Annotated in this window: 92 protein-coding genes, 1 tRNA gene and 4 pseudogenes; 49 read left to right on the forward strand and 48 right to left on the reverse strand. The window is 70.7% G+C overall.

Annotation, left to right across the window (positions count from 1 at the left end; all coding sequences use genetic code 11):
* Window positions 1–422: 422 nt before the first annotated feature.
* Window positions 423–1,133: a bifunctional DNA primase/polymerase gene (locus ACTWQF_RS29350; protein ID WP_443282744.1), complete on the reverse strand. Its 711-nt coding sequence runs from the start codon at window positions 1,131–1,133 to the stop codon at window positions 423–425.
* A 300-nt stretch (window positions 1,134–1,433) separates the two neighbouring features.
* On the opposite strand from ACTWQF_RS29350, the gene ACTWQF_RS29355 reads away from it, so the two are divergent.
* The 4 genes from ACTWQF_RS29355 to purU all read left to right on the forward strand — a co-directional run bounded on the left by ACTWQF_RS29355 (window position 1,434) and on the right by purU (window position 6,643).
* Window positions 1,434–2,825, forward strand: a complete 1,392-nt coding sequence (locus ACTWQF_RS29355) for a transcriptional regulator (RefSeq protein WP_443282745.1) — start codon at window positions 1,434–1,436, stop codon at window positions 2,823–2,825.
* Between the two features lie 203 nt (window positions 2,826–3,028).
* Window positions 3,029–5,053, forward strand: a complete 2,025-nt coding sequence (locus ACTWQF_RS29360) for a hypothetical protein (RefSeq protein ID WP_443282747.1) — start codon at window positions 3,029–3,031, stop codon at window positions 5,051–5,053.
* Window positions 5,054–5,131: 78 nt separating this feature from the next.
* Window positions 5,132–5,632, forward strand: a complete 501-nt coding sequence (locus ACTWQF_RS29365; protein ID WP_443282748.1) for an SCO4402 family protein — start codon at window positions 5,132–5,134, stop codon at window positions 5,630–5,632.
* A 78-nt stretch (window positions 5,633–5,710) separates the two neighbouring features.
* On the forward strand, window positions 5,711–6,643 hold the full coding sequence (purU, locus tag ACTWQF_RS29370) for a formyltetrahydrofolate deformylase (protein WP_443282750.1): 933 nt from the start codon (window positions 5,711–5,713) through the stop codon (window positions 6,641–6,643).
* Window positions 6,644–6,674: 31 nt separating this feature from the next.
* On the opposite strand, the gene ACTWQF_RS29375 is transcribed toward purU, so the two are convergent.
* A complete protein-coding gene (locus ACTWQF_RS29375; RefSeq protein ID WP_443282751.1) occupies window positions 6,675–7,949 on the reverse strand; it encodes a zf-HC2 domain-containing protein in 1,275 nt (424 codons plus the stop codon).
* Window positions 7,946–8,518 (reverse strand): sigma-70 family RNA polymerase sigma factor, encoded by a 573-nt coding sequence (locus ACTWQF_RS29380; protein ID WP_443282752.1) that lies wholly within the window; start codon window positions 8,516–8,518, stop codon window positions 7,946–7,948. Before ACTWQF_RS29380 ends, ACTWQF_RS29375 begins: the two co-directional genes overlap by 4 nt.
* 406 nt (window positions 8,519–8,924) lie before the next feature.
* On the opposite strand from ACTWQF_RS29380, the gene ACTWQF_RS29385 reads away from it, so the two are divergent.
* Complete coding sequence (locus tag ACTWQF_RS29385; RefSeq protein ID WP_443282754.1) at window positions 8,925–9,305, forward strand: STAS domain-containing protein; 381 nt, start codon at window positions 8,925–8,927, stop codon at window positions 9,303–9,305.
* Between the two features lie 52 nt (window positions 9,306–9,357).
* Here the strand turns inward: ACTWQF_RS29385 and ACTWQF_RS29390 are convergent, their stop codons facing one another.
* The gene (locus tag ACTWQF_RS29390) at window positions 9,358–10,989 is read right to left on the reverse strand and encodes a class I adenylate-forming enzyme family protein (RefSeq protein ID WP_443282756.1); all 1,632 of its coding nucleotides are present in this window, start codon (window positions 10,987–10,989) and stop codon (window positions 9,358–9,360) included.
* A 165-nt stretch (window positions 10,990–11,154) separates the two neighbouring features.
* Between ACTWQF_RS29390 and ACTWQF_RS29395 the strand changes: the two genes are divergently transcribed.
* The 4 genes from ACTWQF_RS29395 to ACTWQF_RS29410 all read left to right on the forward strand — a co-directional run bounded on the left by ACTWQF_RS29395 (window position 11,155) and on the right by ACTWQF_RS29410 (window position 15,608).
* On the forward strand, window positions 11,155–12,345 hold the full coding sequence (locus ACTWQF_RS29395; protein WP_443282758.1) for an amidohydrolase family protein: 1,191 nt from the start codon (window positions 11,155–11,157) through the stop codon (window positions 12,343–12,345).
* Between the two features lie 29 nt (window positions 12,346–12,374).
* Window positions 12,375–13,544 carry an acyl-CoA dehydrogenase family protein gene (locus ACTWQF_RS29400; protein WP_443282760.1) on the forward strand — a complete coding sequence of 390 codons (1,170 nt, stop codon included), beginning with the start codon at window positions 12,375–12,377 and terminating at the stop codon, window positions 13,542–13,544.
* Window positions 13,545–13,552: 8 nt separating this feature from the next.
* Entirely contained in the window at window positions 13,553–14,614 is a 1,062-nt protein-coding gene (locus tag ACTWQF_RS29405) for an acyl-CoA dehydrogenase family protein (RefSeq protein ID WP_443282844.1), read from the forward strand.
* Window positions 14,615–15,035: 421 nt separating this feature from the next.
* Window positions 15,036–15,608, forward strand: a complete 573-nt coding sequence (locus tag ACTWQF_RS29410; RefSeq protein ID WP_443282761.1) for an ATP-binding protein — start codon at window positions 15,036–15,038, stop codon at window positions 15,606–15,608.
* A gap of 286 nt (window positions 15,609–15,894) precedes the next feature.
* On the opposite strand, the gene ACTWQF_RS29415 is transcribed toward ACTWQF_RS29410, so the two are convergent.
* Entirely contained in the window at window positions 15,895–16,830 is a 936-nt protein-coding gene (locus ACTWQF_RS29415) for a cyclase family protein (protein ID WP_443282762.1), read from the reverse strand.
* 109 nt (window positions 16,831–16,939) lie between these two features.
* Here ACTWQF_RS29415 and ACTWQF_RS29420 point away from each other — a divergent pair, with 109 nt between their 5' ends.
* The 4 genes from ACTWQF_RS29420 (at window position 16,940) to ACTWQF_RS29435 (ending at window position 21,949) form a co-directional block, all read left to right on the forward strand.
* Window positions 16,940–17,878, forward strand: a complete 939-nt coding sequence (locus ACTWQF_RS29420; RefSeq protein ID WP_443282763.1) for an SDR family NAD(P)-dependent oxidoreductase — start codon at window positions 16,940–16,942, stop codon at window positions 17,876–17,878.
* Window positions 17,879–17,938: 60 nt separating this feature from the next.
* Window positions 17,939–19,270, forward strand: a complete 1,332-nt coding sequence (locus ACTWQF_RS29425; protein WP_443282764.1) for an acyl-CoA dehydrogenase family protein — start codon at window positions 17,939–17,941, stop codon at window positions 19,268–19,270.
* A gap of 77 nt (window positions 19,271–19,347) precedes the next feature.
* Window positions 19,348–20,835 (forward strand): aldehyde dehydrogenase family protein, encoded by a 1,488-nt coding sequence (locus ACTWQF_RS29430; RefSeq protein WP_443282845.1) that lies wholly within the window; start codon window positions 19,348–19,350, stop codon window positions 20,833–20,835.
* 28 nt (window positions 20,836–20,863) lie between these two features.
* Window positions 20,864–21,949, forward strand: coding sequence for an alcohol dehydrogenase catalytic domain-containing protein (locus ACTWQF_RS29435; protein ID WP_443282846.1), 1,086 nt, complete (start codon window positions 20,864–20,866; stop codon window positions 21,947–21,949).
* Window positions 21,950–21,963: 14 nt separating this feature from the next.
* Here the strand turns inward: ACTWQF_RS29435 and ACTWQF_RS29440 are convergent, their stop codons facing one another.
* The 3 genes from ACTWQF_RS29440 to ACTWQF_RS29450 form a co-directional block, all read right to left on the reverse strand.
* The gene (locus ACTWQF_RS29440) at window positions 21,964–22,440 is read right to left on the reverse strand and encodes a nuclear transport factor 2 family protein (RefSeq protein WP_443282765.1); all 477 of its coding nucleotides are present in this window, start codon (window positions 22,438–22,440) and stop codon (window positions 21,964–21,966) included.
* 85 nt (window positions 22,441–22,525) lie between these two features.
* On the reverse strand, window positions 22,526–23,539 hold the full coding sequence (locus ACTWQF_RS29445; protein ID WP_443282847.1) for a GlxA family transcriptional regulator: 1,014 nt from the start codon (window positions 23,537–23,539) through the stop codon (window positions 22,526–22,528).
* A gap of 29 nt (window positions 23,540–23,568) precedes the next feature.
* Entirely contained in the window at window positions 23,569–24,609 is a 1,041-nt protein-coding gene (locus tag ACTWQF_RS29450; RefSeq protein ID WP_443282767.1) for a GlxA family transcriptional regulator, read from the reverse strand.
* Between the two features lie 71 nt (window positions 24,610–24,680).
* On the opposite strand from ACTWQF_RS29450, the gene ACTWQF_RS29455 reads away from it, so the two are divergent.
* Together ACTWQF_RS29455 and ACTWQF_RS29460 are read left to right on the forward strand one after the other, a co-directional pair.
* Window positions 24,681–26,024, forward strand: a complete 1,344-nt coding sequence (locus tag ACTWQF_RS29455) for an MFS transporter (RefSeq protein WP_443282768.1) — start codon at window positions 24,681–24,683, stop codon at window positions 26,022–26,024.
* A 97-nt stretch (window positions 26,025–26,121) separates the two neighbouring features.
* A complete protein-coding gene (locus ACTWQF_RS29460; RefSeq protein WP_443282769.1) occupies window positions 26,122–26,892 on the forward strand; it encodes an NAD(P)H-dependent oxidoreductase in 771 nt (256 codons plus the stop codon).
* Window positions 26,893–26,920: 28 nt separating this feature from the next.
* Here the strand turns inward: ACTWQF_RS29460 and ACTWQF_RS29465 are convergent, their stop codons facing one another.
* From ACTWQF_RS29465 to ACTWQF_RS29480, 4 genes are all read right to left on the reverse strand, one after another.
* Entirely contained in the window at window positions 26,921–27,589 is a 669-nt protein-coding gene (locus tag ACTWQF_RS29465) for a flavin reductase family protein (protein WP_443282771.1), read from the reverse strand.
* A gap of 99 nt (window positions 27,590–27,688) precedes the next feature.
* Window positions 27,689–28,534, reverse strand: a complete 846-nt coding sequence (locus ACTWQF_RS29470) for an enoyl-CoA hydratase/isomerase family protein (protein WP_443282772.1) — start codon at window positions 28,532–28,534, stop codon at window positions 27,689–27,691.
* Between the two features lie 49 nt (window positions 28,535–28,583).
* Window positions 28,584–30,854, reverse strand: coding sequence for an acetate--CoA ligase family protein (locus ACTWQF_RS29475; RefSeq protein ID WP_443282774.1), 2,271 nt, complete (start codon window positions 30,852–30,854; stop codon window positions 28,584–28,586).
* A 153-nt stretch (window positions 30,855–31,007) separates the two neighbouring features.
* Window positions 31,008–32,225 carry a flavin-containing monooxygenase gene (locus ACTWQF_RS29480; protein WP_443282848.1) on the reverse strand — a complete coding sequence of 406 codons (1,218 nt, stop codon included), beginning with the start codon at window positions 32,223–32,225 and terminating at the stop codon, window positions 31,008–31,010.
* Between the two features lie 97 nt (window positions 32,226–32,322).
* Here ACTWQF_RS29480 and ACTWQF_RS29485 point away from each other — a divergent pair, with 97 nt between their 5' ends.
* Both ACTWQF_RS29485 and ACTWQF_RS29490 read left to right on the forward strand, forming a co-directional pair.
* A complete protein-coding gene (locus tag ACTWQF_RS29485) occupies window positions 32,323–32,769 on the forward strand; it encodes a Zn-ribbon domain-containing OB-fold protein (RefSeq protein WP_443282776.1) in 447 nt (148 codons plus the stop codon).
* A 221-nt stretch (window positions 32,770–32,990) separates the two neighbouring features.
* Complete coding sequence (locus ACTWQF_RS29490) at window positions 32,991–33,479, forward strand: GNAT family N-acetyltransferase (protein WP_443282778.1); 489 nt, start codon at window positions 32,991–32,993, stop codon at window positions 33,477–33,479.
* Between the two features lie 12 nt (window positions 33,480–33,491).
* Here ACTWQF_RS29490 and ACTWQF_RS29495 read toward each other — a convergent pair whose 3' ends face one another.
* Window positions 33,492–34,700, reverse strand: a complete 1,209-nt coding sequence (locus tag ACTWQF_RS29495) for a thiolase C-terminal domain-containing protein (protein ID WP_443282779.1) — start codon at window positions 34,698–34,700, stop codon at window positions 33,492–33,494.
* A 121-nt stretch (window positions 34,701–34,821) separates the two neighbouring features.
* Between ACTWQF_RS29495 and ACTWQF_RS29500 the strand changes: the two genes are divergently transcribed.
* On the forward strand, window positions 34,822–36,114 hold the full coding sequence (locus ACTWQF_RS29500; RefSeq protein WP_443282780.1) for an acyl-CoA dehydrogenase family protein: 1,293 nt from the start codon (window positions 34,822–34,824) through the stop codon (window positions 36,112–36,114).
* The gene (locus ACTWQF_RS29505; protein ID WP_443282782.1) at window positions 36,093–36,581 is read left to right on the forward strand and encodes a nitroreductase/quinone reductase family protein; all 489 of its coding nucleotides are present in this window, start codon (window positions 36,093–36,095) and stop codon (window positions 36,579–36,581) included. The genes ACTWQF_RS29500 and ACTWQF_RS29505 overlap by 22 nt, the downstream gene beginning before the upstream one ends.
* Before the next feature lie 6 nt (window positions 36,582–36,587).
* Here the strand turns inward: ACTWQF_RS29505 and ACTWQF_RS29510 are convergent, their stop codons facing one another.
* A complete protein-coding gene (locus ACTWQF_RS29510) occupies window positions 36,588–37,235 on the reverse strand; it encodes a TetR family transcriptional regulator (RefSeq protein ID WP_443282783.1) in 648 nt (215 codons plus the stop codon).
* A gap of 306 nt (window positions 37,236–37,541) precedes the next feature.
* On the opposite strand from ACTWQF_RS29510, the gene ACTWQF_RS29515 reads away from it, so the two are divergent.
* On the forward strand, window positions 37,542–40,511 hold the full coding sequence (locus tag ACTWQF_RS29515; RefSeq protein ID WP_443282784.1) for an outer membrane protein assembly factor BamB family protein: 2,970 nt from the start codon (window positions 37,542–37,544) through the stop codon (window positions 40,509–40,511).
* Between the two features lie 33 nt (window positions 40,512–40,544).
* Here ACTWQF_RS29515 and ACTWQF_RS29520 read toward each other — a convergent pair whose 3' ends face one another.
* Window positions 40,545–41,507, reverse strand: coding sequence for a hypothetical protein (locus tag ACTWQF_RS29520; RefSeq protein ID WP_443282785.1), 963 nt, complete (start codon window positions 41,505–41,507; stop codon window positions 40,545–40,547).
* A gap of 212 nt (window positions 41,508–41,719) precedes the next feature.
* Between ACTWQF_RS29520 and ACTWQF_RS29525 the strand changes: the two genes are divergently transcribed.
* Window positions 41,720–42,361, forward strand: a complete 642-nt coding sequence (locus ACTWQF_RS29525) for a hypothetical protein (protein WP_443282786.1) — start codon at window positions 41,720–41,722, stop codon at window positions 42,359–42,361.
* On the opposite strand, the gene ACTWQF_RS29530 is transcribed toward ACTWQF_RS29525, so the two are convergent.
* From ACTWQF_RS29530 to ACTWQF_RS29540, 3 genes are read right to left on the reverse strand one after another with little or no spacing between them, the layout of a single operon-like run.
* Entirely contained in the window at window positions 42,358–43,143 is a 786-nt protein-coding gene (locus ACTWQF_RS29530; protein ID WP_443282788.1) for an enoyl-CoA hydratase/isomerase family protein, read from the reverse strand. The two genes, ACTWQF_RS29525 and ACTWQF_RS29530, sit on opposite strands and share 4 nt — an antisense overlap.
* Entirely contained in the window at window positions 43,140–43,613 is a 474-nt protein-coding gene (locus tag ACTWQF_RS29535; protein WP_443282789.1) for a Zn-ribbon domain-containing OB-fold protein, read from the reverse strand. Before ACTWQF_RS29535 ends, ACTWQF_RS29530 begins: the two co-directional genes overlap by 4 nt.
* 4 nt (window positions 43,614–43,617) lie before the next feature.
* Window positions 43,618–44,757 carry a lipid-transfer protein gene (locus ACTWQF_RS29540; protein WP_443282791.1) on the reverse strand — a complete coding sequence of 380 codons (1,140 nt, stop codon included), beginning with the start codon at window positions 44,755–44,757 and terminating at the stop codon, window positions 43,618–43,620.
* A 117-nt stretch (window positions 44,758–44,874) separates the two neighbouring features.
* Here ACTWQF_RS29540 and ACTWQF_RS29545 point away from each other — a divergent pair, with 117 nt between their 5' ends.
* Window positions 44,875–46,509, forward strand: coding sequence for a FadD3 family acyl-CoA ligase (locus ACTWQF_RS29545; protein ID WP_443282792.1), 1,635 nt, complete (start codon window positions 44,875–44,877; stop codon window positions 46,507–46,509).
* Here the strand turns inward: ACTWQF_RS29545 and ACTWQF_RS29550 are convergent.
* From ACTWQF_RS29550 to ACTWQF_RS29560, 3 genes are all read right to left on the reverse strand, one after another.
* The gene (locus ACTWQF_RS29550; RefSeq protein WP_443282793.1) at window positions 46,481–46,690 is read right to left on the reverse strand and encodes a hypothetical protein; all 210 of its coding nucleotides are present in this window, start codon (window positions 46,688–46,690) and stop codon (window positions 46,481–46,483) included. The two genes, ACTWQF_RS29545 and ACTWQF_RS29550, sit on opposite strands and share 29 nt — an antisense overlap.
* A 255-nt stretch (window positions 46,691–46,945) precedes the next feature.
* Entirely contained in the window at window positions 46,946–47,098 is a 153-nt protein-coding gene (locus tag ACTWQF_RS29555; RefSeq protein ID WP_443282794.1) for a hypothetical protein, read from the reverse strand.
* 216 nt (window positions 47,099–47,314) lie between these two features.
* Window positions 47,315–50,269: an AfsR/SARP family transcriptional regulator gene (locus tag ACTWQF_RS29560; RefSeq protein ID WP_443282796.1), complete on the reverse strand. Its 2,955-nt coding sequence runs from the start codon at window positions 50,267–50,269 to the stop codon at window positions 47,315–47,317.
* Between the two features lie 213 nt (window positions 50,270–50,482).
* On the opposite strand from ACTWQF_RS29560, the gene ACTWQF_RS29565 reads away from it, so the two are divergent.
* Window positions 50,483–51,703, forward strand: a complete 1,221-nt coding sequence (locus ACTWQF_RS29565; RefSeq protein ID WP_443282797.1) for an amidohydrolase family protein — start codon at window positions 50,483–50,485, stop codon at window positions 51,701–51,703.
* A 146-nt stretch (window positions 51,704–51,849) separates the two neighbouring features.
* Here ACTWQF_RS29565 and ACTWQF_RS29570 read toward each other — a convergent pair whose 3' ends face one another.
* From ACTWQF_RS29570 to ACTWQF_RS29595, 6 genes are read right to left on the reverse strand one after another with little or no spacing between them, the layout of a single operon-like run.
* Window positions 51,850–53,094: a cytochrome P450 family protein gene (locus tag ACTWQF_RS29570; RefSeq protein ID WP_443282798.1), complete on the reverse strand. Its 1,245-nt coding sequence runs from the start codon at window positions 53,092–53,094 to the stop codon at window positions 51,850–51,852.
* Complete coding sequence (locus ACTWQF_RS29575) at window positions 53,064–54,377, reverse strand: cytochrome P450 (protein WP_443282799.1); 1,314 nt, start codon at window positions 54,375–54,377, stop codon at window positions 53,064–53,066. The genes ACTWQF_RS29570 and ACTWQF_RS29575 overlap by 31 nt, the downstream gene beginning before the upstream one ends.
* On the reverse strand, window positions 54,374–54,988 hold the full coding sequence (locus tag ACTWQF_RS29580; protein ID WP_443282800.1) for a GTP-binding protein: 615 nt from the start codon (window positions 54,986–54,988) through the stop codon (window positions 54,374–54,376). The genes ACTWQF_RS29575 and ACTWQF_RS29580 overlap by 4 nt, the downstream gene beginning before the upstream one ends.
* Window positions 54,989–55,028: 40 nt before the next feature.
* Entirely contained in the window at window positions 55,029–55,397 is a 369-nt protein-coding gene (locus ACTWQF_RS29585; RefSeq protein ID WP_443282801.1) for a DUF742 domain-containing protein, read from the reverse strand.
* Window positions 55,394–55,819, reverse strand: coding sequence for a roadblock/LC7 domain-containing protein (locus tag ACTWQF_RS29590; RefSeq protein ID WP_443249135.1), 426 nt, complete (start codon window positions 55,817–55,819; stop codon window positions 55,394–55,396). The genes ACTWQF_RS29585 and ACTWQF_RS29590 overlap by 4 nt, the downstream gene beginning before the upstream one ends.
* Window positions 55,816–57,459 carry an ATP-binding protein gene (locus tag ACTWQF_RS29595; protein ID WP_443282802.1) on the reverse strand — a complete coding sequence of 548 codons (1,644 nt, stop codon included), beginning with the start codon at window positions 57,457–57,459 and terminating at the stop codon, window positions 55,816–55,818. The genes ACTWQF_RS29590 and ACTWQF_RS29595 overlap by 4 nt, the downstream gene beginning before the upstream one ends.
* Window positions 57,460–57,785: 326 nt before the next feature.
* Here ACTWQF_RS29595 and ACTWQF_RS29600 point away from each other — a divergent pair, with 326 nt between their 5' ends.
* From ACTWQF_RS29600 to ACTWQF_RS29615, 4 genes are all read left to right on the forward strand, one after another.
* Entirely contained in the window at window positions 57,786–58,715 is a 930-nt protein-coding gene (locus tag ACTWQF_RS29600; protein WP_443282849.1) for a TIGR03619 family F420-dependent LLM class oxidoreductase, read from the forward strand.
* Between the two features lie 76 nt (window positions 58,716–58,791).
* The gene (locus ACTWQF_RS29605; protein WP_443282804.1) at window positions 58,792–59,592 is read left to right on the forward strand and encodes an SDR family NAD(P)-dependent oxidoreductase; all 801 of its coding nucleotides are present in this window, start codon (window positions 58,792–58,794) and stop codon (window positions 59,590–59,592) included.
* Window positions 59,593–59,893: 301 nt separating this feature from the next.
* Window positions 59,894–61,024, forward strand: coding sequence for an LLM class flavin-dependent oxidoreductase (locus tag ACTWQF_RS29610; RefSeq protein WP_443282805.1), 1,131 nt, complete (start codon window positions 59,894–59,896; stop codon window positions 61,022–61,024).
* 80 nt (window positions 61,025–61,104) lie between these two features.
* Window positions 61,105–62,922: an N-acyl-D-amino-acid deacylase family protein gene (locus ACTWQF_RS29615; RefSeq protein ID WP_443282850.1), complete on the forward strand. Its 1,818-nt coding sequence runs from the start codon at window positions 61,105–61,107 to the stop codon at window positions 62,920–62,922.
* A 40-nt stretch (window positions 62,923–62,962) separates the two neighbouring features.
* Here the strand turns inward: ACTWQF_RS29615 and ACTWQF_RS29620 are convergent, their stop codons facing one another.
* Window positions 62,963–63,409 carry an MmpS family transport accessory protein gene (locus ACTWQF_RS29620; RefSeq protein WP_443282806.1) on the reverse strand — a complete coding sequence of 149 codons (447 nt, stop codon included), beginning with the start codon at window positions 63,407–63,409 and terminating at the stop codon, window positions 62,963–62,965.
* Between the two features lie 142 nt (window positions 63,410–63,551).
* Window positions 63,552–64,574: an aldo/keto reductase gene (locus ACTWQF_RS29625; RefSeq protein WP_443282807.1), complete on the reverse strand. Its 1,023-nt coding sequence runs from the start codon at window positions 64,572–64,574 to the stop codon at window positions 63,552–63,554.
* Window positions 64,575–64,714: 140 nt separating this feature from the next.
* Between ACTWQF_RS29625 and ACTWQF_RS29630 the strand changes: the two genes are divergently transcribed.
* Window positions 64,715–65,578 (forward strand): helix-turn-helix domain-containing protein, encoded by an 864-nt coding sequence (locus ACTWQF_RS29630; RefSeq protein WP_443282808.1) that lies wholly within the window; start codon window positions 64,715–64,717, stop codon window positions 65,576–65,578.
* A gap of 12 nt (window positions 65,579–65,590) precedes the next feature.
* Here the strand turns inward: ACTWQF_RS29630 and ACTWQF_RS29635 are convergent, their stop codons facing one another.
* On the reverse strand, window positions 65,591–67,075 hold the full coding sequence (locus tag ACTWQF_RS29635) for a CehA/McbA family metallohydrolase (protein WP_443282851.1): 1,485 nt from the start codon (window positions 67,073–67,075) through the stop codon (window positions 65,591–65,593).
* Window positions 67,076–67,217: 142 nt separating this feature from the next.
* On the opposite strand from ACTWQF_RS29635, the gene ACTWQF_RS29640 reads away from it, so the two are divergent.
* Window positions 67,218–67,508, forward strand: coding sequence for a hypothetical protein (locus ACTWQF_RS29640; RefSeq protein ID WP_443282809.1), 291 nt, complete (start codon window positions 67,218–67,220; stop codon window positions 67,506–67,508).
* Between the two features lie 218 nt (window positions 67,509–67,726).
* Here the strand turns inward: ACTWQF_RS29640 and ACTWQF_RS29645 are convergent.
* Window positions 67,727–68,452, reverse strand: a pseudogene (locus ACTWQF_RS29645) (MarR family transcriptional regulator); the annotation flags it as partial.
* Between the two features lie 249 nt (window positions 68,453–68,701).
* On the opposite strand from ACTWQF_RS29645, the gene ACTWQF_RS29650 reads away from it, so the two are divergent.
* From ACTWQF_RS29650 to ACTWQF_RS29665, 4 genes are all read left to right on the forward strand, one after another.
* Window positions 68,702–69,805: a serine hydrolase domain-containing protein gene (locus tag ACTWQF_RS29650; protein ID WP_443282810.1), complete on the forward strand. Its 1,104-nt coding sequence runs from the start codon at window positions 68,702–68,704 to the stop codon at window positions 69,803–69,805.
* A gap of 167 nt (window positions 69,806–69,972) precedes the next feature.
* Window positions 69,973–72,570 (forward strand): bifunctional FO biosynthesis protein CofGH, encoded by a 2,598-nt coding sequence (locus tag ACTWQF_RS29655; protein WP_443282812.1) that lies wholly within the window; start codon window positions 69,973–69,975, stop codon window positions 72,568–72,570.
* Window positions 72,571–72,682: 112 nt separating this feature from the next.
* On the forward strand, window positions 72,683–73,816 hold the full coding sequence (locus ACTWQF_RS29660; RefSeq protein ID WP_443282813.1) for an ADP-ribosylglycohydrolase family protein: 1,134 nt from the start codon (window positions 72,683–72,685) through the stop codon (window positions 73,814–73,816).
* Between the two features lie 148 nt (window positions 73,817–73,964).
* Complete coding sequence (locus ACTWQF_RS29665; RefSeq protein WP_443282814.1) at window positions 73,965–78,158, forward strand: hypothetical protein; 4,194 nt, start codon at window positions 73,965–73,967, stop codon at window positions 78,156–78,158.
* Window positions 78,159–78,194: 36 nt separating this feature from the next.
* On the opposite strand, the gene ACTWQF_RS29670 is transcribed toward ACTWQF_RS29665, so the two are convergent.
* Window positions 78,195–79,094 (reverse strand): PhzF family phenazine biosynthesis isomerase, encoded by a 900-nt coding sequence (locus ACTWQF_RS29670; RefSeq protein WP_443282816.1) that lies wholly within the window; start codon window positions 79,092–79,094, stop codon window positions 78,195–78,197.
* A 91-nt stretch (window positions 79,095–79,185) separates the two neighbouring features.
* On the opposite strand from ACTWQF_RS29670, the gene ACTWQF_RS29675 reads away from it, so the two are divergent.
* Complete coding sequence (locus ACTWQF_RS29675; protein ID WP_443282817.1) at window positions 79,186–80,130, forward strand: LysR family transcriptional regulator; 945 nt, start codon at window positions 79,186–79,188, stop codon at window positions 80,128–80,130.
* 90 nt (window positions 80,131–80,220) lie between these two features.
* On the opposite strand, the gene ACTWQF_RS29680 is transcribed toward ACTWQF_RS29675, so the two are convergent.
* Window positions 80,221–81,018, reverse strand: coding sequence for an SDR family oxidoreductase (locus ACTWQF_RS29680; RefSeq protein WP_443282819.1), 798 nt, complete (start codon window positions 81,016–81,018; stop codon window positions 80,221–80,223).
* A 125-nt stretch (window positions 81,019–81,143) separates the two neighbouring features.
* On the opposite strand from ACTWQF_RS29680, the gene ACTWQF_RS29685 reads away from it, so the two are divergent.
* Window positions 81,144–82,010: a hypothetical protein gene (locus ACTWQF_RS29685; protein ID WP_443282820.1), complete on the forward strand. Its 867-nt coding sequence runs from the start codon at window positions 81,144–81,146 to the stop codon at window positions 82,008–82,010.
* Between the two features lie 182 nt (window positions 82,011–82,192).
* Here ACTWQF_RS29685 and ACTWQF_RS29690 read toward each other — a convergent pair whose 3' ends face one another.
* The 3 genes from ACTWQF_RS29690 to ACTWQF_RS29700 form a co-directional block, all read right to left on the reverse strand.
* Window positions 82,193–82,408 carry a DUF397 domain-containing protein gene (locus tag ACTWQF_RS29690; protein ID WP_443282821.1) on the reverse strand — a complete coding sequence of 72 codons (216 nt, stop codon included), beginning with the start codon at window positions 82,406–82,408 and terminating at the stop codon, window positions 82,193–82,195.
* Between the two features lie 239 nt (window positions 82,409–82,647).
* The gene (locus tag ACTWQF_RS29695) at window positions 82,648–83,508 is read right to left on the reverse strand and encodes a helix-turn-helix domain-containing protein (protein WP_443282822.1); all 861 of its coding nucleotides are present in this window, start codon (window positions 83,506–83,508) and stop codon (window positions 82,648–82,650) included.
* Window positions 83,509–83,870: 362 nt separating this feature from the next.
* On the reverse strand, window positions 83,871–84,650 hold the full coding sequence (locus ACTWQF_RS29700; protein ID WP_443249154.1) for a GOLPH3/VPS74 family protein: 780 nt from the start codon (window positions 84,648–84,650) through the stop codon (window positions 83,871–83,873).
* A gap of 195 nt (window positions 84,651–84,845) precedes the next feature.
* Here ACTWQF_RS29700 and ACTWQF_RS29705 point away from each other — a divergent pair, with 195 nt between their 5' ends.
* Window positions 84,846–87,614, forward strand: a complete 2,769-nt coding sequence (locus tag ACTWQF_RS29705; protein WP_443282823.1) for a serine hydrolase — start codon at window positions 84,846–84,848, stop codon at window positions 87,612–87,614.
* 196 nt (window positions 87,615–87,810) lie between these two features.
* On the forward strand, window positions 87,811–89,802 hold the full coding sequence (locus tag ACTWQF_RS29710; protein WP_443282824.1) for an MFS transporter: 1,992 nt from the start codon (window positions 87,811–87,813) through the stop codon (window positions 89,800–89,802).
* 43 nt (window positions 89,803–89,845) lie between these two features.
* Here ACTWQF_RS29710 and ACTWQF_RS29715 read toward each other — a convergent pair whose 3' ends face one another.
* Together ACTWQF_RS29715 and ACTWQF_RS29720 are read right to left on the reverse strand one after the other, a co-directional pair.
* Window positions 89,846–90,238: a VOC family protein gene (locus ACTWQF_RS29715; RefSeq protein ID WP_443282825.1), complete on the reverse strand. Its 393-nt coding sequence runs from the start codon at window positions 90,236–90,238 to the stop codon at window positions 89,846–89,848.
* A gap of 102 nt (window positions 90,239–90,340) precedes the next feature.
* Entirely contained in the window at window positions 90,341–91,009 is a 669-nt protein-coding gene (locus ACTWQF_RS29720) for a TetR family transcriptional regulator (protein WP_443282826.1), read from the reverse strand.
* Between the two features lie 151 nt (window positions 91,010–91,160).
* On the opposite strand from ACTWQF_RS29720, the gene ACTWQF_RS29725 reads away from it, so the two are divergent.
* Entirely contained in the window at window positions 91,161–92,012 is an 852-nt protein-coding gene (locus ACTWQF_RS29725) for an NAD(P)H-binding protein (RefSeq protein WP_443282827.1), read from the forward strand.
* Between the two features lie 56 nt (window positions 92,013–92,068).
* On the opposite strand, the gene ACTWQF_RS29730 is transcribed toward ACTWQF_RS29725, so the two are convergent.
* Together ACTWQF_RS29730 and ACTWQF_RS29735 are read right to left on the reverse strand one after the other, a co-directional pair.
* Window positions 92,069–92,473, reverse strand: a complete 405-nt coding sequence (locus ACTWQF_RS29730; protein WP_443282828.1) for a VOC family protein — start codon at window positions 92,471–92,473, stop codon at window positions 92,069–92,071.
* Between the two features lie 253 nt (window positions 92,474–92,726).
* Complete coding sequence (locus ACTWQF_RS29735) at window positions 92,727–93,320, reverse strand: flavoprotein (protein ID WP_443282829.1); 594 nt, start codon at window positions 93,318–93,320, stop codon at window positions 92,727–92,729.
* A gap of 183 nt (window positions 93,321–93,503) precedes the next feature.
* Here ACTWQF_RS29735 and ACTWQF_RS29740 point away from each other — a divergent pair, with 183 nt between their 5' ends.
* Both ACTWQF_RS29740 and ACTWQF_RS29745 read left to right on the forward strand, forming a co-directional pair.
* Window positions 93,504–94,766, forward strand: a complete 1,263-nt coding sequence (locus ACTWQF_RS29740) for a helix-turn-helix domain-containing protein (RefSeq protein ID WP_443282830.1) — start codon at window positions 93,504–93,506, stop codon at window positions 94,764–94,766.
* Between the two features lie 242 nt (window positions 94,767–95,008).
* Window positions 95,009–95,434 carry a hypothetical protein gene (locus tag ACTWQF_RS29745; RefSeq protein WP_443249165.1) on the forward strand — a complete coding sequence of 142 codons (426 nt, stop codon included), beginning with the start codon at window positions 95,009–95,011 and terminating at the stop codon, window positions 95,432–95,434.
* A gap of 33 nt (window positions 95,435–95,467) precedes the next feature.
* Here ACTWQF_RS29745 and ACTWQF_RS29750 read toward each other — a convergent pair whose 3' ends face one another.
* The 3 genes from ACTWQF_RS29750 to ACTWQF_RS29760 form a co-directional block, all read right to left on the reverse strand.
* A complete protein-coding gene (locus tag ACTWQF_RS29750; RefSeq protein ID WP_443282831.1) occupies window positions 95,468–95,704 on the reverse strand; it encodes a hypothetical protein in 237 nt (78 codons plus the stop codon).
* A gap of 652 nt (window positions 95,705–96,356) precedes the next feature.
* Window positions 96,357–97,400, reverse strand: a complete 1,044-nt coding sequence (locus ACTWQF_RS29755; protein ID WP_443282832.1) for a DMT family transporter — start codon at window positions 97,398–97,400, stop codon at window positions 96,357–96,359.
* Window positions 97,400–98,008, reverse strand: coding sequence for a TetR/AcrR family transcriptional regulator (locus ACTWQF_RS29760; protein ID WP_443282833.1), 609 nt, complete (start codon window positions 98,006–98,008; stop codon window positions 97,400–97,402). The genes ACTWQF_RS29755 and ACTWQF_RS29760 overlap by 1 nt, the downstream gene beginning before the upstream one ends.
* 201 nt (window positions 98,009–98,209) lie before the next feature.
* Between ACTWQF_RS29760 and ACTWQF_RS29765 the strand changes: the two genes are divergently transcribed.
* Together ACTWQF_RS29765 and ACTWQF_RS29770 are read left to right on the forward strand one after the other, a co-directional pair.
* Window positions 98,210–98,692 carry a hypothetical protein gene (locus ACTWQF_RS29765; protein ID WP_443282834.1) on the forward strand — a complete coding sequence of 161 codons (483 nt, stop codon included), beginning with the start codon at window positions 98,210–98,212 and terminating at the stop codon, window positions 98,690–98,692.
* Window positions 98,693–98,847: 155 nt separating this feature from the next.
* Window positions 98,848–99,391: pseudogene (locus ACTWQF_RS29770) on the forward strand (transposase family protein).
* A 62-nt stretch (window positions 99,392–99,453) separates the two neighbouring features.
* Here the strand turns inward: ACTWQF_RS29770 and ACTWQF_RS29775 are convergent.
* A complete protein-coding gene (locus ACTWQF_RS29775; protein ID WP_443282835.1) occupies window positions 99,454–100,551 on the reverse strand; it encodes an MFS transporter in 1,098 nt (365 codons plus the stop codon).
* A gap of 200 nt (window positions 100,552–100,751) precedes the next feature.
* Between ACTWQF_RS29775 and ACTWQF_RS29780 the strand changes: the two genes are divergently transcribed.
* Window positions 100,752–101,357: a TetR/AcrR family transcriptional regulator gene (locus tag ACTWQF_RS29780; protein WP_443282836.1), complete on the forward strand. Its 606-nt coding sequence runs from the start codon at window positions 100,752–100,754 to the stop codon at window positions 101,355–101,357.
* Between the two features lie 901 nt (window positions 101,358–102,258).
* Window positions 102,259–102,630: a hypothetical protein gene (locus ACTWQF_RS29785; RefSeq protein ID WP_443282837.1), complete on the forward strand. Its 372-nt coding sequence runs from the start codon at window positions 102,259–102,261 to the stop codon at window positions 102,628–102,630.
* 73 nt (window positions 102,631–102,703) lie between these two features.
* Here the strand turns inward: ACTWQF_RS29785 and ACTWQF_RS29790 are convergent.
* Both ACTWQF_RS29790 and ACTWQF_RS29795 read right to left on the reverse strand, forming a co-directional pair.
* Window positions 102,704–103,282: pseudogene (locus ACTWQF_RS29790) on the reverse strand (IS30 family transposase); the annotation flags it as partial.
* Window positions 103,283–104,032: 750 nt separating this feature from the next.
* Window positions 104,033–104,608, reverse strand: a complete 576-nt coding sequence (locus ACTWQF_RS29795; RefSeq protein WP_443282838.1) for a hypothetical protein — start codon at window positions 104,606–104,608, stop codon at window positions 104,033–104,035.
* A gap of 827 nt (window positions 104,609–105,435) precedes the next feature.
* Between ACTWQF_RS29795 and ACTWQF_RS29800 the strand changes: the two are divergent.
* Window positions 105,436–105,924 (forward strand): annotated as a pseudogene (locus ACTWQF_RS29800) (tyrosine-type recombinase/integrase); the annotation flags it as partial.
* A gap of 78 nt (window positions 105,925–106,002) precedes the next feature.
* On the opposite strand, the gene ACTWQF_RS29805 reads toward ACTWQF_RS29800, so the two are convergent.
* Both ACTWQF_RS29805 and ACTWQF_RS29810 read right to left on the reverse strand, forming a co-directional pair.
* Window positions 106,003–106,078: transfer RNA gene (locus ACTWQF_RS29805), tRNA-Arg, on the reverse strand.
* Between the two features lie 105 nt (window positions 106,079–106,183).
* The gene (locus tag ACTWQF_RS29810; RefSeq protein ID WP_443282839.1) at window positions 106,184–108,088 is read right to left on the reverse strand and encodes a glycoside hydrolase family 3 protein; all 1,905 of its coding nucleotides are present in this window, start codon (window positions 108,086–108,088) and stop codon (window positions 106,184–106,186) included.
* Between the two features lie 843 nt (window positions 108,089–108,931).
* Here ACTWQF_RS29810 and ACTWQF_RS29815 point away from each other — a divergent pair.
* The 4 genes from ACTWQF_RS29815 (at window position 108,932) to ACTWQF_RS29830 (ending at window position 114,001) form a co-directional block, all read left to right on the forward strand.
* Window positions 108,932–109,597, forward strand: coding sequence for a TetR/AcrR family transcriptional regulator (locus ACTWQF_RS29815; RefSeq protein ID WP_443282840.1), 666 nt, complete (start codon window positions 108,932–108,934; stop codon window positions 109,595–109,597).
* A 225-nt stretch (window positions 109,598–109,822) separates the two neighbouring features.
* Window positions 109,823–111,379, forward strand: a complete 1,557-nt coding sequence (locus ACTWQF_RS29820; RefSeq protein WP_443282841.1) for an MFS transporter — start codon at window positions 109,823–109,825, stop codon at window positions 111,377–111,379.
* A 556-nt stretch (window positions 111,380–111,935) separates the two neighbouring features.
* Entirely contained in the window at window positions 111,936–112,952 is a 1,017-nt protein-coding gene (locus tag ACTWQF_RS29825) for a sigma-70 family RNA polymerase sigma factor (protein ID WP_443282842.1), read from the forward strand.
* A gap of 287 nt (window positions 112,953–113,239) precedes the next feature.
* Window positions 113,240–114,001 (forward strand): DeoR/GlpR family DNA-binding transcription regulator, encoded by a 762-nt coding sequence (locus ACTWQF_RS29830; RefSeq protein ID WP_443282843.1) that lies wholly within the window; start codon window positions 113,240–113,242, stop codon window positions 113,999–114,001.
* Window positions 114,002–114,021: the final 20 nt, after the last annotated feature.

Raw genomic sequence — 114,021 nt, forward strand, 5'->3', positions numbered from 1 at the left:
GCCCCCCAACGGCCCCCCGCCAGGTGGGCTTCGCCCCCCTAGAACCCCCCTTCCGCAAATCCCGGAGCCATTGACGTAAGACGGCTCCGTTTCGCGGCGGGGGCCGAGATGCACTGCCGGTGGCGCCCTTGCGGGAGGAGTCGCACCACAGACGAGATCCGCAGGGTCGTCACCGGCGGGTCCAAGGTCCTCAAGGGCTGGCGGAGTGTGCTCGTAAGGAAGGACGGCTCTTACAGGGGGCAGGGGGGTGCTAGGGGGGCGAAGCCCACATAGCGGGGGGTTGTAGGGGGGCGGAGCCCCTCCTACGCCTGTCCGGCGAGGACCGGGGGTTTGGGGGCGGAGCCCCCAACAACGGGAGAGGGCCCAGGGCTGGGGCCCTCAAGCCACCGCCGCCCCCACCCACCCCTCAGAGGGCTGGGCCCTCACGCATTGGCAGCGACGAATACGGCTTCGCGGCTACACGCATAGGCGAGCGTCGGCAACAACTCATCGACGTCCGGAAGCCAACGATTGGCAGCATTGGGCTCGCGCGCCCATTGGACGGCTCCGCGGGTGCCCAGCCGGGTGGGCGGGGCCGCAACCCAGTCGCCCGCGCCCTTGCCCTGCAAATCCAGTGCGGTGGGCGACCAGCCCAGACGGCGCACGGTGGCGGGAACCTTGGCGGCGACGCCGGGGAGGACGAAGAAGAGCATCCGGCCGTCCGGAGTGCAGGTGACAGGGCCCAGCGGCTGGGCCATCCGCTCCAGCCGGGCGAGCGCCAGACAGCCCACGGCCTCCGAGACCTCGAGCGCGTCGAAGGCACGGCCGGTCGGCAGCAGTACGGCGGCGCGCGGCTCGGTCTCCCACAACCGGCGCGCAGTTGTCGCGCTCCCCGTCGTCTCGTCCGCCCAGGATGCGCGCGCGGGGTGTGCGCCGGGCGCGGGGCAGTCGGAATCGCCGCAGGCGCAGCGCGGGACGCCGTCCACCGTCTCCAGCCAGGTGCCGGGAAAAACGTCCCAGGCCCGCTCCTGGGTGTAGCGCACCGCGTGTTCGAGGGGTGGTGCGGACGGTGCGGCAGATGTCGTTCGCTGTCCGGGGAGGCGCGTGTTCGTGGTCGCTCCAGAGGTACAGGTGATGGTCTCTTCCACGACCATCACAACTTTCGTCCCTGGGAGGGGTTACGGGGGCAGGACGGGGCGGGTCGAGGCGCGACGGCGCATGCGGCGTCCGTTCCGCGGCCGTTTCCGCCGTACAAGGGGCAGGCCGCGCTCGGAACGGCGCATGGGGGCATGTGTAGGGGCGCGTGCACAGAAGTGCTGTCTTGGGTGGGTAGTCCCTCTCCGGTGCAGTGTGCTGTGAAGGGTGGGGTTTGTAAGGGGTCACGGGCATATGCGCCGATCAGTGAGCAGTGAGCAAGCCGGGTCCGTACCACGGAAACCACTGAGGGGGATCGCATGGCCGCCAGGCCGCTCGTCGCGAGGCAGCCCAACGAACGGCTGCAAGCGCTCATCCAGGAGGCCGGGTGCTCGAACGCGGGCCTCGCCCGCCGCGTCAACATGTGCGGCGCCGAGCACGGACTGGATCTGCGCTACGACAAGACCTCCGTCGCGCGCTGGCTGCGCGGGCAGCAGCCGCGCGGCCGTGCCCCCGGCATCATCGCCGAGGCCCTCGGCCGCAAGCTGGGCCGTACCGTGACGATCGACGAGATCGGAATGGCCAACGGCAAGAACCTCGCCTCCGGAGTGGGCCTCCAGTTCGCCCCCACGGTCGTCGGCGCGGTCGAGCAGGTCTGTGAGCTGTGGCGCAGCGACGTGGGCCGGAGGGACTTCCTGACCGGTTCGACCGTGGCCGCCTCCGCACTCGTCGAGCCGAGCCGGGACTGGCTGATCACCCAGCCCGACCACCAGGTGGCCCGCTCCTCCGGTGCCCGGGTGGGCACTGCGGACGTGGCAGCCGTACAGGCGATGACCGAGGCGCTCTCCGAGCTCGACCACCGCTACGGCAGCGGCCACATCCGTCCCGTGGTGGTGCACTACCTCAACAGCGTCGTTTCCGGACTGCTCGCGGGCTCCTACAAGGAGGCGGTCGGCCGGTCGCTGTTCGCCACCGTCGCCCGGCTGACCGAACTGGCGGGCTATATGGCCGTGGACACCGGCCAGCACGGGTTGGCGCAGCGCTACTACATCCAGTCCCTCCGGCTGGCACAGGCGGCCGGGGACCGGGCGTACGGCGGCTATGTGCTCGCCGCGGGGATGAGCCACCTGGCTGCCTCGCTGGGCAACCCGCGGGAAATCGCGCAGTTGGCGCGTGCGGCGCAGGAGGGGGCGCGTGGGCGGGTGACGCCGCGCGTGGAGGCGATGTTCCATGCCGCCGAGGCGCGCGGGCACGCGCTGATGGGGGACATGCGCGCCTGCCAGGGTGCCGTCACCCGGGCCCTGACGGCGATGGACGGTGCCGAGGCGGCTGCCGACTCCGGTGACGATCCGTCCTGGATCGCCCACTTCGACCGCGCCTATCTCGCCGACGAGCTCGCCCACTGCCACCGCGACCTGGGCCAGGCCGAGAGTGCGGCAGCGCGCGCGGAGGAGGCCGTCACCGGGCATCCGGAAGGGCGGGCCCGGCGGCGGGCGATCGGGCTGTTCCTGCTGGCCGACGCGCAGGTGCAGCAGCGCGAGGTGGAACGTGCCTGCAGTACGGCCGGGCAGGCGGCACGGCTGCTCGCCGGGCTGCGTTCGGACCGGGGCGCGGAGTATCTGGACGACTTCCGGCAGCGACTGGAGCCGTACCGCGAGGAGCCCGTGGTGCGGGAATTCCACGAGAGTCTGGAGCTGGCCGCGGTGGCGTGAGGTGCCTGTGCCGACGACAGTGATCAGCCGGTGCGGAGTTGCCCATCAGCCCAGCGATACGAGGAGTTTGTCCCTTTCTGGGGGCTTCATGGCGACATCAGGTGAAGGAAGGGTGTCCGCACATCTGGGTGCGTGGTCCCCCGTTGGTGTGACCCGGTAGCGTGAGCCGACGCTTCCGCTAGCCATGCGAACGAGGAGTCTCGGTGACAACGCACAACGGACGCGGACAGGACGGGAATTCCGGCTCCGCCGGTGAACCGCTGCCCGCCTCCACGACCCCGTACGAGGGGGTCGTGCTGCCGGCCAACGGTGACCCTTGGACTCCTCAGCAGCAGCGCCAGGCCGAGCGCGAGCGCGTACGGCCCCCCGCCGGACAGCCGTGGGGCGAGCCCTGGGGCCCCGGCTCCGAGGCGGCCCACGGCAGCACCCCGGAGAGCGGCGCCCCGGAGGGTGGCCCCGGCTACTGGGGCGCTCCGCAGCAGGACGCCCCCGGTGGATCGCTGCCCCTCCCGCCGGAGGGCGCCCCGGCCCTCCCCCAGACTCCGCCCGTGGGGACCCCCACCTCGCTGCACCCGCCACACCCTGCGTCGCCGCCGTCACCCGACGGCGCGGCCCCGCTGCCCCCGGCCGCCGCTCCGGGTGCGATGCCGCTGCCGGACGGTCCGGGCGCGATGCCGTCCGGCGGTCCGGGGTACGCGCAGCCGGCTGCCGGTCTGCCGGAGCCGTACGGGGCGTCCTCGGCGGGTGGCGGTGCCCACGCGCTGCCGCCACAGCAGCCGCAGTCCCAGCCCCAGCCGCCGTCGGCTGTCCCGGGTGGTTCCGGGCGGCACGCGATGCCGGACCGGTCCGCTGCGCCGCCTGCGCCGTCCGCGCCGCCCATCGCGCCGCCTGTGCCGCCCGCCGCACCGCCTGTGCCCCCTGCCATGCCGCCTGGTGCGCCGCAGGGCGGGGTCGATGACAGCGACGCCACCCAGATGCTGCCGCCCTTGATGACCGGCCCGCCGCCCGCCGCCGGCCCCGTCGGCGCGGATGACGGCACTCAGCTGTTGCCGCCGCAGCAGCCTGCCGGGCCGGTGGGCGGCGGTCCGGACAGCGAGGCCACGCAGTATCTGCCTCCCGTCGCGGGCGGCGTGGACAGCGACTCCGAAGCGACCCAGATGCTCCCGCCGATGTCCGGCGAGGGCGGCGCACCCGGCGCCGGCGGGCCGGGCGCCGGAGTGTCGGGTCTCGGAGAGCCGGGGGCGCGGCGGCCCCTGCCGGAGTTCGACAACCTCTTCAGGTCCGATTCCCCGCGCACCACGGGCCCGGGGCAGCCCGCTGCGGGCAACAACGAACCGGGCTCCACACAGAGCCTGCCGATATTCGACCAGGCGGCGCAGCAGCAGGCGCCGCCCCGCGGTGGCTACGGCTACCCGCAGCCGGCTGCTCAGCGGGGCGGCTACGGCTATCCCCAGCCGGGCGCGCCCCGCGGCGGCTACGGCTATCCGCAGCAGCCGCCGGGGCCCCAGGGCGGCGGTGCAGGCTACGGCTATCCGCAGCCGGGTTCGCAGCAGTACGAGCCGCAGGTCGGCGGCCGGGCGGCGCGGCGCGATGCCGAGCGCGGGCGGCGCAAGGTGTCTCCCTGGCTGCTGATCACGGGTGCCCTGGTCGGCGTCGCCGCGATCGGGCTGGTGGTCGGCCTCCTCCTCGCGAACGGCGGTGACGACTCCGGCGGTGACGAGCCGAAGGCGTCCAGCGCCCCCGCGGAGGAGAAGTCCTCCGCGGCGCCGGACCCCGCGGAGGGGCAGGCCAAGAAGCTGGACGCGCTGCTGGCCGACAGCAACAACAGCCGTTCCACCGTCGTCCGTTCCGTACAGAACATCAGGACCTGCAAGTTGCTGGGCAAGGCGGCGACCGACCTTCGGTCCGCGGCCAGGCAGCGCACCGGACTGGTGCGGCGGCTCGGCGAGCTGAAGACGGACCGGATCCCCAACAGCGCGGAACTGAACTCCGCGCTCAAGAGCGCCTGGCGTTCCTCGGCCTCCGCGGACAGCCACTATGCGGCCTGGGCGGACCAGGTGGCGCGTAAGAAGGGCTGTCACAAGGGCAAGGCCAAGCCGACGAGCCGGCTCGCTGCGGGCAACCGTGCCAGCGGCAACGCGACCACCGCCAAGAAGAAGGCGGCGGGGCTGTGGAACCCGACGGCGAAGAAGTACGGCCTCACGGAGCGGCAGTTCGGCGCGCTGTGAGGGCGCCCCGAGGGCGCCGGAAAGGGAGAGCGAGGGCGGCGCCGGGGGCCCGATGTGCGGAACGTAAGGTCGGTGACCATGCAGCAAGCAGGTTCCGTGAAGTCTTCCCGACGTGGCCGTCGGTCCACCACCATAGGCGGCATGCCTGTCAACGACGTGCCTTGGTGGCGCTGGCGCAGCAACGTGCGCTCCGCGCTGCACATGCTCTCCGACCAGACGTTCCAGCACGAGTGCTGGCTGGCCGGACTCCCCGGATACGGCGATGTCACGGACGCCGTCTACCGCCTGGTCGAGGACACCTGGCTGGACAACTGGTCGGCGGAGAAATACGTCGGAACGATCTTCCGGGACGCGCAGGAAGCCCAGCTGGTGGACGCTGCCGTGCTGCGGGTGCTGCGCATCATGCACCAGGTCGGCGCCGACGCACCGGTCGCCTCGTATCTGGAGCACCCGGCGTGGCCGGAAGCCGTACGGGCCGCCCGGGAGGCACACGTGCAGCTCGCGGGCAACGACGGGGACGACCCGGACGAGCCGCCGCGCTCGCTGGAGGTCCTGGCGATCATGCTCAGGACGGTGTGAACGGGGGCACCTTCCGGCTGGAGGCCGGGGGAGGACTGCGTGCGGGGGCACCCGCCGTGATGTGCCAGTCTTGACGCCATGAGCCAGTCGCACCCCGCTCCCGGCAATCCCGCTGAAGCCGCCGAAACCGCAGAGAAGGCCGGAAAGGCCAAGAAGGCGGAAAACGAGGCGGGTCAGTTCGTCCTCACCCTCTCGTGCCCGGACAACAAGGGCATCGTGCACGCCGTCTCCAGCTATCTGTTCATGACGGGCTGCAACATCGAGGACAGCCAGCAGTTCGGGGACCGTGACACCGGGCTCTTCTTCATGCGCGTCCACTTCACCGGCAACACCACCGTGGAGAAGCTGCGGGCCAGCTTCTCCGCCGTCGGCGACTCCTTCCGGATGGACTGGCAGATCCACCGGGCCGAGGAGAAGATGCGGGTCATCCTCATGGTGAGCAAGTTCGGGCACTGCCTGAACGACCTGCTCTTCCGCTCCCGGCTCGGCGCGCTCCCCATCGAGATCGTCGCCGTGGTCTCCAACCACACCGACTTCGCGGAACTCGTCGCCTCGTACGACATCCCCTTCCACCACATCCCTGTGACGAAGGACACCAAGGCGGCGGCGGAGGAGCGGCTGCTGGAGCTGGTCGAGGCGGAGCAGATCGAACTCGTCGTCCTCGCCCGCTATATGCAGGTCCTCTCCGACAACCTCTGCAAGCAGCTGTCCGGGCGGATCATCAACATCCACCACTCCTTCCTGCCGAGCTTCAAGGGCGCCAAGCCGTACCACCAGGCGCACGCCCGCGGCGTCAAACTGATCGGCGCCACGGCGCACTACGTGACGGCCGATCTCGACGAGGGGCCGATCATCGAGCAGGAGGTCGAGCGGGTCGGCCACGACGTCACCCCCGAGCAGCTGGTCGCCGTCGGGCGCGACGTGGAGTGCCAGGCGCTGGCGCGCGCAGTGAAGTGGCACAGCGAGCACCGCGTACTGCTGAACGGCCACCGCACGGTCGTCTTCGCCTGACCGAGCGTGAGGGCCCAGCCCTCACGTCCGGTTACAGCCGCGAAAGCGAGGCCGTGGCGTAGAGGACGTCCTGGATGGCTTGGCGGTCGCCGTCCTGGCCCGCGGCGGCTTCGAGCGGTGGCACATGGCCGGCCGCGAGCTGGCAGAACTCCAGCCCGTCCAGGGCGATGTGGGCGACCTTGCTCTCCGGGGAGGCGCGGGCGCCGGGGGAGTCGAGCGGGATGTACCAGTCGCCGCCTCCGCTGCCCTCGATCTCCAGGTGCAGCGTGCGGCCGGGCGAACCGGCCGTGGCCAGACCGCGGGGCGGCGGCGCGAGCCCCGTACGGCGGCGGGCGGCGATCGCGCCGGGCAACTGCCGGGCCGCGAGATCGACCAGCAGGTTCAGATGGGCGGGCCCGGGCGGCGTGTACGGGTAGTCGACGGCTTCCGCGATGTCCTCCGCGTGCATCCAGCACTCGAAGGCGCGGTCCAGGAACGCGTCGCGCAGCGGGAGCGCGAAGTTGCCGTAGGAGACGAGCCGTCCGCGTGCGGTGTGCTCGCCCGAGGCGCTGCCGTCGTCCGCGGCGAGGAACGACACGTCACGGATCATGGCGTGGCTCTGCTCCCGCCATGGCTCACGGGCTGCCGGGGTGTGGTGCCCGGCGCCGTTGAGCGCCCAGTAGATCTCCGTGCGGGTCTGCGGGCCGGCGCCGGGCTCGGAGGCGCGGGCCTCGTCGGGGAGGGCGTCGGCGGGCAGCGGGTCGGGCAGGCCGATGCCGGTCGCGACCAGTCCGTCGACGGCGAGCAGGTGACCGAGGACGCCGGCCACGGTCGTCTCCCGGGTGCTCTGCCGTTCGCCGTCGAACCAGCGCAGCTGTACCGGCGCCCGCCACTCCTCCTCGGCCATATCGCGCAGCAGCGCGTCCAGCCGGGCCGTCTCAGCGTCGTAGGGAGCCGCCCAGGTCGGCATCGGTATACGGGCGGGGCGGCGGTCCAGGCAGCCTTCGAGTACGCGGGAGCGCAGCATCGGGTCGAGATCGAGGCTGTCCTCGGAGTGCAGCAGCCCGACCGCGTCGCGCAGCCGCAGCGCCTCATCCGCGCAGGGCGCGCAGTCGGTCAGGTGCGCTTCGACGGCGGCGGTCTCCTCCGGGGAGCAGGCCGCCAGCGCCCAGGCGCCGAGGAGCGAAGTGAGAATGCGGTGGTCGATCAATTCACCCTCGGGTGCTGCTTCGGCGGCACCGGTCGTCCGGGAGGGCTTGCTCCGTCCCGGCCCGGCAGGCCGTTCCGGGCCGCCCGGTGGCGTCGGCGGTGTCGGCGGCCTGATCATGGCCGCTGCCCCGCGCCGGGCGGCGCCATGGCGGGTTGCGTCATGGCGGAGGAGAGGAGCTGGAGCCCGAGCCGCAGCCGGCGGCGGGCCTCGTCCTCGGTGACGCCCAGCGTGTGTGCCGTCTGCCGGTAGTCGCGACGCTCGAAGTACGCCAGTTCCAGTGCGGCACGCAGCGAGGAGGGCATGGAGGTGACGATGTAGTCGGCACGCGCCGCGGTGGCGGCGGTACGGACCTGCTCCTCGAACCGCTCGGCCTGCTCGGGGGAGCAAGGTCCGGCGCTGTGCTGCTGCTGCCGCAGCCTGCTGGTCGCTATCCGCTGGGTCAGTTCCGCGATCCAGGACCGCATGGGGCCTTCCCGCGGGTCGAAGGTGTGCGGGCTCTCCCAGATATGGGCGAAGACGTCCCGGGTGGCCCTGTCCGCGGCCTCCTCGTCGTCCAACACCCGGTGGGCCAGGCCGTGCACGAGGGAGGCGAAGCGGTCGTAGAGCTCACCGAGCGCCGCGGCCTCGCCGTGTGCGAGCCGCTGTTGCATCTTCCGGTCCCAGCGCGGTGGTGTGTCGTTCGCCATGATGGCCCCCAGCCCTCGGTTCCGCCGTCCGCTGCCCGTCCGCGTCCGGCGGTGCCGTTCCGGCCTTTCCCTTCCGCCTCGTGTGCTGTCCGTCCTCGTGTGGTGCCTGTCGACACCTCGAATGTAGTGCGAGCAACTGACAGTGCACGCCACTTTTGAGGCAACGCACACCCCAGACGATTGCCCAGGGTGTACTTTTCGTCACGGAGCGCTTGGGCTGGGCGGGGCTGCGGGGGTGAAAGGGGCGGATGCTGCCGAGCGTTATGGGGGCGTGACCACAAGTTCTTGCAGGTTCCCCTGGGTAATACCGCCGGACCGCTTAGGGTCGTTTCCCTGGGACCAGTTTTGGAGGGGTAGGCCAGGGCAGCCGAGAAGTTGTAGGCGATCGACGAAGGGGTTGCGGGGAGTGTCGTTGAAGGTGCTGGAGGAGGAGCGGGGCGGGTGGGCCGTGCTCCGGGTCTCCGGTGAGCTGGACCTGGTCACCTCACCCGCGATACGGCAGCACGTGCACGATGCCGTGGCGGAGGGGCGCAGAAGTCTCGTACTGGACCTGACCGACGTCCTCTTCTGCGATTCCAGCGGAGTGGGCGTCCTGATCGCCTCGCGACGGCTGATGCGCTCCTGTGCGGGGCGGTTGCGGCTGATCCTGCCCGCGCGCGGTGCCGAGGACGGCTCGCATGTGAACCGGGTTCTCGCGGCTCTGGGGGTGCGGCGGCTCTTCGACTGCTACCCCGACCTGGCCACCGCCACCGAAGCGCACACCGCCACGGGCCCGCTCACGGCGTGACCACAAGCCCGCTCAGTCGGCGGGCTGTGCGGCTGTTCCCGCGCGCCGTAAGTCAGCCGAATCTCTCCCGTAGCTTGTACTTGAGCACCTTGCGCAGCGTGCTGTTGCGCGGCAACTCCGCCAGCACCTCCAACTGCTCGGGCAGTTTGAAGGTGGCCAGGCCCTCGGCCCGTAGATACGCGGTCAGTTGGCCGAGGGTGACCGGCGGTGCTCCTTCCGGCTGTTCGACGACGGCGCAGACCCGTTCGCCCCGCTCCGGGTCGGGCAGCCCGATCACGGCCACGTCGGCGACCGCGGGGTGTTCGTAGAGGAGTTGCTCGATCTCCTTGGCCGAGATGTTCTCGCCCTTGCGGATGATGATGTCCTTGGTGCGGCCGGTGAGCACCAGGTGCCCGCTCTCCAGCAGGCGTCCCACATCGCCGGTGATCAGGAAGCCGTCCGCGTCGAACGCCTCGGCGGTCCGCGCCGGGTCCAGATAGCCCTGGCACACCGCCTCGCCGCGCAGCCGGACCTCTCCCTCGCTCCCGGGCGGCAGCGGTTCGCCGTCCGGCGTGGTGATCCGGATCTCCATCCCCGCGGGAGGGCGCCCCTCGGTGGTGGCGAGCTGTTCCGGGGTGTCGTCGGGAGCGCCCATCGTGATCATCGGGGCTTCGGTCATGCCGTAACCATGGGTGAGTTGGCAGCCGAGTTCGGCCACCACCTCGTGGTAGAGCTCGGGAGGCTTGGGCGCCCCGCCGCCCGCGAGCAGCCGCAGCGCGGGGGCCAGCTTCTCCCCGGGCCGCTTGCGCTGTTCGGCCAGGAACATCGCGTAGAACGCCGTCGAACCGCCCGCCGTCGTCACCCCGTGACGCCGGTAGCCCGCCAGTGCGCCGGGCATCGCGAACTTCTCGAACAGCACGGCCGGAAAGCCGTACAGCAGCAGCATCACCAAGTAGTCGGGGCCGCCGATGTGGGCGTACGGGAAGGCGATCGAGCCGACGTCGTCGGGGCGCAGCCGCAGCGCGTGCGCCAGGCAGGAGCCACCCGCGATCAGGCTGCGGTCGGTGTGGCGTACGCCGCGTGGTTCGGAGGTGGTCCCGGAGGTCCAGTAGATCCAGCGCACTGCCGTGCCGTCGGTGGGCGGCTCCGGAATAGCGCTCAAGGAGCCGGGATCGGCGTCGGGGAGGGTGTCGTACGCGATGACTGTGCGCGGGGCGAGCCCGTACCGCTCCCGGACGCGGTCGGCCAGTGCGGTGTAGTCGGTGCCGCGCCACCGGCCGGGGTGTATGTACCAGGCGGCGCTGGTCGCCCGCAGCGCGAGGGCGATTTCGCGTTCCTGGTGGCCCGGTATGAGCGGTGTCTGCCGTACGCCGAGCCGGGCCAGGGCGAGGGAGAGCACGACGGTCTCGATGCGGGTGGGCAGCTGCCAGGCGACGGTGTGTGCGGGGCGCACTCCCTTCTCGTACAGCCCGGCCGCGGTGCGCTCGGCACGGCTGCGCAGCTCGCCGAAGGTGAGGGAGGGGTCGTCAACTTGGTTGACGTCAGCCAGACGGTCGTCAACCGAGTTGTCGTCAACCTGATTGTCGGTTGCCTGGTTGTCGGCCGCCTGGATGAGTGCGGGTGCTCCAGGGGTGAGCTCGGCCCGGCGTACGACCAGTTCCCACAGGGTGCGCGAGGTGCTGAGCTCGTGTGCGACAGCCGGCATGCCGCCCCCTAGGTCTCCCGGGCTCGATACCTGACGTCCCGTCAGGTTCGTCGGAAGCGTAGGGCGAGACGCCTTGTCGGTCCAGAGGCTGCGGGGCTAGCCTCTTTCTGATTCCAATTCTGACGGTGCATCAGATATAGCCGGTATGGCGAGGGGGCCACGCCCGTGACCGAACTACCGCGCATCATCAGCGTCGACGACCATGTGATCGAGCCCGCGCACCTCTTCGAGACCTGGCTCCCGGCCAAGTACCGGGACCGCGGCCCCAAGCCGCTCACCGCCGGTATCGGCGAACTGGAGTACGTCGGCGGCAAGTACCGGATCACCATGGACCCGGACGGGCCGCCCACCGACTGGTGGATCTACGAGGACCTGAAGTTCCCTTACAAGCGCAACATCGCCGCCGTCGGCTTCGACCGCGACGAGATGACGCTGGAGGGCATCACCCGCGACGAAATGCGGCCCGGCTGCTGGGATCCGGCCGAGCGCCTCAAGGACATGGACCTCAACCATGTGGAGGCGTCGCTGTGCTTCCCCACCTTCCCCCGCTTCTGCGGCCAGACCTTCGCCGAGGCGCACGACAAGGAGGTCGCCCTGGCCTGTGTCCGCGCCTACAACGACTGGATGGTGGAGGAGTGGTGCGGCGACTCCGGCGGCCGGCTCGTCCCGCTCTGTCTCATCCCGCTGTGGGACATCGAGCTGGCCGTCGCCGAGATACGCCGCAACGCGGCGCGGGGGGTGCGTGCGGTGACCTTCAGCGAGATTCCGACGTTCCTCGGCCTGCCGAGCATCCACAGCGGCTACTGGGACCCCTTCTTCGCCGTCTGCGAGGAGACCGGCACCGTCGTCAACATGCACATCGGCTCGTCCTCCCAGATGCCCGCCGCCTCACCCGACGCGCCCCCGGCCGTCCAGGCGTCGCTCTCCTTCAACAACGCGATGGCCTCGATGATGGACTTCCTCTTCAGCGGCGTGCTCGTGAAGTATCCGCGGCTGAAGCTCGCCTACAGCGAGGGCCAGATGGGCTGGATTCCGTACGCCCTGGAGCGCGCGGACGACGTGTGGGAGGAGCACCGTGCCTGGGGCGGCGTCCGCGACCTGATCCCCGAGCCGCCCTCCACCTACTACTACCGGCAGATCTTCTGCTGCTTCTTCCGCGACAAGCACGGCGTCACCGCGCTGGACACGGTCGGCCGCGACAACGCCACCTTCGAGACCGACTATCCGCACGTCGACTCCACCTTCCCGCACACCAAAGAGGTCGCCCTGGAGCACGTTCAGGGACTCGACCAGGAGACCGTCCACAAGCTGATGCGGGGCAACGCCATCCGGATGCTGGAGCTCGACCTGGTGTGAGGGAACCGGCCCGGCGTGAGGGAGCACCCATGGAGCTGGCGTACACGCAGGAGGAAGAGGAGTTCCGGGCCCGGCTGCGTGCCTGGCTCGCCGAGGTGCTGCCCACCCTGCCGCCCCGCCCCGACCCGCTGGACTGGCCGGCGCGGCGCGCCTACGACTTGGACTGGCAGCGCAGGCTCTACGACGCCGGGTACGCGGGCCTGCACTGGCCGAAGGATGCCGGCGGCCAGGGTGCGACCCCCACCCAGCACCTGATCTTCCTGGAGGAGACGGAGGCCGCCGGAGCGCCGTACGTCGGTGCCGGGTTCGTCGGGCTGCTGCACGCCGGGCCGACGATCGCGGCGGAGGGCAGTCCGCAGCAGCGTGCCCGCTGGCTGCCGCCGATCCTGCGCGGCGAGGAGGTGTGGTGCCAGGGGTTCTCCGAGCCGGACGCCGGCTCGGACCTGGCCTCGCTGCGTACCCGTGCGGTACGCGACGGCGACGCCTATGTGGTGACCGGCAGCAAGATCTGGACCTCGCACGCCGAGGTCGCCGACTGGTGCGAACTCCTCGTCCGCACCGACCCGGAGGCCCCACGGCATCGCGGCATCACCTGGCTCGCCCTGCCCATGGACGCGCCCGGCGTCACCGTACGGCCGCTGCGCACGCTGGCCGGGTCGCAGGAGTTCGCCGAGGTGTTCCTGGACCAGGTGCGGGTGCCGGCCGGCAACCGGGTCGGATCGGAGAACGAGGGCTGGCGCGTCACCATGGTGACCCTCTCCTTCGAGCGGGGCACCGCGTTCGTCGGCGAGGTGGTGGCCTGCCGACGCACCCTGCGGCTGCTCGCGCGGCGTGCGCAGCAGAATGGCCGTTGGGACGATGCAGCAGTGCGCCGTCGGCTGGGCCGGCTGAACGCCGAATTCGCCGCACTGTGGCGACTCATCCAGTGGAACGTCAGCGAGGCCGCGCACGGGCTGCGCCAGGGCGGCACAGGCGTGCCAGGAGCGGGCGGCTCGGTGTTCAAACTGCGCTACTCGCATGCACGGCAGGAGCTGTACGAGGCCGCGGCGGCCGTGCTGGGCCCCGCGTCGCTCGACCTGGCGGAGGAGTGGGCACGCGAGCGGCTCTCCTCCCTCTCGTACACCATCGCCGCCGGTACGTCGCAGATCCAGCACAACATCGTCGCCGAGCGCATCCTCGGCCTGCCGAAGGGACGGTGACGGCCCTGATGGACTTCCGGCTCACCGATGACCAGGAGGCGCTACGGCGCGGCATGCGTGAACTGCTGGCGGCACGCTTCGGACGCGAGGCACTGCGGGCAGCGGTGGACGGGGCCGAGCAGGGAACGGCTCTCGATGTCGGCCTCTGGCGTGAGTTGGGGGAGGCCGGGCTGTTCGCGCTCCGGGCGCCGGAGAGTTCGGGGGGCGTCGGGCTGGGGCTGCCGGAGGTGGTGCTGGTGTTCGAGGAGGCCGGGCGCGTGCTGCTGCCGGGCCCGCTGGTCGCCAGCCATCTGGCGGGCAGCGCGGGACTGGTGGCGGGCGCCGCGGAGGGCTCGGTGGTGGTAACTGCGGCGGAGGGGGTGCGGCCGGGCGGCGGGGCGGCGGCGCCGGTCGAGCATCTGGGGGCGGCGGGTGCGGTGTTGGTGCTCGGGGAGGGAGGGGAGGGTGAAGAGGGGAAGAAAGCGCGGGTGCTGGCCCCCGGGGAGCTGACGGCGGAGCAGGTCCGGTCGGTCGACCCGCTGACACCGCTGCACCGGGTGCACGGCCGGACGGGGGACGGCAGGGACGGCGGGCACGGCGGGGAGGACGGGGAGGACGGGGAGGCGGGGGAGGCCGGGACGCGGCCCGTGGTGGACTCGGTGGCGTTGCGGCGGGATGCGGTGCTGCTCACCGCGGCACAGCAGCTCGGCAGCGCCTGCCGCACGCTGGAGCTGGCTGTCGGTTACGCACGGGAGCGCGAGCAGTTCGGCCGTCCGATCGGGGCCTTCCAGGCGGTACAGCAGCTGTGCGCGGGGATGCTGGTCCGTTCGGAAACGGCCAGAAGTGTGGTTTACGCGGCAGCCGTCACTGCGGACGAGACGGAGGTCTGCGCGGCGAAACTGCTCGCCGACGACGCCGCTGTGGGCAACGCCCGCGACTGTCTCCAGGTGCACGGCGGAATGGGGTTCACCTGGGAGGCCGATGTCCATCTGCACCTGAAGCGCGCGTGGTTGCGTGCCGAACAGTGGCGAACTGCTGTGACTTCTGAGGAGCAACTGGCCTCAGAGCTACTTCGTCCTATGTGTCGGTGAAAGCCGTATTCTTCCGGGAAATTCGATGAGGGCGATTACGCAGGGTTATGGGCGCCTTGTATTCGCCCAGTGACCACCACGAGCGGAAGATCGTATTCCACTCCGGTACGCTCCCTGGGCGCGAGTGCGGCGGCCCCGGTGGCGGCGGGCCGTCGACGGCAGGCACGGGCGGTGCCGCGAGGCGGCGACGACCCCGATGACCAAGGAACAAAAGGGTGTCCACGAGATTCAGACCGGCTCGTTCGAGTCCCCGCGCTCGGCGTCGCACAGTATGCCGTGCGTCTACTCCTTTGCGCCGGAATATGCCTGAAGCGCTTGTTGGCATCACTATGAGTCAACCATGCTGTTCTCGCTGGAGTCACAATCCGTGACTACATGGAAACGCGAGGCGATGTGTCCGCCAGTTCGGATGGTGTGAGCGGTGCAGGTGCTTCTGGAGCAGTTGGAGATCGGATCCGATCCGACGGAGGTGGGGCGCGCCAGAAGGTGGGCCAGGGCCCGGTTGGCGGGAGCAGGAGTGGACGCCGACGAGTCCCTTGCCGAGACGCTGATTCTGCTGATCTCGGAACTCGTCACCAACGCGGTGGTGCACACCGGCTGTCCGGCCGTGCTGTGCATGCTGCTGCCCCGGCGGTGCGGCGGCGCCCCGGCGCACGACGCGGCCGGATCGGTACGGGTCGAGGTCGCCGACGCGAGCAGTTGTGCGCCGCGCCGCCGCCAGGCGGAGGGCGAGGACACCGGTGGCCGCGGCCTGGAACTCGTCTCGGGTCTCGCCGACCGCTGGGGCTGGGAGCACGAGCCCGGCGGCAAGCGGGTGTGGTGCGAACTGGACACTGGGCCGGTGGAGACAGCCGCGGAACTCGCCCCGGCCGCCGACCGGGAGGCCGGTGCGGGTATTGGCGGTCAGGTCCGCGCGCAGGATGACCTGCGCGCCGGTGCGAACGCGCGTGCGCGCGTCAACGTGGCGGGGGCCGGGGCTGGCGCGTTCGGCTGAATGCGCGCCGGAACAATTCGGGCAAACTCCCCAAAGTCCAGACCAGGTGTTGACGTGTCGTGTCGGCTTGATCACCCTTGGGTGGAGCGATTCGTCGTGAGGGGACGACGAGGTACCTGAGGTTCCTCGACGAGTACGGGTCGCGGTCCGGCGCCAACCTCCGTCCGAGGGCAGGGCCCCGAGCGCCGGAGTCGGGTGGCGGTACGCCGTGCCGTGCTCGGGGCGCGCAAAGGCGCACCGCCACCCGGCTTGCCCAATGCGGCGGCATGACGACGGACTTGCCCGGTCACAGCACCGCGACCGGTGCCACCGGAGCGCCCGCGCCGCCGGTGAAGGGTTCGGGTTGGGCGGCGAGGAGGAAGGCGTGGCGGCCTTCTTCGGCGCAGGCGTCCGAGAGTTCCTCCAGGTTCCAGTTCTGGCCTTGCAGCATGCCCATCTCCACGAGGTGGAGAGCGTGGACGGGGAGCCAGAGGTCCTCGATCTCCGGAGGGACGATCTCGAAGGTGAGAGTGTCGTTGGCGACGGCGGCCACGTCCCGGGCGTGGAACCACTCGGGAGTACGCAGCGACAGCCCGGGAGAGGGATAGGCGTAGCCGTTCTTGTCACCGGCGAGGTAGCGGCGCAGCTGTCCGGTACGGATGAGCACGATGTCTCCGGCCCGTACGCGGGTGCCCGCGAACTCCTCGGCGGCGTCCAGGTCTTCGGGGGTCACCGCGTGGCCGCCCGCCAGCTGTTCCTCGCCGCGGGTGCGGGCTACATCGAGCAGGACGCCGCGGGAGACGAGGGGGCGGCTCTTCTCGATGCCGCTGAACACCGCGCCGCCGTGTGCGGTGACCGTGCAGGCGGGGCGGCCGTTGTAGATCCGGCCCCCGTGCGAGACGTGTGCCAGCCCGTCCCAGTGGGTGGCGGCCTGGAGGCCCATGGTGACGGCGTCGTCGTTGGTGGCGACCGTTCCGGGGCCGAACATCTCCAGGTTGAGCGCGACCATCGTGTGCAGCGGGTTCACCCGCCCGGGGATCAGCCCGGTCTGCACCCCGTCCTGCTGGAGGGGCAGCGCGAGCGGGATGCGGCGGCCCGTGCGGACGGTGGCTGCCGCCTCCCGTACCACCTCGTCGGTCACCAGGTTGAGGGTGCCGGTCTCGTCGTCGGCGCCCCAGCGGCCCCAGTTGTTGACGCGCTCGGCGATCTCGGTGAACTCGCGGCACTGCGCCGGCACGGTCATCTGTCCTCCGGGGGCGGTCGGTACGGACGGGGCCCGTACAGGGCTTGTGTTCGGACGGTGGCTGCTCAAGAATCTAACGGACCGTCAGATAACCCGGGAGGGGCCGGACGTGGGCAGCGAAGGGAACGCGGGGAGCGAAGGGAACTTTCTGGCCGGGAAGGTCGTCGCCGTCACCGGGGCCGGCCGCGGCATCGGCCGCGCGGTGGCGCTGGCCTGCGCAAGTGAGCGAGCCAAGGTCGTCGTCAACGACTACGGCGTCTCCGTCGACGGCGGTGAACCGCGCAGCGAGGTCGCCGAGGCCGTCGTGAAAGAGATCGCGGCAGCGGGCGGCGAGGCCGTGGCCGTCGCCGACGACATCTCCACCATGGCCGGTGGACAGCGCGTCGTGGACACCGCACTCACCCGGTACGGCCGCCTCGACGGGGCGGTCTGCGTGGCCGGAATCCTGCGCGAACGCATGCTCTTCAACATGACCGAGGAGGAGTGGGACCCCGTCGTCGCCACTCACCTCAAGGGAACCTTCACCGTCTTCCGAGCCGCGAGCGCCGTGATGCGCACCCAGCGCAGCGGAGCCCTCATCGGCTTCACCAGCGGCAACCACCAGGGCTCCGTCTCCCAGGCCAACTACGCGGCGGCCAAGGGAGGCATCATCTCCCTCGTCCGCAGTGCGGCGCTCGGACTGCACAAGTACGGCGTAACGGCCAACGCCGTCGCCCCCGTGGCCCGCACCCGGATGTCCGCCAACGTCCCCATGGAACTGGCCGGGATCGGCGAGCCCGAGGACGTCGCGCCCCTCGTCGTCTACCTGCTCAGCGACCACGCGAGAGAGCAGGAGATCACCGGTCAGGTCTACACCGTCGCCGGACCCAAGATCGCCGTATGGGCACAGCCCCGCGAACTCCGCGCCGCTTACGCCGACGGCTCGTGGACGCCGCAACAACTCGCCGACCATCTGCCCGGCACGGTCGGCCGGGACCCGATGCCCATGCTGGAGCGGCTCATGGAGATGGTCGAGGCCGCCGCCCGCAAGGACCGCCCCAACGCCTGAACCGAGCGCCCGACCGAGCAGCGCTGCTCCGCCCTGACCTGCCTGCCGAGAGGGGGACGTGTGGACTTCGGCTTCACCCGCCAGGACGAGGAGTTCCGAGCGCGGGCCCGGGCGTGGCTGCACGACCACCTGGTCGGCGACTACGCGTCCGCCGTCGGCCAGGGCGGACCCGGAAGCGAGCACCAGGCCACCGCCGTCCGCCGCCGCTGGGAGCGCGAGCTGGGCCGCGCGGGCTGGATCGGCATCGGCTGGGACCGCACCCACGGAAGCTACGGCAACCGCGCTGCCACCCTCACCCAACAGGTCGTCTGGGCCGAGGAGTACGCCCGCGCGGGCGCACCCGCCCGCGTCGGCCACATCGGCGAGAACGTGCTCGCCCCCACTCTCCTCGCCCACGGCACCGACGACCAGCGCAAACGCTTCCTGCCAGCCATCGCCCACGGCGAGGAACTGTGGTGCCAGGGCTACAGCGAGCCGAACGCCGGCTCCGACCTCGCCGCTGTACGCACCACAGCCGTACGCACCGACGGTGCATGCCCCGACGCCGAGCGCCCCGACGCCGTACGTACCCACGCCGAGCGCGTCGACGCCGTACGCACCACAGCCGTACGGGACGCCGGGGTGGGCGGTGGGGCCGGGGGCTATCGCGTCACCGGCCAGAAGGTCTGGACATCGCTTGCCCGCGAGGCCGACTGGTGCTTTGTTCTCGCCCGTACCGGACAGGGCACGAGTGGACGCCAGGGGCTCTCCTTCCTGCTGGTGCCGATGGACCAGCCGGGCCATATCGAGGTCCGGCCGATCCGGCAGATGTCGGGGACCGAGGAGTTCAACGAGGTCTTCTTCGACGGCGCACTCGCCCAAGCCGACCACCGGGTGGGCGCCGAGGGCGACGGCTGGCGGGTCGCCACCTCCCTGCTGGCCCTGGAGCGCGGCGTGTCCACCCTCGCCCAGCAGATCGGCTTCGCCGCCGAACTCGACCGGGTGCTGTGCCTCGCCCTGCACACCGGTGCCGTCGAGCGCGATCCCGTGCTCCGCGACCGGCTGGTGCGGGCTTGGGCAGAACTGCGGACGATGCGCTGGAACGCCCTGCGCACCCTCGGCGGCAACGACAACGGCAGCCACAACGGGGCCGTACCGGGGGCGCCCAGCGTCGCCAAGCTGCTGTGGGGACGCTGGCACCAGCGGCTCGGTGAACTGGCGATGCAGGTGCGCGGAGCCGCCGCCGCCCTCGGCCCGCACGACTGGGCGCCGCACCGGCCCTACGAACTCGACGCCCTGCAACGGCTGTTCCTCTTCACCCGCGCCGACACCCTCTACGGCGGCTCCGACGAGATCCAGCGCGACATCCTCGCCCAGCGGGTGCTGGGCCTGCCGAGAGAGGCACGCACGTGACGACGGAACCGAGCACCGAGCGCACGGACCACCCGCGGCACCCGCAACCGAACACCGGACCGGCGGCCTCCGCGGACGTGGCGGATCCCGCACGGAAGCCCAGGACTTACCGGCACTGGATCGGCGGTGGCTGGCGGCAACCCGCGCGCGGCCACTACCCGATCACCGACCCGGCGACGGAGTTGCCGGTCGGCGAGGCCCCCGAAGGGGACGCGGCGGATGTGGACGCCGCCGTCCGCGCGGCGCGTGCCGCCCAGGAGGCGTGGGCCGCCACCGATCCCCGCGAGCGCTCCCGGGTGCTGGAGCGGATCGCGCAGCTGCTCACCGAGCGCGGTCCCGCACTCGTACCGCTCCTCCAGGCCGAGACCGGTGCCACCCTCAAGGTCGCGCGCGGAATGCAACTGCCCACTGCTGCTGACCGCTTCCGCCGGTACGCACGCGGCGCGCTGGAGCCGGACACCGTGCCCCTGGCCCCGCAGCCCATGGGGGCCAGTGCGCTGGCCCCGGGCGGGCTGATCGGTGCCGCCGCCGTACGTCGCCCCGTCGGCGTGGTCGGGTGCATCACCTCCTACAACTTCCCCGTGGTCAACCTCGCGGGCAAGGTCGCGCCCGCGCTGGCCATGGGGAACGCCGTGGTCTGCAAGCCGGCGCCGCAGGATCCGTTGAGCTGTCTGGAGCTGGGCCCGCTGCTGAAGGAGGCGGGGCTGCCGGACGGGCTCTACAACGTGGTGACCGGCTCGGGGCCCGGGCCGGGGGAGGCCCTGGTCGCACACCCGGACGTCGACATGATCAGTTTCACTGGCTCCACCTCCGTGGGAAAGGAGATCGCTGGGAACGCGGGACGAGGAATGAAGCGCACCCTCATGGAACTGGGTGGAAAGGGTGCGGCGCTGGTGCTGGACGACGCGATTGGCAGGACCCGCGAAGCAGCACTGGGCTCGGTCGCCTCGACCTGGGCGTTTCACAGCGGCCAGATCTGTACGGCACCGACGCGTGTGCTCGTACACGACTCGCTCCACGACGAGTTCGTGACTGCCCTTTCACGTTACGCCTCCGCACTGACGCTCGGCGATCCCACGAATGAGCGAACTGTCGTCGGCCCGGTGATCTCCGCGGCCCAGCGCGACCGCGTCGAGGCGTACATCGAAGGTGCCCGCGCACAGGGCGCCACTGTCCTGGTCGGCGGCGAACGGCCCACGGAACCCACGACCGGTTTCTATGTCGCGCCGACGCTGATCACCGACGTCACGCCGGAGATGGACGTCGCCCGCGAGGAACTGTTCGGACCCGTGGTCGTGGTCCTCAGGTTCGCGGACGACGACGAGGCCGTACGCATTGCGAACAGCACCCCCTACGGCCTCTACGACTACGTGTTCAGCGGCGACACAGGCCGCGCCTGGCGGCTGGCGGGGCGGCTGCGGAGCGGCAACGTCGGCATCAACACCGTCCAGCGGCACCCGGAGACACCGTTCGGCGGCTTCAAGGAGTCCGGCGTCGGCCGCGACGGCGGATCGTTCGGGCTGCAGGCCTACAGCGAGCTCCAGTCGATCGTCTGGCCGTCATGACGAGTGAGGTGAGGGGAGCGTGAGCGCCATGCGAGGCGTGATCCTGGAGGGGGCGCGGGCCGAGGTCGTCGACGACCTGGAGATCCGGGCGCCGGGCCCCGGGGAGGTGCTCGTCGGTATCCGCGCGGCGGGGCTGTGCCACAGCGATCTGTCCGTCATCGACGGGACGATCCCCTTCCCGCGGCCGGTCGTACTCGGCCACGAGGGCGCCGGTGTGGTCGAGGCCGTCGGGGAGGGCGTGGTGCACGTGGCGCCCGGAGACCATGTGGCGCTGTCCACCATCGCCAACTGCGGCGCGTGCCCCCAGTGCGCGCGCGGGCGCCCCACCATGTGCCGCCGGGCCATCGGCAGGCCCGAACAGCCCTTCAGCCGCGGCGTCAAGCCGCTGTACAACTTCGCCGCCAACTCGGCCTTCGCCGAACGCACCCTCGTCAAGGCCGTCCAGGCCACCCGGATCCCCGGCGACGTCCCCCTCACGTCCGCGGCGCTCATCGGCTGCGCCGTCCTCACCGGAGTCGGGGCCGTGCTCAACCGGGCGAAGGTCGGACAGGGCGACTCCGTGGTGGTGATCGGCGTCGGCGGCATCGGGCTCAATGTGCTGCAGGGGGCCCGGATCGCGGGCGCGGCCCAGATCGTCGCCGTGGACGCCAACCGGGAGAAGGAGGCGGCAGCCCGGCAGTTCGGCGCCACCCACTTCGTGGACGCCTCGCAACAGATGCGAGGGGGCAGCGAAGGGGGAACGGTTGCCGCCGTCAAGGAGATCCTGCCGGACGGCGCCGCTCACACCTTCGAGTGCGTCGGCAGCACCGCGCTCGTGCGGCAGGCCGTCGACCTCCTCGACCGGCGCGGTCAGGCCGTGCTGCTGGGCGTGCCACCTGCCGATGCCGAGGCCGTCTTCCTGCCCGCCGCGCTGTTCCTGGACAAGTCCATCCTCGGCTGCCGCTACGGCTCCTCCCGCCCACCGCGCGATATCGCGCTCTACGCGGACCTGTACCGGCAGGGGCGGCTGCTGCTGGACGAACTGGTCACCCGTACCTACCCGGTCGAGGAGTTCGCGGCGGCAGCCGACGACGCCCAGCACGGCCGGGTGGCCCGCGCGGTGCTCACGTTCTAGGCCGCCGAGCCCGATCAGGTCGCCGACGGGGTGCAGGCCGCGGTGATGGCGGCGGTGTCCCAGTAGAACGGATGGACCTCGGTGATCCGCCCGCCTGTGACGGTGATCGTCTGGAGGATGGGGAACGCGATCTCCCGGCCGGTGACACGGGAGCGCGCTCGTATCCGGCTGTGGACGACCGAGGTCTCGCCAGTGGCGAGAAATTGCTGCTGCGTGATGTCGAATGTCTCCCAGACACGGCTCATCTCATGGAAGAACCGCTCCATGCCCGCGTGCCCGCGCCAGCTGCCCCCGTAGGGCAGGCCGGCCGCCTGGTGCAGGACGACATCGGGCGCGAAGTACGGCGCGAGCAGGGCGAACGAGGCCGCCCCCGGGCCACCGGCGGCCAGGTACTCCGCCTCGGCTGCGTACATGCCGCTGAGAACCGCCCCCGGGTCCGACGGGGAAGGAGCCGCCGGGTCAGTCGGTGAGGCAGAAACGTGGTGTGTCATGGCGACAGCGTGGCCTGTACGGCGACGGCATTCCGGCGGTTCTCGGACACCGTGCTGAGCCCATGGGGGGTGTCCGCCGGAATCGCTAGGCTGCCGCGCCCTGCGCCTCCGCGCGGAACGTACGGCGGTAGGCGCGAGGGGAGACGCCCAAGGCCGCCTGGAAGTGCTGGCGGAGGGAGGCGGCCGTACCGAAGCCCGCTTGGGCCGCGATGCGTTCGACTGGGAGGTCCGTTTCCTCCAGCAGGTGGCGGGCGCGTTCGATGCGCTGCTGGGTGAGCCAGCGCAACGGGGTGACGCCGACTTCTTCGCGGAAGCGGCGGGTGAAGGTGCGGACGCTCATGGATTCGCGCTCGGCCAGTTCGCGGAGGGTGAGGGGGCGGTCGAGGTGGCGGAGCGCCCAGGAGCGGGCGGTCCCGGTGGAGGAGAGGCGGGGTTCGGGTACGGGACGGCGGATGAACTGGGCCTGCCCTCCGTCGCGGTGGGGCGGGACGACCGTGCGCCGGGCCACCGCGTTGGCGACAGCCGCGCCGTGGTCCTCCCGCACGATGTGCAGGCACAGATCGATTCCGGCGGCCTCGCCTGCCGAGGTCAGTACGGAGCCCTCGTCCACATAGAGCACGTCGGGATCGAGCCGCACGGCCGGGTACAGGGTGCGGAAGTTGTCGGTGGACATCCAGTGGGTGGTGGCCCGTTTGCCGTCCAGCAGCCCGGCAGCGGCCAGCACGAAGGCGCCCGTGCAGATGGACGCGACGCGGGCGTCGGGGCGGATGCGGTCGAGCGCCTGGCGGAGCGGTTCGGGCAGGACGCCCTCGGTCTCCGTCTCGTCCAGTTCATGAGTGGCCGGTACGACCACCGTGTCGGCCTCCGCCAGCGCTTCGGCGCCGTGCGCCACATGGATGGGGAAGTCGGCGTCCGTACGGACGGGCCCCGGCGTGACGGCGCAGGTGACCACCTCGTACAGCGGTTCTCCCTCCGGGGTGGCCGCCCGGCCGAACACCTGGTGCACCAGGCCGAGCTCCATCGGCATCACCCCGTGTCTGACCAGCACGGCGACCCGGTGCCGCCCTGGGTGCGCGAAAACCCGCGCGATGGTGGCCATCTCCGCCTCCTTCGTTCGCACCGTCCCGATCACCTTCCCGAACTCACGTCGGCGTCCGCCGCGGCACCGTTTTCCGCGTCTGCTGCGATGTCCGTGCGGAATGTACGGCGGTAGGCGCTCGGTGAGACGCCCAGTGCGGCCTGGAAGTGCATCCGCAGGGTCGACGCGGAGCCGAAGCCCGCCTGGGCGGCGATCTGCTCGATGGACAGATCGCTCTCCTCCAGCAGCTGGCGGACGCGTTCGATGCGCTGCTGGGTGAGCCACTGCTGTGGACTCACGCCGACTTCTTCGCGGAAGCGGCGGGTGAAGGTGCGGACGCTCATGGATTCGCGTTCGGCCAGTTCGCGGAGGGTGAGGGGGCGGTCGAGGTGGCGGAGTGCCCAGGAGCGGGCGGTTCCGGTGGAGGAGAGGCGGGGTTCGGGGACCGGGCGGCGGATGAACTGGGCCTGCCCCCCGTCGCGGTGGGGCGGGACGATGGTGCGCCGGGCGACGGCGTTGGCGACGGCCGCGCCGTGGTCCTTGCGGATCATGTGCAGGCACAGGTCGACGCCGGAGGCGATGCCCGCCGAGGTGAGTACGGAGCCCTCGTCGACGTAGAGCACGTCGGAGTCGAGCCGGACGCTCGGGAAGAGGCGCTGGAAGCGCTCGCCGGCGCGCCAGTGGGTGGTGGCCCGTTTGCCGTCCAGCAGCCCGGCAGCGGCCAGTACGAAGGCGCCTGTGCAGATGGACGCGATCCGGGTGCCGGGACGGATGCGGGTGAACGCCTCGGCGAGCCCGGGGCTCATCGCGCCCCGGTCGTAGGGCTCGTCCCAGTCGTGTGAGGCCGGGACGATCACGGTGTCCGCCTCGGCCAGCGCCTCGATGCCGTGCTCGACATTGATCGTGAAGTCGCCGTCGGTACGTATCGCGCCAGGTGTGACGGCGCAGGTGACGACCTCGTACAACGGCTCGCCCGTGGCCGACCGCGCTCTGCGCATCAGGGCGTGCGGGATGCCCAGCTCGATCGGCAGCAGACCGTGCCGTACCAGGACGGCGACCTTGTGCAGTCCAGGGTGGGTGAAAACGGCCATGGCCCGATCCTCGCACATGGTGGCCTCCAGGCCACTCGCTCCGTCCGCTCCCGCACCGCAGGCTGGTCCGCGTGACTGAGACCCTCTCCCCGCGGCCGTCCGGGAAGGGCGGCGCCGACTCTGCTGAACCGCACTCCCAACCGCCCGCCGAACTGCGCACTGTGGGACCGCGTGTGCACCGTGCCTGGTGGGTCGCCCTGGTGTGCTTCGTCGCGCTCGTAGGGGCTGCCGGTTTCCGGGCGACACCCAGCGTCTTCATCGACCCGCTGCATGAGGAGTTCGGCTGGTCGCACGGCACCATTTCGTTCGCCGTAGGACTGAACGTCCTGCTGTACGGGCTCACCGCACCGTTCGCCTCCGCACTGATGGAGCGCTACGGCATACGCCAGGTCGTCACAGCAGCGCTGCTGTTGATCTCGGCGGGCAGTGGCCTGACAGTCTTCATGCGGGCTGAGTGGCAACTGGTGCTCTGCTGGGGCCTCCTGGTGGGCATCGGTTCGGGCTCCATGGCGCTCGCTTTCGCCGCAACAGTGGCCAATCGCTGGTTCGTCGCCCGGCGCGGTCTGGTCAGCGGCATCCTGACCGCGGGAAGCGCCACCGGCCAGCTGGTCTTCCTCCCTCTGGTGGCACTGCTTGTGGAAGGGCCCGGCTGGCGGACCGCCTCACTGGTGGTGTGCGGTTCGGCGCTCGCTGTCGTGCCGCTGGTGGTGTGGCTGCTGCGGGACCGCCCCGAGGACGTGGGGGTGCGTCCGTACGGCGCCGGGGCCGACTACGTGACACCCGAGGCGGATACGGGCGGTGCACTACGGCGCACCCTGTCGGTGCTGCGGGACGCCGCCCGCACCAGGGTCTTCTGGCTGCTGGCCGGGTCGTTCGCGATCTGCGGCGCTTCCTCCAACGGGCTGATGAGCACGCATTTCGTGCCCGCAGCGCACGACCACGGGATGGCCGTGCCGGTGGCCGCTTCCCTGTTGGCCCTCATCGGACTGCTGGACCTGGTCGGCACGGTCTGTTCCGGCTGGCTGACCGACCGTTTCGACGCACGCCGGCTGCTGGCGGTCTACTACGGGCTGCGTGGGCTGTCGCTGCTGGTGCTGCCGATGCTGTTCGCCGCGAGCGTGCAGCCGCCGATGCTCTTCTTCATCGTCTTCTACGGGCTCGACTGGGTCGCCACCGTGCCGCCCACCATGGCGCTCTGCCGGGAGCACTTCGGTGCGGACGGTGCCGTCGTCTTCGGCTGGGTGCTCGCCTCGCACCAGGCCGGTGCCTCGCTGATCGCCTTCCTGGCTGGGCTGGTACGGGATGCCACCGGGACGTACGACCTGGCGTGGACCGGCACGGGCGTGCTGTGTGCGATCGCGGCGCTGATGGCGCTGGTGGTCCGGCGCGGTACCCGGCAACCGGCAGCGCTCTAGGGCACTCGGGCGCGACGCTGCCGGGTGGCCAGAATCTTGCACTAGCCGTCCATCTGGCCACTCGTTCCGGCTCTCACACGGACGCATGCTCAGTGGCATGAAAACACTGTGGATTTTCGCCCACCCGGAAGCACGCTCCCTGAACGCCGCACTGCGCGACACCGGTGTCGCCGCACTGCGGGAAGCCGGCCATGAGGTACGGGAGTCCGATCTGTACGCGATGGGCTGGAAGCCGGTCGTCGACGGTGCGGACTTTCCCGGCCGGGAGCGGCCGGAGGAGCGGCTGCTGGTCGGGGACGCGCAGGAGCACGGGTACGGCACAGGCGGGCTCAGTGGGGACATCCGGGCCGAACAGGAGAAGATCCAGTGGGCCGACACCCTGATCTTCCACTTCCCGCTGTGGTGGTTCGGGCCGCCCGCCATCCTCAAGGGCTGGTTCGACCGGGTGCTGGTGCAGGGCTTCGCGTTCGGCGTGCAGGACGCTCAGGGCCGTACCCGGCGCTACGGGGACGGCGGACTGGCGGGCAAGCGGGCCATGGTCGTCACCTCGGTCGGGGCGCGGCCCTCCAGCTTCGGTCCGCGCGGCATCCACGGGTACGTCAACGACGTGCTCTTCCCGCTCCACCACGGGACGTTCTGGTACACGGGCATGGCGGCGCTGCCCCCGTTCGTCGTCTACGGCGCCGACCGCGCGACTGAGGCGGACGTCAAGGAGCGCCAGGAGGAGCTGCGTCAGCGGCTGCGCGACCTGGACACGCTCACCCCGCTGCCCTTCCGCTACGAGGCGGGCGGCGACTACGACGCCGATCTGGTGCTGCGCCCGGAGCTCGCCCCCGGCCGTACGGGGCTGGAGGTGCACTCCGCGTGACCGCGCTCCTCAGCGGTCGGCTGCGGATTCAGCTCTCGGTGTCCGCCGGGGTGAAGGTGCCCAGCCGGCCCCGGTGGAAGATCAGCGGCTCGGGCTCACCCTCCGCCGCGTCCAGTGCGCGTACCCGGCCGACGACGATGAGATGGTCGCCGCCCGTGTGTACGGCGTGGATCTCGCAGTCGATCCAGGCCGCCACATCTGCCAGCAGCGGTGAACCGGTGACCGGTGCGGGGGAGTAGGAGACTCCGGCGAACTTGTCGGCGCCGCTCATCGCGAAGGCACGGCACAGCTCGCCCTGACCGGCCGTGAGTACGTTCACGCAGAAGACGCCAGCGCGTGCGATGCGGGGCCAACTGGTGGAGCTGCGGCCCACCATGAACGAGATCAGGGGCGGCTCCAGCGAGAGGGACGCGAAGGACTGGCAGGCGAACCCCGCGGGGCCCGGCTCCCCCTCCGCCGCCGGTGCGGTCACCACGGTCACGCCGGAGGCGAAGCCGCCCAGCACCCGGCGGAAGTGGGCCGGGTCGACGGGGGCGCGCTCGTCCTCGCGTACGGCCCGCAGATCGGGCCTGGGGAGCGCGCCGGGGTCCGCGGCCCGCTCGGTGCCGCGCCGCGCGTCCCGTGCGATGCCGCGCGCCGCGCCGGCGGTACGCAGATAGCGCACCGCGGTGGCTGCCATTCCAGCGTGTCCCATCATGGGTTCATTGCACCTGATGCTTCGTCAGATTGGAAGGTGGGAGGTACGGGGTTCCCGGTGCCGTCGTGCGCTCGGCAACTCCAGAGTAACCACGGCGCTCTATCGTCCCTCGAATCCGGGTCCGCGCCGCTCGGTGAAGGAGGCCACGCCCTCCCGCGCGTCCCGGGTGGTCATGTTGATCTCCTGCGCCCACGCCTCCGCGGAGAAGGCCGCCGTGCGGTCCGTGTCCAGGGAGGAGTTGACCAGCCGCTTGGTGAGCGCCAGCGCGCGGGTCGGCCCGGCCGCCAGCCGCTCCGCCCAGGCCCGCGCCGTCTTCTCCAGCGCGTCGGCGGGCACGACCCGGTTGACCAGGCCGAGACGTTCGGCGTCCGACGCGGGCAGCGCGTCACCGAAGAACATCAGCTCCTTGGCCCGCTGCGGCCCCACCAGCCTGGGCAGCAGATAGGCCCCGCCACCGTCCGGCACCAGGCCACGGCGTACGAAGACCTCCACGAACGAAGCCTCCTCGGCGGCCAGTACGAGATCACAGGCGAGCGCGAGGTGGCAGCCCAGCCCCGCCGCAGTGCCGTTGACCGCAGCGAGCACCGGCTTCTCGCAGTCCAGCACGGCGGCGACCAGCCGCTGCGCACCCCGTTCGAGCGTACGGGCCACATCGCCCGCGACCCGTTCCCCGCCGCCCGAGGTGCCCTTGAGGTCGGCGCCCGCGCAGAAGCCGCGGCCGCGCCCGGTGAGCACGACGGCCCTCACCTGCGGGTTCGCCGAGGCGTCGGTGAGCAGCGCGACGAGCCGCTCGCGCTGCTCCCAGGTGAGTGCGTTCAGTGCGTGTGGGCGGTTGAGGGTGATCCACGACACGGCGTTGTCAGTGGCCTGCGCTACAACTTTTTCCAGGGTTTCTTCCGGGGCCGCCGAGGGCTCCTCGGGGGATGTGTCACGGGGGGAGGACATCAACGTGCAGCTCCTTTCACGGGCGCCGCTGCGCCGGTCGGTGATCGGCTCAGCGGCAGACGGCCAGCGCGTCGAGCGCCACCGCGCCCTGCCCGCGCGGGAGGACGACCAGCGGGTTGATGTCCAGTCCCGCAAGCCCGCCGTTCACGCTCTCGGGGCCTGGGCCGACGCCGGTCCTGCCCAGCTCCAGCGCCATCCGCTGCACCCGCAGCACGACTTCCACCAACGCGTCCGTATCGGCGGGCGGTCTGCCGCGTACGCCGTCCAGCAGCGCCGCGCCCCGCAGTTCGCCGAGCATCACGCGGGCCTGGTCCTCGCCGAACGGCGGCACCCGCACGGCGACATCCCGCAGGACCTCGATCAGCACGCCGCCCAGCCCCACCGTCACCGTCGGCCCGAACAGCTCGTCCTGGGTGATGCCGACCGCCATCTCCACGCCCGGATCGACAAGTTGGCACACGAGTACCCCGTCCAGCTCGATCTCCTCGGCGTACGCGATCTCGGTCAGCTCCCGGTAGGTGTCCCGCACCTGGCTGGCGGAGGTGAGTCCGAGGCGGACGAGGCCGTACTCGCTCTTGTGCGCGAGCTGCGGCGCCGACGCCTTCATCACGACCGGGTAGCCGACCTGGGCTGCCGCGCGCACCGCACCCGCCGCACTGGTGCACAGCTGCTCACGCGGGACGCGGATCCCGTAGGCGCGCAGCAGCTGTTTGCCCGCGTGTTCGCTCAGCTGCTGCCCGGGACGCAGCAGTGCCTCGGCTTTCCGCAGCGAGGGCGAGGGAGTGCGTGGTGCGTCGTCGAAGGGGGAGCGGTAGGTGCGGGTGAAGCGGTGGTGGTCCAGATAGGCGCGAACGGCGCGAACGCAGTTGCCGAACGTACGGAAGGTCGCCACCCGCGAGGAGCCCAGCAGCGTGTGCCGGTAGGCGTCCTCGGTGCCGACGGGAGAGCCCCATACGACGCAGACCAGCTTGTCCGTCTCCTCGGCGGCGGCCACCAGGTCCCGGGCCAGTTTGTCGCTCATCGGGGGGGAGGGTCCGGTGATGGGGCAGACGAGTACGCCGACGTCCGGGTCGGCCAGGATGGCGTCGATGATTTTCCGGCCGCGCCAGTCGCCCACCGGGTGCCCGCCGTTGTCGATCGGATTGGCGACCGAGAGGTATTCGGGGATCCACTGGTGAAGTTCGGCCTGCTTCTCGTCGGAGAGGGTGGGCAGGTCCAGCCCCTCGGCAGTGGCCAGGTCGGCGAAATGGGCGCCGGTGCCGCCGGATATCGCGTAGACGACCACCCCCTCGGCTCGCGGCGGCCGGGCGCGGGCCAGCAACGCGGCGGTGTCCTGCAACTCGTCCAGCCCGGCCACCCGGATGACGCCGAACTGCCGCATCGCCGCGTCCACCGTGGCGTCCGCTCCGGTGAGCTTCCCGGTGTGCGAGGCGGCGGTACGCGCGCCGGCCTCGGTGCGGCCCACCTTCACGGCGACGACGGGCACGCCGCCCCGCGCTGCGCGGTCGGCCGCCAGCAGGAAGCCGCGGCCGTCCTTGAGCCCTTCCACATACGCGGCGACGGCACCGACCTCGGGCAGGGTGGCGAAGTAGGAGAGGAAGTCGGCCGTCTCCAGGTCCGCCTCGTTGCCGGTCGGCGCCCAGTGCGAGAGCCGGATGCCCAGCTCCTGGAGGGCGAAGAGGGGGCGCCCCTGGTGGCCTGACTGCGTGATCAGCGCGATGGCGGGGCCGTCGAGGTCGTCGCGGAAGCGCTCGAAGGCGTTGAGGTTGGTGTTCGGTCCCAGCAGCCGCACCCCGGAGCGTGCGGCGGCCTCGGCGAGCCGGGCCTGCGCGGCTGCGCCCTCCTCGCCGGTCTCGGCGAAGCCGGAGGCGAAGGCGACGGCGAACCTGGTCTTGGCCTCTGTCAGTTGCTCCAGCACGGGCAGCGGGTCGGCGACGAGCAGTACGGCCACGTCCACCGGTTCGGGCAGCGCGGCAACGGTGGGGGCGCACGGCAGCCCGTAGACCTCGCGGCGGCTCGGGTGCACCGGGTGCAGGCGCGCGCCGACCCGCTCGGCCCACGCGATCAGCTGGCGGGTGATGCCCGCGTTCGGCCGCCCCTCGGCGTCCGAGGCGCCGACGACGGCCACGGCCTCCGGCCGGAAGAACCGGTCCAGGTCGGGCACCGGCGCGTGCAACGGCCGCCCGCTGACGTCGAGCTCGGCATCACCGACCCCGGCGGCTCTGCCATGCACGGCGCCGCCGCCGGGCCGCTCGCCGCAGGCCAGCACCCGGGCCGAGCGGGGGGTCATGGTGAGGGTCCCGTGAGTCGATCCGAGCATGTTCTCTCGCCCACTCCCGTGTGGTGGCCTGCCTGGGACTGGCGCCTCCCTGGAACTGACGCTCTGTCAGGTTACTGAACTGACGAAGCGTCAGGAAGGGCTGCGTCCCGGATCGGCCAGGGCCCGACGCGCTCGCTGAAGCCCCCGCAGGGTTCAGTGCGCCGCGCGGGCCACGGCCTTGGCTATCCGGCGGGCGTCCAGGGCCAGTTCGCGGAGGTTGCCGCTGAGGGGGTTCGAGAAGCCGGTGAAATAGAGGGCCGGGGCGGCGGGGTGGGTGCGCCGGCCGTGGGTGCGGGGCAGGCCGCGGGAGTCCAGTACGCCCAGGTGGCCGACCAGGTCCTCCAGCCCGCGCCGGTATCCGGTGGCCGCGATGACGACTTCGGGGCTGATCGTCTCCCCGTCCGCCAGCAGCACCTTGCCGTCCTCGAACGACTCGACGGCGGCCACCGGCTCCACCTTCCCCTGCCGCACCGCGTCCACCAGTCCCGCGTCCAGCACCGGGATGGCACCCTCGCGTGCCCGGGTGTACAGGCCCGCCTCGGGGCGGGGCAGCCCGTAGGGAGCCAGATCGGGGACGGACAGCTTGGTGAGCTGCGCGGCCATCCGGTCCACCAGCCGCACCGGCAGCCTCCGGCACAGGATCGCGCTGCGCTGCGAGGGCCAGCCGAGGGTGGAGCGGCGGAGGATGTGCGGCGGTGTCCGGACGGCGAGCCGTACGCGTCCGGCGCCGCCCTCCACCAGGTCCGCGGCGATCTCGGCGCCGGTGTTGCCCGCGCCCACCACCAGTACGTCGCGGTCCGCGAAGGGGGCGGGGGAGCGGTAGCGGGAGGCGTGCAGCAGTTCGCCGGTGAAGCTGTCGCGGCCGGGCCAGGAGGGCAGGTGCGGGGTGTGGTTGTAGCCGGTGGCGACGACGACCGCGGGCGCGGTCAGCCGCCGCCCTCCGTTGGCGTGGAGTACCCATTGCGTGCCTTCGGGGTCTCCCGTGCCTTCAGGGTCCTTCGCGCCTTCAGGGTCCCCCGCGCCGCCAGGCGTCTCGCTCTCCGTGCCGTTGGCCCGGTCCAGCCTGTGCACCTCGACGCCCGTCGCCACCTCGATCCGGTGGTGTGCCGCGTACTGCTCCAGGTAGCGCACGACGTCGGCCCGCGCGACCCAGCGCCCGTACGCGCGGGGGATGGGCAGGCCGGGGAGGGACGAATGGGTCCGGGCGGTGTGCAGACGCAGCCGGTCGTAGTGGCTGCGCCAGGAGGAGCCGACGGCGTCGGTCCGCTCCAGTACGACCGCGCTGATGCCGCGCTCCCGCAGGGCCGCGGCCGTGGCCAGGCCCCCGGGCCCGGCCCCGAGAATGTGGACGGGCGTGCCGCTGTCGGGCATGGGCATGACGACCATCCTAGGTCGGTGCACCCACCCTTGCGGGCTTATGCGGCAACGCCTAGAACTGACATACCGTCAGCTGAGGTGAGGGGGCTTCGTGAACGAAACGGCGGCACAGACGGCGCAGAAAGCGCGGCAGCGGTTCGACCTGCCGGACATCGATGCGTTCACCGCGCCGTACTGGCAGGCGGCGGCCGAAGGGCGGCTGCTGCTGCGCCGCTGTCGTGCACGGGGCTGCGGCGTCGCGCACCACTACCCGCGGGAGTTCTGTCCGCGTTGCTGGAGCGAGGACGTCTGCTGGGAGGAGGCCAGTGGGCACGCCACGCTTTACACCTGGTCCGTCGTCCATCGCAACGACCTGCCGCCGTTCGGTACCCGCGTTCCGTACGTGGCCGCCGTGGTCGAACTCGCGGAGGGGCCGCGCATGATGACGGAGATCACGGATTGCCCGCCCGAGGCGCTGCGGGTGGGGATGGAGCTCCGGGTCGCGTTCCGGAGGACGGAGGGCCCGGCCGTGCCCGTCTTCCGGCCCGCCCGGAGTTAGGGCTTGCCCCGCACGGGGGGCTGCGCTTGCCCACCCTGCGCCCCTGGCGCAGACTGCCCAAGCTTCGCCGGGGGACGCGCCCCGACAGGGGCGCGGGGAACTGCGCGACCAGCCACAACACACCCGCAGCCCGCGGGCTTCGGGCAGGGGCACCCCCTCTCGGATCCGCCGGGCAACCTATTCGCTGGCGGCAAAAGGTGTGCGTCCCGCATGCTGGGCCCGTGCAGATCCGCGTAGCCACCGAAGCCGACTGGCCGGCCATCTGGCCCTTCTTCCGGCGCATCGTCGCCGCGGGGGAGACCTACACCTACCCCCGCGACATGGACGAGCCCGCCGCCCGCGAGACCTGGATGCTCCAGCCGCCCGGCCGCACCGTCGTGGCCGTGGACGACGACGGCACCGTACTCGGCTCCGCCAAGATGAACCCCAACCACATGGGCGGCGCCTCGCACATCGCCGGGGCGAGCTTCATGGTCGACCCGGACCGCAGCGGCAAGGGTGTCGGCCGCGCGCTGGGCGAGCACGCTCTGGAGTGGGCCAGGCGGGAGGGCTACCGGGCGATGCAGTTCAACGCCGTGGTGGAGACCAACACCGGTGCCGTGGCGCTGTGGAAGTCGCTCGGCTTCGAGACCGTCGCCACGCTGGAGGAGGGCTTCCTGCACCCGGAGCACGGTTACGTGGGGCTGCACATCATGTACCAGCGGTTCTGACGCCCCCGGGTCTCACCCCCGGCCCAGCACCACCGTTCCCGAGGAGCAGAACCAGCCGCCCGTCCCGGAGGCGACGGCCAGCTCCGGGAGGGTTCCATCGCGGCGGCGGACCTGTCCGTCGCCCGCCTCGCCGCGCAGCTGCCGTACCGCCTCGACGAGCAGGAACAGGCCGCGCATGCCCGGGTGACAGGCGGACAGACCGCCGCCGTCGGTGTTCACCGGCAGGGCACCGTCCCGCACCAGCCGCCCCTCCTCGACGAAGGCGCCGCCCTCGCCCTTGGCGCAGAAGCCGAGATCTTCCAGCGTGACGAGGGTCATATAGGTGAACGCGTCGTAGATCTGCGCCAGATCGATGTCGTGCGGGGTGACTCCGGCGCGTGCGAAGGCCATACGTCCCGAGACGGCGGCCGGGGAGACGGTGAAGTCCTCCCACTCGGACATCGTCGTATGGGAGACGGCCGTGCCCGAACCGAGAATCCACACTGGCTCGGTGGCCAGGTCCGGCACCCGGTCCTCGGCGACGAGCAGCACGGCGCAGCCGCCGTCCGAGCGGATGCAGCAGTGCAGCTTGGTGAACGGGTCGGCGATCAACGGTCCGGACAGTACGTCCTCGACGGTGATCGGCTCGCGGTACAGGGCCTCGGGGTTGGTGGCGGCATTGGCGCGGGCCTGCACGGCGACCTGGGCGAGCTGTTCGAGGGTGGTGCCGTACTGGTGCATGTGCCGACGGGCCGCCATCGCGTACTTGGCGACGAGGGTGTGCCCATAGGGAACCTCGAACTGGAGAGGGCCGCGCGCGCCGAAGGAGAGGTTGGCGGTGCGGCGGCCCGCCTTGAGGTCGGCGCGGGCGGTCGAGCCGTAGACGAGCAGTACGGCTTCGGCCCGGCCCTGCGTGATGGCGTCGGCCGCGTGCGCTGCCATCACCTCCCAGGTGGCCCCGCCGACGGAGGTCGAGTCCACCCAGGTGGGCCGCAGTCCCAGATACTCGGCGATCTCCACCGGAGCCAGGGTGCCCAGTCCGGCCGAGGCGAGCCCGTCCACGTGGGACCGGTCGAGCCCCGCATCGGCCAAGGCGCGGCGGGCGGCCTGCGCGTGCAGCGCGTACGGCGTCGCCGCGTCGGGCCTCCCCGCGCCGGCCTTCCCGGAGTCGGAGAGCGCGACCCCGGCGACCGCGACGCGGCGGCCGGGGTGATGCGGGCTGATGGTGTCGGCAACCGGCATGAAGCTGACGGTACATCAGGTATCGCTGACGATCGCAGGGTGCGCGCCTCTGGGCTTCCCGCCTCGCCCTCTCTAATATGACGACCCGTCAGCTTGCTGGAGTCGTGAGGGGGCGCCGCCGATGGAGACCGCGTTCACCGAGGAGCAGGAACAGATGCGGCGCACCGTGCGCGAGCTCCTCGCGCGCCGCTGCGGCCCCGCAGCGGTGAGGGCGGCCGTGCTGAAGCGCGAGGGGTACGACACCGCCCTGTGGCACACCCTCGCCCGGCAGCTCGGTCTGCCCGGCCTGGCGCTGCCCGAGGCGTACGGCGGCATCGGCTGCGGCACGCTCGAACTCGCCCTCGCCTTCGAAGAGGCGGGCCGCGCGCTGCTGCCCTCGCCGCTGCTGCCCACGGCCGTGCTCGTGGCTCCGCTCCTCGCCGAGCTCGGCACCGTGGAACAGCGCGGCCGTCTGCTGCCCCGCCTCGCCTCCGGCGGGCTGACCGCGGCCCTCGCCGCCTCCGGCAGCGCCCTCTCCTCGGCGCTCGGGCTCACCGGCTCCGGCCGCGGCTGGGCGGGCGGCGGGCGCGCGGGCGGTGTGCAGGCGTCGTACCGCACGGGGGGCGCGCAGGAGGGCTGGCGGCTGTACGGGGAGGCGGACCAGGTGCTCGGCGGCCACAGCGCCGGGCTGCTGCTCGTCGCCGCGCACACGGGCGGCTTCACCCGCAGCCGGACGTTGCTCTTCCTCGTCGACTGTGAGGACGGCGACGCGGACGGCCTCGTACGCACCCGGCAGACCGCGCTGGACGAGACGCGCGCCGTGGCCCGGGTGCAACTGCGGGACGTCACCGCCACACTGCTCGGCGACAGCGCCGCGGATGTGTGCCCCGCACTGGCGGCGGCCGGGCCGCGGGTTGCCGCCGTGCTGGCCGCCGAGGCGGTAGGAGCGGCGGACGGCGCGCTGACCCGTACCGTCGAGTACGTCAAGACGCGTGAGCAGTTCGGGCGGCCCATCGGCTCGTTCCAGGCGGTACGGCACCGGCTGGCGGACGTGTACGTACAGCTGCAGGCGGCCCGCTCTGCGGCGTACTACGCGGCATGGGCGGCAGACCGACCGGCCGGTCTGCCCGACGGCGAGTCCGCCACGGCAGGCGGGCTGGCGCTCGCGCAGGGGCTGGAGGCGCTACGCCCGGCCGCCGCCGAGGCGGTGCAGCTGCACGGCGGGGTGGGTTTCACCTGGGAGCACGAGGCGCACCTGTACTTCAAGCGAGCGGCAGGCGACGAGCTGCTGTTCGGTCCCGTGCACCGGCTGCGCGCGCGTGCCGCGGAGCGCGCGGCGCTGTTCGGGCTGGGTGAGGGAGCGCGCAGAGAAGAAGGCGGAGGAGAGCACGAGGGAGAGGCGGTCGCCGTCCGATGGCCGGGAGAAGCGGCGTGAAGCTGGTCCAGAAGATCTCGTCCACCAGGGCCTTCGCGCGCATCGCACCGTATGTGATCCCCGTGCTGGACCGGGCCGTGCACCGGCTGTCGGGCGGGCGGACGATGCTCAGCAACCAGCTGTTGCCCGGAGTCGTGCTGACATCGACGGGCGCGAAGAGCGGGCAGTCGCGGCGTACGCCGCTGGCATGCATGCCCGAGAAGGAGCGGGGGAGCTGGCTGCTGGTGGGCAGTAACTTCGGCAGGCCGGGCCATCCGGCGTGGACGGCAAACCTCCGCCGGCACCCGGAGGCGTGGATCAGCTACCAGGGGCGGGACATTCCGGTACGGGCACGGCAGTTGGAGGGGGACGAGCGGGAGGAGGCGTGGCGGGACCTGCTGCGGTTCTGGCCGCCGTACGCCGTCTACCAGGCGCGGATCGAGCGGCAGATCCGTATCTTCCGCCTCGAACGCCGGGAGCAGGACTGACGGTGGCTACTTGGCGGGCTTCTTGCCCGTCACACCGAGGTGGACCAGGAGCGTCAGGCTCGGCTTCAGCTCCGACTGCTTGACGCCCCAGGTCTGGAAGCCCTTCTGGTGGCCCGCCACGGAGGCCAGCATGGCGACCAGGGAGCCCGCGACGGCCGCGGCGTTGATCTCCTTGTCGACCTTGCCCCGGGACTGGAGGTCCTTGATCGTGTCGGCGAGGGAGTTGTTGACCGAGTTGAGGATCTTCATGCGGATCTTGTAGAACCGCTTGTCGCCCTCCGCCGCGCCGAGATCGACCACGCGCAGGATCGCGTCGTTCTTGCGCCAGAAGGTGAGGAAGCCCTCGACCAGGTCCTCGGCCGTCTGCCGGCCCGCCTTGCCGACCCAGGAGCGGCCGGCCACCAGCTCGGTGAGGCCCGCACCCTCCTTGGCCATGGTTTCCGCGATCTCCAGGACGGCGCCCTCGACATCGGGGAAGTACTGGTAGAAGGTCGCCGGAGAGGTGCCCGCTCTCCGTGCCACGTCGATGACTTTGACGTCGCGGTAGGGCGACGAGCTGAGCATCTCGCTGAGGCAGTCGAGCAGCTTCTGCCGCGTCGCCTGACCGCGGCGTCCGGCCACCCGGCCGTCGACGGTTCGCACTTGTCCTGTCATGCCGTCAGCTTACCGAGGGGTGATCGGCCCGCGATTCGTCAGCGGGCAAACGGGGTGCGCTCGGATTGCTGATGGGGGTGGGGGCAATTGGGGTGATACACGGCCAAGGCCGCGTGCCGGATTCTCCGGGTCATCCCGGGCTTTGTCGGGCCACGGAGACACTTACGTGTCGCCCCCGGGTTCGCAACCGCCGCGTTCGCCAGGAAGAATCGGCGTCCGGGCCGTCAGGTCCGGCACGGCAGTGAGAGGCTGCACGGGGCGGGAACGGGCAGATTTTACGGCCCCTACGGGGAGGTGGCAGGACAAGTGGTGGAGCAGCTTACACAGCACGATCCGCGGCGGATCGGCCCGTTCGAGGTGCTGGGCCGTCTCGGTTCCGGCGGTATGGGGCTGGTCTACCTCGCACGCTCGGCATCCGGCCGCCGGGTCGCGATCAAGACGGTGCGCACCGAGCTGGCCGAGGATCAGCTCTTCCGGGTGCGCTTCACCCGGGAGGTCGAGGCGGCCCGTGCCGTCAGCGGCTTCTACACCGCGGCCGTCGTGGACGCCGACCCGCGCGCCGCCGTGCCGTGGCTGGCCACCGCCTATGTGCCCGCGCCCTCCCTGGAGGAAATAGTCACCGAGTGCGGACCGCTGCCCGTGCAGGCCGTGCGCTGGCTGGCGGCGGGCGTCGCCGAGGCGCTCCAGTCCATCCACGGCGCCGGTCTGGTGCACCGCGACCTCAAGCCGTCCAACGTGCTCGTCCTCGAGGACGGCCCCCGCGTCATCGACTTCGGTATCGCCTCGGGCGTCTCCAACACCCGGCTGACCATGACCAACGTCGCCGTCGGTACGCCCGCGTACATGTCGCCCGAGCAGGCGCGGGACTCCCGCAGCGTCACCGGGGCCAGCGATGTCTTCTCGCTCGCCTCGACGCTCGTCTTCGCGGCCACCGGCCATGCGCCCTTCCACGGGGCCAATCCGGTGGAGACGGTCTTCATGCTGCTGCGCGAGGGTCCCGACCTTGAGGGACTGCCGGACGAGCTGCGTCCGCTGATCGAGTCCTGTATGCGAATGAACGCCGAGGAGCGGCCCACGCCCGCCGACCTCCAGGCGCAGCTCGCCCCGCATCTGTTCGGTGCCGGAAGCGACGACAGCGGCACGGTCTCGGCATGGCTGCCGTCCACGGCCGTCTCGCTGATCGAGCGCCGCAGGGGCGGCCGTGCGATGCGCCGGCAGAACGCTGCCGCTGCCGCAGCTGTGGCCGAGGGCGCCGCAGCGGGAGGCGACGGTGCCGGTGCCGGTGCCGGGGGCGGCGGGAACGGTGCGGGCGGCTCCGGCAATGCGGGCGGTTCCGTCGACGCGGTCGGTGCGGGCGCGGGTGCGGGTGGCGCGGGGGGCTCGGCGCTGGGGTCCGTGGGGCCCGGTGGGCCCCCGGCGGCCGGGCGCGCGGCAGCGGGCCAGGCCCCGGCGGCATCCGGGCCCGGCGCGGGAGCCGCGGCAGGAGCCGGCGGGCCGGGTGCCGCCGTCGCCGAGTGGGACCAGGGCATCCCGCCGGGACCGCGCGCCGTCGGCGGCTCCCTCGGGGCTTCCGGCGCCCCGGGCGGCTCCGGAAGCGCGGAGGCGGGCCAGGGCTCCGGCCCGGGCCCCGTCGTCTCGCGTCCCGCCTCCCAGCCGGGCAACCCCGAGGGGGGATCGGTGCAGCTGCCCGGCGCACAGCTGCCGATCGGCCCCGGGCCGCGTCGCTCGGACGAGACCGGCCGCGACGCCGAGGCCGCCGGGACCTCCGGCTGGGTGCGCCCGCCCGGGGGTGGCCAGGAAGGCACTCCGCAGTCCTCCGCCGCACAGCCGTACGCGCAGTTGCCCCAGCAGTCGGCGTCCGGAGCATCTTCGGCGGTGTCGCCGGGGGCAGTCTCCTCGGCAGGCCCCGCATCGGCTTCCGCCGCGCCGCCTGCCCATCCGCTGGCCCGCCCGTACGGCGCTCAGGGGCCGCGGCACGCCGGGGGCTCCGACCAGGGCGGCCCCGGGCAGGCGTCGCCCGCTGCCCCGCCGCACCAGCAGCCGCCCCCCGGGGTGCCCTCGCAGCCATCTCCGCACCCCGTCCAGTCCCCGCCGTCCGCGGGGTCTGCGCACGCGGGCGGCGGGTCGCAGTCCGGTGGCCCGCAGCGCTGGCGGCCGTGGCGGTTCCGGATGTCCAACGATGTGTGGGGCTCGCCCGTCGTCGCCGACGACCGGGTCTATGTGACCTCGTTCGAGGTGCACGTGCTGGACGTGGCCAGCGGGCGCAGGGAGTTCAAGACGCGCGAGGTCGCCTGGTCGATGGCGGTCTCGGGCGGGCGGGTGCACGCCTCGGACGGGCCCAGCCTGTACGCGCTCGACGCCACCGACGGTTCCGAGTGCTGGCGGCTGGCCACCGACGGCTGGGTCTACTCGCTCCAGGTCGACCGCGGCACCGTGGTCACCGGTACCCGTGGCGGCGGTGTACAGGCATGGGAGGCGGCCAGCGGCGAGAAGCTGTGGGAACTGACCGGCGCCCAGACCGACTTCGAGACGCCCGAGGCGGGGCCCGTCATCGCCGACGGCGCCGTCTACACCTGGGCGGACGGGCGGCTGTACGTGCTGGAGGCCCGGACCGGCGCCGAACGCTGGACGTACCCGGTCGGTGACGTCTCCGCCACCGGCGGCGTTCCCGTACGGGTGACCGCCGCCGAGGACGGGGCCGTGTATGTGAGCGCGGGCTCCCGGGTGTTCGCGCTGGACGCCGCGACAGGACACGAGCGGTGGCGGTTCGACGCCCCGGCCGCGTTCCTGTGCCCACCCGCCTTCGTCCCGGGCCCCGGGGTGACGGGCGGGGGCGTCTACCTCGCCGACTACCTCGGCACCGTGTACGCGCTCGACTCCGGCAACGGCCACGACCGCTGGCGCATCGCCACCGAGGCACGGCACTCGACGGAGCCGGTCGTGGTCGCCGACGGGCTGGTGCACCTCGGCAGCGGCAGCGCCCTGTACACCCTCGACGCGGTCAGCGGAACGCCCCGCTGGCGCTTCGCGACGGGTGCCGACGTGGTGGGCGCACCCGTCGTCGCGGACGGCCGGGTCCACTTCGGGTCGGCCGACCACTGCCTGTACACCGTCGACGCAGTGGGCGGCCAGCTGCGCTGGAAACTGGCCACCGGCGGGGAGATCACCGGCTCGCCGGTGGCCGTCGGCGGCGTCATCTACGCGTGCAGCAAGGACCGTTGCGTCTACGCGCTGGACGCGACGAAGGGCACCGGCCAGGCCCGGCACTCCGGCTGAGGCCCCGGCCGGCTGCCGCCCGGCTCCCGTCCGTCACGCCGCGTCGCGCCCCCGGTGCGGCCAGGTGTCCTCGTCGCTGGGCTGTTCTTCCTCCGGGGGAGGCGGGGTGGGGAAGCGGCGGGTGTTGTCGGGGCGCGGTTCGCCCTCCGCCTCGGGACGGCGTTCGTACGGCTCGTCGAGCGGGGCTCCCTGGGTGCCGGGCTGGGGCTCGTACGGCTCGCGCTCCTCGGGGGCCGGTGGGCCCGCGTACTGCTGGTGCTCCGCCGGGCCCTTGAACGGCCGGCCCGGGGGCGGGGCCCCGGGCTCCGGGGGCGGCGGCCCCGGAGGGTACGGCTCCTGCGGGGGCGCTCCACGCATCCCGGGCTGTCCCGGATAGGGCTGTTGCTCCGGATAGGGCTGCTGTCCCGGGTAGGGCTGCTGCTCCGGGTAGGGCTGTTGCTCCGGATACGGCTGTTGCGGCGGCGGTGGCCCCGCGAACGGCTGCTCCAGCGTGTCCTCTCCCCTCCCCCGATCCCCGTAGTAGGGCGCCCCGGCAACGACACCGGCGCCTCCCGCTGCCGCGGGCTCGGCGGCGTGCCGTCGGCGGGCCAGGGTGCGGCGGCCTGCCATCAGGGCGCCGGCGAGCAGCATCAGGAGTCCCCCGCCGAGGGCGAGCCAGGCACCGGAGGCGAGCCCTCCGGTGTTGCCGGCGGAGAGGCTGCCGGCGGCCTGGCCCTGCCGGACCATCCACAGGATGGTGAAGCCCAGACACAGCACACCCGCGAACACCACGGTCAGCCGTGATTGCAGCAGTACGCCGACCACGGCCACCGCCGCCGCGATCACCATCAGCACGAACAGCCCGGTCAACAGAGCCGCGTCGGCGCCGGTGATGCCTCCGCCCTGGAAGAGTTCGTCGAGGCGGAAATCGCGTCCGAAGCGGCCGTCGTACCACGGTCGGAAGGGGCTGTATACGGCGGCCGCCGCTCCGATGAGGGCGAGCAGCGACCCGATCATGTTTCGGATCATGGTCTCGCCTCGCTTTCCGGCGCCGCTCCCGACGCCGCACGGGTGCGTGATCCGCAATCGACGCTACGCCGCCGGGAACCCCCTCGCCACTGCGGGCGTCTTGAGCCGGTGAGAAAAGTTGTACTGCACGCGACAAGCAACGGGCGTCGGCTCCGGTGCCGCGCGGAACAGGTACTCATCGGGGGAACATCATGAAGCGGATGCGTCATATCAAGCTGCTCGCCGCCGTCACCATCGTGCTGGTGGCACTGAGCGGCTTCAGCCCGGCCCGTTCCTCGGGTGGCGGACGCAGCGGCGGCAGTGGCGTCAGCAAGAGCAGCAGCGGTGGAAGCGGCGGGGGCGGGTGCAGCAGCAAGAGTTCCAGCAGCCACAGCTCCAGCAGCAGCTCTGGCGGCGGCGGTTACAGCAGCGACGGTTACAGCAGCAGTTCCGGAAACGACGGTTACAGCAGCGGCGACAGTGACGGTTACGGCAGTAGCAGCGGCTATGGCGGCAACGGCCGCTACGACAACAACCGCACCACGTCCAGCAGCACCTCCAGTGGTTCGAGCCGTGACAGCACCGAGGCGTCCGGCACCGTGACGGAGTGCGCAGCCGCCAAGGGCCGGAAGCTCAAGAGCAAGGCGGAGCCCGGCGCTGTGGTCCGCGTCCGCAACACGGGCAGGAACACCGGCACGTTCAGCGTCCGCGTCGACTTCCGGGACGCGGACGGCACTCTCGTCGACAACGGCTCGGCCGTCGTCACCGTCCCGGTCGGCAGGAGCAAGTCGGTCGAGGTGCCGATGGACCACCCGGAGGTCGTGCGGGACGTCGAGGAGTGCGAGGTCTCCAGCGTCGCCTAGCGGGTCCGGAAAGCGGTGCTGCCGCTCCGCCCCCGGAACAGCTCCCCCTGTTGCTCCAGCGGCAGATTGCCGAGCGCTATCAGGGGCGGGGCCTGGGCCATGGCCTGGTTGCGGGCCGCCTCCCGCGCGGCCCAGACGGCCCGCACCGTGCCCTGGACTGCCCCGGACGGATAGGAGGCCAGCACCCGGGCGCAGCGCAGCGCCGCGTCAAGCGCCCCGCCGGCAGGCGCGAGCTCGGAGACGAGCCCCGTCTCGTAGGCGCGGCGTCCGGAGATCCGCTCGGCCGCTCCCATCAGCGCCATCCGCGCGACCTCGCCGAACGGCATCCGCTGCGCCATCCCCATCGCCTCGTAGGCGCTGACCATGCCGTAGCTGGTGTGCGGGTCGAAGAAGGCGGACTCCTCCGTTGCAACGAGGAATTCCACCTCGCTCAGCAGATAGAACGCACCGCCGCAGGCCATGCCCTCGACGGCGGCGACGACCGGAATCCACAGGTCGTTGCTCTTCGGCCCGATTGAAAGCAACGGATCCTCGATTGCAAAGGGCGCATGCGGCTGTGGAACGGAGCCCTCCTCCGCGACCGCTGCCCGGTCGATGCCCGTACAGAAGGCCCGGCCGCCCGCTCCGGTGACCACCGCCGCGCGCACCGACCGGTCGGTACGCAGTCCGCGCCAGATGCCGGCGAGCGCGGCCGCGTCGGCCAAGTCGAGCGCGTTGTGCTTCTGCGGTCGGTCCAGGGTCACGGTCGCAACGCCGTCCTGCCGCTCGAGACGGATGGTCATGGCCGCTCCAGCACCCAACGGGGCACGGCCGTGTGCCGTTCGCCGTCGCCGAGTTGCCGGAAGACGGCCCGTACGGGCGCTCCGATGCGCAGCTTGTCGGCGGCCAGCGAGCCCAGCGGTGCGTCCGGTGCGGCGACCAGGTTGCCCACCAGCCGGATCGAGGGGTCGTCGGCCAGCTCCACCACGAGGACGTTGTAGGGAGCCGCTTCGGCGTAGCCGGGCAGCAGCGGCGGATGGGCCACCACATAGGACCAGATACGTCCGCGTCCGCTCATCCGCTGCCACTCGGCCTCGAACGACTGGCAGTGCGGACAGCACGGCCGCGGCGGGAAGCGCCGCACCCCGCAGCCGGAGCACGCCTGTACGCGCAGTTCGCCCTCGGCGGCGTACGACCAGAACGGCGCTCCGTCGTCGTCGGGCACGGGCAGCAGCAGTCCGGTTTCCGGCAGGCCGGCCGGTTCGGCGGTCATGGTCTCAACTCCTCAGCAGCAGTGCGGAGGTGGGGACGCCCTCGCCCGCCGTCACCAGGCAGGTCGCGGCATCGGGCACCTGGGCTGTGGAGGTGCCGCGCAGCTGGCGGACGCCCTCGGTGATCAGGTTGAAGCCGTGTACGTACGCCTCGCTGAGCCCGCCCCCGGAGGTGTTGAGCGGCAGCCTCCCGCCGATCTCCAGTGCGCCGCCCTCGGTGAAGGCCGCACCCTCGCCGCGCCCGCAGAAGCCGTAGCCCTCCAGGGAGAGGGGGACGAGTGCGGTGAACGCGTCGTAGATCTGGGCGACATCCACATCCTGTGGACACAGGTCGGCGTGCTTCCAGAGCTGTTGCGCCGCGGTCCAGGCCGGACCGCGCAGGGGGTCCTCGGCCCAGTAGTTGACCATTCCGTGGTGCTGCGCGGGCAGGCCCTGCGCGGCGGAGTGCACATAGACGGGCTTGCTGCGGCAGTCGCGTGCCCGGTCGGCTGAGACGAGGACGCACGCGAGCGCGCCGTCGGTCTCCAGGCAGTTGTCGAACAGGCACAGCGGTTCGCTGATCCAGCGGGAGGTCATATACATCTCGCGGGTCAGCGGCCGCTCGTACATCATCGCGGCGGGGTTCTGGTTGGCGCGGTTGCGGCATGCCAGTGCCACGTTGAAGAGGTGGTCGCGGGTGGCACCGTACTCGTGCATATAGCGGCGGGTGAGCATGCCGATCTCGTCGGCCGGGCGCAGCAGCCCGAAGGGGCGGGTCCACTGTGCGGGGGTGGGCAGTTGCACGGTGGTGTTGCGCCACGGCCGGCCGCCGGAGCCGCGTTTGCGGGAGCGCCAGGCGACGCCGACGGTGGCCTGCCCGGTGGCGATGGCGGCGGCCAGATGCGCCACGGTCGCACAGGAACCGCCGCCGCCGTAGCCGACCTTGGAGAAGAACGTCACGTCGCCCGCGCCGATCGACTTGGCCACCTCGACCTCGTCTGTCTCCTCCATCGTGTACGAGGCGAAACCGTCCACCTCCGCGGGTGCTATCCCCGCGTCGTCCAGCGCCCGCAGGATCGCGCGGCAGGCGAGGGCCTTCTCGGATTCGGGGAGCCGTTTGGCGAACGGCGTCTGGCCTATGCCGACGATCGCCGTGGCGTCCTTCATGGCGTCCTCCCGGACGTGCTCGGGGCGTGCTCCGGTGCTGACAGTGCGGGAGGCTACCGCTAACCTGACGGGGTGTCAGGTATCAGGGTTTCGACTGGAGCCCAGGGGAGGCGCACGGTGAGTGGTACGGACTTCTCGGCCGCGTACGAAACCGCCTCGCGGATCACCCCGCAGACCGTCCCTGAGCTGGTAAGGGCCGCCGCCGAGCGGTTCGGGCCGCGCGAGGCCGTGGTCGAGGGGCGCACCCGGATCTCGTACGAGGAACTGGGGGAGCGGGTCGAACAGGCCGCCGCCGGCTGCGTGGCCTGCGGACTGGAGCCGGGTGACCGGGTGGCCGTCTGGGCGCCCAACACGCTGGAGTGGATCGTCGCCGCGCTCGGCGCCGTCACGGCGGGCGGCATCCTCGTACCGCTCAACACTCGCTTCAAGGGCGCCGAGGCCGCCTATGTGCTGGAGCGGACCCGCGCCCGACTGCTGTTCGTCACCGGCACCTTTCTGGGCACCTCGTACGTCGCCTCGCTGCGCCGCGCCACCGCGGAGGGGCTGGGCGCCGGCCCGCTTCCCGGGCTGCCGCACCTGCGCGAGGCGGTGGTGCTGGCCCAGGACGCACCGGAGAACTTCCGCACCTGGAGGGAGTTCCTGGCAGGCGGGTCCGGTGTCCCGCGCCGGGCGGTCCGGGAGCGCGCCGAGCAGATCGCGCCCTCCTCGCCCTCCGACATCACCTTCACCTCGGGCACCACGGGGCACCCCAAGGGCGTGGTCATCAGCCATGAGCAGACGCTGCGGGTCTACGCCTGCTGGAGCGAGCTGGCCGGACTGACCGAGGGCGACCGCTATCTGATCGTCAACCCGTTCTTCCACACCTTCGGCTACAAGGCGGGCATCATCGCCTGTCTGCTGCGCGGCGCGACGATGATCCCGCAGCCCGTCTTCAACGTGGAGACGGCGCTGGCCCATATCGCCACCGAGCGGGTCAGCGTGCTGCCGGGCCCGCCCACCCTCCACCAGTCGCTGCTCGACCACCCCGCCCGCCACCAGCACGACCTGTCCGCACTCCGCCTGGTGGTGACCGGCGCCGCCGTCGTACCGCTGCAACTGGTCGAGCGGCTGCGCGCCGAGCTGAAGGTCGGCACCGTACTGACCGCCTACGGGCTGACCGAGGCGTCCGGCACCGTGACCATGTGCCGGCGCGGTGACCCGCCCGAGGTCGTCGCCGGGACCTCGGGGCGGGCCATACCGGACACGGAGGTGAAGGTCGTGGCCTCCTCCGGCGCCGAGCAGCCGCCCGGCACACCCGGCGAGGTGCTGGTGCGCGGCTACCACGTGATGTCCGGCTACTACGAGGAGCCTCAGGAGACGGCCGAGGTCCTCACCCCGGACGGCTGGCTGCGCACCGGCGACGTCGGCGTCCTGGACGCCGACGGCAATCTGCGGATCACCGACCGGATCAAGGACCTGTTCATCGTCGGCGGCTTCAACGCCTATCCGGCCGAGATAGAGCAACTCCTCGTCCGCCACCCCGACATCGCCGAGGCCGCCGTCATCGGCATCCCCGACCCCCGGCTGGGCGAGGTCGCCAAGGTCTTCGCCGTACGCCATCCCGGCGCGACGGTCACCGCCGACGACCTGATCGCCTGGTCGCGCCGGGAAATGGCCAACTACAAGGTGCCGAGGCAGGTCGAGTTCGTCGCGGAGCTGCCGCGTAATGCGAGCGGAAAGGTCATCAAGACGCGGCTGCGGGCCCGGCGCTGAGGGCCGGCGCTGCCGCGGCTTCCGGCAGCACCGTGGTGTTGCGTTCCAGGATGCTGATGGTCTGCACGCGGTCATCGGTGCCGACCGACGAGTGGTCGTCCGCCAGCGCCGGGGCGGCCAGCGCTCCTACGGCGGCGAAAGAGAGGGCGCAGGCGGCGAAGAGCTTCTTGGGGCGGGTCATGGGTAGGAGCACCTCCGAGAGCGAAAACATGTTCTACTCAGTATTTTGACGCTTCAAGTCCTCGGGAAACGAAGGACGCGCACATACGCCGAGGGCCGCGGCCGACGACTCCCCCTCTGTGTCGTCGGCCACGACCCTCGCTCTCCCCCCGTAGGGCGCCCCCCTGGTATCCCCCCCGGGTGGGCTGCCCCCGTGTGATGGTCATGCGCTCTCCGGGGGGCTCCCCCGAACCCCCTGTCCCCCGGAGAGCGGGCCTCAGTTGGCGGGCTTGATCGTCTGGTTGCGTTCAGTGGTGCTCATCTGACCGGAGCCGCCCTCTGCGGTCTTCTTCCCCTTGATGGTCTGGTTGCGCTCCTTGGTGGTCATCTCGCCGCTCTCGGGCGTGACCTTCTCTTCGTGGTCGCTCATGGTGGCTTCCCCTCTGGGTTGTGGGCGGATGCCCGCCCAGCGGCTCCCCCGTGGGCCGCCGGACGGACGGGTCAGGGCCGTTCACCCTATCGGGGGGTTGGTCGGTTCCCCCTGTTCGATCCGCCTGCCCCCCGAGGCGCCGGATCGACTGGGTAAAAGCATGCCGGGGGGCGATAAACGATCGATGAACGTCTCGTTGGTGAACCTGTTGCGCGGTCAGACCTGCACCGCAGCCGCTCCCCCGAGCAGCTCGCGAACCGTCGCCGCTTCCGGGGTGCCCAGGCTTTCGTACTGCTCCAGAGCCTCACGCCAGCACGCCTGTGCGCGCCGATGGTGCCCGAACGCCTCCAGCGCCCGTCCCAGCAGCGTCAGTGCGTTGGCCCGGCGCCACGGGCCACCGATGCTGCGGAGGATCGTCATGGACTGCTCCGTCAGCTCTGCGGCTTGCGTGGGTCGGTGGGCCGCCAGCTGCACTTCGCCGAGCCGGAAGTACGCCATCCCCTCCCACAGCCGCTGCCGGCTCTGCTGGAAGATGCCCAGGGCCTCCTGGAAGCGCTGCTCCGCCTCCGGCAGCCGCTGCGCGGTGGTGAGGGCGATACCGAGCGCGTACAGCGTCGTCGCCCGGCGCATGGAGACGCTCAAGTGGTCGTGGATGTCCAGCGCCTGCTCGGCGAGCGAGATGGCGGTGTCGGTCTTGCCCAGTTCGGTGTGGACCCTCGAGAGGTTGCACAGCGCGCTCGCCTCGGCGGGCCGGTTGCCGTACGAGCGGAAGGCTTCCAGCGCGCGGCTCAAGAAGTGCTCGGCTTCCAGGGGGCGGGTTTGGTAGTTGGCCACCAGTCCGCGGTCGTTGAGCGCGTAGGACCAGGAGATGGGGTCGCCCGCCTTCGGGGCCAGCAGTTCCGCCTGTTCGGCTTCCTTGTCCGCCTCGTCGAAGCGTCCTGTTGCCAGGTGCATGCCGGTGAGGACCGAACGGGCCCGCGCCTCGGCGTGTGCGTCTCCCGCTTCCTGTGCCGCACACTTCAGCGCGGTGGCGCCCTGCTCGTACTGCCGCCCGTAACTGCCCGCCTCCGCCAGCGCGCTGGTGGCCATGAGCAGGTCCACCGCCCGGCGCAGGGTCGGTCCGGAGGCCATCTGAGCGGCGCAGGCCAGGAAGCAGTCCGACTCGGCGAAGAGCCATTCGATCGCCGCCCCGTGGTCGGGGAAGTGGAGGCCCTCCTGCGCGGTGACCTCCAGATGGTCGACCAGCTTTTCGGCTGGGCGCTCCAGCACGTAGTAGTTCCGCGCCGTCGCCAGGTAGAAGTCCAGCAGCCGGCCCAGCGCTGCCTCGCACTCGCTGGGGGGCTGTTCGTCGCGTTCCGCGCAGGCGCGGGCGAAGAGGCGGACCAGGTCGTGGAAGCGGTAGCGGCGGGGTGCGGCGGACTCCAGGAGGGAGGTGTCTACCAGCGACTCCAGCAAGTCCTCGGCGTTCTCCGGGGTGCGGTCCAGCAGGGCCGCGGCGGCGTCGAGCGAGATGTCGGGGCCCTCGGCGAGGCCCAGCAGCCGGAAGGCGCGGGCCTGTTCGCCCTCGAGCTGGCCGTAGCCGAGCTCGAAGGTGGCCTTGACGGCCTGGTCGCCGGCCTGGAGCTCGTCCAGGCGGCGCCGCTCGTCGCCGAGCTTGGCGGCGAGGGTGGAGACCGTCCAGGTGCGCCGGGCCGAGAGCCGGGCCGCGGCGATCCGGATGGCCAGCGGCAGGAACCCGCAGGCGGCCACCACATCCATGGCGGCCTCGCGCTCCGAGAGCACCCGCTCCTCGCCCACAATGCGGGTAAACAGGGCGATGGCCTCTTCGGGGCTCATCACATCGAGGTCCACCAGGTGCGCCCCGGCCAGGTCGACCATCCGTACCCGGCTGGTGACCAGGGCCGCGCACCCTGCCGTGCCGGGCAGCAGGGGCCGCACCTGCGCGGCGTCCCGGGCGTTGTCCAGCAGCGCGAGCACCCGGCGGCCAGCCAGCAGCGAGCGGAAGAGCGCGGCGCGGTCCTGGATGCCGCTGGGGATGGCCGAGTCGGCGACGCCCAGCGCGCGCAGGAAAGAGCCCAGCACCGCTTCGGGGTCGGCAGGGGAGGCCCCGGCGCCCTGGAGGTCGACGTAGAGCTGGCCGTCGGGGAAGCGGTCGGCGGCGGCGTGTGCGACATGGATGGCGAGTGTTGTCTTGCCGACGCCGCCGATGCCTGCGACGGCGGAGACGGCCATGACGGTGCCTTCGGCCTCGGCGAGCTGGTCGCTGAGTTCGGCGACGAAGGAGGTGCGGCCGGTGAAGTCGGCGACGGTGGCGGGCAGCTGTGCGGGCCGGGTGACGGTGGTGGCTGCGGAGGGGGAGCGGGTGTCGGCCTGGTAGGCGAGTTCGTCGTCGGCTTCGAGGATGCGCTGTCGGAGTTCGGAGAGTTCGGGGCGGGGGTCGACGCCGAGTTCGTCGGCGAGCAGTCGGCGGGTGTCGGCGTAGACGGCGAGGGCCTCGGCCTGGCGTCCGCTGCGGTAGAGGGCGAGCATCAGCAGTTCGCGGAGGCGTTCGCGCAGCGGGTGGGCTGCGGTCAGTGCGGTCAGTTCGCTGACGGCTTCGGCGTGGCAGCCGACCTGGAGGTCGAGGTCGAGGCGTAGTTCCAGCAGGCTCAGGCGCCATTCCTCAAGCCGGACGCGCTGGTGTTCGGCGAAGGGTCCGGGGATGTGGGCGAGTGGTTCGCCGTCCCATTGGGCGAGGGCTGCGGTGTACAGCTCGCGGGCCTGGTTCCGGTCGCCGCCGGAGGCGGCCTTCTCGGCGCGTACGGCCAGCTCGTGTGCTGTTTCTACGTCCAGTGCGGCGTCGGGTCCGGTGCGGACGGCGTAGCCACCGGACTCGCTGACCAGCAGATCGGCATCGGCGCCGAGGGCCTTGCGGATGCGGGAAGCGTAGGTGCGCAGCGCCGCCTTCGCCTGCTCGGGCGGCTCCTCGCCCCAGATGGCGTCGATGAGCTCCTCGGCGGTCGCGGTGTGGCCGCCGCGCAGCAGCAGCGCTGCGAGCAGGGCTTTCTGCTGGGGCGAGCCCATGCCGATCGGCTGGTCGCCACGCCAGGCGCGGACGGGGCCGAGCACAGCGAAGCGAAGCTCGTGTTCCTGGTGCTCCGTTCCGACTCGCGTATCGTCGCCGGCGCCCATTGGTGTGCTCCCCTGCAGATCCGCACTCCTCCGTTCCCCGCAGAGGTCAGTCTGCCTTGTTCATGGCAATTACGTCAGCTCAGGTACCAGCCTCTCTACGAAGCCTTCGAATTCGGCTCGCGGCGAAAGCCGGTGGACTCGCCGCTGAAAGCCGGTGGAAGAAGGCACCGCACGCTAGCTGACGGCCCGTCAGCTCAGCGCTACCGTGGCCGCATGGAGACCTTCCCCAAGATCATCTCGGTGGACGACCACACGGTCGAACCCCCGCACGTGTGGCGGGACCGGCTGCCGTCCCGATACCGCGAGGTCGGACCCCGTATCGTCCGTGCGCCGCTGAAGGAGATGACCTTCGTCGGCGGGAAGTTCGCGCCCAAGATGGGCGAGCCCGGCGACGAGGGCCCGATCGCCGACTGGTGGGTGTACGAGGATCTGCACCGCCCGCTGACCAGGCTGGACACGGCCGTCGGCTACGACAGGGACGAGGTGCGGCTGGAGGCGATCACCTACGAGCAGATGCGCCCCGGCTCCTACGACGTGCGGGAGCGGCTGGCGGACATGGACGTCAACCACGTCCAGTCGGCGCTGTGCTTCCCCACCTTCCCCCGCTTCTGCGGCCAGACCTTCACCGAGGCCACGGACCGCGAACTGGGCCTGCTGGGGGTGCGGGCCTACAACGACTGGATGGTGGAGGAATGGTGCGGTCCCCACGCCCAGGGGCGCCTCATACCGCTCACGCTCGTACCGCTGTGGGACGCCGAGCTGGCCGCCGAGGAAGTGCGGCGCAACGCGGCACGCGGCGTACGCGCCGTCTGCTTCTCCGAGATCCCGCCGCGCCTGGGGCTGCCGTCCGTCCACACCGACGCCTGGGACCCGTTCCTGCGGGCCTGCGACGAGACCGGCACCGTCATCGCCATGCACATCGGTTCGTCCAGCAAGATGCCCTCCACCTCGGCGGACGCGCCGCCCGCCGTCGGCTCCACGATCACCTTCGCCAACTGCTGCTTCTCGATGGTCGACTGGCTGATGAGCGGAATCTTCGACCGCTTCCCCAACCTGAAGATCATGTACGCGGAGGGCCAGATCGGCTGGATTCCGTACATCCTTGAACGGGCCGATGTGGTCTGGGAGGAGAACCGGGGCTGGGGAGGCGTGGCGGACAAGGTGCTGCGCCCGCCCTCCGAACTGTTCGCCGAGCATGTCTACGGCTGCTTCTTCGACGACGCGTTCGGGCTCAGGAACGTCGAGTCCATCGGCGTGCCCAACGTCCTGTACGAGACCGACTATCCGCACTCCGACTCGACCTGGCCCAAGTCCAAGGAGGTCGGCGAGGCGCAGATGGGGCACCTGCCCGCCGAGCTGGTGGAGCGCATCGTGCGCGGCAACGCCATCGATCTGCTCGGGCTGACGGACGAGGGGCTGTGGGCCGGCCCCTGAGCCCGAGGGCTCACCCCGGGGGCTCACAAGGGAGGGCCCAGCGAGCGGCGGGGTGAGCGCGAGGAGGCGGCGGGGAGCGGCTGCCCGGCCCTGTCCTCCGGGCCGTCCGCTCCCCGCCGCCTCCGGCTCAGGGCGCCGTGCGGCGCTCAGCCCAGCGGCCGCACCGGCAGCGTCGCGTATCCGAAGGCGATGGCCGAAGGGACCTGCGCCAGCTCTTCATGCGGCACCGCCAGCGACAGCTTCGGGAACCGCTCGAAGAGCGCGGGCAGTGCGGTACGCGCCTCCATCCGGGCCAGCGGTGCGCCCAGGCAGAAGTGCACCCCGTGCCCGAACGACAGGTGCTCGCCGCCGCTCCGCAGGATGTCGAACGCGGCGGCACGGTCCCCGAACTTGGCCGGGTCGCGGTTGGCCGAGGCGATCGTGGAGAGGATCGCGTCACCCTGCCGGATGGTGGTGCCGTCCGCCAGCTCGATGTCCTCGACGGCGAAGCGCAGCGGCAGGTTGGCGATGCTGGGCGCCCAGCGCAGGGTCTCCTCGATCACGTCGTCCCAGGACGCTGCACCCTCCCGCACCAGTTGGAGCTGGTCGGGATGGGTGAGCAGGGCGTGCACCGCGTTGCCGATGAGGTTGACGGTGGTCTCGTGCCCCGCGCCGATCATCAGCAAAAGGGTGTCCAGCAGCTCCTTCTCGGAGAGCGCGTCGCCCTCCTCGTCCCGGGCCGAGACCAGCACGCTGGTCAGGTCCTCGCCCGGCTCGGCGCGTTTGGCCTCGGCCAGCGCGGTGAAGGCCGTATGCATGTCCAACCCCGTCTGCGCGGCCTGTTCGGCCGTCAGCGTGGTGTCCATGATCAGGTCCATCAGCCGCCTCATCTCCGGCCGCTGCTCCCCGGGCACCCCGAACAGCTCGCAGATGACGTTCATCGGCAGCGGGTGGGCGAAGGCGGAACGCAGGTCCAGCGGCTCGCCGCCGGGCCCCGCCTGCCGCGCTTCCCGCTCCATCGCGTCCAGCAGCTCGGCGGTGATCCGCTCCACACGGGGCTGCATGGCAGCCGTCCGCCGGCCGGTGAACGCGGGCGCGACCAGCTTGCGGAGCCGCTTGTGGTCTTCCCCGTAGGAGCACAGCATGTTCTCCCGGTCCAGCCAGGTGAGCAGCCAGCTGTCGCGGAACTCGCCGCGCTGCCAGGGCGGCCAGTGCTGCCGGGGGTCCTTGGAGACCCGCGGATCCCGCAGCAGCTGCTTGAGCGCGTCGAACTCGCTGACGTACCAGGCGTCGACCCCGGCGGGAAGCTCGACCAGTGTGGCGTGCGCCCCCCGTCCGCGGATCCGCTCGGCCTCGCCGTGGATGTCCCGGCCTAACGGATCTATACGGACGGTCTGCTGCTGCGCTTCCACGGGGTTCCTCCTGCGGTGTCGGGGCTGACGGGGCTGAACCGTGCGGGCAGCGAGACCAGTCCACGCTGGAACGGGCCGGGCCGCCAGTTCAGTTGGTCGTAGGGAACCGACAGCTCGATGTCGGACAGCCACGCGGTGAGCCGTTCGATCGCGGTCGTGGCGATCAGCAGGGCGGGCTGCTGAACGGGGCAGGCGTGCGGGCCCGCGGCCCATGCCAGGTGCGCACCGCCTCCGGACCCCGCGGCGCCCGTGCTCTCACCCGGCGCGGCGCGACCGCTCTGGGTGGACGCCGCCGCGTAGGAGACCAGCACGAGCTGGCCGGCACGCATCCAGACACCGTGGAAGTAGACGTCCCGGCGGGGGTAGTGCGCCGAGTAGTTGGCCATCGGCGGCTCGTTGCGCAGCACGTCGTGCAGCGCGTCACGGGCCGTCAGCGCGCCGCCGGAGAGGTTGCCGTAATAGCGGTCGTCGACGAGCATCCGGCTGAGCGCGTTGCCGATCAGATTGGACAGCGGCTCGTAGCTGGCGCCCAGCATCACCACGATCTGGTGAACGACCTCTTCGGCGCTCAGCTGCGCGGGGTGGTCGATGAGCCAGGACGTCAGATCCTGGCCGCGTTCCCGCTGCTTGAGCTGGGTCAGTTCGGTGATGTATCGGGTGTAGGCGGCGTCGGCGGCTGCCGCGTCCTCGGGCGTCTTGCTGTCGAACATCCCGGCGATGCCCTGGATCAGCAGCTCGCTGCTCTCGTCGGGCAGCCCGAAGGCCCGGTTGAAGACCAGCAGCGGCAGCACCCGCGCGAACTGGCCGACCAGGTCCGCCTCGCCGTCCTGCGCGAAGCTCGAGATCAGCGAGTCGGCGACCTCCCGCACCATCTGACGGATCGTGTGCGGCTCCAGCCGCGCGAAGCTGTCGGAGATGACCTTCCGGTACCTGGCGTGCGTCTCACCGTCGGTGAACAGCGCGTTGGGCCGTCCCCGCAGCATCGGCATCACGGCCGAGTCCTCCGGCACGCTGTCCAGCCAGATGCTGGAGTCCTTCGACCAGGTGGCCGGGTCGTGCAGCAGATCCAGCGCGGCGCGGTAGTCGATCACCAGCATCGCGCCCACCCCGGGTGCGATCTCCACCGGGGCGACGGCGCCGTATTTACGCAGCCGCTCGTAGACGGCGTACGGGTCGGCCGCGAACTCCTCCCCGTACAGCGGGGTGACCTCGTGCTTCGGCCGGGACAGCGGCGGCGGCATCTGGCCGGAGGGCTGGGTACCCGGCGCTGGGGCGGTGCTCAAGACGGCTCCTGGGACTGCTGCTGCGGCTGGCTGGGCTGTTGCTGCTGTTGCTGGTCGAGGGCTTCGAGGACATGGCCGACGAGCGCGATCAGCGCGTCGGCGGACTGGTCGCGGTCGCGCGCGTCGCACACCACGAGCGGCGTGTCCGGCTCCAGGTCGAGGTGGTCCCGCAGGGTGTCGGGGTGGTGCTGCGGGGAGTCCGGGAAGGAGTTGACGGCCACCGCGTACCGCAGCCCCGCCTCCTCGATCATGTCCATCACCTCGAAGGAGTCGGCGAGGCGACGGGTGTCCGCCAGCACCAGGGCGCCCAGCGCGCCCCGCGCGATGTCCTGCCACAGCGGGCGGAACCGGCGCTGCCCCGGGGTGCCGAACATGTACAGCACCAGATCACCCGGCAGCGTCAGCCGTCCGAAGTCGATGGCGACCGTGGTGGTGGTCTTGTCACGCACCCCGGCCAGATCGTCCACCAGCGCCCCGGTCCGCGTCATCACCTCCTCGGTGTGCAGCGGCTGCGTCTCGGACAGCGAGCGGATGAAGGTGGTCTTGCCCACCCCGAACGGCCCCGCGACCAGCAACTTCACCAGCGTCTGCGGCTTGTCGTCCAGATACATGGAGCCGCCCCCGGCCCCGGAGCCCGACGGGGCGTCCGGACTAGGAGGACTTGAGAGTGCGGAGTCCATTGAGAACTTTCTCCAGAATCTGCCGCTCCGGCAGTTCGGCGTCGGGGATCGGGGCGCGGGCCATCAGACGGCCCGCGTCCACCAGGTCGGCCACCAGGACCTTGACCACACTGACCGGAAGCCGCAGATGCGCGGCGGCCTCGGCGAGCGACAGCGCGCCACCGCGCAGCAGCTCCAACAGCCGGATCTCCTCCGGGCGGAGCCCGGAGGCCGTCGAGGGATCCGCCGCGCCGTGCAGCACGGTGAGGCGGTCGAGCGTGTTGCGGCTGGGCCGGGCTCGTCCGGTCGTCGCCAGATACGCAGGCACCAGGCGCCTGCTGTCACGGGGCGGCGGAGTCATATCGCCGTGTCGTTCCTCGCCGGGGTGCTCATGGTCTTCGCTCCCAGCGACGCGACCTGTACCTGCATCTGGTGGGTGACCACGCCCATGTTCACGTCGGGGCCTGCGAAAACAGCCAGCGTGGTGTTCTCACCCGCCGGGATCGCGAAGACCCAGCCGTGGTCGGACTCCACCACGGTCTGCCGCAGCCGTGCCTCGTACGTACCGGCGAACGCCGCCGTGGTGGTACGCGCGGCGCCCTGGAGCGCGGAGAGCATCGCGGCCACACCCTCTGCCGCGTCCCGTTCCAGGTTGGGCGAGCGCCCCTCGATGAGGCCGTCGCCGGAGATGACGGCCGCGTGGATGACGTGCGGGAGCTCCAGGAGGGGGCCCAGCACCCAGGAGGTGTCGTCCCGGAGTGACCGGCGTGTCGGGATTGTCATTCCTGCGGATTCCCTTCAGAGGAACGAGGATCTGCGTGGGGGGCGTCGGGGACCGCGTTGCCGTGAGCGGGGGTCGGGCTCGGTGCCGCGGGGGCCGCCACCTGCGGGTACTCACCCGTCTCGACGGCTTCGTCGACGGCCGCGCGGCCCGAGTTGGTGCCGCGCTGGAAGGCGGCCCAGCGCTCCGCGCTCTCCTCCGGGGAGGTCTGCGGTGTCTCGGCGGGGGCCTGCTGCGCCTGCGCATGGTGCCCGGCCGGTGTGGCATCGGGGATCGCCGCGTCCGCCGGGGTGCCCAGTGCCGACGGCGGTACCGGCCGACGGCGCCTGCGCCGCGGCAGGTCGTCCTCGGACGGCTCGGCCTGCCCCTGCGGCTGGTCCGTGGTCCGGCCCTGCGTCGGGCTGAAGGGCCGCGTGCGTGAGGCGGTGCGGCCCGAGCCGGGGCCGAGCTGGACGGTCGCGGTGTGCTCGGGCTCGGGCTGGGCCGGGCGCTGCGCTGCGGGCTGTCCGGGCAGTGCCGAGGCCGATGCGGCACTGGTGCCGGAGCGCGGCACCGGGGCCATGGGGGACATCGGCTGCTCCTCCTCGTCGAGCAGCGTCAGCAGCGGGTCACCTGGGATGTGCACGATGGCCCGTACACCGCCGTACGGGGAGACCTCGACGGACGCGGTGAAGCCGTACTGCCTGGCCAGCTGCCCGACCGTGGCGAAGCCCGTCTTGGGCGGGTCGCCCAGCTCGGTCAGCAGCACGTTGTCCTGGCCCGCCATCATCCGCTGGGCGCGGTCCATTTCCTCGGCATGCATGCCGACACCGGCGTCATCGATGATCACCGAGGCGCCGCGGTTGCCCTGCTGGATCGTGACGGCCACGGGGAGTTCGGGGTGCGAGTAGTGCAGCGCGTTGGCGAGCAGCTCGGTGAGCACCACGGCGGCGGGCTCCACGGCTCGCGCCACCACGCCCAACGGGTCGCGCAGCTGGTTGGTGACCTGGACGCGCTCGTAGCCGCTGAGCCGGGACATCGCGCCGACGACGATGTCGCCCAGGTGCGAGTTCTGCCGGGTCAGGCCGGGCCAGGCGCCGCAGACGATCGCGGTGGACTGGATACGGCGCAGCGCCTGCTCGTTGAGGAAGTCGGCGGCCAGCAGATCCTCGGCCACGAACGGGTCGTCGTAGCGTTCCTGCATCGTCTGCAACCGTGTCTGCAACTGGTAGAGCAACGCCTGGATGGTGGTCGTCGCACCGCGCATGGATGCCTGCGCCGCGCCGTCCACGCGCAGCCGCTCCTTGGTGACGGCGTCGCTGACCTGCTCCATCACCGTGGTCAGCGCCCGGTCCAGCTCGGTGCCCTGGAAGGTGGGATCGAGCAGCCCGCGTACGGGGACGTTGGGATGGGCGAGCGCCGCGGTCACGTCCGGGATGCGGGCGCCCGCCAGATGCCGGACCTCGGCCTCTGTCGCCTGGGCGCGCCGGGCGAGGGCCGCCTGGTGGTGCCGGGCTTCCTGCAGGTCCTTCTCCGCGGTGGCGGAGCGCTGCCGCAGCCGCTTCGTCTCCCGCGCCGAACGCGCCAGCAGGAGGGCGAGTGCCACGGCGGCCGCCGTCCCCACGGACAGGATGACGGTCAGTGCCACCGGTATCTCGGTCATCGGCGTCCTTGAGCGATTGGATTGTCGTGCGGGCCGGGCCAGTCCGCGGCTGATCACGAACTGGGCGCGAACTGATCAGAAAACAGCAGTACCTGCCATGTTCCCTCAGTGCCGCTGTGCGCGCAGCCGGATGCGGAATCCGCACTCCTGGTTGCCGACAGCAAATGCGCTGGTGCGCGGCGCAGAGGCTAGCACTTCTGAGCGACGCTCAACCGGGCGGTATGCGTCGGTCCGCCACCCGGTCCGTCACCCGGTCCGCCCGCACCCTTGCCTGACGGGGCGTCAGGTATCAGCATGGCCGGGTGCTGACTTTCCCTCCCGGACGGATGGCCTACGGAATCCAGCTGCCGGTCCAGTCACAGAGCACCCTCTACGCCGAGCCATGGGAGGCCGCCGCCGGGCCGGCCGAGCTGCTGGCCGTGGCCCGCGCCGCCGACCAGCACGGCTACGCCTACATCGGCTGCTGCGAACACGTCGCCGTGCCACGGAGGCTGGCCGGCACCATGAGCACCGTGTGGTACGACCCCGTGGCCACGCTCTCCTTCCTGGCCGCCGCCACCGAACGCGTCGCGCTGCTCAGCCACGTCGCAGTCGTCGGCCTGCGGCACCCCTTGGCGAGCGCCAAGCAGTACGCCACGCTCGACCATCTCTCCGGCGGCAGGCTCGTCCTGGGGGTCGGTGCCGGGCACGTACGTGAGGAGTTCGAAGCCCTCGGCGCGGACTTCGGGGCGCGGGGAGCGGTACTGGACGAGACGATCGACGCGCTGAAGACCGCCCTGGGTGAGGAGGAGTTCCCCGCCTTCGCGGGGGACCGCTTCGCCTTCGCCGATCTGGGGCAGCAACCGCGCCCGGCACAACGGCCCCGGCCGCCGGTCTGGGTCGGCGGCTCCTCGCCCCCCGCAGTACGCCGCGCCGCCCTGCGCGGCGACGGCTGGCTCCCCCAGGGCGACTCCCGCGAAGCTCTGCCGGCCAAGATCGAGCGCATCCTCCGGCTCCGGGAGTCGGCCGGACTCGCGGAGTCCCCCTTCACCGTTGGCGCCATCGCCGAGCCCCTCTATGTGGGCAGCCCCACCTGGGATGTGGGACGCCGCACCTGCCATGGCTCCCCCGCCTCGATCGCCGAGGCGCTGCGCCCCTACCGCGCCATGGGCGTCACCCAACTGCAACTCCGCTTCCGCGCCAGGTCGCTCGGCGAGCTCCTCGACCAGCTCGCACTGTTCGCGGAGCAGGTCGCCCCGCACCTGGCCGAAGGGTGACCCCTGCACGGCGGGAAGGGCGGCTCCGCAAAGAGATGCCGTATCAGATGCGCCGTACAGGGACGAGGAGGCAGCGATGGGGAAGCTGGACGGCAGGGTGATCCTGATCAGCGGAGCCGCCCGTGGCCAAGGCGCCGAGGAGGCCCGGCTGTTCGCCGCCGAGGGCGGCCAAGTGCTGCTCGGCGACGTACTGGACGACGAGGGCGAACAGGTGGCGGCCGAACTGGGCCCGGACCAGGCCCACTACGTACATCTGGACGTACGTGACGAGGCCGACTGGCAAACCGCGGCAGACACCGCCGAGCGTGCCTTCGGCAAGGTCGACGGCCTCATCAACAACGCCGGCATTCTGCGTTTCAACGAGCTCACGGCGACACCGGTCGCCGAGTTCCGCGAGGTGGTCGACGTCAACCAGACCGGCTGCTTCCTCGGCATGAAGACCCTCGCCCCGCGCATCGAGCGGGCGGGCGGCGGCACCATCGTCAACACGGCCTCCTACGCCGCCATGACGGGCATGGCCTTTCTCACCGCCTACGCGGCGACCAAGGCCGCGATCGTCGGCATGACCCGCGTTGCTTCCATGGAGCTCGCAGGCCGGGGCGTCCGCGTCAACGCCATGTGCCCCGGCGCGATCGACACCCCGATGACGAACCCCGCGAAGGCGGCGGAGAGCGGCCTCCGGCTCGATGCCGCCGACACAGAAGCCGTCAGCAGCACGGCGGCCTTCTACGCCAAGATCATCCCGCAGGGCCGGATGGGCAGCCCGGAGGAGGTGGCGCGGCTGGCCCTCTTCCTCAGCTGTGCGGACTCCTCGTACGTCACGGGCCAGCCCTTCGTCATCGACGGCGGCTGGCTGGCGGGAGTCTCGGTGCTCTGAGCTCCACCTTTCCGGACGGCAGCCTTGGCGTTTGCTCCTTCGCTTGTGGAACGGTGGCGCCGGTGCGCCGGGACGGGGGCCGATTTCCGCCAGGAAGATTTTGCAAGTCCTACAGCATTTCATGATTGATTCTTCACTTTTCCGTCACTCGGAGCGCCGGCCCCGCCGTGCTCGCAGAGGGGGCCGTTCATGTCCGCAGCGGGGCTCTCCGCCGTATTGACGGCCCCACTCTGCGGTGCCAGAGTCGGTCTCATCGCTATCTGACGGAACGTCAGAAACGCTCGCCCAAGGAGATGACACCGTGGAGTTCGGGCTCTTTGTTCAGGGGTACGTGCCCGCCGCGCGGGCCCAGGCCGATCCGCAGGCCGAGCACAAGGCGCTGGTCGAGGAGACCGAGTACGTCATCCAGGCGGACAAGTCCGGCTTCAAGTACGCCTGGGCCTCCGAGCACCACTTCCTGGAGGAGTACAGCCACCTGTCGGCCAACGACGTCTTCCTCGGCTACCTCGCACACGCCACCGACCGCATCCACCTCGGCTCCGGCATCTTCAACCCGTTGCCGCAGGTCAACCACCCGGTGAAGGTGGCGGAAAAGGTCGCCATGCTCGACCACCTCTCAGGCGGCCGTTTCGAGTTCGGCTCCGGACGGGGCGCCGGCTCCCACGAGATCCTCGGGTTCCTGCCGGGTGTCACCGATATGAACCACACCAAGGAGATCTGGGAGGAGACCATCGCCGAGTTCCCCAGGATGTGGCTTCAGGACGAGTACCAGGGGTTTCAGGGGAACCACTGGTCGTTGCCCCCACGCAAGATCCTTCCCAAGCCTTATGGCGGCTCACACCCGGCGATGTGGTACGCGGCCGGCTCGCCCTCGTCGTACGCGATGGCAGCGAAGAAGGGGCTGGGGGTGCTCGGGTTCAGCGTGCAGAAGGTCTCCGACATGGAGTGGGTCGTCGAATCCTACAAGGGCGCCGTCAAGGACGCCCGGCCCATCGGCGGCTACGTCAACGACAACGTCATGGTGACCTCCACCGCGATCTGCGCCGAGACGACGGAGAAGGCCAAGCGGATCGCCGTGCACGGCGGCCTCAACTATCTGCAGTCGCTCCTCTTCCGCTATCACGACACCTTCCCCCGGCCGCAGGGCATCCCGCAGTGGCCGGAACTGATCCCGGACTACACCGAGGAAGTCGTCGATCTGCTGATCGCCGAGGAGCTGATGATCTGCGGCAACCCCGAAGAGGTGCTGCGGCAGTGCAAGCGCTGGGAGCAGGCCGGCGCCGACCAGCTCTCCTTCGGGCTGCCCATCGGGATCCCGTACGAGGACACCATGAACACGATCAAGCTCATCGGTGAACACGTGATCCCGCAGATCGACACCGACCCGGTGCACCGCACCACCCGCTTCCGCGACGCGGCCCGCAACGGCTGATCCGGCGAGGCGTCAGCCGCCCCGTCAGCTGAGCCGCTGATCCGGAGCAGGCGGCAGCTGATCCGGCCAAGCGTCAGCTGATCCGTTCGGCAGCAGCCAACCACGTCGCGCAGCGCGAAAGCAGGACCCCGCAGGCTCCGCGAAGGAGGACCCGCAGCATGCTTGACCACCTCATCACGGGCGCCACCGTCGTCGACGGCACCGGGGCGCCCTCCTACCGGGCCGACATCGGTATCCGGGACGGCCGGATCGCCGCTGTCGCCGAGCCCGGGACGCTCCGCGAGGAGGCCCGCAGCAGCCAGAACGCCGCCGGGCTGGTCCTCGCCCCCGGATTCGTCGACCCGCACACCCATTACGACGCGCAGCTGTTCTGGGACCCGTACGCCACGCCCTCCATGAATCACGGTGTCACCACGGTCGCCGGCGGCAACTGCGGCTTCACCCTGGCACCGCTCAACCCCGAGCGCCCTCAGGACGCCGACTACACACGGCGGATGATGTCCAAGGTGGAGGGCATGTCCCTGGTCGCCCTGGAGGAGGGCGCCCCCTGGAGCTGGCACTCCTTCGGCGCCTACCTGGACGCGCTGGAGGGCCGTACGGCGGTCAACGCGGGCTTCATGGTGGGCCACTGCGCCCTGCGGCGGTATGTGATGGGCCAGGACGCCATCGGTGGACAGCCCGACAAGGCGCAGCTGGAGCAGATGCTGCGGCTCCTCCACGAGGCGATGGAAGCGGGCGCCTGGGGGCTGTCCACGACCCAGTCGTCCACCCACTCCGACGGCGACGGCAACCCCGTCGCCTCCCGGCATGCCAAGCCGGAGGAACTGCTGGCCCTCTCCCGCGCCGTCGCCGACCACGAGGGCACCCAGATCGAGGCCATCGTCGCCGGCTGCCTCGACCAGTTCTCCGACGACGAGATCGATCTGCTCGCCCGGATGTCGGCGGCTGCCGGACGGCCGCTCAACTGGAACGTGCTCACCATCGACGCCGCCGTCCCCGAACGGGTGCCACGGCAGCTGGCCGCCGGCGAGCACGCCCGTAAGGAGGGCGGCCGTGTCGTGGCGCTCACCATGCCCATCCTCACCCCCATGAACATGTCGCTGGGCACCTTCTGCGCGCTCAACCTCATCCCCGGATGGGGCGACGTGCTCGGGCTGCCCGTACCCGAACGTCTCGCAAAGCTGCGCGACGCCGGTGTACGCGCCGAGATGCTGCGCCGCGCGGAAAGCAAGGAGGCGGGCGTCTTCCGCCGACTGGCACGCTTCGACAGATACGTCATCGGCGACACCTACTCGGCCGCCAACGAGGGGCTGACGGGCCGCGTCGTGGCCGACATCGCGGCCGAGCGCGGCCAGGACCCCTTCGGCTGCCTGGTGGACATCTGCGCCAACGACGAGCTGCGTACGGTGCTGTGGCCGATGCCCACCGACAACGACCCGGCGAGCTGGGAACTGCGCAGGCAGACCTGGGAGCACGAGGACGTCATGCTGGGCGGCTCGGACGCGGGCGCCCATCTGGACCGCATGTGCGGAGCGCCCTACACGACGCGCTTTCTGGGCGACTGTCTGCGCGGCCGGAAGCTGGTCGGCCTGGAGCGCGCCGTGCAGATGCTCACCGACGAACCGGCCCGGCTGTTCGGCCTGCGCGAGCGCGGTCAGGTGCGCGAGGGCTGGCACGCCGACCTGGTGCTCTTCGACCCCGAACGGATCGACGCGGGCCAGGCCACCCTCGTCCACGACCTGCCCGGCGACAGCCCCCGGCTCGACTCGCGCGCTGTCGGAGTCGTCGGCGTGTGGGTCAACGGCGTGGAGACCATCCGCGACGACAAGGTCACCGGCGCCGTGCCGGGCAAGGTCCTGCGCTCGGGACGCGACACGGAGACCGTCAGTACGAGGTGAGGTCAGTAGGAGGCGAGCGCCGGGCGGCCCGCAGCGGTGGTCACGACGTGGTGGTGCACGTGGTGTTGAGGGTGTAGCCGGGCTTGTTCTTCTTCAGCTCCTCGGCCTTGATCTTGCCGTTGACGATGATCTGGCAGCCGATCTCCTTCTTCGGCTCCTTGGAGGCGACCTGGAGGGAGAGCGACCTGCCCGGCTCGTGCTTGAACTTCTTGGACCACGGGGTCTTGACGTTGTCCAGGTCGAGGTCGTGGTCGCCGCTGGGATCGTCACCGGCCTGGTACTTGATACCGGGTATGTAGAGGCTGGCGGGCGAGTCGCCGGTGACCCGCAGCTCGACGGTGACCTGGGAATCCTGCTCCTCGGGAGCGGCCTGCGAATCGGAGGAGCCGCCGTTGGCCCCGTCGCTGTCGTCCTCGCTGTCGGAGCAGCCCGCGACCAGCAGCAGGGTCACGGCGGCAAGGCAGGCGGCTGCCTGTCGTGTGCGCATTGTCGGTGTGTCTCCACGTCTGTTCGTCGGCCGGGCCGCCCCCGCGGTCGGCCAGGCGTACGATCCTCACACGCGGGCGCTCGGAGTGACCACCGCACAGCGAACAAATCCGGGACGCACCTGAACTGATCCCGGGATCGGCTCAGCGACGCCGTAGCGCCGCGTCCGCCAGCGCGGGCGGTGTGTAGTAGAAGTCGTCCGGGTTCAGATCCGTGCCCGGCGGCACGATCTCGTCGATCCGGTCCAGCACGTCCGCGCTCAGCGTCACCTCGGAGCCCGAAAGCAGCGTCTCCAGGTGCTCCATCGTGCGCGGGCCCAGCAGTACCGAGGTGACGGCCGGATGGGTGCGGACGAAGGCGGTGGCCATGTGCCGCAGCTCGATCCCGGCCTCCTCCGCCAGCTCGGCCAGCGCTCGCACCGCCTCCAGCTTGCGCGCGTTGCCGGGCAGGCTCACATCGAACTTGTGCCGCTCGATGGCCGTACGGCCCGCGCTCAGGTCGATGTCGTCGGCCGAGCGGATACGTCCCGACAGCCAGCCCCCGGACAGCGGTCCCCACACCAGCACGCCGAGCCCGTAGCGCTGCGCCGTGGGCAGCAGCGCGGCCTCCACACCGCGCGCCAGGATCGAGTATGGCGGCTGCTCGGTACGCGGCCGGACGTGGCCGCCCCGTTGCGCCGCCCACTGGGCCTCCACCTGGAGCTCCGCGGGGAACGTGGAGGTGCCGACAGCGCGCACCTTGCCCGCGCGGACGAAGTCCGAGAGCGCGCCCAACGTCTCGTCGATGTCGGTGTTCGGGTCGGGGCGGTGGAGCTGGTAGAGGTCCACATGGTCGGTGCCCAGCCGGCGCAGGCTGTCGTCCAGCGCGCGGGTCAGCCAGCGGCGGCTGTTGCCGCTGAGGTTGGGGTCCTCGCCCATCGGCAGGTGCCCCTTGGTTGCCAGGATGACATCGTCCCTGCGCCCCTTGAGGGCCCGGCCGACGACCTCCTCACTGGCGCCGTTGCCGTAGGCGTCGGCGGTGTCCACCAGGTTGATGCCCGCGTCGAGGGCTCGGTGGATGATGCGGACGCAGTCGTCCTGGTCGGTGTTGGCGGTGCCCAGCATCATGGCGCCGAGGGCGTGGTCGCTGACCGAGATGCCCGTACCGCCGAGAATGCGCCGTTGCACAGTTGCACTCCTGTTTGTTGCGTTTGATTGTCGTGTCCCCTGTGTTCGGGTTCCCGGCAAGCCTGGCCCAGGCCGCACACCCCAGCCAGATCAAGCCCAGCCTGGGTCCGGCAGTACCACCCTCGGCGGATACTGGACGTATGACGGTCACGGAGAAGAAGGAGACGCTGGAGATCGGCGCTTTCCTCAAGTCCCGCAGGGCAGCGCTCGACCCGGAGGAACTGGGCCTGCCACCCATCCACAACCGGCGCCGCGTACCCGGGCTCCGCCGCGAGGAAGTCGCCCAGCTCGCGGGCATCAGCGTCGACTACTACATCCGCATCGAGCAGGGTCGCGCGCAGAGCATCTCGGCCCCGGTGCTCGACGGGCTGGCGCGCGCCCTGCGGCTGACCGACGACGAGCACATCTATCTGCGCAACCTCGCCGAGCCCCGGTTCGCCGACAGCGCGCAGGCCCGGCCCGTCGTACGGCCCGAGATCCAGCAGCTGCTGGACGCCATGGGACCGTACGTGCCCGCCTCCGTCCACGGACCCGGTATCGACTACCTGGCCTGGAACGCGCTGGGCGCCCGCATCGCCTTCGACCTGGAAGCCCTGCCGCCGCAGCAGCGCAACGCCCCGCTGCTCGTCTTCCTCCACCCCGACAGCCGTGCCCTGCACCCTGACTGGGACACCGTTGCCGCCGAGACGGTGGCCGCCCTGCGCTCCGAATGCGCACGCTATCCGTGCCACCCGCGGGTCAAGGAGGTGCTGACGCAGCTGCTCGACTCCAGTGCCGAGTTCCGCGCCCTGTGGGAGGACCAGCAGGTGCGCGAGAAGTTCGCGGGCCGCAAGCGCATCCGCCACCCGCAGGCGGGCGAACTGGAGCTGACCTACGAGACGTTCCAGCTCGCCGTCGACCCCCACCAGACGCTGTGCACCTACACCGTCGAGCCCGGCTCCCCCTCGGAAGCCGCTCTGCGGTGGCTCGCCGACCGGACGAGCGAGGAATCACTCACTCACTGACTCACTTCTGACTCACTCGCCCCTCCGGGACCTTCCCAGCCAGACGGGGTTCGTCATCGCCGCCATGGCACCGGGCAGCCCGGAGCCCTCCTTCGCGGGGTGCCGCACTTCGGCCCGCACATAGGTGGCCAGCGAGGGCGTCGTCCGCCAGGCGAGCTGCGTGCCGCTGCCGGTGAGCATCGTGCCCTCGTCCGTGACCAGGTGCAGCGTGGCACCCTCGGGCGTGCCCCGAACTGTGAGGGTGAGATGCACCTCGGTGTCGGGCGCCGCCCGTAGCGTTTCCCCGAGTGTGGCGTGAGCACCCTTTGCAGTGGTCGCCTTCAGCTCGACGGAAATCCGCGACGACTCGGCCAGATACGACCGTCCCGCCCGGATCGCCGCCAGCAGCGGGCCGCGCGCCAGATCGTCCGCATGGACGACGGTCTGCGGCAGACCCACGTCCTGACCCTCCCGGTGCGCGTCGCTGTTCCCCATGGCAGGCAGCCAGTTGTCGCCGCTGACGAGCATGTTGTCCCAGGCGGCCAGCGCCAGCTCGTCATCGGCCGTCCACGGCCCGTTCCACACCTCCACCGCGTCCGCGTACTCATAGCCGAACTTCCATTGGCAGCCCACGAACGGGCAGTTCGGATGCGCGGGGACCACCAGACCGCCCGCCCGGTGCGCGGCCCGCGCGAACCGCGGATACGCGTCGTCCCGGGCCCGGTAGCGCCAGTCGAGGAAGGTGCCAGGGTCGGTACCGAGCGCCAGATAGTGGCCGTTGCGGGTGGTGATCTCCTCGCCGCACAGCACCAGCAGATCGTCCCCCCACAGCCCCTCCCACGCGGCGTGCCCGGAGGTGGTGTTGTGCTCGGTCGTGGTGAGGAAGTCCAGCCCGGCGGCGCGCGCCGCGACCGCCACCTCCTCCGGCGTACGGCGCCCGTCCGAGTGCACCGTATGCAGGTGACAGTCGCCCCGGTACCAGGCACGGCCCCGCCCCTTGGCGCGCTCGGGCGGGTAGCTGGGCCGCGGCGTACTCCCGGGCTCACCGTGCCGCAGGGTGACCGTCACCTCGTAGTCCATGCCCTGTGGCGCCACCGTGTAGGGGCCCAGCGCCACATGCCAGGTGCCCGCCCGGACCGGGCCCGCCAGATAGCCGGGCGTCGCCTTCTCCGCGCTGATCGAGAAGGAGTCCCGGAAACCGCCGGACCAGCCGCGGAAACCACGTCCCCCCAGCGCCGTGCCGCCCTGGTCGAAGATGCCGATGTCGAGCGCGTTGCCGGGCGTGCCCTTCGGCACGTCCGGCTTGTCGTAGCGGTAGGAGACCGCGATCTCACGCACCCCCTCGGGAATCTCCACCGGCAGGTACACGAAGTCGGGAGCCCCGGGCGGCAGATGACCACGCAGCGTACGGCGCACTGTCGCACCGTCCTCCGCGCGGGCGAAGCTCGCTCCGGAAAGTGTCACCGCTGTCGCGGTCCCGGCAGCGAGAGAGAGCCGCAGCGCGTCGCGTCTGCCCATATGCGTGTCCGTGGAGGTGCTCATCGGGGTGTCCATGGGGGAGTTGTACGCGCGGCCGGTGAGGGGGAGAAGTCCTGGGGATGGCGGAAACGCCAACTGCTGCGCCGGACCGCCGCCCCAGAAGCAGCAGCCCTGCACGGGCATGGAGTTCACCCCGGCCCCCGGCACAGTGCCGGGATGCGGATCTCGACGACCATCCTGCCTGCCCATCGGCGGCAGGGGCCTCACGGACACCGTCTCCACCCTCCACGCCGCCTGGCGCTCCGCCGGCCGCCCCGGCACCCCCGCAGTCGTGCCCGGCTTCGTCCTCCCCTCCCCGGGGAAACTCCAGCACTACCGCGACCTGGGCGCCGAAGAAGTCCTGCTGCAACTTCCCCCGGGCACCGAACTGGCGGTCCTGAGCACCCTGAACGACTACACGCAGCACCTGTGAAGCCTTGGATCGATCAGGGCCTCCCGCTGGCGAGCGGTGAGCCGGTCGCGCCTGACCGCGACGGCATAGGCGTCGGCACCGATGCGCTGCGGTGCGATCGGATCGGTGAGACGGGGATGCCGCTCGGCGGCGAACAGCGCCGCGGCCACCCGGTCCGTCGACCAGCCCAGCGCTTCAGCCAGTTGCGCAGGGGCGAGCGGCTTACGGGCGTGCACCAGCGCGGCGAGAACCGTGGGCGCGTCGGCCTCGGCGGGATCAGGCGCGTGCCCGCCGGTCATCTCGGTACTGACACGACCGAAAAACTGTCCCATGGCGGCGAGCCGCACGCCCGCGGGAGTGTCCGGGCCGAGAATCTCAGCACCCTGCTGCGCCGCCTGAGCCCACACGGTGTTCTTCTGTGAGCTCGCCGTCCACGCCTTGATCCAGACGTCGTCGTCGACGACGTACCGCTCCCGCCGTCCCCTCGGAGAGCGTTCGCGCCGGACCAGCTCCAGCTCTTCCAGGGCGCGGACGGCCTTGGAGACGGACGCCGGGCTGACCCGCAGACACCGGACCAGCTCGGCCGAGGTGAGACTCCCGGAGTCCGCACTGACCAGGCAGGTGAGGACACGGGCCATCATGCGCGGCACACCGGTCTGCGTCATGATCCCGGCGAACCGGTCCACGAAGCCGAGCACCGCCTCGGGATCACGGCCAAGACCGCTCACCCCGGGCGGCAGCTCGGACGGCGGTGGCGCGGTCCGGCGGCGTCGCGCGCGGTGGGCGGTGGCGTGGTGAGCGTGGTCGGCGCGGTAGCGTCCCGGGCCCCCGTTGCGCCGCACCTCCCGGCTGATGGTGGACGTCGGTCTGCCCAGGCCCCTGGCGATCTCCACGTACGCAAGCCCGTCGGCCAGTCCCGCCGCGATGGTGTGACGGTCCTGACGGGTCAGCCTTCCTCCCGGCATCGAGCCCCCTTCCCGCCCGGCGGTGTGCTGTCCCGCCCGGCGACGTTCGGCCTTCAGTTTTTCGTTCGCGTTCGGTGCAGTGCAACGGCTGTGGACAGCGGTTGCATTCACGTTCAACTTCATTGCAAGGAATAGCAATTCGTGCCTAGTAAATGGCCCGTTGCACCGACCGAATCCATTGCTCGGGAGTGAAACGCAACGTAGCTTCACGCATCCCTGAAGCTCGCGTACCGAGGAAGGCAACAGACGATGACAACGGAGAAAGTGCGCCACGCACTCCACCGGGCCGTGACCGAAGGCGGCGTCCCCGGCATCCTCGCCGAGGCCCGGCAGGGCGACAGCCGATGGTTCGGCTCGGACGGTACGGCCGACAGGGAGACCGGCCGGGAACGGCGGCAAGAAGACCGCTTCCGTATCGGCAGCATCACCAAGACCTTTGTCGCCACCGTCGCCCTGCGTCTCACCGCCGAGGGCACGTTGAACCTGAACGACACGGTGGAGAAGTGGCTGCCCGGCCTGCTGCACGGCAACGGCCACGACGGCAGCGGCGTCACCCTCGCCCAGCTCCTCAACAACACAAGCGGGATCGTCAACTACACGGACGACACGGAAACCCTGCAACAGACCGGGAACTGCACGCCGGAACAGCTTGTGCGGATGGCGCTCTCCCACCCGGCACCGTTCGCACCCGGAACGGACTGGGCGTACTCGAACACCAACTACGTCCTGGCCGGGCTGATCATCGAGCGGGCGACCGGCCGGCCGCTCGCGGACGAGATCGCCCGGCACATCACCGGGCCCCTCGGCCTGAGCGGCACCTACCTGCCACGCGGGGACGACTCCTCCATAGTCGGCCCGCATTCCCGGCACTACACCAAGCTGCACTCGCCCGACCCGGACGCCGAGATCTACGACGCGACCGAACTGGACCCCACCCCCTACTGGGCCGCAGGCGCCATGATCTCCACCGCCGGGGACCTCAACCGGTTCTTCCGCGCGCTGCTCGGCGGCCGACTCCTCCCGGCGCCGCAACAGGCGGAGATGTTCACCATGGTGCCCACCAAGGACTGGCTGCCGGGCACCACGTACGGCTTCGGCATCTCCTCCCTCGCCCTCGACGAGGGCAGAACGGTGTGGGGCATGGCAGGCGCTCTCTTCGGCTCCTGGACGTGTGCCTACGGCACCCGGGACGGCCGGCACGTCCTCACGGTCAACCTCAACGCCGACTGGGCAAACGCCCCCTGGGACGATCCTCTCGGCCTTCTCACCGAGGTACTGGCCGCACAGTTCCAGCCCGACGAGGCGGCAGACCGGACCGCCTCCGGCGCAGCGGCGGGTACGGCGCACCGGTAGCCGACCGTCGTGCCGGCTCCTGCGGTCCGTCGTGCCGGCCCCTGCGGTCCGTCGGGCCGGCTCCCGCCGTCCGTCGTGCCGGCCCCCGCCGTCCGTCGTGTCGGCTCCGCAGGTCATCTGCGCCCGCCGCCTGCGGCGATGTCGGAGTGCGGGGCTACGCTCGGAGGATGACCTCACACGGACAGACGCCGACGGCCAACGCGATGCGGCGGGCTCTCAAGCGGGCGCGGGACGGGGTCGCGCTCGACCGGACGGAAGCCGCTGTGCTCCTCCAGGCGCGGGGCGAGGACCTGGCTGACCTCACCGCGTCGGCGGCCCGCGTCAGAGACGCGGGCCTGGCCGCGGCGGGACGGCCCGGTGTCATCACGTACTCCAAGAGCGTCTTCCTGCCCCTCACCCGGCTGTGCCGGGACAAGTGCCACTACTGCACATTCGTGACCGTTCCCGGCAAGCTGCGGCGCGAGGGACACGGGATGTACATGTCGATGGACGAGGTCCTCGACATCGCCCGCCGTGGGGCGGAGCTCGGCTGCAAGGAAGCCCTGATCACTCTGGGGGACAAGCCGGAGGACCGCTGGCCAGAGGCGCGTGCCTGGCTCGACGCGGAGGGTTACGACGACACGCTCGCCTACGTCCGCGCTGTGGCCATCCGCATCCTGGAGGAGACGGGTCTGCTGCCGCACCTCAACCCGGGAGTGCTGTCCTGGACGGACTTCCAGCGGCTCAAGCCGGTGGCGCCCTCCATGGGGATGATGCTGGAGACCACCGCCGAACGGCTGTGGAGTGAGCCGGGCGGCCCGCACCACGGCTCTCCCGACAAGGAGCCGGCGGTGCGGCTTCGGGTGCTGGAAGACGCCGGTCGGTCCAACGTCCCGTTCACCAGTGGTCTGCTGATCGGCATCGGTGAGACGTACGAGGAGCGTGCCGAGTCGCTGTTCGCGCTGCGCCGCGTCCAGCGCGCCTACCACGGCATCCAGGAACTGATCATCCAGAACTTCCGGGCCAAGCCGGACACCGCGATGCGCGGTATGCCCGATGCCGAACTGGACGACCTGGTGGCCACCGTTGCCGTCGCGCGGCACATTCTCGGCCCGTCCGGCTGCCTCCAGGCCCCGCCGAACCTGGTGGACGCCGAGTACGCACGGCTGATCGAGGCCGGTATCGACGACTGGGGCGGCGTCTCCCCGCTGACCCCCGACCACGTCAACCCGGAGCGCCCCTGGCCGCACATCGACGAGCTGGCTCAGAAGAGCCTGGCGGCCGGGTTCGAGTTGCGCGAGCGCCTCGCCGTCTACCCGGAGTTCGTCCAGCGCGGCGAGCCGTGGCTGGACCCGCGCATCCTGCCGCACGTACAGGCGCTGGCCGACCCGGAGACGGGGCTGGCGCGGGCGGACGTACGCCCCGAGGGGCGGCCCTGGCAGGAGCCCGACGAGGAGTTCGCGGGCCTCGCCCCCAGCGGCCGTACCGATCTGCACCGCACCATCGACACCGAGGGCCGCACTGCCGAGAGGCGGGACGACTTCGACGAGGTGTACGGCGACTGGGAGGAGCTGCGTGAGCGCGCGGCACCGGGGATGGCGCCCCAGCGCGTCGACTCCGACGTACGCGAGGCGCTGAGCCAGGCCGCCGACGACCCGACGAAGCTCACCGACGAGCAGGCCCTCGCCCTGCTGCACGCCGACGGACCGGCGCTGGACGCGCTGTGCCGTACGGCGGACGACGTACGCCGCGACGCGGTCGGCGACGACGTGACGTACATCGTCACCCGCAACATCAACTTCACCAACGTCTGCTACACCGGCTGCCGCTTCTGCGCGTTCGCGCAGCGCCGTACCGACGCCGACGCCTTCACCCTCTCCCTGGAGCAGGTCGCCGACCGCGCGCAGCAGGCGTGGGACGTGGGCGCTGTCGAGGTGTGTATGCAGGGCGGCATCCACCCGGACCTGCCGGGCACCGCCTACTTCGACATCGCACGTGCCGTCAAGGAACGGGTCCCCGGCATCCATGTGCACGCCTTCTCGCCCATGGAGGTCGTCAACGGCGCCACCCGTACCGGCATGTCGATCCGCGAGTGGCTGACCGCCGCCAAGGAGGCCGGGCTGGACTCCATCCCGGGGACGGCTGCCGAGATCCTGGACGACGAGGTCCGCTGGATCCTCACCAAGGGCAAGCTTCCGACGGCCACCTGGATCGAGGTCGTCAAGACGGCGCACGAGGTGGGTCTGGGCTCGACGTCCACGATGATGTACGGCCATGTGGACCAGCCCCGCCACTGGCTGGGCCATCTGCGGCTGCTGGCCGACATCCAGCGGTCGGCGGTGGAGAAGGGGCTGGCCGGTTTCAGTGAGTTCGTGACGTTGCCTTTCATCCACACCAACGCACCCGTCTATCTCGCCGGTATCGCCCGCCCTGGGCCAACCACCCGGGAGAACCGCGCCGTCACCGCCATGGCTCGGCTGCTGCTCCACCCATGGATTCCCAACATCCAGACGAGCTGGGTCAAACTGGGCACCGAAGGTGCCGCCGAAATGCTCCGCTCCGGCGCCAACGATCTGGGCGGCACCCTCATGGAGGAGACCATTTCCAGGATGGCAGGCTCCTCCTACGGCTCCTACCGTTCCATCAAGGACCTGGTCGCCATCGCGGAAGCCGCAGGCCGCCCGGCCCGGCCGCGTACGACCGGCTACGGTGAGGTCCCGCCGGAGCGCATCAAGGCAGCACACGCCTCGGACGGCCATCTGCCGGAGCTGCTGCCGGTGGTATGACGCCACCTGCTGCCGGTGGTACGGCACCGGACGGCTCCCGCACACCCCCCTCCGCCCGGCCGGATCTTTATTAAAGTGCGGGAGCCACAAGCTTCAGGAAGGGCAGCGAATCGTGACAGGTGCGGGCGGTGGGGACGGCGGCGCGACGGCCATATGGGGGCGGTCCGAGCAGCAGGACTTCCGCAGCAGGGTGCGCGGCTGTCTGCTGGGCGGCGCGATCGGCGACGCACTGGGCGCGGGTGTCGAGTTCGACTCCCTGGCCGCCATTCGCGAGAAGTGGGGGCCGCAGGGCGTCACCGACTACGTGCCCGCATACGGCCGCAGGGGCGCCGTCACCGACGACACCCAGATGACGCTGTTCACCGTCGACGGCCTCATCCGCGCCCATGTACGCCGTGACACCGGCGCCTGGCACCCGCCCACCGATGTGCACGCCGCCTACCGCCGCTGGGCGGCCACCCAGCGGGACTGGGGCCCCGACGAGCGGCGCGAGAACGACGGCTGGCTCGCCCGCCAGGAGTGGCTCTACGCCCGCCGGGCACCCGGCAACGCCTGCCTCAGTGGGCTGGCCGACCCCCGGATGGGCACCCTGGAGCAGCCGAAGAACGCCGACTCCAAGGGCTGCGGCACAGTCATGCGGTCGGCGCCGTTCGGGCTGCTGGTGGGCTGGGAGCCGGGGCTGGTCTTCCAACTCGCCGTCGAGTGCGCGGCGCAGACGCACGGCCACCCCACCGGGTATCTCGCGGCCGGCGCGTTCGCCGCGATCGTCCACACCCTCGCCCGGGGCGACGACCTGGACACCGCCGTCCAGCGTGCCCTGGTGCACCTCGCGGCGCGCCCTGACCACCAGGAGACCACCGACGCCCTCAAGCGTGCGCTGGGCGCCGTACGCCAGGGCATGCCGTCCCCGGAGCGGGTGGCGGCGCTGGGGGAGGGCTGGACGGCGGAGGAGGCGCTGTCCATCGGCGTCTACTGCGCGCTGGTCGCCGAGGACGTCCGGCACGGTCTGCTGCTGGCCGTCAACCACAGCGGGGACAGCGACTCGACCGGCTCCATCTGCGGCAATCTGCTGGGCGCCATGCATGGTGAGACCTCCCTTCCGCCGGGCTGGGTGACCGAGCTGGAGGGCCGCGCGACGATCCTGGAGCTGGCCGACGACTTCGCCATGGAGATGACGCAGGGCCCGGCGCTGCACGGCCCCGGCGCGGCGTCCCCGGCCTGGCTGGCCCGCTATCCGCGCGCCTGACCCGAGTTATCCACAGGCACCCACGGCTGTCGGTGGCGGTGCGTAGTGTGTTCTCGAGATCCCCGCACGGCAGATCGTCCAGGGAACAGCTGTGCCCTGATGGCGGCCGGACGGGGAGGAGCGGGCACAACGGGGAAGGCAACAGCGCATGGCGGCAAGCGTCGAGAAGGACGGCTACACGGCCGAGTTGACGGACGACGGAATGGAGATCGTCTTCCGCAACCCGAAGGGCCGGAAGCTGAAGATGGTCCCCGAGCAGCTCGTCGGCGACCCCGGCCTGGCCTCCCTGAATGCCGTATGGAAAGCGCTGCGCGCGCACCGTACGGCGTGCGAAGAGTACGCCCGCGCGTGGGCCGAAGCCGAGACGGGCGCACCGCGCGCACTGGCCGAGGCCGACCCGGAATGGCGGCGCGCGCTCGAGGGCGCAGGGGTGCCGCCGACCGAGGAGCGTGGCGAGGGGGGCCTGTTCGCCCGCACCTACGCAAGCCCGCACGGGTTCACCCTCACCCAGCTCCTGCCCGAGGACGTGGTCCCGTACCGCGATGTGCTGATGCGCGAGGACGCCTGGCTGCCCGAGGGCCTCTTCGCCACCAGTCTCCCGGATGAGACCTCGGATCCGGACGGCCGACTGCCCTTCCCCGAACGTGTGCTGGCGGCCCACCCGCAGCAGCAGCGCCTCGCCCTGGAGAAGCTCCGCGCCCTCAAGTACGAGACCGTGGACTGGAAGTACCTGCCCAAGAAGGCCGTGGACGGCGTGCTGGCCGGACTGGAGGAGTCCGCACCCGCGCTGGCGGTCACGCTGCTGGACGAGATGGCCGACTACGCCCTCGACAAGGACCTCGATGCCGAGGCTGCGGCCTGGTTCGGCCGCGCCCGCAAGACCGAGCGCAACTCCGGACGTACGCCCGACCACACCTGGTTGTACTCCCGCTATCTGCGCTACGCCGCGGCAGGAGCGCTCTCCGCGACCGTGCTGCGCGCGTGGGTGAACGAACTGGCCGCCGAGAGCACCGGGGGCCCGGGGCATCTGACCCGCTTCCGCGAGGTGGTACGGGCCAGGCGCCGCGGTTACGGCGAACTCCACCCGCAGCTGGCGGCCGATATCCGCAAGCTCGCCAAGGCGGCCGGGCACGACCCGGACGAGGAGCTGGCCACCATGATGGCGGAGCTGATCGAGGACGGCGGACTCTCGCTGGGCGACACCGAGTTCTGGACCCGGTGCTGCAAGGGGCGCGCAATCGACGTGCTGGTCGAGCGCTCTGCGCAGCCGGTCCGCGCGGCCGTCCTGAAGCTGCGCCCCAGCGGTTACCGGTCCGGAGGACGGGCGGAGCTGTGGCGGGCCCTCCTGGAGCGCACCGGAACGCTCGCTCAGCTCACCGGCGAGAGCCCCGGACTGCCCCACGGAGCCACAGCGGCCTGGCTGACCGACTGCGTCAACGCCCGGATGGGCAGGGACGGCATCCCCTGGCCGGAGGTGTTCGAGCTGGCGGAGCACGTTGCTCCCAAGGCGGCGGCCGACGGTGTCCCGGTCGAGTTTCGGCAGTGGACCTACCGGGACTGGAAGGATCGCCGGCGCATCCCCCTCGACCTGATGGACATGCTCCTGGAGCACGGGGTCCCGGTCAACGGCCCACCAGAGCGGCTGGCCTCGGCCGCCCCGTACGACCTGCTGCTCTCGCGCCGTCCCGAGCTGCGCCACCTGCTGGCCGACGAACGCTTCCAGCGCGAGGTGCGTGCCTGGATGCGCGCCGACCTCGATATGACGGTGAAGGGTGACAGGGCGGCCGACGGCATGGCGTCCAACCGCTGGTACAACCCGCACCAGACCAAGGGCTGGGGCAGGCCCGAGCATCTGTACTCCACCTGGGTCGGCCACGAGGAGCTGCGTGCCTGGTGCGAGCGCGAGCGGGCGCGGCTGCGCGCCGGGGTGGACTTCGACGGGCTGGTGCTGCTCCTCGGCCGTTTCGTCCACGTCGGAGGAGCGGTCGACCAGCTGCTCCAGGACGCCGAGGCGGCCCGCGAGTTCGCGGCGGTCGATGTCATCGGGCTGCTGATGCGCGAGCTGCCGAAGGAGCTCGACCGGGAGCGGGTGGAGAAGACCGTCGCCAAGGTGGAGCCCCAGTTCCTCAGCCGGGGTGACGGAGCCACGGGCCCCAACTTCGTCCTGCTCCGCGATGAGCTGCCCGAGCTGGCCCACGGCACCACCTGGCAGGAGCAAGGCAAAGACTTTCACCGAGCCACCCATCTCTTGGTGATGGCGGCCAACTGCCTCGACGGCCTGTCCCGCCTGGTGCGCCGCTTCACCCCGGCCGACGAGCAGGCACCCGCCCCGGCGCCCGCCCAGGAGCCGGACAACTCCTGGCAGACCCTCACCCGACGGCTGACGCGGCTGGCGGCCTCCGACACCCCGCCCTGGGGCGGCGACCCCCAGCAGGGCAGCGAGCAACAGGACCACGCCTGGGAGCGGCTCAGCGTCGGGCACGTGCACGGGTATGCAGTGGTGGAAGCCCTGCGCGCCGCGATGGGCGTCACTCGCGGCGCCGCCAAGACAGTGGCGCAACTGGCGGAGTACGCGGACTGCTCGTTCGCCTCGGGCGAGTGGCGGGTCGTGGAATACACCGTGTCCTTCGATACGGCGCGGCGGTTCTCCGCGCTGTGCACCCGGCCGATCCGCACCCGGACTTCGGCCGCCGTGAAGCTTCGGGAGCACCGAACAGGCCCAGCAAGACGGAAAGTTTTTCCGCTGCTGATGCTGGAGTACGCACCCGCGGGTGACTTCCCGGCGGCCGGTCCGCTCGCCGCCGCGGGCCTCGAACCGACGCGGGCCCGCATGCTGGAACCCGCGCGCCCCGGCAGCTGGCTCACCCGGTTCGCCGAGCTGTACCAGCAGCACGGCCCGGCTCCGGCCCGCCCCGAGCTGGCCGCCGACTTCGCCGGACGGCTCGGCCTCTCGGTCCCCGAAGCCGTCGCCCTGCTGCGTGGTTCCCTGCCTCCCGCGCCACACCAAGGCGTCGGACGGGGCCTCTTCCGGAACGCGGGCTCCTTCGGGGTCGAGCAGTGGAAGGTGACGGAGAGGGAGAACGAGAGGGCGCTGGACGGGCTCGACCACTTCCTCAGCCCTGAGCAACTGTCGGCGCTCTACGACAGGCTGCTGCCGGACGATCCCGAGCTGCTGTGGACCGAGGGCCCGGACGTGCGGCGCGCCGCCGAGTGGTGGCTGAGCGAGATCGGCAGGCCACTGCCGCCGCCGCACGGCCTGCTGGCGGTGGCCGACAAGGAACTCGCAGCGCCCACGGGGGAGTCGGCAACCCGTCGCAGCCGGCCCGAGGACGCCTCTCCGGCCGACGACATCGATCGTCCGCACTACGACTCCACGTCGCTGTGGTGGCCGCCGTTGCGGCGCCCCGCACTGCTGGGCCGTCTCGCCGCCGGTGCCGACTGCCTCGTCACGGGGATACCTCTGAGCCCTGAGCCCGAGCTGCTCGCGCTGCCCCGCCTCGCCGGGTGGCTCGCCTACCGCACGCCTGCGGGCGATCCGCTGCGCCCAGTGGTCGGAGCGGCCATCTCCCGCCTCCGCGAGGAGCTGACGGCGGGCCCCGGCCCGCTGCGGGTCTTCTCCTTGCAGAGCAACTACTTGATGGGCGACCCACCAGCCACCGACGCATTGACCGCGCACCCGGCCGTGACAGTGGCGGAGGACGAGACGTACGACATCCGCCATGTGTATGTGGACCCGGCCCACCTGGCAGGCGCCGAGGATCCGATACTCGAAGCGCTGGACGCCTACCTGGACTCCGCCCTGCCCTCCCAGTGGCTCCCGACCCTCTCGGGCCTGCCGGCGCTGGCGGACCTTCGCCTGCTGCTCAGCGAGGACTTCGCCGCTCTGGGCGCCCATCTGGCGGCCGAAGCCGACGCGCCCGCCGGCTGGGAGCAGCACCCGGTCCGCTCGGTCCCGCAGTTGGTGAGCCGGTGTGCGGAGCAGCACGGTCTGAGCGAGGACGCGGCGGCCCTCCATCTGATGCTGCTGGCCCTCCCGGACCCCACCGACCGCAATGTGAAGGCGTGGACCGGCTGGAAGGCCGCCCGCTTCAAGGAGGCGGTGGCGGAACTGGGCGCGACCCCGCTGGTGCTCCGGGGCACTCGTCCGCGGGCGGGCCGCAGCCTGTTCGTGCCGGGCCCCTGGCACGAGCGCAAGTCACCCCGCCTCCCGCTGGAAGCCGTGAAACTGCCCCACCTCCCGCAGGCCGCGAACCGCCGCTCCACCAGCCACCTGGCGGCTGTTCCCTCGATGCCCGTACCGCTGCTGTTCGAGCGGCAGTTCGAGCGACAGTTCGGCGGCTGAGGTCACCGGAAGAGGGCGAGAGCGGCCCGGCTGTGCTCAGCCGGCGATCGGCACGGCATGGCCGGTGACGCGCATCCGCGCGTCGTCCGGTCCCGCCTCGACGAGCAGATCGCTCGGCCGCCCCATGTCCTCGCCCTGCCGGATGGCGACCACGCCTGCTGCGGGCAGCAGGCCGAGCGTGCGCAGATAGCCTCCGAACGCGGCGGCGGCTGCTCCGGTGGCCGGGTCTTCGACGACGCCGCCGACGGGGAACGGGTCACGGGCGTGGTAGCGGTCGTCGCTCTCGCGCCAGACCAGGTGCACCGTTGTCCAGCCGTACTGCCGCATGATGCCGGTCAGCGTCTCGAAGTCGTAGTCGAGGTCGGCAAGCCGGGCGCGGGAGCCGGCTGCGAGCACCAGATGATCGTTGCCGCCGAAGGCGACGTGCGGCGGCAGCGTGGCGTCGAGGTCGGCCCTTGCCCACCCCAGGGCCGCGAGCGTGGCGTCCACCTCGGCGTCCTGTGCGGGCCGGGACCGGGTGGGGACGCTGGTGAGCGTCGCCCGCACAGCACCGTGGCCGTCGGCCACGGTCGCCACACTGATCTCGCCGGCAGGAGTGTCGAAGACCAGCTCGCCGGGGCCGATACGCTCGGCGAGCGCCACCGACACGGCGACGGTGGCATGCCCGCAGAAGGCGACCTCGGCGAGAGGGCTGAAGTAGCGGAGCGTGAACCGGCGTTGCTGCTCGTCCCGGGCGGTGACGAAGGCGGTCTCGGAATACCCGACCTCGGCGGCGATCGCCAGCATCTGCTGCTCGTCGAGCCGCGCGGCGTCGAGGACGACGCCGGCCGGGTTCCCGCCGTCGGGGTCGGAGGTGAACGCCGTGTAGCGAAGGACATCGGTAACTGCTGACGCTGTTGTGGCTGCTGTAGGCGTGGTGCCCGCTGTGGAAGTCATGGCTTTACTCTTCCACCCTCGCCACATTATTACCAACGATAGTTATGCATGAAAGCGATCGACTATTCCGATGGCTTGTTAGGGTGCGGCCATGGACACCCGGCTGCTCCAGACCTTCACCGCGCTCGCCAGGACGGAAAGCTTCACCGGCGCTGCCGCCGAGCTGCAGCTCGCCCAGTCCACGGTCACGGTGCAGATCAGAGCCCTGGAGAAGGCGTTGGGCACCCGGCTCTTCGACCGGCTGGCCAGAGGCGCGCTGCTCACCGAGGCGGGGCGGCGGTTGCTGACGCTTGCCGAAGAAGTCCTGGAAGCCGAGTCACGGTTGTTCGCGGCGGCCACCGAGGACGGCCCGGTCAGCGGGACGGTGGTGGTGGGCGCGGGCGAGACCCTCTGCTCCGCCCATCTCCCAGGTGTGATCGCCGCACTGCGCGGCCTCCACCCGGACGTGGAGGTGCACCTGGAACCGTGCGGGACCACCAGGGCCGTAGAGGGACTGCGGAGCGGAAGACTGGACTGCGCCCTTCTGCTGGAGGAACAGGCCGACTTCCCGGGCGTCACGGCTGAGCGCATCGCCGGCCAGTCCCTGGTCCTGCTGTGCGCCCCGGACCACCCGCTCGCCGACCGCGCACGGCCGGCGACGTGGCAGGAACTGGCACGGGAGAGCTTCTTCCTTCATGAGCAGGGCTGTTCCTACAGCGACTGGCTGGCCGAACGGCTGCAGAACGTTCCCGGCGCCCGTCCGCGGCTGACCCGGTTCGGCAGCATCGAAGCCGCCCGCTCCTGCGTCGCAGCCGGGCTCGGCCTGACCGTCCTCCCGCACGCCAACGTGGCCGAACCGCTGCGCGACGGCCGTCTCACGGCGGTGCACGGTCCTTCCCTCCCCGACGTCTCCGTCCATCTGGCACGTCACGGCCGCCGCCGGCCCTCCCGCGCGGCACACGCCGTCGCAGCCCAGGTCGTACGGCACTTCCAGCAGGCGACGGAGGGCCGGGCAGGCCCCGCGAAGAAGGGCGACCACGCGCCCGCCCACGGGTGACCATCGCGCCCGCCCGCGGGTGACCGCCGGAGCAACCCGTGCGTCACCACAGAAGCAACCCACGGGGCGTCGCCGGAGCAACCCCACGGGTCACCGCATCAGTTCACCCGCGTTCACCAGCAGACACTGCCCCGTGATCCCCCGCGCCCTCCCGCTGGCGAAGAAAACCACCGCCTCGGCCACATCCCCGTCCTCCGCCATCCGCGGCAGCGCCATCCGCTCCTCCAGCCGGCCCCGCACCACCTCGGGCGCCACCCCCTCGGACTCCGCCGTCCAGGCCACGTAACCCTCCACCATCGGCCCCCACATCCAGCCGGGCTGCACGGTGTTGACCCGCACTCCGTGCGGGCCCAGCTCGCGGGCGAGCGAGTACATCGCGGAGACGAGGGCGCCCTTGGACGCGGCGTAGGCGGCCTGCTGCACCTGGGTGGGCGGGGCGACGGAGGACTGGGTGCCGATCATCACGACGGAGCCGTCCCCGCGTCCGGCCCCGGCCGCCTTCAGCGCGGGCAGGCACGCCCGGGTCATCCGCAGCGTCCCCAGCAGATTGACGTCCAGCACGCGCTGCCACTCCGCGAGATCCGCACCCTCCAGCCCGCCCATGACGGTGTCCAGTGCCGCGACATGTACGACGGCGTCGATGCTGCCGAAGCGCTCCTGTGCCAGCGCGGCCAGCGCCGCGCACTGCTCCTCGTCCCGGATGTCCACGATGCGATAGGCGCTGTGCGACCCGCCGGGGTCGACGGCGGCGGCGCAGGCGGCCAGGTTCGCCTCCGTACGGGCGCCGAGCACCACACGAGCGCCCTCCCGTACGCAGGCGGCGGCCACCTCGTGGCCGAGCCCGGCGCCGACTCCCGACACCACCACGGTCTTGTCCGCAAGCAGCACGACAGATCGCCTCCCGCACAGTTCCGCACGCCGCGTGCCGGCCCGCCGGGGGCTCGTATTCTGACGCCCAGTCAGCTAAACCGGTCCGGGACACCGTACGGGAGCCGAGCAGCCGGAGGAACCCCATGGAGACCCCGACCGAGCCGCCGACCGAGACACCCGCCGACACCCACGCCGCCTATGCCGAACTGGCCTCCGTCGGCCCCTACGGGGTGCGCCCCGGGCACGCCCTCATCACGATGGTGGAGCCGCACCCGGGCCATGAGTACGCGTACAACCGCTGGTACGAGGACGACCACTACATCGCGGGCGCCATGGCCATGCCCTGGATCTACGCGGGCCGCCGCTGGGTGGCAACCCGGGACCTCCAACTGCTGCGCTACCCGGCCGAATCGGCCGTCGCGCAACCGGTCACCGCGGGCTGCTATCTGTCCACGTACTGGATCACGGAGGGCCGCTACGGCGAGCACATGCGGTGGACCGTCGCCATCAACAAGCGCCTCAACCGCGACGGGCGCGTCTACCGCGACCGCACCCACGTCTTCACGAGCTTCCAGGACCACCAGGCCACCGTCTACCGCGACGGCGCCGCCGGTCCCCGCGACCACCACGCGCTCGACCACCCCTACCAGGGGCTGGTGCTCCAGGTCGTCGACGCGGCGGGCCCGGACGTGCGGGCCGAACTGCTGGAGTGGCTGCGCACCCGCCATCTCCCAGGCCGTCTCAAGGGCTCCCCTGCCGCCATGGTCACCGCCTTCCGCCCCACCCCGCTGCCCGTCGACCGGATGTCGTACGTGAAGCAGGTCGAGGGCGTCGATACCCGGCTGACCCTGCTGTGGTTCCTCCAGGAGGACCCGCGCGAACGCTGGGAGGCATGCTTCACGGGCCTGGACGAAGCCGTCGCGGACTCCGGGCTGGGGAGGACGGAACTGGTCGCGCCCTTCATCCCGACGATCCCGGGCACGGACACCTATGTGGACCGGCTCCGCTGAACCGGGGAGGTGGGGGAGGAGCGGAAAAGCAGGGAGGGGAGAGCGGGAGGCTGTGCGGACAGTGCCGAGCCCCCTCGGCCGGGACGGCGGACCAGTCGAGAGGGCTCTTGCGTCGTGCGTCCCCGGGGCAGCGCTGCGAGTGCGTGCCGCCGCCGACGCCGTACGGCTTCCAGCGTCCGGCCTCAGGCCCGGGCGCTGCCGGATTCCGCTACGCCGACCCGGGCCACGAATGCGCCCCACGCCTCCGGCTGGAAGCTGAGCGCGGGCCCCTGCGGCTCTTTGGAGTCACGGACCGCCACCGTGCGCACGGCCGGCGATTTCACCTCCACGCAGGCACCGTTGCCCGTCGAGTAGCTGGACTTGGTCCACGCGTGGGTGTTTCCCTGCTGAATCGGCATGTCTGCTCCGGTTGTTCCGGGTTGTCTCCTGACGTGCGAACGACATTACGCGGCGATTCGGGCGCACGACGTGGTCGTTCACTCAACCGGATGGCATATTCCAAACAGCTCTTCACATTGCGGTGTGCTGCGGTGTAATCTCCCCGCCTTTTTCTGCATCCTCGTCCGGCACATGCCAGACGGCCCGGCAGTCGCCGGGCCGTCTGGTCGTTCCGCAAGTCCGCTTCGCCCCCGGATGCTCAGCCCCGGGCGTACTCCTTGGCCACGTTCTCGATGAACTCCCGGGTCTGGTCCGGGTTCAGCGCCTGCGCCCGCAGATGCTCGTACATGACGCTGTAGTTCTGTACGTCGTTCGCCTTCTCCAAATAGAGATCGCTGGTGACGCCTTCGAGGTAGATGACGGTCGAGTCCGATGCCTCCGGGAACTCGAGAATGGCGTACTGCCCGTTCACCCCCGGATGCGCACCCATCGAGAACGGCATGACCTGGAGCGTCACATGGGGCTGCTGCGACATCTCGTTGAGGAATTCGAGCTGCTCGGCCATCGTGTGCTTACCGCCCACCTCGCGACGCAGCACCGACTCGTCCAGCACCGCCCACAGCCGAAGCGGGTTGCGCTCGTCCTTGATGCGGTCCTGGCGGCGCATGCGCACCTGCACCCGGCGCTCGATGTCGGCCGCCGTGGCCTCCGGCAGCGCTCCGGCGACGACGGCTTCCGCGTACGGCCGCGTCTGCAACAGCCCCGGCACCACCTGGGGTTCGTAGACGCGCAGCGAGGCGGCGTCCGTCTCCAGGCCGATGTAGACGCTGTAGGGGATGTCGCCGAACGCGTGCCACCACCCCTGCTGGCGCGACTCCTTCGCCATCTGCATCAGGGAGTCGACTATCCGCCGGTCCTCGACCTCGTAGACCCCGCACAGGTCGCGTACGTCCCGCTGGCTGATGCTGCGCCGGCCGTTCTCCAGTCGGCTGATCTTCGACTGGGACACCAGCAATCGGTCCGCGACCTCCTCGGCCGTCATGTTCCGATTCTCGCGCAGGCGGCGCAACTCCTGGCCCAGTCGGCGACGCCGGACTGTGGGGTTGACGTTCGACGCCACGGGACCGCACCTCCGTGTAAGTACGACTACTCCAGCAGATTGCCATCAACATGTGCGCTCGCGCTGGAAAATGGCAACAGAGAGTGCGGGCTTGAGTACAGCAGTTCCGAAAAACCGCATGCGCGGGATGCGAATCCGGCCGTTGTTTCGACGGTCGGAATCGCATCCCGCCCATGCGTCCTGTAACCGAACCTGCCCGACGGCAACCCGGCAGTCGACGCGCTCCGCCGCTCAGCCACGCGCGTAGTGCTCGACGCGTACCTGCCGTGCGGTGATGCCCGGCCTGTCTGTGCAGTGCGTCGTGTGCGGCACGTACGTACGTGGTGCGCGGTGCACGGGACGCCGGGACCCGTGCGGGACGGTCAGCGTGCTCCTGCCCGGACCATGCCGCCCGCCAGGTGCCGGGCCTGCTCAGACATGTGCCGTGCCGGACCGGCGGCGGACGCCGTGGCCCTGGCGGCCGGGCGTCCCGATGAGGGCCCGCCCGCCGCGCCCGCCTGGGCCCGCCGCGGCTGCGCCCCGACACCGTTCTGCACGTCCATCACCGCATGCGCGACGAGGCCGCCCATAGGATCGTGCCTGATCAGGTCCCGCAGCCGGGAACGGCACGACCGTCCCTCGTTGCCCGGGTAGAGGTGCTTGCCGAGGCCGACCGCGTGGGCCAGCGCGGCGAGCGCCGCTGTCCGCGGGTCCGGTGGGACGCCGGTGCGGATCGCGGTGTCGAGCCGGGCCCTGATTTCCCGGCTGATGGCCGTCTCCGTCGCCTGGTAGCGCGTCGTCGGCAGCACCCCGCACATCTGGCCGGAAACGGCATGCACCATGCCGCACCGTTCCAGATGCGTGAGATAGGTTTGGCGCAGCCCCAATCGAGGCCCGCCGATCCAGTGGACAGCACGCACCGGGCTGCCGCGCCTGCGCAGCAGTTCCAATGCGGAGTCCAGAGTCGGATCTCCGGTCGGCCGTGGCAGCACCACGGCGATACGATCCCCATCAGGGGCTATCCGTCCAGCCAGAGCCAGCTCCACTAGCTGTGCTCCGGCCAGGCCGAGGTCGAGCGACTGCGGCTGCGCCGTGGTACCCGTGGCCGGGTCCAGGGCGAGCAACAGAAGCTCCTCGGGAATTGTTCTGCGGCTCCTGCCCATCCATGCCTCCCCGCGTGGATGAATGACAGGGTGACCCCTCTCACAATGGTCTGTCGAGAGTGCACGGTCGTTATGGGTGGGAACCAGTAGGTATGTCGTTCTCGTCTGCGGCTGGGGGAGGCCGCTGGGGCAGCCCTCCGAGGGAGCGCCGCCACGCCGGTGGCGCCCTCGGTGAATAGGACACTGTTAACTGGTATGGCGAGCGGCGAGCAGCAGCATCAGGAGGCATTGGTGGCGGGCGAATCCCCCGACAGGTCGGAGCGGGAGAGGTCGTCGGGGGAGACGACGGGGAGCGGCGGGACGGTTGCACGGCCCGACGAGACGGCCGAAAAGGAACGGCCGACGAGCTCCGGGACCCCGAACGGCCAGAACGGCACCGGAACGGCGACCCAGGGCGCGAAGCCCTCGAAGATCCCCGCTCCCACACCCCCCGAGGGAGAACCGGACGAGCCCACCGGCACGGACGAGGCTGCTACGGCGGCGGACGAGGCGACCGAGGGCGACCCGCGCGAGCAGGGCCAGGGTGACGAGGGCCGGGAGCAGGGCGACGACGGCGACGCGCGGCTGAAGTCGGCCGTGGCCGCCTGGGTCTCGGGCGACGACGCCCCGGAGGGCGCGGACGAAGCCGACGGCGCAGAGGGCTCGAAGGCCCCCGAGAGCGCCGGCGAGAGCCACGGCGACGGCAAGAGCGCGGGCGAGCGTGCCGGGGAGCCCGGTACCGGCGCCTCCTCCACGGACCTGCCTGTCCGGCCGAAGTCGTCGACGGCCGGGGCCGATGCCGACTCCGGAACCGAGCCCGGGGTCGAATCCGACACCAAGAACGCGGGGAAGAGTGCCGACCCTGCCCCGCAGGGGGACGCGCCCACCGCGATGTTCGGGGTCGTACGGCGTGAGAGCGACCGTTCCGGTAAGGACGACGACGCCACGGCTGCCGACCGCGCCGAGCGCCTGACCTCGGCGTTCTTCGGAGCACCCAAGGACGCCAAGGACACCAAGGACACCAAGGACGCCGCCGAGGCCGACTCCGGAAGCGCCGGTTCCGGCAAGGGGACGCCCCCCGTCGACCAGCCGACGGCGATCTTCCGCACGGTCGACGCCAAGCGGGGCGACGGGCCCTCCGGCGACGGTACGGGCAAGAACGGCGGGACCGGCACGAGCGAAAAGCCGGAAAAGCCGGAAAAGTCAGCGTCGCCCAAGCCGGAAAAGGGCGAGAAGCCGGAGAAGTCGGACGAGCCCGGCAGAAAGGGTTCAGCCACCCCGGCGGGCACTCCCGACCCCCGGAAGCCCGCCGCGGCGGGTACTCCCGATCCGCGGAAGCGGGACGACCGGGACGGCCAGAAGGGCGGCTCCGGCAGGGGCCAGGGGAGCGGCGAGGAGTCGGACGCCGAGCGGACCAGCCAGTTCATCCCGCTCCGGTCCGCCGACGAACCACGCACCCCGGCGAAGTCGGCGCCCCCGGCGGCTGAGGCAGCCGCGGCTCCGACGGCACCCAGCAAGCCCTCGTCCCCGGGCAAGCCTGCCTCGGCACCGTCGGCGCCGACCGCGAACCCGTGGGCGTCGGCACCGCCGCGCCCCGCGGGAGCCCCGCAGGCCCCTCCGGAGGCGCCCGGCGCCGCCGAGAGCGAGCCGGAGCGTACGCGGCAGCAGCCGATGCCGGGCAGCCCGGAGGCGGAGGAGAGCGGTCGGCAGCCGCAGCCGCTGGATCTGCTGGCGCAGCTCACCAACAGCCCGCCGCCGCCCGAGACGCCGCTGCGTACGGTCACCCGGCGGGTGAAGATCTGGACGCCGCTGGTGCTGCTGCTCGCGGTGATCTTCGTCGTCGTGCAGGCGGTGCGTCCGCTGCCGGACCCCGAGCTGTCGATGACGGCTGCCGGGACGTACACGTTCGAGGGCTCCAAGCCGTCCATGCCCTGGCCCTCGGAGGGGCAGGCCGTGATCGACGTGGACGGGCTGGGGTCGTTCGGCTCGTACGGCAAGCAGAAGCCGGTGCCGATCGCCAGCGTCGCGAAGGTGATGACGGCCTACGTCATCCTGCGTGACCACCCGGTGAAGAAGGGGTCGAAGGGCAAGCTGATCCCCGTCGACCAGAAGGCCGAGGAAGAGGCCGGGCTGAGCGCGCAGAACGAGTCGACCGTGAACGTCAAGGCGGGTCAGAAGATCTCGCAGCGGGAAGCGCTGGATGCGATCATGATCGCATCCGCGAACAACGTGGCGCGGCTGCTGGCGCGTTGGGACGCCGGCTCGGAGAAGGCGTTCGTGAAGAAGATGAACGCTGCCGCCAAGGACCTGGGCATGACCAACTCCCACTACACCGACCCCAGCGGTCTGACGGCTTCTACGGTCAGCACCGCGGCCGACCAGGTCAAACTGGGCAAGAAGGTGATGGAGAGCGCGCTGTTCCGCGAGGTCGTACGGCAGCCGCAGTACGAGGACACCAACGGCAAGACGCAGCCCAACTGGAACCGGCTGGTCCCGATGGACGGCGTCGTCGGCATCAAGACCGGCACGACCACCAAGGCGGGCGGCAATCTGCTGTTCGCGGCCGAGAAGAAGATCGGCGGCACCAAGCAGCTGATCATCGGCGCCGTGCTGGGGCAGTACGAGCCGTCGATCCTGGACACCGTGCTGGCCGCCAGCAAGAAGCTGATCGACGCCGGTCAGGACGCGCTCACCGCCAAGAAGGTGGTCAAGAAGGGCGAGGTCGTCGGCTATGTGGACGACCAACTGGGCAGCAAGACCCCGGTCGTGGCCACCAAGGACGTGACGGCCGTGGGCTGGCCGGGTCTGAAGGTCAAGCTGGAGCTGACCGACAACGGCAAGGCCGTCCCGCACGAGGCCGGGTCGGGCAGCAAGGTCGGCACCCTCACCGCGGGCGACGGTCCGGGCCAGGTGAAGGTCCCCGTCGCCATCCAGGACGAGCTGACCGAGCCCGGATTCGGGGACAAGCTGACGCGCGTCGGCTGAACCATTCCGGGCCGCGCCGCGTCCCCCGTTCCGTCGGCATGTCCGGCTCACGGCTCACCTGAGCGCCCCGCGCGCCCCGCTCGCCCCACGGCGACAGCCGGGGGCGCGGGGCGGCGGAGAGCGCGGGTGTGCCGTCCGGTAACGTCGTGCGGATCTGAGCCGCACATCCGTACGGGGAGGACGGGGAGAGAGCGCAGTGGCCACTGTGCACCCACCGCGGACGCCGGAGTCGGATCCTGACCCCGGTGCCGGTGAGATAGCCGGGAGCCCGGGCGTGGACGACGCCGCGGGCGCCGTTCGCACACCCCTGCCCGGTCAGCGCCCGAAGCCCGGGCGGCAGCGGACGGACACCGGCGCCGAAGACACGACCGAATCCCACGAGGCCGCCGGTGGTGCCGGGCGGAAAGCCGCCGAAGGTGCCGGGCGGGCATGGCGGCAGGGCCTGGCGTCCCGGCCGCTGTTCGTCGTCGGCGTCACGCTGGCGGTCGCGGCGCTCCTCCATCTGCTGTGGCTGCTGTTCCTCGCCAGTGGTGGCGGGGACCTGGCCGCGCAGGACGCCTGGGCCGAGTTCGCAGGCCAGCATCCGGGCTCGGCGTACAACCTCGCCTGGTACGGCGGGCTGCACCCCTTCTCGTACAGCGCCATATCGCCGTATCTGATGGCCGTGTTCGGTGTCCGTACGACGCTGATCGTCTCCGGGGTGCTCTCCGCCGGGCTGCTGTCGCTGCTTCTCGCCCGGACGGTTGCCAGACCGCTGCTGCCCTCGCTGTGGGGCGCCTTCGCCTTTGCGTGCAACGCCGCCTCCGGGCGGGTCACCTTCGCGCTGGGCGTGTTCTTCGGGCTCGGCGCCGTCGCCGTCGTGTGGACGTGGCCCGCCCGCTGGCGGGGTGGGCGTGCCAGCCGCCCCGCGCGCTATCTGCGGGCGGCGCTCGCCATGCTGCTGGCCGTGCTCGCCACCGCCGCCAGTCCCGTTGCCGGGCTGTTCCTGGAGGTGGTCGCGGCCTCGCTGCTGCTGGCGCGCAGGCCCGCTGCGATGTTCTCCGTCGCCCTGCCGCCGCCGGTGGTGGTGGTCGGCTCGGCGCTGCTCTTCCCGTTCACGGGTGTGCAGCCGATGCCGCTCTGGTCGCTGGTTTTCCCCGTGCTGGGCGCCGTCGCGGTCGTACTGCTGGTTCCCAAGACGTGGATGGCCGTGCGGGTGGGCGGTGCCATATACGCCCTGGGCATAGTGCTGACCTGGGCGATCCCCTCGCAGGTCGGCTCGAACGTGGAGCGGCTCGGGCTGCTGTTCGGCGGGGTGGCGCTGCTGGCGGCCGTGCCGGTCGTGGTGGGGCGCGGATGGCGGCCCTGGAAATCCCGCCGGGGGCTGGCCATGGCGCTGGCGCTGCTGGTGACGTTCGGATGGCAGATCGGCAAGCCCACCTGGGACGTCCTGCACACCACACCCGACACCGACTGGTCCCGCGACCTGAAGCCGCTGCTCACCCAGCTCCGTAAGGCCGACGCGGGCCGGGCGCGGGTCGAGGTCGTCCCCGTCAACAGCCACCGGGAAGCCTCGGCGCTGGCTCCGTACGTCAACCTGGCCCGCGGCTGGAACCGGCAGGCCGACCTGGAGCGCAACCCGCTCTTCTACGAGGAGAATCTCAGCCCCGAGCGCTACCACGCGTGGCTGCGCCGCTGGGCCGTGCACTACGTCGTCCTGCCGGCCGATCCGCCGGACATCGCGGGCGGCGTCGCCGAGGCCAAGCTGGTGGCGGAAGGCCAGCCGTATCTGAAGGAGATCTGGTCCGACGACAGCTGGCGGCTCTTCCGGGTCAAGGACCCCGTGCCGCTGGTCGACGCCTCGGCGTCGGTGGAGCGCGCCGACGCGGAGAGCGTGACCGTGCGCGTACGCGAGAGCGGGCGGGTGCTGGTGCGGGTGCCGTACTCGCCGTGGCTCGGGCTGGTCGACAAGGACGGGGACCGGCTGGCACCGCCCACCGAGGGTGGCGACAACATCAACGGCTGTCTGCGCGAGGCGGAACCGACGTTCGGCGGCCCGCCGCCGGAGGGCAAGGACAAGCCGGTGCTGGACACCTGGACGGTGCTGGACGCGCCCCGCCCGGGCGTCTACCGCATCGCGGCCCCCTACAAGCTGCCGCGCGGCACACCCTGCCCCGAGGGGCCGGACGACGGCAGCTCGACGGACTGAGGGACGCGGCGCTCGACGGACTGAAGGGACGCGGCGAGGGTCCTCAGGAGGGCTGCTCGCCTCCGTAGTGGCGGGTGATGATCTCCAGGATGTGCCCGTCCGGATCGGTCCAGTAGACGCCGCGGCCCCCGTCGTTGTGGTTGATCTCGCCGGGGCGGGTGCGCATGGGGTCGGCGTAGTAGGTGAGCCCCGCCTCCTTGAGCCGGCCGAAGACGATGTCGAACTCCTCCTCCGAGACGAGGAACGCGTAGTGCTGCGGCGTGATCGGCCCCTTCCCGGCGTCGGCGAAGTCGAGAGCCACGTCGTTGGCGGTGACGACCGGCAGGAACGGGCCGTACTGCGGCCGCACCTGAAGCCCCAGCAGACCGGCGAGGAACTCCGCGGACCGCTTCTTGTCGCTGGCGTACACGATCGTGTGGTTGAGCTGGATCGACATGAGAGGTCTCCTCTGGCTCGGTTCGACGCCTGCAGCGGAAACAGTGACGGTAGAAGGTGTCTTCCCTGTGGGGGCGTTACGCGTGTGCCCGGGAGTGTCCCTTCAGCCGAGGCGCCGTACGATCCTGCGGAGCTGTTCGGTGTAGAGCTCCCGGAACTCGGGTGACTGCGGGTCCATGCCGAGGACCGAGCGGACCAGGTGCGGCGTCACCACAGGTGCGGAGACCGCGCCCATCAGCAGCAGGAGGACGGCGCCCGGGTCGAGCTCCTCAGCGATCTCCCCGGCCGCCTTGCGGCACTCCAGGTCCGACAAGTCCTCACGTCCGGACTCCGGTTCCGCCCCCGTCAGCCCCACCCAGGCGTTCAGCCGGGAGCCGCGGGGGTCGTCGAGTGCTTCGTGCAGATAGTGAGCCATCACCTCGTCCAGCGGGACGTCCGGCTGGTTGAACGACTCCTCACGCTCGGCCCAGCGTCGGCTCAGCTCGTTCCAGAGACCTTCCTTGCCGCCGAAGTAGTAGGCGATCAGCTGCTTGTTGAGCCCTGCCCGGTCGGCGATGTCCTGCACCCGTGCCCCGGCGAACCCTTTTGCGGCGAACTCGTCCAACGCCGCTTCCAGCAGCCGCCGGCAGGAGCGCTCCGGGTCGAGTTTGCGGGCCTCCGGGCGGGGCGCACGGCGCGGGCAGCGCGCGTCGGATGACGCTTCACGCCCATCGGATGACGCGGCGCGCGCATCGGGAGAGGTGTCGGGAGTCGGGCCGGGTTTGTCGCTCACGACGTCCAGCGTAGCGGTTGCCGGTTCATCTTCATCTATCCGGTTGATTTCTTCATCCATTTGGTTGAAGCTGCTGCCCTGAGCACGCCGATGCGGTTGGCATCCGGCGCGAACTCGCACGCCAATAACCAACGTTGCAATGGAGAACAGCATGATTCTGGTGACCGGGGCGACCGGAAACGTCGGCCGTCCGCTCGTCGCCCGTCTGACCGCCGAGGGCCACAAGGTCCGCGGACTGACGAGGAACCCGGACCGCGCCCGGCTGCCCGACGGTGCCCTACCGGTGGCCGCCGACGACCTGGGCGCCGCACTGGACGGCGCCTCCGCCCTCTTCCTGAACCCCGCCGCCTTCTGGAACGGTGCCGGTGAACTGCTGCGGCTCGCGGCCGAGCGCGGGGTGGGGCGAGTCGTCACCCTCTCGTCGTCCGCGGTCGTCGAGTCTTCGCTGCCCCTGGATCCCCGGAACCCGATCGCGGAGCACCACCGGGCGCTGGAGGCCGAGGTGGAGGCCGTGGCAGCGACTGCCGGGATGGGGTGGACGCATGTGCGGCCCGGCATGTTCGCCACCAACACCCTCACCTGGGCGGATGCGCTGCGGCGTGACGGAGTGCTGCGCGCCGCCCATGCCCGCGCACAGGCAGCGCCCATCCACGAGGACGACATCGCGGACGTCGCCGCGCTCGCGCTGACCGGAGCCCTGGGAGCCGACGGCCCCACCCCCGTACTGACGGGGCCGGAGTCGCTGACGCAGGCCGACCAGCTCCGCCTCATCGGGGAGGCGACGGGGCGGGACCTGCGGTTCGACGAGATCCCGCACGAGGAGGCCCGCGCGGGCATGATCGCCGCCGGCACCCCCGCCGAGATCGCCGACGTGCTGCTCGACCTCGCTGCCGCCTCGGTGGACGTTCCCGCACAGGTCTCGCCGGGCGTCGAGCAACTCACCGGCAGTCCCGGGCGCAGCTTCGCGCAGTGGGCCCGGCACCACGCGGAGGACTTCCGCTGAGGCGCCTGCGGTCGTGAGGGGCCGAGGCCGGGGTGGGCGGTTGAGTTCGCGGTCGGTCAGCCCGCTACGGCCGCGGGGTCCATCCACATGATCTCCCAGATGTGGCCGTCCGGGTCGGTGAAGGCGCGCCCGTACATCGGGCCCTCTTCCTGCGTGTCACCGTGCGCACCCGCGCCGGCGGTCAGTGCGGTGTCCACCAGCTCGTCGACGTCCTCGCGGCTGTCGGCCGACAGCGCGACCAGCACCTCGCTGGTCTGCGCGGTGTCGGGGATCTCCCGCTTGGAGAAGGACTTGAAGAACGGTTCGACCAGCAGCATCACGTAGATGTCGTCGCTGACGACCATGCAGGTGGCGTTCTCGTCCGTGAACTGCGGGTTGAACGAGAAGCCGCACTTGGTGAAGAAGTCGACGCTGCGGTCCAGGTCCTTCACCGGCAGGTTGACGAAGATCTTCCGGGACATGATGTGCCTCTTCTCTGCGCTCCGCTGCGCGTTCTGACGGTTTATGTCGTTGGTTATGGTCCTTCACCTCATGTACGGGGTGAAAGGCTCCACGCAGTGGCAGACGGGGCAGGGAGGGGAAACTCATCGCTGTGCCGGAAGATTTTTTCGTCCCTCGTTCCTCGTCCCTTGTTCCTCGTCCCTCGTTCCTCGTCCCCTTGCCGCCCCTCGCCGCTCTGCGCAGCGCGCGTACGAGGGCCAGGGTGGTCGGTGGTCACCCCGCGCCGTCGGGGCGCGCCGCAGCCGTGCCTCTGGCGCCCTCCACGACGTCTTCCGCGGCTTCGGCCACGGCCGCCAGCGCCTGCCCCCAGGGGAACGCGTCCGGGCGACCCTCGCCCGGGGCGTTCGGCACGAAGCCGCCCTCCCCGTACAGCACCCGTACGCCCGCCCGGCGAAGCGTCTCCAGGGAGTGGGCGAACTGGGGGTGGCGGGCGTAGGCGGCGTTCACGCACGGCATCGTCACCAGCGGGATGCCCTTGCCGATCGCCTCGGCGGCGAAGCCGACGACGAACTTCTCCGTGATCCCGAGCGCCCACTGGTTGACGGTGTTGAACGTCGCGGGCGCCATCAGTGCCGCTGTCGCGGGCGGCCAGGCATCGGGCCGGCCGGGCAGCTTGTAGCGGGACCGCACCGGGTGCCCTGACTGCTGCTCCAGCGTCGGCAGTTCGTCCGTCAGCCAGTGCGCAGCGGTGGGGGTGAGCCCCAGACACACGTCCCAGCCCGCGCGTTGGGCGTCGTCGACGACATCGGCGATCCGCAGTACGGGTGGAGCTGCGCAACCGAGCAGATAAAGGACGCGTGAGGCCATAGGCGCATCCCACCATGAAGCCGGTGAACGCTGCGTCTTCGGCCTCTCCCGTATGGGGCCTCTCACACTGCGCCGCGCCCGTGCAACTCGACGGAACCCGATCGAGTGGTGCTCCCGTCCGAAAAGCATCGCTGCCGTACACCGTGCGTACGGTGCCGGGGCATCGAGGAACGGAGTCGCGGAGTGCGCGGGCTGCAAGAAGAACACGCGGGCGTCCGCATCGCCCACCAACGCAAACTGGCCGGACTGACCCAGCGCGGGCTGGCCGCCAAAATCCCCTACTCCTACAGCCTGTTACGACAGGTGGAGGAGGGCCGCAAGAACGCCTCGCCCGACCTGGTCTCGGCCGTGGCACGGGTGCTGCGTATCGATGTGACGGTGCTGACGGGCCAGCCGTACGTCACCGAACTCCAGCAGGACCGGCTCGCCGCCCTCATTCGCCCCATCCGCGAATCGCTCGACCTGTACGACCTGCACGACCCCGACGAGCCGCACGGGCCGCACGAGGGCACGCATGGGCCTCACGAGGGCACGCGCGGGCCGCATGCGGGCACGCACGAGACCACAACGCCTGCCGAACTCACCGCTCAGGCCGATGAGCTGTGCCGGATGGTTCGCGCCACCCAGCTCAGCAAGGCGGCGCACGCACTGCCCTCGCTCATCGCCGAGGTCACCGCAGCCGTGCACCGCAACCCCAGCACGGCGCTGTGGCAGACGCTCGGTTCGGCGTACCGCACAGCGCATGACATTGCCACCAAGCTCGGTTTCTACGACCTGGCGACCATCGCCCTCGACCGGCTCGGCTGGGCGGCCGAACGCGGTTCGGATCCGCTGCTGGCCGCCGTACGCCAGTACATGCGCGCGCTCACCTACTTCCGCGAGGGCGAGCACACCATCGGGCTGCGGCTCATCGACGCGGGCCACAGGGCGCTCTCCCGCACCGACAGCGCTGAGAGGGAGGCCCGCGAAACTCTCGTCGTACGGGGCCAGTTGCACCTCGGTGCGAGCGTCATCGCGGCCCGCGCGCACGACGCGGACGCCGTCGAGAGCCATCTGCGGTATGCCGCCTCCTACGCGGAGCGCACCGGTGAGGCGGAACGGGTGTACTGGCTGAGCTTCGGACCGGCCAACGTGGCGGTGCACGAGGTGTCCGCACAGGTCGAGATGCGGCGCTACGGCAAGGCGCTGGAGAAGTCGCGCAGTGTCCGCCTTCCGAACGGCTGGCCGATGTCTCGCAGGGCGCACTTCTACGTGGACCGCGCCCGGGCCGAGATGGAGACCGGGCGTTGCGACGCGGCACTGGAGTCCGTGGTGACGGCGCGCAAACTGGCGCCCGAGCAGACCCGCTACCACCCCGGGGCCCGCGAGACCATCAACGGCCTGGTGGCTCAGCGCCGCCGTACTCCCGACTCACTGGACAACATGGCGGCGTGGCTCTGCCGGTGACGGACACGGAGCGGGGCACTGGCGGGCGGACATATGGGTGGACACGGTGCGCGACCGGAGTGTCACACATTGGTGACACTTTGCTGTTGCCGCTGTCGGCAAGGTGGGTCGCGTCCCAACACGTGACGACATGTGAAGTGCGCGAGGAAGCGTGAGATGCGACCGACAGCGCGGGGACAGGTAAACCCCCGAAGCGACGATGCCGAAGAGGCCGAAGTCGCTGAAGAAGCACAGGAGAAGCCGTGACCGTGTGGTGGCCACTGCCGAAGGGCCTGGATGCCGTGCTGTTACCCGCAGGGGAGTGGTGGGACGCGGTGCGCGTGCCCGCGTATCTGGGAGAGGGCGTACTGGCTCGGCTCGGCACCTCGTCAGGGGCCGTCATCCGCGATCCGTACGGCAGCAGGCTCTACTGGCTCGTCGAGCCGGGCAGCGCGCGGGAGTGGTCGTTCTGCGAGTTCGCCGCAGTACAGGTGCTGGGAACGGCGAGCTGGGTGACCGTTCCGCCCAGCAGCCGCCTGCACCCCCCGGGTCCGCACTGGGCCGTGCCGTGCACTCCTGCCGGCTCCCTGACCCCGGCAGCCACCTTGCACGCGGCCCTGCACAGCACGATCAGCCAGAATCTGGGCCCCCGCCCCCGGTACACCATGCCCCCGAAAGAAAGACACTGACTGCCCTGCCCGCGGGGCCCGTCCGCCGGGCCCCTATGCGTCCCGAACCGGACGCGGCACCGTCGTGACCGTCAGCACGAGGACGGCTACCCACAACGCCGCGCCCAGCAGCCCGAGATGGCGCACTCCGGTGGTGAACGCCGCCGGTGCTTCAGGCGGCCCCGCGACGGCTCCACTGCCCTCCACCCCAGCTGACGGCAGCTCCACCAATCCCCGGCCGGCCCCCACGACGGACGGCTCCGGGCTGCAATGGATGTGTCTTTGGGCCATAGGCCCAGGCTCACGTGGATCGGCGCCCCGTCGCGCCGTGCGGTGCGGACCCTGCGGCGCATCGACGGCAGCGTCACTCACGTCTCGGGCGGCACCTGCCGGCTTTTGGCGAGGGCTCCGTGCTGGTCGAGCACCGCACGCGGTGAGCGGTGTTTCGGCCTCACCCGAATATGCTCCCCGCGCCAGGAGCCACCACCCCACCATGGGGACGACGCACACGTCGTTGGTCACGGGGGACCGCTCGTGCCGATGGGCACATGGGCACATGGGCACGATGTGGGGGAGACATCAATCGACGTATCGCGTTTGTGGCGACGGCGGCCACCGCCGTCGCCACCTTTTTCGCCACTTTCACAGGGACCGGCGTGACGAACGCGTCCGCGGACGGCGTCCAGTTCTCGCCCTGCGGACAGGAAAGATCCACGACAGGTCGGCTGCCGAGCTGAGCTTCGCCGGCAAGGGCGACAAGGTGTGGGCGGGCGGCCCCCGCGAAGTCCTTCACCTTGGCGGTGAACTCGAAGCTCACTGGCGAGCTTTCGCGTCGTACCGGGGTGAGCACCCGTCCGCTGCGGGCGCACCGCAGCGGGGCGGTTACGGCAGTCCGTCTCGGCGCGGTGCGGGGCGCCTTCCGACACTGCGCATGGCGGAGTGGTCAGCTGGTGGAGACCTGTCCCGGCTGCATGACCGTCGGCGCCGGCTCTGGTCCGCGGTCGGGTTCGGGCGCGCCGGCGTCTGTGCCGGTGCTGGGGTCCGCGGTGACCGCTCGAAACCGGCGAGCCCTCCTGGGCGGGGTGGTGAGCACGGCGAGGCAGCCGACGACCAAGGCGATGCCGACCCACCCCAGCAGGGGCAGTCGTTCGCCGACAACCAGTACGGCGAGTACGGCTGCGACGGCGGGTTCCAGCAGCGAAAGCGTGGTCGCGCTGCTCGCCGGGACGTGTGCCAGGCCCCAGCCGAACAGTACGTAGCCGAGAAACATGGGCACCAGAGCCATGTAGGCGCCGACGGCCGCGTTGGACCAAGAGGCGAGAAGCGAGGCGCCGGTGGCCAGCAGCACAGGCAGGAGCAGCAGCCCGCCCAGCCCGAAGACGGCACCCATGGCCGCACCGGAGGTGACACCGCGGCTGATCAAACGGTGGGCGGCCCATGAGTACAGGGCATAGGTGAAACCGGCCACCAGGCCCAGCCCCACTCCGAGCACGGTCGACCCCACGGGCCGGGCCCCGGTGCCGGAATGCGCCTGGGCCGCTTCGGCCATGCACAGCAGCACCGTCCCGGACAACCCCAGAGCGGCGCCGATCATCCAGCGGCGCGTGAGGCGGCGTTTGTCCACGACACGCTCGATCACAGCGGAGGCGAGTGGGGCCGAGCCGATCGACACCACTGTTCCAGCGGCGACCCCGGCCAGGTGCATGGCGGTGTAGAACGCCAGAGGGTAGGCCCCCACCGCCACCGCGCCGAGCAGCACCACACCACGCTGCGTGCGCAGCCCAGGCGCTTCCCGGGCGATTCGGGGGGCGGCTGTGAGGGCCTGGAGCAGTCCGCCCAGACCCATGGCGACGGCCCCGATCGCGAGGGGGCCCACTGCTGGGGCGAAGGTCGCGGCGGTGCCCGTGGTGCCCCAGAGCACCGACGCCACGAGCACGCACAGCGATCCCACGCCCACCGAGCCGGTCGCACGTCCACCGGGCGGCATCACAGCTGGTCCACCAGGTGCGCCGCCATCGTCCGCGCATGGTCCAGACGCGTAGCCGCGCACTCCAGACCGGCGCGCGCCACCGCGCCTTCCAGCAGGAACGCCAGATGCTCCGCCATCGCGCGAGCCTCCTCGGGCCGCCCCGGCAGCAATTCCTCAAGATGCCCGGCGAGCAGGGACTCCACTTCCTCCTTGTGCCGACGCACCACGGCCCGCCCCTCGTCCCCGGCAGGCAGCTCGGCAGCCGCGTTCAGCAGACCACACCCCCGAAAACCGTGCTCATAGGCGAACGCCGCGTGATCGGCGTACGCATCGAAGACGGCCAGCACGCCGCCGCGACCATCCCGGACCCCTTCCAGCCGCCGCCGGTACAGGCCCATCCACTCCTCATGCCGCGCATCGAGGTAGGCGATCACCAGATCCGCTTTGGAGGAGAAGTTGTTGTACAGGCTCATCTTCGCCACGCCCGCCTCGGCGGTGATCGTGTCGATCCCTGTCGCTGCCACGCCGTCCGCATAGAAGCGACGCGATGCGGCGGCAAGCAGCCGCTCGCGCGCGGTCCGCCGCCGCTCCTTGCTTTGTGTCCTGGCAGCACTGGTGTCGCTCATCGGGCTTCTCCCTCGTACTAGGTAGGTCAGTCTACCTAATCAATGAGGAGGGGCCGCGCTCCGAGCGGTGTCACGGCGGACGATGCCCAGGAGCATCGAGCGCCGGGCCTACTTGCTGTCATTGACGAACCACTACCGCTCTCGCGTACTACACAGCCACCGATAGGCTGCAATCGGGCAGATCAGGCGGGGGTGCACAGCATGAATGAGCGGTTGCGAAAGCTGCACGTGGACGGACGAGAGTTCGTGTGGACGGTCCGGATCCACCACGTGGCCGGTGAACGCGACTGCCACAGGTGTGTTCGCGTACGCGTTTGGGGCGCCGGGAAGAACAGCCGTGCGCTCCAGGCAGACCTGTTGTCAAAGGCGGTCTTGCCGTGGGGCTGTGCGACCGATTCCAGCTATCCGGGCCCCAAGGACGTACGAACGCTCATCGACTATGCCTTGACGCACGGTTGGAACCCCGGCGTCATGGGCGGGACGTTCTTCCTGAGCGAGAGTGAACACGCTTCCGCATTCGAACTGGCCGACTTCCTGCTCACCGATCGCCTTCGGGACGAAGCAGCACCGGACCCGACCACACGCGTGTTCCGCGCCTTCGACGCCCGCGTGGCTCCCGTCCCCCCGGAGCCGGAAGCCCCCCTACCGGAGGAGCTTCAAGGTAAAACTGCCATGGGCTCTTGAACGAGTGCCACAGGTATCGCAGAGGGGAAGTCAGTCACTGAGCCTTTTCAGCATGGCCACCGGTCGGGTGACGCTGGTGGGATGCGCAACGGACGAGGCTCCCGTACCGTTGGGGGAGGTGTCAGAAGTCTCAAACCACAGGTACGGGAGCCGCGTTGGTTCCGCATTCTGCCGCACTCGACCTGCCGCACACCTTGGTCGAGTGGGTCACGATGCTCATGGTCACCCGCGAGGGTGACCGCCGCTGCAAGCTCCCGCCGCACCAGCGTCACTGGTCGGCCTGGTGTACTTGCGCAGGCACGACACGCTCGCGCAGATCGCCGTCGGCTTCCGTATCTCGGTGGGCACCGCCCACGCCTACACCACCGCGGTGATCAGCCTGCTCGCAGAGCGGGCACCGGGCCTGCTCAAGGCACTACGCGAGACCGATCCCGACTACGCCCTGCTCGACGGCACTCTCGCCGACCGCGCCTACCTGGGAGCCGGCCCCTGGGTGACGACGCTCCACAGACGTGCACCAGGCCGTGCCCTCACGCCAACCCAGCAAACCGTCAACCGCGCGCTGTCCACGGCACGGGCACCGGTCGACGCGGCGTCGCACGACTGAAGTCGTGGCGGATCTTCCGCGGGTCCCGGTGCAGCCCGAGTCGAATATCGTCAATCGCCGCGGCTGTCCTCACTCTGGAGCGGCAACGCTGACAGAGTGCTGTGTTGGGGTCCCGCTGCGGTCGAGCCTCGGGAGTGTGGCGCACGGATCCAGGTCATCGCAGGTTCTCGTTGGGGCGGGCGCTCCAGATCGCCAGTGCGGCTACCAGGGCGCAGGCGCCGCCGAGCCACAGAACGCCCTGGAGGGTGAGCGTGTCGACGATGACGCCGCCGGCCAGCGCGCCGAGGCCGATCGACAGGTTGAATACGGCCACCCACAGAGAGGAGGCCGCTTCAACCGCCTGCGGGGCGGCCTTGATCATCCAAGTCTGCAGGCCGACCGACACGCCGCCGTAGGCCAGGCCCCAGACGATCAGCAAGATGGCGCCGCCGACCGTCGTCCGGCCCAGCAGCAGGAAGAGTGGCATCGCAACCGCGAGGGACACGGCGATGATCAGCACGCTCCGGTGCACCCTGCGCGCCAGTGCCGCGCCGGCGACGAAGTTGCCGATCATGCCTGCCATGCCGAACCCGAACAGCAGTGGACCGACGAATCGTTCGTCGATGCCCGACAGCTTCTGAAGTGCCGGACTCACGAAGGTATAGGCAGAAAAGTGGCCGAACACGATGAGGACCGTCGCGATGATGCCGATGCGCACGCCCGGGTTGCGGAACTGCTCAGCCAGGAGACGCGGCCGAATAGCTTGCGAGGCGGCCAGCGACGGCAGCACGGTCAGCAGAGCGATCAGCACGATGAGCGCCAAGGCGCTCATCGAGGCGAAGGCGATGCGCCAGCCGGTGAGTTCACCGATCAGAGTGCCGAGCGGGACGCCGAACACGTTCGCGGCTCCGACGCCGCCGAAGATGATCGCAGTGGCGCGTGGCACGTTCTCAATGGATACAAGCCGGACGGCCAGGCCGCTGGCGATAGCCCAGAAGCCACCGATCGCCACCCCGACCAGCACCCGGGAGGACACCAGGACGGCGAAATTCGGTGCCACGGCCGATGCCACGTTGGAAAGGGCCATCAACGCCATCAACCCGAGCAGCAGGAGCCTGCGGTCCAGTGCGCCGACGAGTACCGGAACCACTGGTGCCGCGACGGCGGCGACCAGGCTGGGCACCGTCACCATGAGCCCAGCTGTTCCTTCCGAGACCGACAGCGCCGACCCCACGGAGGTCAGCAGGCCGATCGGCAGTTGCTCAGCGGTCACCAGCAGGAACGTTCCCAAGGCCACTGCGCTGACCGCCAGCCAGTGATCTTTTTTGATGTCTGCGGGGCGCTCCCCGGGGCGGCGGACTGTTCTGCGGTCGTCACCAGTGTCTCCTCCACATTCATTCGGGAGCGATCGCTCCCATACGTGAGGACAGTAGTATGGGAGCGATCGCTCCACAAGTTCGGTAGACTCAAGGCATGGCACGCCCCCGACAGTTCGACGAGCAGGACGCGGTCGTCAGAGCGACCGAGCTGTTCTGGCGACGCGGTTACCACGCCACCTCAGTGCGTGATCTGGGTGACGAGCTCAAGCTCACGCCCAGCAGCCTGTACCGGACGTTCACCGACAAGCACACGCTGTTCCTGCGCGCGCTCGACCACTACCGGGCCACGGAGTCCGCTCAGGCCGAGCGATTGCTTGCTGCCGACAGCCGGCCGATCCGGCGCGTGCTGCGGGACTGGATGCTGTGGCTGGTCACCTGCCCGCCCGACGGTGAGCCCCATCGAGGCTGCTTCGTGGTCAACACCGCCACCGAACTCGGCACGACCGACGACCAGGTCAGCCAGCGGACCGAGGCCGCCTTCGAGGTCACCCGGCAGGCACTGCGCTCGTTGCTGCTCCAGGGGCGGCGCAAGGGCGAACTGCCCGCCGATCTCGACGTCGACGCCGCCGTGGAATTGCTGTTCACCACAGTCCTCGGGCTGCGGGTACGGGAACGCGCCGGCCACGACCCCGCACGTCTGGCCACCGCGATCGACGTCGCGGTCCGCGCGTTGGGGCCCACCCCGACGACACCTTCCTGACCACCACAGCAACAATCCAGCATCACCCCCACCGGACCACCGGCGACTGGTCAGGGGCAGACCAAGGTCGCGGGCTTCCGCCCCGAAGACCCTGCGGAACGAGTTCGACAAACTCACGACCAGCCAGGGGCGGACACCGCCCGACGCGCTCGTCGGGGCAATGCACGACTGGGTCGACAAGCGGCGTAGATCACCCGACGCTAAGAGAAGGCACGGCCTGTGCCCACCAGGTCATGCAGATCTGTGAGGGCCAGGGCTTCCCGGTGCTCGCCGACCGCACCTACCTGGCGCCGACCCGTGGGCGCCGACACCGGTCAGACGCCCCACCCGGCGGCTGTCACCGACCCAGCGCAAGGTCAACCGGATACGCAGTCAGCATCACCAGGGGTGACTGCTCGGCCAGCTTCGCTGGTCCGCACCGGCCGCCCCGACTGCGACGCTCGCCCCGTACGAAGAACAGGCCGACCGCAGCTCACTGTCCTGGCCCCGGAGCCATACCGAGAGCCGGCAACACCCCGAATCCCAGCCAGCGGTGCGCGGACACGCGAGGACGAGGTCGAAGCGATCAAGCATGTCGTCGCCACGGTCGAACACGAATCACCCAGAACAACGAGCCCCCTGACGAGCTACTCAGACCTGGAACGGGTTTTTGCGCAGGGTCGCGGCCCAGGTGCGTGGTGCCAGGACCGGATCCGCGCACACGGCAGCCATCTGGTCCGGATGGTCGGCCACTGGCCGCCACGTTCGGGGCACATTTGGCACGATAATTCCCTCTACCTTGTGACGTGAACGTGACAGCCTCCGCACTCAAGGCATAAGCCGGATGTCTACGGTGCTCAGCAAGCAAGGAGAGCTTCACGAGCCTCCTCCATCACATGAACCCCTCACCGGAGACCAGTACATGAAAAAGCGCCTTGCCCTGTGCGCCGCGTCCGCCGCCGCGGCGCTCGCTGTCCTGGGTGGTACGGCCATGTCAGCGAACGGGGCCGAGACCGCGCCGAGCGCAGCCAGCGCCAAGATGCCGAACTGTTCGGCGAATTACCCGCTGGCTCACGTCAAGACCAATATGAGGATCCACAAGAAGCCGAGCAAGAAGTCGACCACACTGCGCCTCTGGTACAAGAACACCTACGGCTGCTCGTCCGCCGGCTTCGTCAACGGCGGGGTCTATTTCGACATGTGCGGCAAGGACGATCACGAGTGGCGCAAGGTGAAGTACCGCGGCACCTGGGGCTACGTGCCAATGCCCTGCGTCTACCCCGGCCGCATCTGACTCGGCGGAAAGGCTGAGGGCGGTCACCCTGACAGCTGGTTTCCAGGGATCGTCGCAACACGCGGCAGTTCGCCATCAGTTGATGCAGGCGCTCGGCTGGGGTTTCCCAGCCGAGCGTTTTGCGTGGGCGGCCGTTGAGTTCGTCGGCGACGGTGTCCAGGTGCTGGGAGCTGTGTGCGGACAGGTCGGTGCCCTTGGGGAAGTTCGGTGCCCTTGGGGAAGTACTGCCGCAGCAGGCCGTTGGCGTTCTCGTCGGAGCCGCGCTGCCAGGGGCTGGCAGGGTCGCAGAAGTAGACCGGGATGCCGGGGTGCCGGGGTGCCGGGATGCCGGGATGCCGGTGGCGACGGTGAGCGCGCAGTTGGGCACCCATCTCGCTTCCCTGGTCTGGGGCAGGGACTGCCGGAGGTGGGCAGGCAGGGTCTGGACGGTGGTGACCAGTGCGTCGCGGACGCTTTCGGCGCCGTGGTCGCCGGGCAGGTGCAGGAGTATGACGTAGCGGATGGCGCGCTCGACCAGGGTGCCGATGGCCGACTTGCCGTCCTTGCCGATGATGAGGTCGCCCTTCCAGCGACCGGGAACTGCCCGGTCTTCGGCTTCGGCGGGTCGTTCGCTGATCACGACCATGGGGATGACGAACCTGGGCCGACGGCCCTCCCACCGCGGCGTGACTGAGCCTCAAGCACGGAGACCGACCGGTGCTCGGCCCTTCCACGCGGAGATCACAGGCCGACGAGTGGTGGGCCCTGACCGGATGTGGCCTGCCTGGCATGAGTACCCCTGTTACCGCTGGAGAGTGAGGCGTGTCATGGGCAGGAGGAAGCCGAAGCGAACCGCTCAACGTGACCTGGGAGATCGAGGTTGTGGAAGGCGAGGAGGGCGAAGCACTCGCACGCCATCAGGCCGAGGTGATGCGTGGGTCTTGTCGTGGATCGTCGAGCAGCGGCGCGAGCAGGAGGACTCCGAGACTTCTCGGAAGAGCTGGCGCACGCGTTTCCCTTGCCGGTAGCGCCCATGAAGGGTTCGAACCTGCGACACCCGCTTCAGGAGACCGATCCGAGTCCACTACGGCTGTTGCCGTCGACTGCTGTGACAGCCGGACAGAGACGCTGTTGTGCGCCCCGTCCGGCCCGTTGATGTCAGCTGTGGATGTCAGAAGCCTTCTGATCCGTAGCTGTAGAGGGACTGGGCGGTTGCGGTCGTGCTCGTCGCCTCCCGTTCCCCTTCGTGCGCTGCTGGACGGAACGGTTGCCGACCCTGATTGCGGTACTTCGCTGCCGTACTGCAATCAGGGCCCCTATCCGCCGTGGAGTTGCATTCGCCAGGGTCGGGACGTCGCGAGACTCGTGACCCGGGGGCGAGATCTCGTGAACGTTGCGGTGTCACAACCAACGCGTAGATCACTCACGGCCATTTATTGCCGTTCTCGTCGGCGACCTTCACCAGGATGTCCTTCTTGCCCGTGGGCCACTTGACGGCAAGGCGCGTGGCCTCGATACCGGTGCCGGTGGCCTTTGTGTATTTCTTGTCGCCGTCCGCACACGTGAAGTCGAAGGTCGTCCGGCCGTCCTTGGCGATGTCGTACGTGCCGGAGCAGTCGGCCTTGCCGGCGAGTTCGGCCTTGTTGCCGTTTTTGGCTACGGCCAGGAAGAGCGCGTCTTTGCCCTTCTTCGTGCCCCCTGCGTCCTTGATGGCCTCCTCGGGGCTTTCGAAATCGCCCTTCAGTTGCCCTTTGTCGAAGTGTGCCTTATCCGCCTCCAGGGACTTTCCGTCCACGGGCGCGAATGCCCCAGGGAGGAAGCTCTTCATGTTTTCCTGTTCGTCAATTTCCCCCTGCTGCGGTTTCGATGAGGTATTCTTTTCGGGCTTGCTTGATTTATCCGCTGCCTTGTTGTCGTGCGTGCCCCCGACGCAGCCGCTCACGAGCAGCGTTGCCGCCGCTACTGTGATCGTCCCCGCCAGTCGTATCGATCGGCGCATGATGAACTCCCCTGTTGCAGCCGTAAGTTGAGCGCTCGCAGTGGTCAGGATGCGAGCAAGCGGCCAACCTAACACCCAGTTGCGGGCCCTGGGGCGCCCTTGCCTTTACTCGGCCGGGACGGGCCCTGAGGGACCGAGAAAGCGTGCATGGCTGGGTGGCAATCGGTGCCGGTTCTTATGGCTGACGGAGGCCCAGGAGATTCCAGAACGTCGGACCTCTACGAGCAATTAGCGCAGCACTTGAAAATCCGGCCACGCGAGGAGCCTTTCACCGGTTACGAACCTTCGTCCGAGCCCGCACAACCGCAGAGGGCCGCTCCTTGGAGGACGTCTGACGTGGCGGATTCTCCCAGCTTCTTATAGCAGGTTAGGGCTGTGGCGAGGCCGCGAACGACGGCAGGGCAGACGTAAGAACATCAGCACATGTACCCCATCAATAACCCACCCGTATCAGTCACGTCGCCAAACTTCCGATCTCTGACGCGCAGTCGCCTTCGCGAAAGCCCCGGGGCCGGCCACTTTGCGATGGCGGGACCGGCCCGCAGACCGCGACGAGACTTGGGCGCCGCACCACGAGCCTTCTCGGCGTGCTTGGTCCGGTGGTACAGGGCTGATTGGCTTTCTGCGCCTGGTCGTGCGTGCTGGAGCGTGGGTCCGCTGGTCGGCCGAGTCGTGCGCGCCGGCGCGAGCTGGAGCTTTTTCGGGTCAGGCGAGTTGCTGGGTTGGGCCGCGCGCTGAGCGGGTCGGCGGCGGCGCGAGCGGGGCGGAGACAGGAGCGGGCGCGGCCACGGCCCGTCAGCGCTCGCGGCCCGCGTCAGCGGACCGCCTTGGAGAACCGCGTACTGTACGTCCGCCAGCAGACCGCAGCGCCGACGCGGCCAGCTCTATCAGGACGACCCAAGGGCGCCGTCGCCGGGCCGTTCCGCTCCCTGCCATGTGCGTTGCTCCCCTCCGCCGGCACCACATGCGACAGGCAGCCGCCAAGCAGAAGGCGGGGGAGCGGTGGCAGGAGAGCGCCTACGTCTTCACCACCCGCACCGGGCGCCCGATCGAGCCGCGCAACGTGTACCGCTCTGTCACGTGCGTCGCCGAGCCGGCCGGCCTACGCGTGATCCGGCGTTGCACGATGCCCGCCACGGCTGCGCCACACTCCTCGTCGCCGCTGGGGTCGCTCCCCGCGCCGTGATGGAGATCCTTGGGCACAGTCAGATCAGCATCACCATGGACATCTACACGCCCGTCGTGCAGGACACCCAGCGGGAGGCCATCGCCACATGGACCGACTGCTTCGGAGGCGCCCCGGCGCGGAGTCCTGAGCGTGGCTCAACGCCGCCGCTGATGTCAGATCTGGATGTCAAAGGCCCCGGACCAAGATCGGTCCGGGGCCTTTTCGCTGGTGCCCCCGGCAGGATTCGAACCTGCGACACCCGCTTTAGGAGAGCGGTGCTCTATCCCCTGAGCTACGGAGGCGCGCGGATCGGGATGATCCGCGCGCCTAGCCTAGCGGATGGGGGATCGCCGTCGGCAACGTCGTTGTGCCGTCAGTGATGGGGTTGGTGTGCCGCCGGTGGGGTGTCAGTAGTGCAGGCCGTGGCCGAAGGGATAGAGGGGGCGGCCGGGGGTGTCGAGGGCGGGGATGGGGACGGGGAGTTTGCCGCGGGGGATGACTTCGCCGTAGAGGACGCGGGCGAGGGCCGTCATGGAGGGTGTGCCGTAGTTGTAGGTCGCCAGATAGGCGGGGACATCGGGGAAGCGGCGGATGTCGTAGGGCAGGCGGACGCCCGCAACGATCACCCGTCGGCCCGTGGCGACCAGGGAGTCGATCAGCTTGGCCTGGGCGGCGCCGTCCTCCTTGCCGGCTGCGGAGGCGTTGGCGAGGACGACTGTGACGTCGTGGGTGCGGGCCGCATCCGTCGCCTCGGTGACCTTGGTGGCGTCCGGCCTGCTGCCGGTCTCCAGGGTGGTCGTGCGCTGGCCGCGCTGTTCGCCGATGGCGCGTGCGAGGGCGGCGAGGGGTGCGGTGCCCCAGCCGGTGACGAGGACGGTGCCGGGGGTGTGGGGGAGCGGGAGAGCACCGTTCTCGTTCCGGATCAGGGTGATGGTCCGCTCGGTGATCTGCCGGGCATGCGAACGGTGCCGCCTGCTGCCGACGATCCGCGCGGCGCGCCGCTCACTCACGTACGGGGAGGGGAACAGCCCTCGCCGCAGCTTGTGTTCGAGGATCCGACGCACGGACTCGTCCAGCCGCTCCTCCGGGATCGCGCCGGACCGTACGGCGTCCCGTACGGCGCCGAAGGCCACCTCCGGCTTCGGGGCCAGTACCAGCTGGTCGCAGCCCGCCTGAAAGGAGCGTACGGGTGCGACGTCGGGCGGGAAGTCCGCCGTGGCGCCGCCCATGTCCAGTGCGTCCGTCACGATGAGGCCCGTGAAGCCCAGCTGCTCGCGCAGCAGCCCGGTCACGATCGGCCGCGACATGGTCGCGGGCACTCGGGAGGGATCCAGCGCGGGGACGACGATGTGCGCCGTCATGATCGTGTCGACTCCGCGCCGGATGGCCGCGCGGAACGGCGGCAGGTCGATACGGTCCAGCTCGGATCTGGTGTGCTTGATCTCGGGGAGACCGGTGTGACTGTCGACGTCCGTGTCGCCGTGCCCGGGGAAGTGTTTGGCCGCACTGGCGACGCCGCCCCGGTGGTAGCCGCGTACGGCGGTGGAGACGAACCGGGAGCACAGCTGGGTGTCCGACCCGAACGAGCGAACGCCGATCACCGGGTTCGCCGGGTTGATGTTGACGTCCGCGACGGGCGCATAGTTCTGGTTGATGCCGACAGCGGCCAGCTCGGTGCCGATGATGTCCGCGCTGTCGAAAGCGTCGCGCGTGGAGCGGGTCGCGGCCAGGGCCATGTTGCCCGGAAGCTGGGTGGCGGGCTCCAGCATCCGGTAGACGACGCTGCCACCCTCCTGGTCGATGGAAACGAGCAGCGGTACGCGGGCACCGGTGCGTACGGCGGCGCGCTGGAGTCCGTTGGACAGCCGCGCGATCTGCCGCGGCTCGCGGACGTTGTCGGCGCCCCGGCGGGCGTCGAAGTAGATGACGCCGCCCGGACGGTACTTCCGGATCACTTCGGCCGGGGTCGGGACGCCGTACAGCTTGCGATTTCCGTCGTGCTCCGTATCCGCGGTCTGCCCGTAGATCTCGATGACGAACAGCTGCCCGATCTTCTCGTCGAGACTCATCCGGCGCAGCAGAGCCGCTGCCCGGGCACGGACGGCGGAGGAGGAGACGTGCGCCGACGCACCGGTCGACGAGCCGGCCAGGGAGGTGGAAGACGGGTCGGACAGCTTGCCGGACAGGGCCGAGGTCGCGGAGCGGACGGCGTGTGCAGCGGCCGGCACCGAGGAGGCGGTGATGCCGATCCCAGCCGCCGTGCCCGCCGCAGCGGCGATGAGGTGTCTACGAGAGGTGGGCTGCTGTTGCATCGGAACGCTCCTCACATGTGTGGGTGGAGCATGTGGTCATGTGGGGGTCACCGCTGGATGCAACAGCATCGTCCCAGCGTGACGACGACTCGGGCCAGATGCCGCGCGGGACTTCATGGGTCCAGTCCAGTGGCGTCGGGTGCGCCTGCCAGCGGAAACCGCCCCTCACTCCCCGTGAGCCCCACCTTGAGCGCCTGCGTCATCCGTACCACCCGCTCGGCAGTTTCGTGGGTCGCCTTCAACGCGGTGCCGGCGACCGGCTTTTGGCCCTGCCCGTCTACGTGGAAGGTGCGGCAAGGGTTGCCGTCCTCGTACGCCGACGCGTCTGTGCGGCCGGGAGGGGAGAGGAGGCCGCCGACGTGGTGGGGGCGAGGTGGCAATCGTGCCGGTCGCGGAGTAGGGGATGACAGCGACCTGGACGGGATGGTCTCGGCCGACTCGGACACTGCCGTTCCGTTCTCTTGGGCGGGGCCGTGTGTATCCGTGTGGCGGCTGATGTTCGTGAGGTGAGTCACAGTGGTCAGGGGAAATAACCGGGGAGCGCGTCCCCGTTTACATAGGCGTCTTCACGAAACGGGGACCAAGTCCCCGGATCGAGGACCACAGCACAACCTCTGGTGCGCCACCGCGCACCGCCGCCATGCCAACCCCGTACGACGCACAGCACCACCACCGCACACCACACTCGCCACACTCGCCGACACAGATGTCGGCATCGGCGTACCAACGGCCCACCGATTTCGCCCGACCGAAACCGAGGACGGAACCGCACCAGGGGAACCGACCGCACAGCCACCGCACCAGTCACCACGTCAGTCAGCTTTGAGGAGCGAGGAGTCACAGATGGGCAGCGCAACAGCCGCCACAAAGCGCGTCACCGTAGAAGGCGTCGCGCCCAAAGGGCGTGCCGACGCTGTCCGTAACCGTGAGCGCATCCTCAACGCGGCCCGCGAGGCATTCGTCGTCCACGGGGCGGACGCGTCCCTCGATGAAATCGCTCGCGCTGCGGGGGTCGGAAATGCGACCCTCTACCGGCACTTCCCCGACCGGGACTCGCTCGTGCACGGAGTGATGCATGCCGTCACGGAGCGGATCGCGGAACGGGCCGAGCGGGCACTTACCGAGGAGGGGAACTCCTTCGAGGCGCTGCGCCGCTTCGTGTTCGCCGCGGCGGAAGAGCGCATCGGAGCGCTCTGCCCCATGCTCACGGGGCGCTTCGACCCGGATGAGCCGCACTGTCTGGCGGCTCGCAAGCGGGTCGAAGGGCTGACCCACGAGCTCATCCGGCGGGCCCAGGAGGCGGGCGAGGTGCGTACCGACATCGGCGTCGGCGACGTGACCGTCGCGCTCAGCCAGCTCACCCGGCCACTGCCGGGCGTCGGCTGCCAGCGCATCGAACGCTTCGTCGAACGCCATGTGCAGCTCTTCCTCGACGGGCTGCGCGCCCCCGCCAAGTCTCAACTGCCCGGCCACCCCGCGACCCTGGAGGAACTGCGACAGGACAACTGATCTCCGTAGCCGGAGCATCGAGCGGTTGCCGCACCGCTCAATTTTCCTCCCCTCCTGAGTCTGTCCTCCCAGCACCTGGATCCGTACGAGCGCGGGGGGCCCGTACGGATCCGCAGCGGCACCTGTCCTGGACCCGCTGAGAGTCGCGCCGAGTGCTCAGCAACGTCCCTTTTACGCCCGTCCACGTCCCTTTTTCGTACTCCGCACCGTGAGGTAGGCACATCCATGCCAGAAACGCCATCTACGGCCGATACCAAGGCCGGGCTCGACCCCCGGCGATGGAAGGCGCTGGCCTTCATCGCCATCGCGCAGCTCATGGTCGTCCTCGACGCGACGATCGTGAACATCGCGCTTCCCTCCGCCCAGGCCGATCTGGGCATATCCGACGCCAACCGGCAGTGGGTCATCACCGCCTACGCCCTGGCCTTCGGCGGGCTGCTGCTCTTCGGCGGTCGGATCGCCGACATGTGGGGCCGTAAGCGCGCCTTCGTGACCGGACTCATCGGCTTCGCGGCAGCCTCGGCCCTCGGCGGTGCCGCGACCGGAGAGGCCATGATGCTGGCGGCGCGGGCGCTGCAGGGTGCGTTCGGCGCGCTGCTCGCACCGGCTGCGCTGTCCCTGCTCGCGGTCATGTTCACCGACGGCAAGGAGCGCGCCAAGGCGTTCGGCATCTACGGCGCCATCGCGGGCGGTGGCGGAGCCATCGGCCTGATCCTCGGCGGTCTGCTGACCGAGTACATGGACTGGCGCTGGACCTTCTACGTCAACGTCCCGTTCGCGGTCATCGCCGCCCTCGGCGCCATCAGCGTCATCCGCGAGCCGTCCGGCACCCGGAACCGGTCCGCGCTCGACATCCCCGGCGTCGTCCTCTCCACGCTCGGCCTCGTCGCGCTGGTGTACGGATTCACCCGTGCGGAGACCGACGGCTGGAGCGACGGCGGCACCATCGCCATGTTCGTCGCGTCGGTCGTGCTGCTGGGCGCGTTCGCCCTGGTCGAGTCCAAGGTCCGGGCACCGCTGCTGCCGCTCCGCGTGGTCACCGACCGCAACCGCGGTGGTGTCTACCTGTCGCTCGGCCTGGCCGTCATCGCGATGTTCGGCCTCTTCCTGTTCCTGACGTACTACCTCCAGGTGGTCAAGGACTACTCGCCGGTGCGCACCGGTGTGGCGTTCCTCCCGATGGTGGCCGGCATGATCACCGGCTCCACCCAGATCGGGGCGCGGCTGATGAACCGGGTACCGGCCCGCCTGCTGATGGCGCCCGGCTTCCTGACCGCGGCGCTGGGCATGCTGCTGCTGACCCAGCTCGAGGTGGACAGCTCCTACCCGGCGCTGATCCTGCCCGCCATGATTCTGCTGGGTCTCGGGCTCGGTACGGCGTTCATGCCCGCGATGTCCCTGGCCACGCACGGTGTTCGGCCGAGTGACGCCGGTGTCGCCTCCGCCATGGTCAACACCTCGCAGCAGGTCGGTGGTGCCATCGGTACGGCGCTGCTGAACACCATCGCGGCCAGCGCCACCACCTCGTACGTCACCGATCACGTCGCACAGGCCACCAGCAAGCCCGCGCAGCAGATGCTGAAGCTGGAAGCCATGGTGCACGGCTACACCTCGGCGATCTGGTGGGCGGTGGGCATCCTGCTCGTCTCCGCCGCGATCGTGACGGTCCTCGTGAACGCCCGGGGCGGGGGCAACCAGGCTCCCGACAAGACGCTCGACGGCGAGACCGACAGCGACGGCCCCGGCGGCGAGCCGGAGCCGGTACTGGCGGCCATGCACTGACGGCACGTCGCGGCTCGTCGTAACGCGTCGCGGTGCGTCACCGCATGATCCGGTCACGGCATGGCCCGGATGGCACGTTGCGGTGTGGTCGGCGCGGCGCGGCCACAAGGCCGACTGGCGGCCCTCGTACCCCCTGCCCAGGGGGTACGAGGGCCGCTCTCGTGCTTCCTGCTGCGGCTGGGCGCCCGGCGGCAGTGGCTGAGCCGGAGACAGGTCGGCAGCGGGCTGCGAGGAGGGTCACGCAACCAAGAGGGAACACCAGCCGTCTAGTCGGGTGAAGGGCGTCGACGACGATGCCCGCCCGGCAGCCGCGGAGTGGCCCCGACAACCTGCCCGGAGCAGCTCCACACCGCTCCGACCAGCGCCTGAGTGCGCTCTGTCACCGTCATGCCCGTATGGGTAGCCGCGCAGTCTACTGCATGATCGGAAAAATGTTGCGCGGGTTGGGAATTTAGTCCGGATTCCAGCCGTTGACATCTACGCAAGGCGGGCACTCGTGAAGTGTCCGAGTCAGCCACCAGGCCAAAGTTTTCAGACCACTCGCAAGGGAGCACGCATGGCAACCCGTGCCGTCGCCCGTCGTCAGGAGAACACGACCGGTGTCTCCGACACGGCAAGCAGTGTTCGCGCCGCAGGCAGCGAAGTCGCGGACCGCGACCTGGTCGGCATGTATCTCGACGAGATCGCCCGCACCCCGCTGCTGGACGCCGCCAAGGAAGTCGAGCTGTCGCTCGCGATAGAAGCGGGCGTCTACGCCCAGCGTATCCTGGCCGGTCTCGAGAAGCCGGTCTCGAGCGACTCGCCCAGCGCGACCATGAGCCGTGAGGAACTTGAGGCCATCGTCGCCGAAGGCGAACGGGCAAAGGATATTTTCATCCGCTCCAACCTGCGCCTCGTGGTGGCTGTGGCCCGCCGCTACCCGCGCAGCGGCCTGCCCCTGCTGGACCTGATCCAGGAAGGGAACGCCGGCCTTGTGCGCGCGGTGGAAAAGTTTGACTACACCAAGGGCTTCAAGTTCTCCACGTACGCGACGTGGTGGATCCGCCAGGCCATCACCCGCTCGATCGCCGACCAGTCCCGCACCATCCGGCTTCCCGTGCACCTCGTGGAGGAACTGGGCCGCATCCGCCGGGTGCAGCGCGAGTTCAACCGCGAGCACGGCCGTGACCCGGAGCCGGAGGAGGTCGCGGCGGAGCTCAACTCCACGCCGGAGCGCGTCACCGACGTGCTCGACTGGGCACGCGACCCGGTCAGCCTGAACATGTCGGTCGACGACGAGGGCGAGACCCAGTTCGGTGACCTGCTGGAGGACACCTCGGCCGCCTCCCCCGAGCAGTCCGTGCTCACGGTGCTACGACGGGAAGAGCTCGACGACCTCATCAGCAGGCTCGACGACCGCACTGCCTCGATCATCAAGGCCCGCTACGGCATGGTCGACGGGCGTGAGCGCACTCTCACCGAGGTGGGCAAGCAGCACGGCCTCACCCGAGAGCGCATCCGCCAGATCGAGAAGCACGCCCTTCTGGAGCTGAAGAAGATGGCCCATGACACGGGCTTCGACGAGGCGGCGTAACCGCCGCCGGCGGGTCCTCCGAGCCTGCCCCGTCGTCGCCCCCATAGACGAGCCCCGGTGCCTTCCCCCGAGCGCCGGGGCTCTTTGCTGTCCGCTTCTCTCCCCCTGAGGGTTCTCTCTCCGGGCCCCCGTCCCCCCGGCCCTCTCTCCACCCCTCCCTTTCGTTCTCTCCCCGCCGATGTCTGTTCGTGCCCGAAGCGATGCCCGGATGTGTTTACTTTCCGGACACGCGGTCGTAGTCTCACGGAGAACCAACACGGCCGGGCACAGAACGGACCTGATCCCGCATGTACGCACCGGAGCGCCAGCAGGCCATCCTCCGCCTCGCGGAAGAGCAAGGACGCGTGGACGTGCCGTCCTTGGCGGCCGAGTTCGATGTCACCGCCGAGACGGTCCGCCGTGACCTCAAGGCTCTGGACCGTGCCGGGCTTGTGCGCCGCGTCCACGGTGGTGCCATCCCTGCGGGGCGCCTCGACTTCGAACCCGACCTGGCCGCCCGGGAGTCGTCGGCGACCGAGGAGAAGGACCGCATCGCGCAGGCCGCCCTCGCCGAGCTGCCCCCGGAAGGCAGCGTCATACTCGACGCCGGCAGCACCACGGCCCGGCTCGCCGCGGCGATCCCCATGGACGCATCGCTGACGGTCGTCACCCACGCCCTTCCCACCGCCGCCCGGCTGGCCGACCATGCTGGGATCGAGCTGCACATCGTCGGCGGCCGGGTACGGCATCGCACCCGTGCTGCCGTCGACGCGTGGGCTCTGCGGACCTACGGCGAGATCAAGGCCGACGTCCTCTTCCTCGCCACAAACGGTTTCTCCGTCGACGGCGGACTCACCACCCCCGATCTGGCCGAGGCCGCCGTCAAACGCACGATCATGGCGGCGGCCCGGCACGTGGTCCTGCTCGCTGACTCCACAAAAGCGGGCCAGGAGTACTTCGCCCGCTTCGGCGACCTCTCACACGTCGATCTCCTGATCACCGACACCGGCCTGAGCTCGGACGTGGCCCGCGCTGTTGAAGCCCAGGGCACCAACGTCAAACGCGTCTGACCCCCTCCCCCTCCCCGCCC

This window comes from Streptomyces sp. 8N114 (assembly GCF_052245835.1).
GTDB lineage: Bacteria > Actinomycetota > Actinomycetes > Streptomycetales > Streptomycetaceae > Streptomyces.

Bases quoted from the DNA above. Each gene is read 5' to 3' on its own strand.
- ACTWQF_RS29350 (WP_443282744.1), bottom strand. From the start codon at position 1,133: ATGGTCGTGGAAGAGACCATCACCTGTACCTCTGGAGCGACCACGAAC.
- ACTWQF_RS29355 (WP_443282745.1), top strand. From the start codon at position 1,434: ATGGCCGCCAGGCCGCTCGTCGCGAGGCAGCCCAACGAACGGCTGCAA.
- ACTWQF_RS29365 (WP_443282748.1), top strand. From the start codon at position 5,132: ATGCAGCAAGCAGGTTCCGTGAAGTCTTCCCGACGTGGCCGTCGGTCC.
- purU (WP_443282750.1), top strand. From the start codon at position 5,711: ATGAGCCAGTCGCACCCCGCTCCCGGCAATCCCGCTGAAGCCGCCGAA.
- ACTWQF_RS29375 (WP_443282751.1), bottom strand. From the start codon at position 7,949: ATGATCAGGCCGCCGACACCGCCGACGCCACCGGGCGGCCCGGAACGG.
- ACTWQF_RS29380 (WP_443282752.1), bottom strand. From the start codon at position 8,518: ATGGCGAACGACACACCACCGCGCTGGGACCGGAAGATGCAACAGCGG.
- ACTWQF_RS29390 (WP_443282756.1), bottom strand. From the start codon at position 10,989: ATGCCGGCTGTCGCACACGAGCTCAGCACCTCGCGCACCCTGTGGGAA.
- ACTWQF_RS29400 (WP_443282760.1), top strand. From the start codon at position 12,375: ATGGAGCTGGCGTACACGCAGGAGGAAGAGGAGTTCCGGGCCCGGCTG.
- ACTWQF_RS29405 (WP_443282844.1), top strand. From the start codon at position 13,553: ATGGACTTCCGGCTCACCGATGACCAGGAGGCGCTACGGCGCGGCATG.
- ACTWQF_RS29415 (WP_443282762.1), bottom strand. From the start codon at position 16,830: ATGACCGTGCCGGCGCAGTGCCGCGAGTTCACCGAGATCGCCGAGCGC.
- ACTWQF_RS29435 (WP_443282846.1), top strand. From the start codon at position 20,864: ATGCGAGGCGTGATCCTGGAGGGGGCGCGGGCCGAGGTCGTCGACGAC.
- ACTWQF_RS29440 (WP_443282765.1), bottom strand. From the start codon at position 22,440: ATGACACACCACGTTTCTGCCTCACCGACTGACCCGGCGGCTCCTTCC.
- ACTWQF_RS29445 (WP_443282847.1), bottom strand. From the start codon at position 23,539: ATGGCCACCATCGCGCGGGTTTTCGCGCACCCAGGGCGGCACCGGGTC.
- ACTWQF_RS29450 (WP_443282767.1), bottom strand. From the start codon at position 24,609: ATGGCCGTTTTCACCCACCCTGGACTGCACAAGGTCGCCGTCCTGGTA.
- ACTWQF_RS29460 (WP_443282769.1), top strand. From the start codon at position 26,122: ATGAAAACACTGTGGATTTTCGCCCACCCGGAAGCACGCTCCCTGAAC.
- ACTWQF_RS29465 (WP_443282771.1), bottom strand. From the start codon at position 27,589: ATGATGGGACACGCTGGAATGGCAGCCACCGCGGTGCGCTATCTGCGT.
- ACTWQF_RS29470 (WP_443282772.1), bottom strand. From the start codon at position 28,534: ATGTCCTCCCCCCGTGACACATCCCCCGAGGAGCCCTCGGCGGCCCCG.
- ACTWQF_RS29475 (WP_443282774.1), bottom strand. From the start codon at position 30,854: ATGCTCGGATCGACTCACGGGACCCTCACCATGACCCCCCGCTCGGCC.
- ACTWQF_RS29480 (WP_443282848.1), bottom strand. From the start codon at position 32,225: ATGCCCGACAGCGGCACGCCCGTCCACATTCTCGGGGCCGGGCCCGGG.
- ACTWQF_RS29495 (WP_443282779.1), bottom strand. From the start codon at position 34,700: ATGCCGGTTGCCGACACCATCAGCCCGCATCACCCCGGCCGCCGCGTC.
- ACTWQF_RS29500 (WP_443282780.1), top strand. From the start codon at position 34,822: ATGGAGACCGCGTTCACCGAGGAGCAGGAACAGATGCGGCGCACCGTG.
- ACTWQF_RS29505 (WP_443282782.1), top strand. From the start codon at position 36,093: ATGGCCGGGAGAAGCGGCGTGAAGCTGGTCCAGAAGATCTCGTCCACC.
- ACTWQF_RS29510 (WP_443282783.1), bottom strand. From the start codon at position 37,235: ATGACAGGACAAGTGCGAACCGTCGACGGCCGGGTGGCCGGACGCCGC.
- ACTWQF_RS29520 (WP_443282785.1), bottom strand. From the start codon at position 41,507: ATGATCGGGTCGCTGCTCGCCCTCATCGGAGCGGCGGCCGCCGTATAC.
- ACTWQF_RS29525 (WP_443282786.1), top strand. From the start codon at position 41,720: ATGCGTCATATCAAGCTGCTCGCCGCCGTCACCATCGTGCTGGTGGCA.
- ACTWQF_RS29530 (WP_443282788.1), bottom strand. From the start codon at position 43,143: ATGACCATCCGTCTCGAGCGGCAGGACGGCGTTGCGACCGTGACCCTG.
- ACTWQF_RS29535 (WP_443282789.1), bottom strand. From the start codon at position 43,613: ATGACCGCCGAACCGGCCGGCCTGCCGGAAACCGGACTGCTGCTGCCC.
- ACTWQF_RS29540 (WP_443282791.1), bottom strand. From the start codon at position 44,757: ATGAAGGACGCCACGGCGATCGTCGGCATAGGCCAGACGCCGTTCGCC.
- ACTWQF_RS29550 (WP_443282793.1), bottom strand. From the start codon at position 46,690: ATGACCCGCCCCAAGAAGCTCTTCGCCGCCTGCGCCCTCTCTTTCGCC.
- ACTWQF_RS29555 (WP_443282794.1), bottom strand. From the start codon at position 47,098: ATGAGCGACCACGAAGAGAAGGTCACGCCCGAGAGCGGCGAGATGACC.
- ACTWQF_RS29560 (WP_443282796.1), bottom strand. From the start codon at position 50,269: ATGGGCGCCGGCGACGATACGCGAGTCGGAACGGAGCACCAGGAACAC.
- ACTWQF_RS29565 (WP_443282797.1), top strand. From the start codon at position 50,483: ATGGAGACCTTCCCCAAGATCATCTCGGTGGACGACCACACGGTCGAA.
- ACTWQF_RS29580 (WP_443282800.1), bottom strand. From the start codon at position 54,988: ATGTATCTGGACGACAAGCCGCAGACGCTGGTGAAGTTGCTGGTCGCG.
- ACTWQF_RS29585 (WP_443282801.1), bottom strand. From the start codon at position 55,397: ATGACTCCGCCGCCCCGTGACAGCAGGCGCCTGGTGCCTGCGTATCTG.
- ACTWQF_RS29590 (WP_443249135.1), bottom strand. From the start codon at position 55,819: ATGACAATCCCGACACGCCGGTCACTCCGGGACGACACCTCCTGGGTG.
- ACTWQF_RS29595 (WP_443282802.1), bottom strand. From the start codon at position 57,459: ATGACCGAGATACCGGTGGCACTGACCGTCATCCTGTCCGTGGGGACG.
- ACTWQF_RS29600 (WP_443282849.1), top strand. From the start codon at position 57,786: ATGGCCTACGGAATCCAGCTGCCGGTCCAGTCACAGAGCACCCTCTAC.
- ACTWQF_RS29605 (WP_443282804.1), top strand. From the start codon at position 58,792: ATGGGGAAGCTGGACGGCAGGGTGATCCTGATCAGCGGAGCCGCCCGT.
- ACTWQF_RS29620 (WP_443282806.1), bottom strand. From the start codon at position 63,409: ATGCGCACACGACAGGCAGCCGCCTGCCTTGCCGCCGTGACCCTGCTG.
- ACTWQF_RS29630 (WP_443282808.1), top strand. From the start codon at position 64,715: ATGACGGTCACGGAGAAGAAGGAGACGCTGGAGATCGGCGCTTTCCTC.
- ACTWQF_RS29635 (WP_443282851.1), bottom strand. From the start codon at position 67,075: ATGGGCAGACGCGACGCGCTGCGGCTCTCTCTCGCTGCCGGGACCGCG.
- ACTWQF_RS29640 (WP_443282809.1), top strand. From the start codon at position 67,218: ATGGAGTTCACCCCGGCCCCCGGCACAGTGCCGGGATGCGGATCTCGA.
- ACTWQF_RS29650 (WP_443282810.1), top strand. From the start codon at position 68,702: ATGACAACGGAGAAAGTGCGCCACGCACTCCACCGGGCCGTGACCGAA.
- ACTWQF_RS29655 (WP_443282812.1), top strand. From the start codon at position 69,973: ATGACCTCACACGGACAGACGCCGACGGCCAACGCGATGCGGCGGGCT.
- ACTWQF_RS29665 (WP_443282814.1), top strand. From the start codon at position 73,965: ATGGCGGCAAGCGTCGAGAAGGACGGCTACACGGCCGAGTTGACGGAC.
- ACTWQF_RS29670 (WP_443282816.1), bottom strand. From the start codon at position 79,094: ATGACTTCCACAGCGGGCACCACGCCTACAGCAGCCACAACAGCGTCA.
- ACTWQF_RS29675 (WP_443282817.1), top strand. From the start codon at position 79,186: ATGGACACCCGGCTGCTCCAGACCTTCACCGCGCTCGCCAGGACGGAA.
- ACTWQF_RS29685 (WP_443282820.1), top strand. From the start codon at position 81,144: ATGGAGACCCCGACCGAGCCGCCGACCGAGACACCCGCCGACACCCAC.
- ACTWQF_RS29690 (WP_443282821.1), bottom strand. From the start codon at position 82,408: ATGCCGATTCAGCAGGGAAACACCCACGCGTGGACCAAGTCCAGCTAC.
- ACTWQF_RS29700 (WP_443249154.1), bottom strand. From the start codon at position 84,650: ATGGGCAGGAGCCGCAGAACAATTCCCGAGGAGCTTCTGTTGCTCGCC.
- ACTWQF_RS29705 (WP_443282823.1), top strand. From the start codon at position 84,846: ATGGCGAGCGGCGAGCAGCAGCATCAGGAGGCATTGGTGGCGGGCGAA.
- ACTWQF_RS29715 (WP_443282825.1), bottom strand. From the start codon at position 90,238: ATGTCGATCCAGCTCAACCACACGATCGTGTACGCCAGCGACAAGAAG.
- ACTWQF_RS29725 (WP_443282827.1), top strand. From the start codon at position 91,161: ATGATTCTGGTGACCGGGGCGACCGGAAACGTCGGCCGTCCGCTCGTC.
- ACTWQF_RS29730 (WP_443282828.1), bottom strand. From the start codon at position 92,473: ATGTCCCGGAAGATCTTCGTCAACCTGCCGGTGAAGGACCTGGACCGC.
- ACTWQF_RS29735 (WP_443282829.1), bottom strand. From the start codon at position 93,320: ATGGCCTCACGCGTCCTTTATCTGCTCGGTTGCGCAGCTCCACCCGTA.
- ACTWQF_RS29750 (WP_443282831.1), bottom strand. From the start codon at position 95,704: ATGGCCCAAAGACACATCCATTGCAGCCCGGAGCCGTCCGTCGTGGGG.
- ACTWQF_RS29755 (WP_443282832.1), bottom strand. From the start codon at position 97,400: ATGCCGCCCGGTGGACGTGCGACCGGCTCGGTGGGCGTGGGATCGCTG.
- ACTWQF_RS29760 (WP_443282833.1), bottom strand. From the start codon at position 98,008: ATGAGCGACACCAGTGCTGCCAGGACACAAAGCAAGGAGCGGCGGCGG.
- ACTWQF_RS29765 (WP_443282834.1), top strand. From the start codon at position 98,210: ATGAATGAGCGGTTGCGAAAGCTGCACGTGGACGGACGAGAGTTCGTG.
- ACTWQF_RS29780 (WP_443282836.1), top strand. From the start codon at position 100,752: ATGGCACGCCCCCGACAGTTCGACGAGCAGGACGCGGTCGTCAGAGCG.
- ACTWQF_RS29785 (WP_443282837.1), top strand. From the start codon at position 102,259: ATGAAAAAGCGCCTTGCCCTGTGCGCCGCGTCCGCCGCCGCGGCGCTC.
- ACTWQF_RS29795 (WP_443282838.1), bottom strand. From the start codon at position 104,608: ATGCGCCGATCGATACGACTGGCGGGGACGATCACAGTAGCGGCGGCA.
- ACTWQF_RS29810 (WP_443282839.1), bottom strand. From the start codon at position 108,088: ATGCAACAGCAGCCCACCTCTCGTAGACACCTCATCGCCGCTGCGGCG.
- ACTWQF_RS29815 (WP_443282840.1), top strand. From the start codon at position 108,932: ATGGGCAGCGCAACAGCCGCCACAAAGCGCGTCACCGTAGAAGGCGTC.
- ACTWQF_RS29820 (WP_443282841.1), top strand. From the start codon at position 109,823: ATGCCAGAAACGCCATCTACGGCCGATACCAAGGCCGGGCTCGACCCC.
- ACTWQF_RS29825 (WP_443282842.1), top strand. From the start codon at position 111,936: ATGGCAACCCGTGCCGTCGCCCGTCGTCAGGAGAACACGACCGGTGTC.
- ACTWQF_RS29830 (WP_443282843.1), top strand. From the start codon at position 113,240: ATGTACGCACCGGAGCGCCAGCAGGCCATCCTCCGCCTCGCGGAAGAG.